Below are 95,980 nucleotides of genomic sequence, written 5' to 3' on the forward strand. Positions count from 1 at the left end.
GGCGGGGGGGGGGGGGAGAGAGAGTGGGCGGAGCGTGGGGGTCAGTAGCCGACGGTGAAACGCTCGCGGTGGTGGTTGCCCTGCTCGATCTCGTCGACCACGGCGACGGCGAAATCGGCCCCGGAGATGTACGACTTGCCTTCGGCATCGCGGACGATCACATCGCCCCCGTCGCGATAGCGGCCGGTACGCTCGCCCTCCGCCCAAGGACCGAACACCTCAGCCGGATGGATGAAGAACCAGTCCAGTCCCGCGTCGGTCGCCTCGAGGAGCGCGAGCGAGTCGATCCCGACCTGCGCCTCGTGCTTGTACTCCTCGGGGAAGTCCTGATCGAACAGACGCGGGCCTCCGGGCGCCACCAGGCTTCCTCCGGCACCGCCGACCACGCCGAGACGGGTCGCCGTACCGGCGATCTGCTCGACGACGTTCGACAGCGCCTCGAGCGCACGGTCTTCCATGTCGCCGCGTGGAGAGAGCGCCGACACCACGGCATCCGCACCGACGAACGCGTCCGCGAGGGGCGCCAGGTCGAGCGCGGAGCCCTGCAGGTAGGCGGCTCCGGCCACCGGATCGGTCGGTTCCGAACGCGAGATCGCGATGACGGCGTGGCCACGACTCACCGCCTCCGTGACGATGTGGCGACCGGCGTACCCGGTCCCTCCGATCACGATGATGCGAGCCATGGTCAGCCTTCCCTCGGACGTCTAGTTCTTCTTCGCGGCGCGGAGCGACGCGACCTGGTACAGGGCGACGGATGTCGCGATACCGGCGTTCAGCGACTCGGTGGCCGCGGAGATCGGAATCGAGACGATCTGGTCACAGGTCTCGGACACCAGGCGCGACAGTCCCTTGCCCTCCGAGCCGACCACGATCACGACGGGACGATCGGCGAGCTGCAGCTCGGGGAGCGACACGTCGCCGTCACCGTCGAGACCGAGCACGAACACGCCCTGCTTCTTGAACTCCTTGAGCTGCGTGGTGAGGTTGGTCGCCAGCGCCACGGGGGTTCGGGCGACGGCTCCGGCGCTGGTCTTCCAAGCCGCCGAGTTGACGCCGGCCGAGCGACGCTGGGGAAGGATGACGCCCTGCCCGCCGAACGCCGCGGTGGAACGGATGATGGCGCCCAGGTTGCGGGGGTCGGTGATGCCGTCGAGGGCGACGAACAGGGGGACCTCTCCGCGGTCGATGACCTGCTCGAGCAGATCCTGCGGGTGCGCGTACTCGTACGGCGGCACCTTGATCGCGACACCCTGGTGCACGCCGTCGAACCCGGCCATACGGTCGAGCTCCGGACGCGTGACCTCCATCACGGGGATGCCCCGATGCGTGGCGATCGAGAGCATCTCCTTCACGCGGTCGTCCATCTCGACGCGCTGCGCGATGTAGAACGCCGTCGCCGGAATCTTCGCCCGCAGTGCCTCGAGGACCGAGTTGCGACCCGTGACATTCTCGGTGTCGTCGCCCGCCTTGGCCTTCGGCGCACGGTTCCCCCCGCCACCGGAGCCCGGCCGACTGCCGCCGGGGCGTCCCTTGCCGCCCGTGGCGGCCGCGTAGCGCTCGGCTGCGGCCTTGCGCTTGCCCGCCGGGTGCCAGGCGCGGTCCTCTGCCTTCGGCGTCGGTCCCCGCCCCTCGAGCGCCTTGCGCCCGAGTCCGCCGGTGCCCTTGGTCGGGCCCTTCTTGTTTCCCTTGCTCGCGCCGGGGCGCCCTGGCTTAGCCATCGATACTCCAATGAGTTCCGGCCGGAGTGTCCTCCAGCGTGATTCCTGCGGCGGCGATCGCATCTCGGATGCGATCCGCCGCCGCCCAGTCCTTGTCAGCGCGTGCCTGAGCGCGCTGGGTGATCATCGTCTGGACGAGGGCGTCCAGAGCGGATTGCGAGGCGTCGGCCTTCGCCCCGGTTGTCCGTGTGAGGCCGAGGACGGAAGTCATCGCCAGCACGGCACGCAGCGCGTCGAGCGCGGCGGTGTCCTCCCCCGCGTCCAGCGCTGCGTTTCCCGCACGCACCGTCTCGTGCAGCACCGCGAGCGCCTGGGGCACGCCGAGGTCATCATCCATCGCCTCTGCGAACGCGGCGGGGAGGCTCTGCGACAGGAGGAACCCGATGCCCCCTCCGGCAACACGTGCGGCACGTTGCTGGAACGTGCCGATCCGGTTGAGAGCCGCCTCGGCCTCGGCCCACGACGAGTCGCCGAGGTCGAGGCTCGACCGGTAGTGGGCGGCGGCGAGTGCGTACCGCACCACCAGTGGATCGTGCGCGGCCAGCACATCGGCCGCCAACGTGAAGTTCCCCAACGACTTCGACATCTTCTGGCCGTCGACGGTCACGAGCCCGTTGTGCACCCAGTAGCGCGCGAAGCCGTCACCTGCTGCCGTCGACTGCGCGAGCTCGTTCTCGTGGTGCGGGAAGCGCAGGTCGAGCCCTCCCCCATGGATGTCGAACTCGGCGCCGAGATAGCGCTTCGACATCGCGGAGCATTCGATGTGCCATCCGGGCCGCCCGGATCCCCACGGCGACGCCCAGGTCGCATCGGCCGGCTCTTCGGGCTTGCTGCCCTTCCAGAGCGCGAAGTCCTGCGGGTTGCGCTTGCCCCGAGGGTCCGCATCCTCTGCGGCCTCCATGGCGTCGAGGGACTGATGGGTGAGCGATCCGTACTCCGCCCAGGAGCGCACGTCGAAGTACACGTCGCCGGAGCTGTCGGGCGCCGGGTAGGCGTGGCCGCGTTCGATCAGCACCGCGATGAGTTCCTGCATCTGCGGCACGGACGCCGTGGCCCGAGGCTCGTAGGTCGGCGGCAGGATGCCGACACCCGCATACGCCGCGGTGAACTCCTGCTCCATCCGGTACGCCAATGCCCACCACGGCTCGGAGTCCGTCGCGTTGGCGAGCACCTTGTCGTCGATGTCGGTGACGTTGCGCACGAACGTGACCCGACCGTGGCGGTACTCCAGCCAGCGGCGCAGCAGATCGAAGCTCAGAGCGGCCCGGACGTGCCCGATGTGGGGCCCCGACTGCACCGTGGGTCCACACACGTACATCGTGATGTTCTCGGGATCGAGAGGCACGAAGTCGCGCAGCTGCTGCGCGCGGGTGTCGTAGAGGCGGACTGTCACCGCTCAAGCCTACTCGGCGACCGCTGAGCGCCAGCCCCCGCAGCGTTATTCGCCGTCCGATATGACGTTCGGCGACCGACCGGGAGGCCTCCTCCCCTGATCGTCAGCCTTCTCTGGGACCGGTGGGGATCACCGACGCGATGGCCGTCACCGCGATGCCCTCGCCCCGCCCGGGGAATCCGAGCCCGTCCGTCGTCGTCGCGGTCACCGTCACCGGGGCGCCGAGGACAGCGGACAGAACGCCCTCGGCCTCTGCCCGTCGAGGGCTGAAACGCGGCCGATTGCCCTGGAACTGCACCGAGACGTTGCCGATGTCGAATCCGGCTCCAGCGAGGAGCTCGCGGGTGCGGGCGAGGAAGACGTCGGCGTGCGCGCCGGCGTACTCGGGGTGCGAGGTGCCGAAGTGCTCCCCGATGTCGCCGAGACCCGCGGCCCCGAGGAGCGCGTCGACCATCGCGTGAGCGACGGCGTCTCCGTCCGAATGACCGGACAGCGGCTGCTCCCCCTCCCATTCGAGCCCGGCGAGCCACAGGTTCCCTTCGCCGCCGAAAGCGTGGACATCCGTCCCGATGCCCACGCGGGGGATGCCGGATGCTGCGGCTCTCGTGCCGAGCAGATGCCGGGCACGCTCGAGGTCGGCCGGCGTGGTGATCTTGAAAGCCCGCTCGGAGCCCCCGATGTAGCGCACGGGATGACCCGCCGCAGCGAACAGCGCCGCATCGTCGGTGTACTCGGTGCCACCGTCGCGTGCCGCGGCGTACGCGGACTCGAGCAGCGTCCTCGGGAACCCCTGCGGCGTCTGCGCCGCGGCGAGTTCGGAACGGTCGACGGCGGCGACGACGACACCGTCCACGACCTTCTTGAGGGTGTCGACGACGGGCAGCGCCGGGATCACGCCGACATCTGCCGTCACCGACGCGGCGACCGCATCGATCTGCGTCGGAGGGGTGAGAGCGCGCGCCGCATCGTGCACCAGCACCGTCTCGACGTCACCCCAGAGCGCGGCGAGACCCGCCGCGACCGACTGCTGTCTGGTCGCACCGCCCACGACCACACGCCCGAGGTCGGCCCGTTCGCCGGCGGCCTCTCGAAGCTCTGTCTCGGCGTCGCCCTCCCACCCTTCCGGGGCGACCACGATGACCTGGGCCGGGGCCGCGGCGAAGACGCCGTCGAGCGCATGGCGAAGGATGGGACGGGCATCGATACCGACGAAGGCCTTCGGGGCGCGTGCGCCCAGACGCGTGCCTGAGCCGGCGGCGACGACGATGATCGCGGTACGCGGGACGGGGAGGATGGTCACAGCATCACGTTACCGGCGAAGACGACGAAAGGCGGATGCCGAAGCACCCGCCTTTCGTCGTGGAACAGCTCAGGACGCGAGGACCTCGTCGAGCAGTGCGCCCGCCTTGTCCTCGTCGGTCTTCTCGGCGAGCGCCAGCTCGGAGATGAGGATCTGACGAGCCTTCGCCAGCATCCGCTTCTCACCCGCGGAGAGTCCGCGGTCCTGGTCACGACGCCACAGGTCGCGAACGACTTCGCTCACCTTGATCACATCGCCGGAGGCGAGCTTCTCGAGGTTCGCCTTGTACCGACGCGACCAGTTCGTGGGCTCTTCTGTGAAGGGTGCTCGCAGCACCTCGAAAACATGATCGAGGCCTTCCTTGCCGATGACGTCACGAACGCCGACCAGGTCGACATTCTCCGCGGGGACCTCAATGATGAGATCGCCCTGGGTGACGTTGAGCTTCAGGTATTTCTTCGCCTCACCCTTGATGATGCGCTCTTTGACCTCGATGATGGTCGCAGCGCCATGGTGGGGATAGACGACGGTCTCGCCAACCTCAAAAAGCATAAAAACGTGTCCTTTCGGCAACCTCAAGGATACCACAGGGGTCATGCGCTAAGGTTCGCGCCTCCGGTGCCGCAGGAGCCCTCACGACTTACGCATAGAATGGATGCGGATATCCCCGCCGGACCTCAGGAGGACCCGTGAAATCGCGCCTTGTTGCGTCTGCAGCCCTCAGCGCCCTCGTTCTGCTCGGTGCGACCGGGTGCACGTTCATCACCCCGCAGTCCACCAAGACCGAGTACGCCGCGTCCGACGGAGTGAACGTGTCCGACGCCGACGGCCCGATCGACGTGCGCAACGCCCTCGTGGTTGCCACCGAAGACGGGTCGACCGGAAACTTCGTCGCCGCCATCGTGAACCCCTCCGAGGAGAAGGCGACCCTGACGATCACCGTCGAGGGCCTGGATCCGCTCGTCGTCACCGTCCCCGCAGGGGGCACGGTGAGCCTGGGCGCGGATGAGGAGCCGCTGCGCATCGTCGGCCTCGACACCAAGCCCGGCGCCACGGTGGAGATGCACTTCCAGTCCGGAGACTCCACCGGCGTCAAGACCGAGGTGCCCGTACTCGACGGCACTCTCCCGTACTACGCAGACCTGGTCCCCTCCGAGAAGGAGTCGACCCCTCGCCCGACACCCCTGCCGACCGACACGGCAGCTCCGGCGCCCGCGAACTGACGCGTCACCGCATCGAGAAGAGGCCGGCACCCCCGCAGGGTGCCGGCCTCTTCTCCGTTCCGCCTGAGGATCAGCCTTCGAAGCGATACCCCAGACCTCGCACGGTGACGAGCATGACCGGCTCGCTCGGGTTCTCCTCGATGCGCGAGCGGATGCGCTTGATGTGCACGTCGAGGGTCTTGGTGTCGCCGAAGTAGTCACTCCCCCAGACCCGGTCGATGAGCTGTCCGCGGGTCAGGACGCGTCCGGAGTTGCGCATCAGGACCTCGAGCAGCTCGAACTCCTTCAGCGGCATGTTGATCTGCGCGCCGGCGACGGAGACGGTGTGCCGGTCGATGTCGAGCGAGACCCGCCCGCCGTCGAGCACGCGCTCGTCGAGCTCACCCTCGGCCTGCACGACCCGACGCAGCACGGCACGCATGCGTGCGAGCAGCTCGCGGGACGAGTAGGGCTTCGTGATGTAGTCGTCGGCGCCGAGCTCGAGGCCCACGACGATGTCCACCTCGGAGTCCTTCGCTGTGAGCATGATGATGGGCACGGCCGAGGTGGACCGGATCTGTCGGCACACCTCGGTGCCCGGCATCCCCGGAAGCATGAGGTCGAGCAGCACGATGTCGGCACCGCGCTCCCGGAAAGCCGCGAGAGCGCCGGGGCCGTCCTCGGCGATCTCCACCTCGTAACCCTCACGCCGGAGCAGGTACGCGAGCGGGTCGGCGAGGTCGGGCTCGTCTTCGACGAGAAGGATTCGGGTCATGCTCTCTCTCCGTTTCGAACGCGCGCGGACGACGCGGCCTTGGCCGCCTTGCGCGCACGCTTCTTCTTGCTCTTCTTGCCCGCGTCGAGGTTGTCGGGGGCCTCGATCCGGGGAAGACGGATCGTGAACGTGGAGCCCCGGCCCGGACGGGACCACAGCCGCACCTCTCCGCCGTGCCGCTGCGTCGCGTGCTTGACGATGGAGAGCCCGAGACCGGTACCCCCGGTGCGCCGGGAGCGGGCTTCATCCGCACGGTAGAACCGTTCGAAGATGCGCTCGCGATCGGCTTCGGCGATACCGATGCCCTGGTCGGACACGGCGATCTCGACCACGCCCGCCTCCGCCCGCACGCCGACTCCGACGCGGGAGCCGCGGGGCGAGTACACGATCGCGTTGGCGATCAGGTTGCCGACCGCCTCGATCAGGATCTGCGCGTCGCCGCGCACGAACACGCCGCGGTCCCCGCCTCTGGCGAGCTCGACGCCGGCGGAATCCGCCTGCACGACATGGGCCTCGATCGAGGAGGCGATCACCTCGTCGATCGCGACGGGACCGACCTTCGTCAGGCCGTCCTCGGCCTGCAGCCGGGACAGGCTCATGATGCGCCCGGTGAGCTGCCCGAGTCTTCCGGCCTCGGCGGAGATGCGTGCGGCGAAGATGCGCACCTGCGCGGGATCGTCGGCCGCCGACTCGATGGCCTCGGCGAGAAGGCTCACGGCGCCCACGGGGGTCTTCAGCTCGTGACTGGTGTTCGCCACGAAGTCGCGGCGCATCTGGTCGAGTCGTTCCTGCTCGGTGACGTCGCGGATGATCAGCAGCACCAGGCGGGTGCCGATCACGCTGGCACGGGCCGAGACCAGACGGGGGTCGAGACTCAGTCCCCCACGTGTGATGCGCATCGACTCGGTGACGGAGCCGCCCGCTTCCCGGACGCCGCGCACCAGTTGGCGGAGCTCCGGGTGGTCGAGCGTCGAGCCGACCTCGATGCCGAAACGCGTCGCGGCCTGCGAGGAAGCCAGCACGAGGCCGGAGGTGTCGACGATCGCCGCGGCATCGTCCATGCTGTGCAGGACGTCGGTGATGCCGGCCGGGATCGCCAGCGACGTCTCCTCCTGCACCCGCGCCCGTGCACGGTATGCCCACACCACGAGGAGGGAGAGGCCGACGCCGATCACCAGCCCGATGGCGAGCGAAGACAGCGCGAGCTGCGGCAAGGTCATGACACAAGCGTAGAGTGCGTTCACCGTCCGTCCGGCGGGTTTCCGCGCCCTGGCGGGAACAGGAGAAGTACTATTCACGTGCTGGGCACCGTTCGTTAACCTTCGAAGCAGACAATCGCTTCGGGCTTGTGCGGGAGCACAGACCTGCTCTCGTGCGGACGACCCGCCGTCTCGCGCTGACACAGCCGAGATCCGAATGAAAGGTTGCGCCCCAACATGCGCGAAGTCTTCCACCAGTCCCTCGAGGACCTTCAGAATCGTCTCGTCGAGATCGCCGACCTCGTCACGGTCTCGATCGACAAGGCCACCAGGGCGTTCGCGACGAGCGACGTGGCCCTGGCCGAGGAGGTCATCGCCGACGACGCGAAGATCGACGAGCTGGCCGTCGCCCTCGACGAGCAGGCCATCGAGATCCTCGCCCGCCAGCAGCCGGTCGCCCGCGACCTGCGCATCGTGGTCACGGCTCTGCGCGTGAGCGCCTCGCTCGAGCGCATGGGCGACATGTCGGAGCACATCGCCCAGCTCGCCCGTCTCCGCTTCCCCGAGCGCGCCATCCCGAAGGGCCTCAAGGGCACCTTCGTGAAGATGGGCGAGCTCGACGTCGAGGTCGCCCGCACGCTCTCCGAGCTGCTGCGCACCCAGGACCTGCGCTTCGCCGACGCCATCCGCAACGCGGACGACGACGTCGACGAGCTGCACGCCACCGTCTTCGAGAAGGTTCTCAGCGACAACTGGAAGGGCGAGGCCACGGCGACCGTCGATGCCACGCTCGCCAGCCGCTACCACGAGCGCTTCGCGGACCACGCGGTGGCCGTCGCGAAGAAGGTCGTCTACCTCGCCACGGGCGATTGGGCCGTCGAGGAGGAGGACATCCCCCTCGCCGTCGAGCAGCAGGAGCTGGGCCAGCAGGAGTTCGGCCACGCCTGACCCGCACATCGAGAAACGCCGAAGCCCCCGATGCGTGCGCATCGGGGGCTTCGGCGTTCCGAGCGGAAGCTCTTACTTCTTGCCCTGCGCCGCGACGGCGGCGGCGCCGGCGGCGGCGGCCTCGGGGTCGAGGTAACGGCCGGGTCCGGTGGGGACGTTGTTCTCGTCCAGCTCGTAGACCAGCGGGATGCCGGTCGGGATGTTCAGCTCGGCGATGTCGTCGTCGCTGATGCCCTCGAGGTGCTTCACGAGACCACGCAGCGAGTTGCCGTGCGCTGTGACGAGCACGGTCTTGCCGGCTTCGAGGTCGGGGACGATCGCGCTCTCCCAGTACGGCAGCAGACGGTCGATGACGAGCTTGAGCGACTCGGTGCGCGGCACTTCGCCATCGATCCCCGCGTAGCGGACGTCGTTCACCTGGCTGAACTCGCTCTCGTCGTCGAGCACGGGCGGCGGCACGTCGAACGAGCGGCGCCACAGCTGGAACTGCTCGGGACCGAACTCCTCGAGCGTCTGCGCCTTGTCCTTGCCCTGGAGCGCACCGTAGTGGCGCTCGTTGAGGCGCCACGAGCGGGTCACCGGGATCCACAGCCGGTCGGCGGCATCGAGCGCGATGTTCGCGGTCTGGATGGCGCGGCTCAGCAGCGAGGTGTGCAGTACGTCGGGGAGGATGCCGGACTCGGCCAGCAGCTCACCACCGCGGCGGGCCTCCTTCTCGCCCTGCGCGTTGAGGCGGACGTCCACCCAACCGGTGAACAGGTTCAGTTCGTTCCACTCGCTCCGGCCGTGGCGGAGCAGGATGAGGGTGCGCGTCGCAGTCATGCCGTCAGTTTATCCGCCCGGGGCACGGCACCCGATTCGGATGCTGGGAGGATGGAGACATGGCGTCATCTCCCCTCGGTCGGCCGACCCGCGGCACCACGGGGACCAACCGACTGCGACGCAACGATCGCTGGATCGCGGCGAGCGCCGCGTTGCGGCGGGCATCCGATCCGCTGGTCGTCGACCTCGGCTACGGCGCCAGCGGCGTCACCGCCTTCGAGCTCGCGACCCGCCTGGTCCGGGCGCGCGACGACGTCGAGGTGCGCGGCCTGGAGATCGACCCCGCGCGCGTCGCGACCGCCGACTCCCAGCTCGCCGAGGTGCGTGCGGGGCGAACGCCGTTCGCTCCCGATCTGCCCGTCTCCTTCGCGCGCGGCGGCTTCGAGGTTCCGCTCCCCGAGGGACGCACGGCCGCGGTGATCCGCGCCATGAACGTGCTGCGGCAGTACGACGAGCAGGACGTCGCGGATGCCTGGTCCCTGATGGCTTCCCGCCTGGCCCCTGGCGGCCTGCTGTTCGAGGGGACCTGTGACGAGATCGGCCGGGTGTCGAGCTGGATCGACGTGGATGCGCACGCTGCGCCGCTGCGCTTCACGATCTCCCTGCGTCTCGCCGATCTGGAGCGCCCGAGCATCGTCGCCGAGCGTCTGCCGAAGGCGCTGATCCACCGCAACGTCCCGGGCGAGCGCATCCATTCCCTGCTCGTCGATCTCGATCGGGAGTGGGACCGCGCGGCTCCGCTTTCGACGTTCGGCGCCACGCAGCGCTTCCTCGCCGCCGTGGGCGCACTCCGGGACCAGGGATGGCCGGTGCTCGGCGGACGCACTCGGTGGCGCCTGGGCGAGCTCACACTGCCCTGGTCCGCGGTCGCCCCGCTCCCCGCCTGAGTTCAGCTTCCGGCGCCGGAGACGGAATCGCGCGGGTCCGGTGCCGTGGGTCGGCGAGACAGACGGGTGAGGCGCGGGATATCTGCGGTGGCCCCCGCGTCAGCCGGCACGATCACCTGCTGCGAGGCGGCGATGTCGATGCCGTCCGCACGCACCACCAGATCCCCGACCGGCGCGCGCCGCGACAGGATCGCGAGAGCGATGGGACCGTCTTCGTGGTGACGCGCGACCGAGGTCAGGTGCCCGACCTCGTCGTCGCCGGCGTACACCGGCGCGCCCGGCTCGGGAAGCACCGCATCGCTGCCATCGAGGTGGAGGGCGGCCAGACGGCGGGGCGGGTGACCGAGATTGTGCACCTTCGCGACCGTCTCCTGTCCGCGGTAGCAGCCCTTGTTCAGGTGCACCGCGCTGCGGATCCAGTCGGACTCGTGCGGCAGCGAACGCTCGTCGACCTCTGTCGTCCAGCGCGGGCGCCAGGCAGCCACGCGCAGTGCCTCGGCGGCGAGGAGACCGGCGAGCGCCTCCCGATCGAGGGACGCGGCGAGGGCCTCAGCCCCGTCCGCGGACAGGATCGCCACCCGCCACGCATAGTCGGCCGCCGGATGCTCGATGACCTCGGAGTACTGGTGTCCGCCGACGCTGATCCGCTGCCACGGGTCGGCCCAGACGAGAGCGATGCCGTGCGGCGAGGCTGCGGCGGCGGTGGCCGCCGCAGCGACGACACCGCCGTCGATGAACCCGACCGGCACGAGGTCGGCGCGGATGTCGACGGTGGCCTGGGTGCGGAACTTCATGCGCGTCAGCCAGCCGGCGAGCGCCTCGGCGTCTCCCGCATCCGCGATGAGCCATGTGGATGCACCGTCGTCGATGACGCCGGCCGCGTGTTCCACCCGGCCCTGCGGGTCGAGAACCAGAAGCTCGGTGCTTTCTCCGGGGGCGAGCCGTCCGACGGCCTGCGAGGTGATCGAATCGAGCCAGCTCAGCCGTTCGGGACCCGCGACCTCGATCACGGTGCGGTCGCCGAGGGGCGCGAGGGCCGCGCCGTCGGCGAGACGCCGCTGCTCACGGAACGCATCGCCGAAGTGCGCGATCAGATCGCCGTCGGCGACGGCACCGTCGATCCCGCCGAAGACGGACATCTCAGACCTTGGCCAGTCGAGCCGACGCATGGGAGCGCAGCGGGGTGCCGAGGGCGGCGATGTCCCAGGCCCACAGCAGGTGACCGTCGACGAGGCCGTACATGCGCGAAGACGCCGTGTGCACCTTCGCACCGGCACTGCGCACGACGGCGTCCGAGCCGATGTCGATGCGCGGACCGTTGATCTCGCCGATGTACAGCTCGAGGGCGCCGTCGGCGTGCGCGAGCGAGACCTCGATGGGGAATCCGCCGCTCGGCGCGCGCAGCTCCTCCACGTCGTCGACCGTGCGTGCGACGGCGGGCGCGGTCGGAGGCAGCAGCGCGGGACCGGGATCCGCGGCCGTGGCCGGGCGCGCCAGACGCCAGAAGCCTGTCTCGGCCAGCAACGCCGCCGCGGGGGTGCCCTCTTCCGTGAGGAAGGTGGCCGTGCCGGAGTAGTTCAGGAACGGACCCCCGTCATGGCTGAAGCTGACCCGGTGCGTGAACTCGCCCTGCAGGCGATCTTCGCCCACCGGGTAGTCGATGACACCTGTTCCCTCCCAGACGCCGATCAGCCACGCGAACGGGACGAGATCGGCCGGAAGGTCGACGGGCAGTTCGAGCATCGTCGCGTCAGCGCTGGCCGCGGAAGAGGTTGCGCAGCACCACTGCCGAGACGAAGACGATAGCGAGGCTCGCGAGGCCCAGCAGGCCGATGAAGAAGATTTCGAGCGCCATGAGGTCCATGTGCTCCACCTTACCGCGCCGCGCCGGTGTCAGGACGGGATCAGTGCCGCGAGACCGAATCCGACCGAGATGATGCCCATCAGCAGCAGACCGCCGATCACGCTCCCCGCCACCCGGAAGATGAAACCCTGCGTACGCCCGTACCAGAGCTGCACGGCGAAGGACAGGAGCACGACGCCGCCGAACCCGACCAGCAGCCAGGACACGCGCCATTCCTCCGGCACGAAGATGCCGATGGCGACGGTGGCGAGGAACGCGGTGGCCCAGACGACGAGCACACCGACGAACGCGTTGCGCGGTGCGAGTGCGGGATCCGTCATGTCTCCATTGTTGCGCATCGCTCCCGGTATCATGGCGGCACGACGTCGATCCGCGTCTGTGAGGAGTGCGCGTGGCCCAGGTGCTGGTTCTGACCAACGCTCCGCTCTCCGAGCAGGTGCTCCCCGCGCTCGAGCTGCTGAGCCACCGCGCGCGCCAGATACCCGCAGAGCCCTCGCAACTGGTCAACGCCCCCGAGTACGACGTCGTGATCGTCGATGGCCGTCACGACCTGGTCGCCGCGAAGTCGCTGTGCCGCCTGCTGCGAACCGCCGGGCAGGATGCGCCGCTGCTCCTCGTCGTCACGGAAGGCGGGATGAGCGCGCTGTCGGGAGACTGGGGCATCGACGATGTCCTGCTCTCCACGGCGGGGCCCGCGGAGATCGACGCCCGACTCCGTCTCGCCCTCGCCCGACGCGACGAGGTCGCCGAGCCCGCGCGCGTGCAGGCATCCGGCGTCACGATCGATGAGCAGTCCTACTCCGCCAAACTGCGCGGCAGGCCTCTGGATCTCACCTACAAGGAGTTCCAGCTTCTGCACTTCCTGGCGACGCACCCCGCTCGCGTGTTCACCCGCGAGCAGTTGCTCAGCGAGGTCTGGGGGTACGACTATTTCGGGGGCACCCGCACGGTCGACGTGCATGTGCGACGGCTCAGGGCGAAGCTCGGCGACCAGGAGCAGATCATCGGCACCGTGCGCAACGTCGGCTACCGCTTCAACGTCAACGAGGATGAGGGCCTCGCCAGCGCGGGCTGACGATCGACTCCGTTCACACGGGCGTCACCTCTCGGTGCTTAGATGTACCCCATGATCGATCCCGCACTCGCCGACGCCGGGCTGGGTGACGCCGAAGACGACGACTTCGACGCCATCGAGTCCTACGACTCCCAGCTCCCGGACCACCGCTACCTGGATCGCGAGCTCAGCTGGCTCGCCTTCAACCAGCGCGTGCTCGAGCTCGCCGAGGATCCCTCGCTTCCCGAACTCGAACGTGCCAACTTCCTGGCGATCTTCGCGAGCAACCTCGACGAGTTCTTCATGGTGCGCGTCGCGGGCCTCAAGCGCCGCATCATGACCGGCCTCGCGGTGCCCACGAACATCGGCCGCTCCCCCGTCGACGCGCTCGCCGACATCTCGCGCGAGGCGCATGCCCTGCAGCTGCGGCACGCGGATGCCTGGACCTCGCTCGTGCGTCCGGCTCTGGCCGAATCCGGCGTGGAGATCACCGAGTGGTCCGAGCTCACGGACGGCGAGCGCTCGGCGCTGTCGGAGTACTTCGGAGCCCAGGTCTTCCCTGTGCTGATGCCGCTCGCCGTGGATCCGGCGCATCCGTTCCCCTACATCTCGGGGCTGTCGCTGAACCTCGCGATCCGCATCCGCAACGCCCGCACCGGACGGCAGGAGTTCGCTCGGCTCAAGGTGCCGCCCATGCTCCCGCGCTTCGTCGAGGTTCCGGGAGGCGGCGAGATCAAGCGCTTCCTGCGCTTGGAGGAGCTCATCGCCAATCATCTGGGCGATCTGTTCCCCGGCATGGAGGTGCTCGACCACCACGCGTTCCGTCTGACGCGCAACGAGGACGTGGAGATCGAGGAGGACGAGAGCGAGAACCTCATCCAGGCACTCGAGGCCGAGCTGCTGCGTCGACGTTTCGGTCCGCCGATCCGTCTCGAGATCACCGACGACATGGATGATGTCACGATGGACCTGCTGGTCCGCGAACTCGACATCACCGACCTCGAGGTCTACCGGCTTCCCGGGCCGCTCGACCTGCGCGGTCTGTTCGACCTGTCCCGCATCGATCGCCCCGACCTGCGGTATCCGCCGCACCTGCCGACCACCGCCGTGGCCTTCCAGCCCGCGGGATCGAGCAACCGGGCGGACATCTTCAAGGCGATCCGCAAGTCGGACGTGCTGGTGCACCACCCGTACGAGTCGTTCACCACGAGCGTGCAGGCGTTCCTCGAGCAGGCGGCCCGTGACCCGCACGTGCTCGCCATCAAGCAGACCCTCTACCGCACCTCCGGCGACAGCCCCATCGTGCAGGCGCTCATCGACGCGGCGGAGGCGGGCAAGCAGGTGCTGGCCCTCGTCGAGGTGAAGGCCCGCTTCGACGAGGCGAACAACATCGTCTGGGCGCGCAAGCTCGAGAAGGCCGGCGTGCACGTGGTCTACGGCCTCGTCGGGCTCAAGACCCACTGCAAACTCGCGCTCGTCATCCGCGAGGAAGACGGCAAGCTGCAGCACTACTCCCATGTCGGCACCGGAAACTACAACCCGAAGACCAGCCGTATCTACGAGGACTTCGGGTTGTTCACCGCCGACGCGCAGGTCGGCAAGGACCTGACACGACTCTTCAACGAGCTCAGCGGCTACGCGATCGAGAAGAAGTTCAAGCGCCTCCTGGTCGCCCCCCTGCACCTGCGCAAGGGCCTGGTCCGCCAGATCGATGCCGAGCTGAAGAACGCCGAGGCGGGAATTCCCGCGCACATCCGCATCAAGGTGAACTCGATGGTGGACGAGGAGATCATCGACGCGCTCTACCGTGCGAGCGCGGCGGGTGTGAAGGTCGACGTCTGGGTGCGCGGTATCTGCAGTCTCCGCACCGACCTCGACGGGATCAGCGACAACATCACGGTGCGCAGCATCCTCGGTCGATACCTGGAGCACTCGCGCATCTTCGCCTTCGAGAACGGCGGCGATCCTCAGGTGTACATCGGCAGTGCCGACATGATGCACCGCAACCTCGACCGCCGGGTGGAGGCCCTGGTGCGCGTCACCGACCCCGCCCACCTCAAAGAGCTCGGAACGTTCTTCGACCTGGCGATGGATGCCGGCACGACCTCGTGGCATCTCGGTGCAGGAGGGGTCTGGGAGCGCCACGCCGTCGACGCGGAGGGCAAGCCCCTGATCGACCTGCAGGACAAGACCATGGGGTTGATCCAGCGGCGTCGTCGCGCGCGGGCGGTCCGATGAACACGCGGCAGCTACAGCTCCCGGTCGGCACCACGACGAACTCGAAGTGGACGGACAAGGCCGTGTACGCGGCGGGAGCCGTGGTGTGGCGCCTCGTCGAGGGCAAGCTGCGCATCCTGCTGATCCACCGCACCAAGTACCGCGACATCACGCTTCCCAAGGGCAAGGTCGATCCTGGGGAGATGCTCGCCGAGACAGCCGTGCGCGAGGTGCAGGAGGAGACCGGCATCCGGGTCTCGCTCGGAGTCTCGGTCGGTGTGAGCCGATATCACCTGGCGTCGCAGAAGCAGAAGGTCGTGCACTACTGGGCCGCAGAGGCGACCGACGCCGCGATCCGGGAGTCGACGTTCGTTCCCAACCGGGAGATCGCTGCGCTCGAGTGGGTGAGCGTGAAGAAGGCGAGAGCGCGCCTGAGCTACCCCGTCGACCTCGAGATCCTCGACTTCTTCTCCAACCTCGTCGACGACGGTGTGCTGCGCACCTTCCCGGTGATCGCCCTGCGGCATGCGAAGGCGACGCCCCGCTCGGAGTGGGACGGGTCGGATGCCTCACGGCCACTCACCGACCGCGGACGGAAGCAGGCGAAGTCGATCGTGGGACCGCTGCGCGCTTTCGGCGTGCGCAGGATCGTGACGAGCGACGCGGTGCGGTGCGTGGAGACGATCACTCCTCTCGCTCGCGCACTCGATCGCAAGCCCGTGAAGACGGAGAAGATCAGCCAGGACGCTTGGGAGGACGGCGAGTCCGATCTGCGCGCGGTCATCGGTCGCCGCATCCGCGCCGGCAAGCCTGCAGTGCTGTGCAGCCACGGGCCGGTGCTTCCGGGCCTGCTCTCCGAGATCGCCCTGGCCACAGGCACCATCCAGGGGTCGTATCTCAGCAGTGCCGCAGACCTCGAGCCGGCCGCGTTCTCGGTCGTGCATCTGTCGGCCACGAACCCCGGATCCGGGATCATCGCGATCGAGACGCACATCCCCAAGGTCTGACGTCCCCTGATTTCTCGCGGGAGCACCCCAGAGAGTCGCCCGTCGTTCACCTGCCGTTCACCTGCTCGGGAGAGTCTCGTTAACCGTCGCCCATAGCGTCACTGTGTGCCCTGCACCGGGCCCCACCCATTCCAGATCGAAGGATCCACAGTGAAGATCTCCCGAATCGCACGAATCGGCGCCATCGGCGCCGTCGCCGCCCTCGCACTCGCCGGCTGTGCCGCGAACGAAGCAGGCACCGGTTCCACCGACGAGCCCACCTCCAGCACCGCCGCCGTCAGCGGTTCCCTGGTCGGCGCGGGCGCCTCCTCGCAGCAGGTCGCCATCCAGGCATGGACCGCCGAGTTCCAGAAGACCAACCCCGACGCCCAGGTCGAGTACGACCCGCAGGGCTCGGGCGGTGGCCGCGAGTCCTTCCAGCAGGGCGCGGTCAACTTCGCCGGCTCGGACCGCGCGTTCAAGACCGACGAGATCTCGGCCGGCGGCTTCGGCGCGTGCGTCGACGGCTCCGACCTCATCGAGATCCCCGCATACATCTCGCCGATCGCCATCGTCTTCTCGCTCGACGGCGTGGACGAGCTGAACCTCGACCCCGAGACCATCGCGTCGATCTTCGCCGGCAAGATCACCAACTGGAACGACCCGGCGATCGCCAAGGACAACCCCGACGCCAAGCTCCCCGATCTCGCCATCACGCCCGTCCACCGCTCCGACAAGTCGGGCACCACGGGCAACTTCACCGACTACCTGGCGCAGACCGCCGGCGACGTGTGGACCGCGGGCAGCGTCGAGGAGTGGCCGGCCGACCTCGCCGGAGAGTCCGCCGAGAAGACCTCGGGCGTCGCCAACGCCGTCAAGGGTGGACAGGGCCTCATCGGCTACATCGACTCCTCGCAGGCCGCCGACTTCGCGTCGGTCAACGTCAAGGTCGGCGACAAGTTCGTGCCGCACTCGGCCGAAGGTGCCGCCGCCACGCTCGACGCCTCGAAGATCGAGGAAGGCCGCACCGACGGCGACCTCGCCTTCGCGATCGACCGCACCACCACCGCCGACGGCGCGTACCCCGTGCTCCTCGTCAGCTACCTCATCGGCTGCGCCGAGTACGAGGACGAGAACGTCGCCGCGCTGACCAAGGCGTTCTTCACCACCGCGATCAGCGCCGAGGGCCAGGACGCCGCCGCGACCAACGCCGGCAGCGCCCCGATCTCGGACGACCTGCGCACGCAGGCTCAGGCTGCGATCGACCTCATCAAGTGAGCCAGTGACGGTCTCCGGGATGCCGCGCGGCATCCCGGAGACCGTCTGCTCGCGTCAGACACCCGATCTCCACTGAGCAGGAAGCAGCTCCCATGACAGCCACGACCTCGCCGGCGTCGACGCGCATCGTCGCGAAGAAGCGCGCCGGTGACCTCTGGTTCTCCGGAACGGCGGTCGCCGCCGGATCCATGATCATGATCACGCTGGCCGCGGTCGCGATCTTCCTCATCGTGCAGTCCATTCCGGCCTTCACCGCGACAGCCGAGGATGCCTCGCTCCTCAAGACGAACTTCTGGGACTACGTCGGCCCACTCCTGTTCGGCACGGTCTGGGCCGCCTTCCTGGCCCTCCTGCTCGCCGTGCCGCTCTCGCTCGGCGTCGCCCTGTTCATCACGCACTACGCACCGCGGCGGCTCGCTCAGGGCCTGGGCTACGTGGTCGACCTGCTGGCCGCCGTCCCCTCGGTCGTGTTCGGCCTCTGGGGAATCCTCGTCCTGGCTCCCGCTGTGCAGCCCATCTACGTCTGGCTGAACACGAACGCCTCCTGGATCCCGTTCTTCGACGGCGTCGTCTCCCCCACCGGACGAACGATCCTGACCGCCGCGATGGTGCTCGCCGTCATGGTCGTCCCGATCATCACGGCCATCTGCCGCGAGATCTTCCTGCAGACCCCTCGCCTTCACGAGGAGGCCGCCCTCGCCCTCGGCGCCACCCGCTGGGAGATGGTGCGGATGGCCGTTCTTCCCTTCGGCCGTTCCGGCATCGTCTCCGCCTCCATGCTCGGCCTCGGCCGTGCGCTCGGCGAGACCATGGCCGTCGCGATGGTGCTCTCGGTGAGCAAGGCCGTCACCTTCGAACTGCTCACCTCCACGAACCCCTCCACGATCGCAGCGAACATCGCGCTGACGTTCCCCGAGGCGTACCAGGTCAACATCAACATCCTCATCGCGACCGGTCTGATCCTGTTCGTCGTGACGTTCGCGGTGAACGCTCTCGCACGCTGGTTCGTGAACCGCCGCAAGGAATTCTCGGGAGCGAACTGACATGACCGTTACCGCCCCTGAATCGTCTCGCACGGCGAGCGCGGCCCCCACCCAGCTGTCGCTCAGCTCGGGACACCTCCCCCGCTGGTCGCCGTGGGCGCTCCTCGCCCTCTCCCTCCTCATCGGCTTCACGCCCTTCGCTCTCGAGGCCCTCGCCAGCGGATCCGACCTCAACATCGCCGGCTCCGTCGTTCTCGGCGCGGTCATCTACCTGGTGCTCATCTACGTGATGTCGCGCATCATCGAAGGCTCCAGGAAGGCGCTGGACCGCCTGATCACCGGAATCGTGACCTCGGCGTTCGCCATCGCGATGGTGCCGCTGGTGTCCGTCGCGATCACCGTGGTCGCCAACGGCGTCGCCCGTTTCGACGGACTGTTCTTCTCGTCATCGATGCGGGGAGTGCTCGGTGAAGGCGGCGGCGCCCTGCACGCCGTCATCGGCACGCTCCTGGTCACCCTCGCCGCCGCGATCATCTCGATCCCGATCGGTCTGATGACGGCCGTCTACCTCGTCGAGTACGGCAAGGGCGGCCGGATGGCCCGCACCATCACCTTCCTCGTCGATGTCATGACGGGAATCCCGTCGATCGTCGCCGGCCTGTTCGCCTACGCCGTGTTCGCGCTGATCTTCGGACCCGGCGTGCGCATGGGCATCGCGGGCTCGGTCGCCCTGGCCGTGCTCATGATCCCTGTGGTCGTGCGCTCCACCGAGGAGATGCTGCGACTGGTGCCGAACGAGCTGCGCGAAGCGTCGTACGCGCTCGGGGTGCCGAAATGGCTCACGATCGTCAAGGTGGTCCTCCCGACCTCGATCGCCGGCATCACCACGGGTGTCATGCTCGCCATCTCGCGCGTGATCGGCGAGACCGCGCCCCTGCTGCTGACGGCCGGCTTCACCGACGCGATGAACTACAACCTGTTCAGCGGACGCATGCAGACGCTCCCGGTTTTCACGTACTCGCAGTACGCGTACCAGGGCATCCCCGCTGAGGCATACGTGGAGCGGGCCTGGGCCGCTGCCCTGACGCTCATCATCATCGTCATGCTGCTCAACCTGATCGCGCGCCTCGTCGCGAAGATCTTCGCACCCAAGACCGGCCGCTGAGCCTCGACCCGACAAGCAAGGAACTGCAGTGTCCAAGAGCATTGAAGTCAACGACCTGAACGTCTACTACGGCGACTTCCTCGCCGTAGAGGGCGTCTCCCTCGACATCCAGCCGCGCAGCGTCACCGCGTTCATCGGCCCCTCCGGCTGCGGCAAGTCCACCTTCCTGCGCACGCTCAACCGCATGCACGAGGTCATCCCCGGTGCCCGCGTCGAGGGCGAGGTGCTGCTCGACGGCAAGGACCTCTACGGCCCCGGCATCGACCCGGTGCTCGTCCGCCGCCAGGTGGGCATGGTCTTCCAGCGTCCAAACCCGTTCCCCACGATGTCGATCAAGGAGAACGTGCTCGCCGGTGTGAAGCTCAACAACAGCCGCATGTCGAAGAGCGATCAGGATGCCCTGGTCGAGAAGTCACTCACCGGTGCGAATCTGTGGAACGAGGTCAAGGACCGCCTCGACAAGCCCGGTTCCGGCCTCTCCGGCGGTCAGCAGCAGCGTCTGTGCATCGCCCGTGCGATCGCCGTCTCGCCGCAGGTGCTGCTGATGGACGAGCCCTGCTCGGCTCTCGACCCCATCTCGACGTACGCGATCGAGGAGCTGATCGGCGAGCTGAAGAACGAGTTCACGATCGTGATCGTGACGCACAACATGCAGCAGGCGAGCCGCGTGTCGGACAAGACCGCGTTCTTCAACATCGCGGGCACCGGCAAGCCCGGAAAGCTGATCGAATACGACGACACGACCTCGATCTTCACCACACCGTCGGTGCAGGCCACCGAGGACTACGTCTCCGGCCGCTTCGGTTGAGCGCTGGATCCCTGCTGCTGCACCCCTGCTGCTTCTTCGCCAAAACCCAGATCACTTGAGTCGCCGACGGCGTGTCACCTGTTGACACGCCGTCCGGTCGTTCGTGCGGTGCGTTCCGGCGAAGCGCTGCGACCTCGCCAGGGCGTCTATGCGCTCCCCGACACCGCGGAGGCCTGGGTGCATGCGGCCTCTCACGGAGGCACGATCCGATGTGCGCGAGCCGCAGCGGAGCATGGGCTCGAGGCGGGCGTGCGTGGGAGGGCGGGTGAGGTGGGATCAGTCGCGCGGCGAGAGCAGGTAGCGGTTCAGCGCGGCCGTGAGCGTGCGGTCGACCGGAAGGGAGACGCCATCGACGGCGGTGATCGCCGCGGCGAGGCGCACGCTCGACACGAGCCACGCGGCGTCCGCCTGCGGAAGGTCGGTTGCCGGGATGCGGTCGTACCCGACGTCGAAACCCTGGGCGGCGAGGTGCTCGTACACGCTGAGCTGCGTCGTACCGTGCAGGATGCCACCCGTCGGAGCCGGCGTCACGAAACGGTCGCCGAAGCGGAGGATCAGGGAAGCCGTCGGAGCCTCCAGCACGAAGCCGTCGCTCGAGAGGAAGATCGCATCGTCCGCACCACGCCGGTGCGCCTCGCGCAGGGCCGCCATGTTCACGGCGTACGACAGCGTCTTCGCTCCCAGCAGCAGCCACGGAGCCCGCTCCGCTGCACCCAGGTCGTACCCGCGGTCGAGCGTCACGACGCGCACACCATGCTCTCGCACGGCGGAGAAATCGGAGGCCGGAGCCGCGGTCACCCATGCCGTCGGAGTGGGCCCGTGCTCGACTCCGCGGCTGAGGATGAGCTTGATGACGGACTCGCCCGCTCCGAGCTGTGCAGCCGCCTGATCGACCGCCTGCCGCCATTGCATGAGATTCGGGACCGGAAGGTCGCACAGCCGTGCCGAGTGGGCGAGGCGTTCCAGGTGCGGGACGACCTCCTGCGCGTGCCCGTCGATCACGCCGATCGACTCGAACACCCCGTCACCGCGCTGTGTGCTCAGCTCCCCCACACTGAGCGCGGGGGCGGCGGCGTCCACCTGCGTGAAGGTCTCGGAGAAGTCGCTGCGCTGTTCGTCGGCGGCGACGGGATCGATCATGAGTGCGAAGCGCCCGGTCATGATCCGAGCCTAGAGGGCGGGAATACCGTCCGCCGCATCGCGTTACAATGGAGTGGCCGGGCCGCATAACCCCGGGCTCCAATTTTTGCCGCTGCGAGCGGCCTTCCGCCGAGAGGCGTTCTTGCGGCCCGGTCTTTTCTTGCCCGGAGCGGTTTCGCTCATCCGGATCGCCTTCCCATCGGGCCACCCGATGCTCGTCAGGCGAGCGCATCCATCCGCCACAGCACGGCGGATGCGGCCAGATCCTGTCCGTAACTGCTCAGTCGCAGCGCTCGCGTGGTCAGTTCGCTGGATCGTGCGGGCTCGGTCGGTTCGTAGTCGTCAGCCGTGTGTGTCGCCCCGGAGGCCTGCACACGGCAGAAGGCCGCGGCGCGGTCGAGCGCCACGGCGAAGTCGCCACGGAATGCCCCCCGCAGGATCGTGTCGATCAGAGCGACCAGCTCGTCCGGACTCGCCGGCACCGGCGCACCGGCGATCGCCGCATCCGCCGACGGCAATTCGACGCGCCCGCGGTCGTACAGGAGGGCCGCGGTCTGCGGGTCGCCGTGGATCGCGAGCTGCAGCACGTAGAGGCGCCACAGGGCGCCGGGGAGAGTCCGTGAGGGTGCTTTCGACCACAGCTCCGCGATCTCGTCGATTCCGTGTTCGGCGGTGAAGGCGACGAGTCTTTCGGCGCTCGCTCCGCTCTCGTCGGCGCGGACGCGGGTCAGCAGAGCGGATGCCGTGGCATGCGCGATACGCGTCTCCTCGGCGGGGTCGTGTGCGCCGACGATGTTGTCGAAGGCGCTCGTCGGGCGGCGCACGGGGCGATGATACTGCTCGGGCATCCCTCCAGGGTACGCGCGATCAGTGCGGCTCACGCCGTGGGGATGACGATCACCGGATCGGTCGTCGGCTGGCCCGACGGAGATCCGCCGGCCTGCTCCACGGTCACCGCGATCGCGTCACCCGCCTGCATATCACCGGCGAGGAGGGCGGTGGCGTCACCACCGTCGACATCGAACACTCCGGCGGAGACCGGAGCGTCACCGCGCACGAACCACAGCTCATACGTCTGGCCTTCACCCGCACTCGGGAGACCATCGGCCACGAGCACGGCCTTGCCGGTGGAAGCCGACCAGTGCGCTGTCGCGCTTCCTCCGTCGTCGAGCGTCACCGTCGCCTGCTGGGCGTCGTCGGCTGCTTCGATCTCCTGCAGCGCGATGACACTCGCGGGCGGGTTCAGCTGCTGATTGAGGGCGACCGCGCCGATGCCGACGCCCACCAGCACGGCGAGGCACGCCGCCAGGGCGAAGACGGTGCGGGTCCAGCGACGCTGCTTCTTCGGCTCGGGCTGAGGCTCGGTGTGGGACACGTCGACGACTGCGGGACGTTCCTCGTGCGATGACGAGACGTCGGTGTCGGTCCGCGATCCACCGTTCTGGGGCATGTCCGCGATCTGCGCGAGCAGCGCGGATCGGATGTGTGCGGGAGCGGCGACGGGCTCGACAGGGTCTGCGAGCGACGCGGCCGTCGCGATATCCGCATCCACCGTGTCCTCCCATTCCGGGTGCTCCGCGAGGGCTGAACGGTATCGACGCTCGTCGTCAGCGGAGAGCGAGTGCAGCGCGGCACCTGCCGCGAGTTGCTCGAAGTCCTTCTCGTTCATGCCGTCACCCCCATCGCCGTACGCAGACGGCTGAGCCCGTCTCGCATCCGTGTCTTGATTGTCCCCAGCGGCGCCCCCACGAGGGCCGCGATCTCGTTCTGACTGTAACCGCCGTAATACGCGAGGACGAGTGCTTCGCGCTGAGCTTCCGGAAGCCCCGAAAGCGCCTCGACGACCTTCCCTCCCTCGATCCCCAATTCGACCTGCTCCGCGACACTGTCGTGCGCGACGCCGATGTCCTTGAATCCTGCTCGTACGTCCCGGTCCGCGCTCGATTGCGATGCCCGCACTCGGTCGACGGCCCGGCGATGAGCGATCGTCATGACCCACGCTCGTCCCTGACCTCTGTTCGGAGCGAAGCGGGAAGCGGATTGCCAGATCTCGAGAAAAACCTCCTGGAGCACCTCTTCGCTCTGCGCGCGATTGATTAGGACGCGGAGGATGAGGCCGAACACGCGGGAGGACAGCGTGTCATAGAGCGTGGCGAAGGCAGCCTGATCACCGGAGGCGACGCGGACGAGGAGGTCGGCGACAGCATCCTGCGTCGCTCCGTCCTCGGGAACGTCGAACCCATCGATGACCATCCCCATAAGCATGCCGCATCTCCTCCCCGATCACGTGCAGACGTCACCCGAATGTGAAGGAATCGACCTCGCGAATCGTGCGCTCCGGCGCCGTCGTCGGAGCTGTTTCCAAGATTTCTGAGATTCTTCCCATCCGATCCCGAACGGGCTCCGAACAGCACTCGACGCCACGGAGAGGCCGTGGCTCAGTTTTCTGAAGGAGCTCGACATGTTCAGCACCAAGAAGAAGGTCACCGCGGCAATCACCCTCGGCCTGGCGAGCGCGTTCCTGCTCTCCGCCTGTTCCATGGGCAGCGGCAGCACCTCGGACTCGTCTTCCGAGCCGAAGGCACCGGAGACGTCGGAGTCGACGCCGATGGAGATGGACCCGGCAGCCAACCTGGTCGGCCCCGGCTGCGCGGCATACGCCGACGCTGTGCCGGACGGCGCGGGTTCCGTCGAGGGAATGTCGCAGGACCCGGTCGCGGTCGCGGCCTCGAACAACCCGCTGCTGACCACGCTGGTCTCGGCGGTGAGCGGACAGCTCAACCCCGACGTCGACCTCGTCGACACCCTGAACGGCAGCGAGTTCACGGTCTTCGCACCGGTCGACGACGCGTTCGCGAAGATCGACCCGGCCACCATCGAGGCCCTCAAGACCGACAGCGCCACGCTGAGCTCGATCCTGACGTACCACGTGGTTCCCGGCCAGATCGACCCGGCCGACATCGACGGCATGCACAAGACCGTGCAGGGCGCCGAGCTCGAGGTCACGGGCAGCGGTGACGACCTGATGGTCAACGACGCCAAGGTGATCTGCGGTGGAGTCAAGACCGCGAACGCGACCGTGTACCTCATCGACACGGTTCTGATGCCCCCGGCTTCCTGAGCCAGGGATCGCCGGGTGGGAGGACGCCCGGCACACGCCCTCTCGGAAGCAGGGGGAGGATCCCGAGAGGGAAAAGGGGCCGTCGGCGGTGCTGTGTCGCCGACGGCCCCTCGTCGTGCACACTAGACTTTGATGAGGGGCCTCTAGCTCAGTTGGCAGAGCATCGGACTTTTAATCCGCGGGTCGTGGGTTCGAGCCCCACGGGGCCCACCGCAGGTCGCCGCTCGGCGACTGTCTCAGGACTCGCCGCCGGGCGCGCCCGACAACAGCTCCGCTCGGATGTCGGCCACACCGTCCGGCAGCGACTCCCCTTCGAGAGCGAAGACCGGCGCTTCCTGGCTTCCCCCGATGCCGCACACCGCGACGCTGTCCGCACCGTTGAGCGACTTGGGGATGACCACGAACCAGAGCGACGACGACGCGAGCCATTCGGTGGTCGCCATGTCTCCGAAATACGTGGCATCCGGTGCGAGAGCTCGGGTCCTCTCGGTGCAGAGATCGACGAGCGCAGTCGTGGTGAACTCCGTTCCCGTCGCCGGCGGTTCCGTGGTCTCGATCGCCGAGGGGGTCGGGGTGGGCGTGGGTGAAGAGGTCCTCGATGCGGAGGGCGAAGGGCTCGACGCCGGCTCGGGGGCACACCCCGCGAGCAGGATGAGTACCGGGAGGAGGACGAGTGCAGGACGGACGCGCATATCTGGATCGTACTGCCGGGACTCGCGCACCTGTGACGAGCGCTCCGTGGAAGACCGTTCCCCCTTATCACCGGCTCATCACCTCGGCCACCCCCTTCCCTCCTCCCCCGATCCGGGAGATCGTCGAGTCGTCCCCGAACGGCGGACGACTCTCCAGGAAAGGACGGACGATGACTCTCAGCGGCAGCCGCGTGGCATTCCTCGCGACAGACGGATTCGAAGACAGTGAGCTCACGAGTCCCTGGGATGCCGTGACGGCAGAAGGCGCGAGCGCGACCTTGATCGCTCCGGACGGCGCTGCCATCACCGGCAAGAACGGCCATGAGCAAGCCGTCGATCTGCGCGCAACCGAGACCAGTGCGGACGATTTCGACGCGCTGGTACTCCCCGGCGGCGTCGTCAACGCCGATCACCTGCGCATGGACAAGGCTTCGATCGACCTGGCACGAGCATTCTTCGAGCAGCACAAGCCGGTAGGCGTGATCTGCCACGGTGCGTGGATCCTGATCGAAGCCGGTGTCGTCGACGGACGCACGCTCACCAGCTATCCGAGCCTGACCACCGATCTGCGCAACGCCGGAGCGACGTGGGTGGATGAGGAGGTGGTGGTCGATGAGGGCCTGGTCTCCAGCCGCACTCCCGACGACCTGCCGGCTTTCAACGCGAAGCTCGTCGAGGAGATCGGCGAAGGGAAGCACGCCGTACAGACCGCCTGACGGTCAGGCTCAGGCTCAGGCTCGCGCACGGTGCCGACGCACGGCCGCACGGTTCGCGCAGCGCACGGAGCAGAAGCGCTGGCGGCCGTTGCGGGTCACGTCCGCGACGACGTTCGTGCACGGCGTGGCCTGGCATCGGCCGAGCCGGCTCATTCCCCGGGTGACCAGGTGCAGCGACGTGCCGAGGCTGATGATCGCCCGGAGCACGTAGGGCAGGGACGGGACGTCGTCGCGGTAGTGCAGGTGCCACCCCTCGCCGTCGTGGTTCGTCAATCTCGGATAGGCGGCTGCGGCGGCGAGTTGTGCGTTGAGTAGCACCGCCCGCGCGTCGGGGTCGGGTTGATCCACGATCGCCAGCCAGTCGTCGATGACGGCTCTGACCTTCTCGTGGTCGTCGGCGGCGGGCGGGAACGTCTGCGTCATCCCGAGCTCCAGGGTGCGCTCCTCGATCCCAGCGCGGGTCTCCGGCCAGTCGTTGGCCAGCGACGCGGCGAGCAGCACCGCGTACTCACCGTAAGGGTTGAGATGCATAAGACCATTACATCACGCTGGAAGCATGACCTCGCTGAACACCCTTCCCGTCCCCCGCATCCGCCCCGCCGCCGAGGCGCACGAGCACGCCTGGCTCGTGGAGTCCCGGCATCCGACGAGCGAGGGCGTCGTGCTCTACGTGCGGTGCACCGCCTGTGACACGCGCCGGGTCGACGTGCAGGCGCATTCGCAGACGCCTCCGGCAGCGCTGAGCGGCGAACTGGGCGGCGTCACGCCGTCAGTTCGATGAGCGTGCGCGTCGTCCGCAGGTTACGCGCCGTTCCAGCCACTCCGAGCGCGCGATCGAGCACCGTCTTGGTGAGCTTCGTGGAGTGCACGCCGCCCGCACCGTAATCGATCCACAGGTCGTCGCCGATCAGCGCGATCCGCTCGGTGTCGCGGAGACGCTGCTGCAACGCCTCGATCCCGTCGCCCGAGGGCGCACCCTCCAGGAACATCGCGTGCACGGACTTCACGTCGCCTTCGGGAAACGGCTGGGCGGATTCCGAAGAGACCAGCTGCGCATGAGTGCGGTGGATGACCGGGGTGTCGACGCCGAACTCATCGTGGATGGCCATGCGGACGGCCGCACACGTGGCAGCCGGATGCTCCGGTGTTTCGCAGATGATGTTGCCGCTCGCGATGTAGGTGGAGACGTCGTTCAGCTCGGTCGCTGCCGTGAGCAGCTCGCGGAGGCGCGCCATCGGCACCCTGTTGCGGCCGCTGACGTTGACCGCCCGCAGGAGCAGGACGCTGCGGCTCACGCGTCGGCGCTCTCGACCAGCTCCGCCCCCGCGTGGACGAGTTCGGCGAGTGCGGCGTCGCTGGTCTCCGCGGCGACACCGGCGACGAGGTCGGTGAGGATGCGGACCCGCACGCCGTGCGCGATGGCGTCGAGGGCGCTCGCCCTGACGCAGTGATCTGTCGCGAGGCCCACCACGTCCGCGCTGAGCACACCTGCTGCGGTCAGGATGGCACCGACCGTCTCCCCGGCCTCTGTCTGCCCCTCGAACATCGAATACGCCGGCCTCCCCTGCCCTTTGAGGACGTGGTGCGTCACGGCATCGGTCGCGAGCAGCGGGTCGTACGCCGCCCCCGTGGTCCCCGCGACGCAATGCACAGGCCAGGAGTCGACGTAGTCGGGGGCGTCGGCGAAGTGTCCGCCGTTGTCGCCGTCGGCATCGTGCCAATCCCTCGAGGCGATGATCACCGCGTAGTCGCCCGTGTGGGCGGCGAGGAATGCCGTGACGGCTGCGGCCACCGCATCGCCGCCCGCGACGGCGAGGGCGCCGTCTTCGGTGAAGTCGTTCTGCACATCGACGATGAGAAGCGCTCTGCTCATGCTTCGAGGGTACGCGGTGCGGAACGGGAAAGGCCCCGTGATGTTCTTCGCATCACGGGGCCTTCGGAGCCGCTTGTCAGAATCGAACTGACGACCTTTTCATTACGAGTGAAATGCTCTGCCGACTGAGCTAAAGCGGCGTGCGACGCGTGAGCGGCGCGATCACCGATATTACCCTGTCTCGCGCTCACTCGCGAATCGAGACCGCGATCACTCGCAGCGGAGACCGTCTTCCGGCACGACGTCGTCGAGCAGGAACGCCTCGACCGCATCATCGACGCAGGCGTTGCCCTTGTTGTAGCCGGTGTGGCCCTCGCCGACGCGCGTGATGAGGATGCCTTCTTCGAGCTGGTTCGCGAGCGACTCCGACCACTCGTAGGGGGTGGCCGGGTCGTTCGTGGTGCCGATCACGAGGATCGGACCGGCGCCTTCGGCCTTGATCTCACCCCGCGTGCCCGTGGGCGGGTAGGGCCAGACCGCGCAGGAGTCGGGGCCCGTCCAGTACGGCGCGATCGTCGGGGCGCCCTCGGCGATCTTCGCGTTCGTCGCCGCTTCCGCGGCCGGGTCGTCTTCCACCGGGTAGTCCATGCAGTTGTAGGCACGGAACCCCTCGGCGGAGTTGTCGGTGTAGGTGCCGTTCTCTCGGCCGTTGTAGAAGTCGGCGAGGAACAGTGCCGAGGTCGGGTCGCCCTGAAGAGCCTCGTCGAGCGCCTGCGTGAGGTAGCCCCAGCTGTCCTGCGAGTAGAGCGCGGCGATGATGGCCGTCATCAGCGAGTCGGCACCCAGCATGCGGCCGTCTCCGCTTTTCAGAGGCGTGCTGTCGACGCTCGCCAGCAGTGCGCCCAGATCGGCCATCGCCTCGTCCACGGTGCCGTTGAACGGGCATTCCCCCGAGTCGAGGCAGTCCTGCATGTAGGCGCGCAACGCGGATTCGAATCCGAGCGCCTGGGTCGCCCCGACCTCGAGCCCGGGGACGGCCGGATCGATGGCGCCGTCGAGCACCAGGCGGCCTGCCTTCTCGGGGTACAGCTTCGCGTAGGTCGCACCGAGGAACGTGCCGTACGAGTAGCCGAGGTAGTTCAGCTGCTTGTCGCCCAGCACCGCCCGGATCAGATCCATGTCTCGGGCCGCGTTGACGGTCGTGATGTAGGGCAGGATGCCGTTGCTGTTCGCATCACACGCCTCGGCGAAGGCCTTGTGGGAGTCGAGCAGCTCGGCCTCCCACTCGGCCGTCCCACGGGCAGCGGAAGGAATGCCGTAGAGGTAGTCGTCCATCTGCGGGGCGTCGTAGCACTTCACCGCGGTCGAGTCACCGACTCCGCGCGGATCGAAGCCGATCACATCGAAGTTCTCGATGAGGTCGGCTCCGACCGCGAAGTCGAGGCTGTTGAGGATCAGGTCGACGCCGCTGGCCCCGGGGCCGCCCGGATTCGTCAGCAGCGAACCGACGGGAGTGCCCTCGGCACGGTGCCGGACCACCGAGAGGGTGATCTCGCCCTTGCCCGGGTCCTCCCAGTCGAGAGGGGCCGTCACGTCGGTGCAGTCGAAGCCGACGCCGCACTCGGTCCAGGTGAGATCCTGCGAGTAGAAGGGCAGCAGATCCTCCGCGACGCCCTCGGTGTCGGGTTCGCTGGACGTCGCCGGCCGCGAGGACTGTTCGGGAATCATCGCGTACAGGCACCCCGAGAGTGCGACGGATGCGGCTGCGAGCCCTGCGATGATCGCGGCGGCTCGACGCCAGCGGGAAGTCGATCGGTTGTTCACGGTTTCCTCCCGCTCGTGATCGTCACGAGCAAGCTTTCCAGGGCGAGCAGAGGAGCGACATTGCGCTCCAACGACTGCCGCGTCTCGGCAAGGTGGTCAAGTACGACAAGAGTACGGGTCTCGGACCAGGCGGAAGCGAGGTCGGACAGCTCGGTGCGCAACTCGCTGTTGATGAGGTCGTCGCCCTGTCCGAACTGCACCATCACGACATCGCGGAACAACGACTGCAGATCGGTGAGAACACGGTCGATCCCGTCGCGGAGACTCCGGGTGGCCCGCTTCTTCTGATCGTCTTCGAGCGCGGAGAGCTGCGTGCGCAGCGCCGGCGGCACCGCCTGCCCCTCGGCGATGCCGATGGTACGCAGCAGCGAAGCGCGCTCCTGAGCGTCGCGTTCGGCCGTGAGCGCCTTCGCATCCTCCGTCGCCGCCTGGATGATGCGCCCGGCGACCTCGACGGCATCGCCGACTCCCCTGACGCCGAGGACGGAGCGGAGGGTCTCGTCTCGCCGACGCCGAGCCGCATCGTCGGTGGCCAGTCGCTGAGCCATGCCGATGTGGCGCTGGGCGTGCCGTGCCGCCTGCTCTGCGACGCCCGCATCGACGCCCGTGCGAAGACCGATGAGCCGGGCGACATCGGCGACATCGGGTTCCCGCAACCGCAACGACCGCACGCGCGATCGGATCGTGGGGAGCAGATCGGCCTCGCTCGGCGCGCACAGGATCCACACCGTCTGTTCCGGCGGCTCTTCGAGCGCCTTCAGGAGCACGTTGGAGGTGCGCTCGACCATGCGGTCGGCGTCTTCGACCACGATGACCCGATAGCGCCCCGCAGAGGGCGCGAAGTACGAGCGTTCGACCAGACCGCGCGCTTCGGCGATCGTGATGATGACCTTGTCGGTACGCAGTGCCGTGACGTCGGGGTGAGTACCGGCGAGCACCTGCCGCATCGCATTCTCATCGTCAGGTCGGTCGGCGATCAACGCCGCGGCGAACGCGTACGCGAGGGTGGAGCGCCCGGACCCCGGCGGGCCCGTGATCAACCAGGCGTGCGAGAGCGCGGACGGATCGGATGCGGCGGCGCGGAGAGTGTCGACGGCGGCGTCCTGCCCCCACACATCCGCCCAGGGAAAAGGGGCGGGAACGGTCTGGGGCATGCACTCAGCCTAATCGCGACCACCGACGCCCACCGCACGAGATCGTGGTCGAGCCGACCGGCCAGGTCGGCTCAGTCGAGAAGGGCGTCGACTCCCGCACGGATCCGTTCCGCGATGATCTCCGGCGCGGAGGAGGCATCGACGACGAGGAACCGCTCCTCTTCTTCCTCTGCGAGTGCGAGGAAGGCGTCGCGCACGCGTTCGTGGAACTCCGCCTTCTCGGCTTCGAGCCGGTCGAAGGGCTTGTCGGCGGAGTCCAGACGGGTGCGCGCCGCCGCAGGGTCGAGGTCGAGCAGGATCGTGAGGTCCGGAAGCGCGCCTTCCGCCGCCCAGAGCGACAGGTCTCGGATCTCGGCCGCGTCGAGCACGCGGCCGGCACCCTGATACGCCACGGACGAATCGAGGTAGCGGTCCTGCAGCACGATGTCGCCCCGCTCGAGCGCTGGTCGCACGACGGTGGCGACATGGTGAGCCCGATCCGCGGCGTACAGCAGTGCCTCCGCTCGGGGCGCGATGTCGCCCCGATGGTGCAGCACGATGTCTCGGATCAGCTGTCCCACCTCGGAACCCCCGGGTTCACGCGTGCGGACCACCGTGCGTCCGGCGCCTTCGAGCCACTCGGCGAGCAGATTCGACTGCGTGGTCTTCCCCGAGCCGTCGCCGCCCTCGAACGTGATCCATACCCCGTGCCCTGAGGTCACGAGTCCGCCTTCTCCGCCGCCTTCGCTGCCGCATTGGCCGCACGCGTCGCCGCGGCCTTCTTGGCCGCGGCCGAACGAGCGGCGGACGCGGCAGCGGTGGTCTTCTTCGCTGCCGGCTTCTTCGCAGGGGCCTTCTTGGCGGCGGTCGTCTTGGCGGCTGGCTTGGCGGCGGTCTTCTTGGCTGCAGGCTTCTTGGCAGCTCCGCGCTTGGGGGCCGGGCCCTTGGCACGCTTGTCGGCGAGCATCTGGACCGCAACCTCGAAGGTGATGTCGTCGACGGTCTGACCGCGCGGGATCGTCACGTTCGTCTCGCCATCGGTCACATACGCGCCGAAACGGCCGTCGCGGATGCGGATCGGCTTCCCGCTGACAGGGTCGGCCTCGAATTCGGCGAGCGCGCTGGAGGCCCTGCGGCCTGCGCCGTACTTCGGCTGCGCGTAGATCTCGAGTGCCTGTTCGAGCGTCACGTCGAAGATCTGCGACTCGGACTCGAGCGAACGCGAGTCGGTGCCCTTCTTCAGGTACGGCCCGAACCTGCCGTTCTGCGCCGTGATCTCGTCGCCGGATTCCGGGTCGACGCCCACGACGCGGGGAAGGCTGAGCAGCTTCAGCGCGGTGTCGAGATCGATCTCGTCGACCGACATCGAGCGGAAGAGCGAGGCGGTGCGGGGCTTCGGGGCAGCCTCTTTCTTCGCACCGCGCTTCGGCTTCGGAGCCTCGACGACCTCGCCCGTGGTCTCGTCGACCGCCGCGTCTTCCGACACGGGGTCGTTCTCCTGCACGTACGGCCCGAACCGGCCGTCCTTCACCACGATGATCTTGCCGTTCTCGGGGTTCTCCCCCAGCACGCGGTCGCCGGCGACGGGAGCGTCGATGAGCTCCTGAGCCTTCTCAGCGGTCAGCTCGTCGGGTGCGAGGTCTTCCGGCACGTTGACGATGCGCGGCTTGGCCTCGGGGTTCGCGGGGTCGGCCACTTCGAGATACGGGCCGTACTTGCCGAAGCGAAGCGTGGCCGTGTCGGTGATGCGCGTGGAGTTCAGTGCACGAGCGTCGATCTCACCGAGGTTGTCGACGACCTGGCGCAGACCCACGTGGTTGTCGGATCCGAAGTAGAAGGACTTGAGCCACTCGACCCGGTTCTGCTCGCCGCGGGCGATCGTGTCGAGGTCGTCTTCGAGCGCAGCCGTGAAGTCGTAGTCGACGAGTTCGGCGAAGTGCTCTTCGAGCAGGCGCACGACACTGAACGCGAGCCAGGTCGGCACGAGGGCCTGCCCACGTTTGACCGCGTACCCACGATCGAGGATCGTCTCGGGGATCGAGGCGAACGTCGAGGGGCGACCGATGCCCTTCTCCTCGAGCACCTTCACGAGCGAAGCCTCGGTGTATCGCGGCTTCGGGGTGGTGCGGTGCCCCTTGGCCTCCGCATCCGACACCGCGAGCTGATCGCCGACCGCGACAGCGGGGAGCGACTGGTTCTCCGCGGCGTCCGCGTCGCCGCGCTTCTCATCGCGACCCTCTTCGTACGCCTCCAGGAAGCCCTTGAAGGTGTACACGGTCCCGGAGGCCGTGAACTCGGCCTTCTTGCCCGCGGCGTCGACGGCGATCGTGACCGTGGTGGTCTCGTACTTGGCATCGGCCATCTGGCTGGCGACGGTGCGCTTCCAGATGAGGTCGTAGAGGCGCTGCTCGTCGCGATCGAGTTCCGACGACAGCGAGGCCGGCGTGCGGAAGTTGTCACCGGACGGACGGATGGCCTCGTGGGCCTCCTGTGCGTTCTTGCTCTTGGACTTGTACACCCGCGGCTTCAGCGGCACCGCGGCGTCGCCGTAGAGGGCCACCGCCTGGCTCCGCGCCGCCTGCACCGCCTGGGTGCTCAGCGACGTGGAGTCGGTACGCATATAGGTGATGTAGCCCTTCTCGTACAGGCGCTGGGCGACACCCATCGCCTGCTTCGCGCCCATCGAGAGCTTGCGCCCGGCTTCCTGCTGCATCGTGGATGTCGTGAAGGGAGCGTAGGGGCTGCGGGTGCCGGGCTTCGCCTCGACCTTGGTGACGGTGCCGGCGCCCACGGCGTCGACGGCCTTCGCCAGGGCAGACGCTGCGGCCTCATCGAGGATGACGACGGCCTTCTTGAGCTTGCCGTCGTCATCGAAGTCGCTACCGCGAGCGAGCTGGCCACCGTCGACGCGCACCAGACGGATCTTGAACGAGGTGCCGGTCGCGGCAGCCGCCGCATCGACGTCCCAGTACTCGGCGGAGGTGAACGCCATGCGCTCGCGCTCCCGGTCGACGATCAGGCGGGTCGCAGCGGACTGCACGCGTCCGGCCGAGATGCCTGTCTTCACCTTGTACCAGAGCACGGGCGAGACGTCCCAGCCGTACAGACGGTCGAGGATGCGTCGGGTCTCCTGTGCATCGACGAGGTCGTGGTCGAGTTCGCGTGTGTTGCCGACTGCGGCCTGGATCGCATCCTTGGTGATCTCGTGGAACACCATCCGCTTCACGGGCACCTTGGGCTTGAGGGTCTCGAGCAGATGCCAGGCGATCGCCTCGCCCTCGCGGTCCTCATCAGTGGCGAGCAGGAGTTCGTCGGCGCTTTTCAGCGCGCGCTTGAGTTCGGCGACCGTCTTGGTCTTCCGATCGGAGACGACGTAGTACGGGTCGAATCCATTGTCGATGTCGATGGAGTACTTCCCGTAGGCCTGCTTGTCCGCAGCCGGGATGTCCTTCTTGTCAGCGAGGTCGCGGATGTGGCCGACGGAGCTGAGCACCTCGTAGCCGTCGCCGAGGTATCCCTGAATAGACCGCATCTTCGTCGGGGACTCGACGATGACGAGCTTCTTGCCTTCAGCCAAGGGTGCGTCCTTTCTTCGAAGCACACCATACACACCACTGTGCGGGGTCGTTCACAGTGAGCGAGGTCGCGCTGCCGTCGCTATCCCTCGGGTGGCCCGGCACGGGCTCGGGAGACGGCTGCGAGTCCAGCGTACGCCGCCTGCACCTCCACGGTCGCCACGAAGCCCCTGAGGACACAGCCGGTGAGCACGGCATCCGACGCCCGCGCGACCCTCGCTCCGAGTTCACAGGGCTGCTCGTCGGTCGGCACGGCACCGCTCGCGGCGTCCGCGACGGCGAGCGCCGCGGCATCAGCGGCACCCGCCGCCCGCTGTGCTGTCACCGCAGCCCCGCCGACAGCGGCGAGGCCGAGGGACAGCGTCGCCGCGACGGCGAGAACTCCCGCCGCGAGCGCCGAACCTGCCATCAGAGTCCCCCGTCGAGCGCGCAACTCCTGGCACGAAGAGGCAGACGGAGCACCGATCCGACGGAAACGTCGAGCGACGCGCTGACGCAGACGAGGTCGCCCGAGAGCGAGGATGTCATCCCCGCTCCCGGGACTGCGGACTGCACCACGCGTTTCGCAGTGCCCTGTTCTTCGCCGCGTCCGAGCAGGCGCGCCGCGTCGGCAGAGGCATCCTGCAGCGCCACCTGGCGGGATGCCGTGCCGAGAGCTCCCGCGCCGAGCAGGAACACCAGCACCACCGCGGGAAGAGCGAGGGCCAACTCCGCCGAGACGGATCCGCGGTCGCCCGCGTGTCGCGGCGCCGGCGACACCTCGCCGACGCCACGGGCGTTCCGGGATCGTCTCGTGATCTTCATCACGACACCGTCAGCGCCCGGCGCACGAGATCGGTGAGAATGCCACGCACTTCGTCCGATCGCATGATGACGACGAGGAGTCCTGCGAAAGCCACAGCAGCCATCGTCGTGATCGCGTACTCGGCCGTGGCGGCTCCGGTGTCGTCGCCGAACAACGCCTCGGCGCGCCGTCGATCCAGCAGGGGAATGTTCTTCATCTGTTCCTTCTTTCTGTGGGATGCAGGGCATCGGGGCGTACGGGTGTTCGGGAACGTCACAGCGGCATCGGCGCGGATACGAGGACGCTGAGCAGGAGCGGCGCCACACCGAGAAGGAGGAAAGCCGGCAGCGTGCAGACCCCGAGCGGGAACAACAGGCGTGTCGAGAGCTTCGCGGCACGGAGCCGCCCCTGCACTCTGGCGGCGTGTCGGTCCTGGGCCGCGGATGCCCTGAGCAGCTCGACTGCCGGCACCCCCGCGGCGCGAGAGAGCTCGAGCACGGAGCGAACGCGTTCATCGCCGGTCTCCGAGGGGGACGCCTGCGAGACCAGCTGATGCGCACGATCGATCGAGGCCCCGCCCGACAGTGCGACCGCGACGAGCTCTGCGTGCATCCCGGGGGTGCCGGGCGCCGGTCGTGCCCGCCGCAGCAGGCGCGTCGTCCACAGATGCGCCGCGGCGACGAGGAGCAGGCCGACGGTGACGCAGGCGGCGCCGAGCACGTTCCCGAAGATCACTCCGATGGTGTCGAACCCGAGTGCGAACCCGAGGAGCACCCCGGCGAACGGCATCCACAGCAGCAGCCGTGCGGTTCCTGCGGGTTCGGCGAGTGCGATGCGCACATCGTCAGCCGCGGCCTCGGAGTCTCGCAGCGTCTCCGCGATCATGCGGAGAACCTCGGCGAGCGGCGCCCCCACCGTCGTCGCGATCTCCCAGGCGGCGGCCAGATCGATCCATGCCCCGCCCTCAGCCTCGATGGCCTCGAGAAGCGGCACGCCACGATCGAGGCGGTCGACGACAGCCCGCGCCTGCGGATCATCGGCCTCGGCCAGGTGGCGCCACGCGATGACCGGCGCAGCCCCCGCCTGCAGCAGCACGGCCAGCGTCTGCACCGAGGTCGCGGCATCCGTCGCGCCGGCCGACCCTCGTCGCCCCACACGGCCCCACCGCATCACCACGGCTGCACTTCCTCGATATCGAGACGATCCCCGACGATCACGAGACGCCCCGCCTGCCGGATGCGACGGGTGCCCCCGGGGGCGCGGTCGAGGTGGAGGACGATCGTGAACGCGCTGACCGCCTGCCGCGCGAGAGCGATCGCGTCCATCCCGGCGAGGGCGCCGAGGGCTTCGAGCCGCGCGGGGACGTCGCGGAGCCCGCTCGCGTGCAGAGTGCCCGCACCCCCGTCGTGACCGGTGTTGAGGGCGGTGAGCAGCTCCCGGACCTCTTCACCGCGGCACTCCCCGACCACCAGCCGATCGGGACGCATCCGCAACGACTCGCGCACCAGTCGCGCCAGAGAGATGCCGCCCGCGCCCTCGAGGTTCGACTGCCGCGCTTCGAGGGCGACGTGATGCGGGTGACGCGGACGCAGCTCGGCGACGTCTTCGATCGTGACGATGCGCTCCGTCGACGACACCTCCGACAGCAGCGCCGACAGCAGCGTCGTCTTGCCCGTTCCGGTTCCCCCGGTGATGAGGATGTTCGCCCGCTCGGCCACCAGCCCGAGCAGCCAGGCATGCTGGCGCGCATCGAAGGCACCGAGAGCGGCGAGCGCGTCGAGATCCGCGACACGTACGCGGGGAATGCGTATCGAGAGGGCGGTTCCGGTGGTCGATACCGGTGCGAGGACCGCATGAACCCGGACGCCGGAATCGAGACGGACGTCGACGCAGGGCGCCTGGTCGTCGATATGGCGTCCCCCGAGACCGACCAGTGCGACGGCGAGGTCGCGGACCTCCCGCTCCGAAGCCCTCCACCCCGGTGCGGGCTCTGCTCCACTCCCGCGGTCGACGAACAGCCCGCTCGCCCCGTTCACGAACACATCGGTGACGGCATCGTCGAGGTGGGTGAGAAGCGGCCCGAACGCCGGATCCAGGCGACGGGTCTCGGGCGGGGCTTCCCCTTCGGGCGCAGCCGAACGAACTCCCCTGGGCTGGATGACGAAGGAATCAGGCATGGACGCGACGCTATGCGCGGCCGTCGTGTGGGAAAGGCGTGAGGCGCGGGTCGGCTCAGCGCCTGTGAATAAGACCACTCATCCGCCCACGGTGCAGGCGACGCCTCCGGCGGAACCCGGCACGGCAGGGAGCGCTCCCAAAGGAATGGGCGGCATCTCACGGGGGGAATGAGATGCCGCCCACGACGAACCACGATTGGGGGAATCGGGCACGCCAAGGCCGGAATGAGAATTCGGCTGTCGTCGAGTGTACGCAAGGCGACCGTCCTGACAAAACCGGCCGCACTACCGACTTTCGGCAGTATGCGACAGGAGGCCGCGGAGATAGATTCGCCATGACCTGGTCGCCACCCCCACGACCATGCTCGTAAGACCCGTATGCCGCAAAGGAGCGCCTGCCGATGAGCAGCCAGATCGATCATCTTCTCGACGAGACCCGGAAGTTCCCGCCGTCGGAGGACTTCGTCGCCCACACCATCTCCTCGCCCGAGCTGTACGAGCGTGCCGCCGCCGATCGCGAATCCTTCTGGGGTGAGCAGTCCCGAGAGCTGGTGCACTGGCACAAGCCGTTCACCCAGGTGCTCGACTGGAGCAACCCGCCCTTCGCGAAGTGGTTCGAGGACGGCGAGCTGAACGTCGCCTACAACTGCCTCGACCGTCATGTCGAAGCAGGCAACGGCGATCGCGTCGCCCTGCACTGGGAAGGCGAGCCGGGCGACTCCCGCCGCATCACGTACGCCGAGCTCACGGACGAGGTCAAGCGCGTCGCCAACGTGCTCGAAGGTCTCGGCATCGGCCAGGGCGACCGCGTCGCGATCTACCTGCCGATGATCCCCGAAGCGATCGCCTCGATGCTCGCGGTCGCTCGCCTGGGAGCGATCCACTCCGTCGTGTTCGGCGGCTTCAGCGCCGACAGCCTGCGTTCGCGCATCGACGACGCCGGCGCCAAGCTCGTCATCACCGCCGACGGCGGCTACCGCAAGGGTCGCGTCTCGGCGCTGAAGCCGGCCGTCGATCAGGCCCTTGCCGACCGCGGCGACGGCGAGCAGCAGACCGTCGAGCACGTCCTCGTCGTCCGCCGCGGCGAGAACGAGGTCGACTGGACCGACGGACGCGACATCTGGTGGCACGACGCCGTCCCTGCCGCCTCCACCGAGCACACGGCACAGGCGTTCCCCGCCGAGAATCCGCTCTTCATCCTCTATACCTCGGGCACGACGGGCAAGCCCAAGGGCATCCTGCACACCTCAGGCGGGTACCTGACCCAGGCGGCGTACTCGCACAAGTACGTCTTCGATCTGCACCCGGAGACCGATGTGTTCTGGTGCACGGCCGACATCGGCTGGATCACCGGACACAGCTACGTCACGTACGGCCCCCTCGCCAACGGCGCGACCCAGGTGCTCTACGAAGGCACACCGGATGCCCCGCACCCCGGCCGCTGGTGGGAGATCATCGAGAAGTACAAGGTGTCGATCTTCTACACCGCGCCGACCGCGATCCGCTCGTTCATGAAGATCGGCCGCAGCGTCCCCGCGAAGTTCGATCTGTCGTCGCTGCGACTGCTCGGCTCGGTGGGAGAGCCCATCAACCCCGAGGCATGGATGTGGTACCGCGAGGTCATCGGGGCGAACAAGACCCCGATCGTCGACACCTGGTGGCAGACCGAGACCGGCGCGATCATGGTGTCCGCTCTTCCGGGAGTCACCGAGACCAAGCCCGGTTCCGCGCAGGTGCCTCTGCCCGGGATCTCTATCGACGTCGTCGACGAGAGCGGCGTCGAGGTCGGCAACGGCAGCGGCGGCCTCCTCGTGATCACCGAGCCCTGGCCCAGCATGCTGCGCGGCATCTGGGGCGACCCCGAGCGCTACCGGGAGACCTATTGGGAGAAGTTCGAAGACCAGGGCTACTACTTCGCCGGGGATGGCGCGCGCCTCGACGACGACGGCGACCTGTGGCTGCTGGGTCGCGTCGACGACGTCATGAACGTCTCCGGACATCGCCTGTCGACCGCGGAGATCGAATCGTCGTTGGTCGCGCACGAAGCGACGGCCGAGGCCGCCGTGGTCGGTGCCTCGGACGAGACGACCGGTCAGGCAGTGGTGGCCTTCGTCATCATCAAGGAGAGCTATCTCGCCGCGCACGAGCCTGCCGGCCTCGCCCAGCAGCTGCGCCTCTGGGTGGGAGAGCAGATCGGCGCGATCGCCCGCCCGCGCGATGTCTACATCGTGGGTGAGCTGCCGAAGACCCGCTCCGGGAAGATCATGCGGCGCCTGCTCCGCGACGTCGCCGAGGGCCGCGAGGTGGGTGACACGACGACCCTCGCCGACACCGCGGTGATGAGCATCATCTCGGCGCAGGTCAAGTAGAGCCACCCGGACGAGACAGAAAACGCGCCTCCCCCGACGGGGAGGCGCGTTTCTGGTTCACCGGCGGCTGGATGCCGCGCCGGGTGTCAGGCCAGCAGGAAGGCGACCTCGACCTCGACCGGGCTGCCGAGCGGAAGCTCGGCGACGCCGACGGCCGCGCGGGCGTGACGCCCGGCATCGCCGAAGATCTCACCGAGTACCTCGCTCGAGCCGTTGATGACGCCGGGCTGACCGGTGAAGCCCTCCGCCGAGGCGACGAAGCCGCCGACGCGGAGCACACCGACGATGCGATCGATCCCGCCGGCCGCATCCGCTGCCGCGGCGAGGGCGTTGAGCGCGCAGGTGCGAGCGTAGGACTTGGCGTCCTCGGCGGAGACCTCGCCGCCGACCTTGCCGACGGCCGGAAGCGCACCGTCGACGAACGGAAGCTGCCCGGAGGTGTAGACGAGACCGCCGTGCACGACCGCCGGGACGTAGGCGGCGACCGGGGCAGCGACGGCCGGGAGCTCGATGCCGAGTTCGGCAAGACGGGCGGAGACGCTCATGCCTGGCCTCCCTCGAACTGACGGGCGGCCTGTTCTGCGGCTGCGAGACCGGCGTTCGTCGACGCGTCCGACGTCACGGGGCGCTTCAAGTAGGCGACGAGCCCGCCCTCGGGGCCCTGCACGACCTGGACGAGCTCCCAGCCCTGCTTGCCCCAGTTGTTGAGGATGGCTGCGGTGTTGTGGATCAGCAGCGGCGTGGTGAGGTACTCCCACGTGGTCATGGCACTCCTGTCGATCGGGGCACGACACCCGAAATCCGGGGCGGGCTCGTCAAAGGCGGTATTCAGGGAACTCCCCTACGATCAAGCGTATGCCCCAAAAGAATCGCACGGTGAGAGGCGTGCTCGGCGGTCTCGTCGGGCTCGTCGGCCTGAGCGCCGTCGCCGGTCTCCTCGTCACGGCCAGCGTCACTCCGGTCCTCGCGATGACCGGTCTCGCAGGCACCCAGGCCCTCACGCTCTTCGATCAGCTCCCCGAGAGCCTCGACCCGAGCACGCCGATGGAGCAGTCGACCATCTACGCGACCGCCCCCGACGGATCCCAGGTCGAACTCGCGTCGTTCTACGAGCAGAACCGCGTCCCCGTGACGTACGAACAGGTCTCCCCGAACCTGTACGACGCGATCCTCTCGAGTGAGGACAAGAACTTCTACAGCCACGGCGGCGTCAACATCGGCGCCACGGTGAAGGCTCTGGTGGACAACGTACGCGGCACGTCCAGCCGTGGTGCGTCGACCATCAGCCAGCAGTACGTGAAGAACGTCCTCATCCAGAAGTGCGAGCAGGAGGTCGACACCACGTCCGACACCTACTCTGAGGACCTCCAGCAGTGCTGGAAGGATGCGACCAACGCGACCGGGGCCAAGGGCATCGAGCGCAAGCTGCAGGAGATGCGCTACGCGATCCAGATCGAGAAGGACTTCTCGAAGAACGACATCCTGCTCGGCTACCTGAACATCGCCAACTTCGGTGGCACTGTGTACGGCATCGAGGCCGCCGCGAACTACTACTTCTCGACGACCGCGGCGAACCTCACGGTCGCGCAGTCGGCGACTCTCGCGGGCATCGTGCAGAACCCCAACACGTATCGCATCGACAAGGCCGAACAGGGCACGACCACCAACGCCGAGGGCGTCGCCCTGAACACTGCGGCAGACGGATACTCGCTCACGAAGGACCGCCGACACTACGTGCTCGGGCGCATGCTCACGGACGGCAAGATCACGCAGGCGCAGTACGACGAAGCCGATGCCTCGGAGATCGCCCCCGCGCTGAACCCACCGACGCAGGGATGCGCCTCCGCAGGCACGAGCGCCTACTTCTGCCAGTACGTGAAGTCGATCGTGCTGAACGACGAGGCCTTCGGCAAGACCCAGCAGGAGCGGACGGATCTGCTCCGCCGCGGTGGCCTCAAGATCTACACGACGCTGGACTACCGCATCCAGAACCCTGCCGCCGAGAAGATGGCCGAGGTTGTTCCCGCCAACGCCGACAACCAGTACTTCGGGGCGGCCGGCGTCTCGGTCGAGGTCGGCACCGGCCGAATCCTCTCCATGACGCAGAACACGACCTTCACCGAGACTCCCACCGATGATCAGGCCTACTCCTCCCTGGTGTTTGCGGGCGATAAGAACCACGGGAACTCGGGTGGCTTCCAGGTCGGCTCGACCTACAAGCTCTTCACGCTGATCGACTGGCTCGAGAAGGGCCACTCCGTCAACGAGGTTCTCAACGGAAGCGTGCAGACGAACCTGAAGATCCCCGTCTGCGGAGCCAAGCAGAACGCCAACACCAAGGAGATCGGCAACTTCGGTGGCGGTGGCGGTGGAACCGGATCCGTGCTGAGCTTCACGAAGAACTCGCTCAACAGTGGTTACTTCGCGATGGCGTCGAAGCTCGATATCTGCGACATCAACAAGGTCGCCGACCGTATGGGTGTCACGCTGGCGAACGGCGACAAGGTCACCGACGAGAACGTGCCCTTCGACGTGCTCGGCCCGAAGAACATCTCCCCCCTCGCGATGGCGAACGCCTACGCGACCGTCGCGAGCGGTGGGAAGTACTGCACACCGCGCGCGATCGATCGCGTCGTCGGCCCCGACGGTCAGGACCGCGAACTGCCGGCATCGTCGTGCACCGACGGAGTGATCTCTCCCGAGGTCGCCGCGACGGCCGCCTTCGCGTTGCAGAGCGTCATGGGTGGCGGGGGCACCGGTTCCCGGGCGAACCCCAACGACGGCACGCCGCTGATCGGCAAGACCGGAACGCACGACACCTGGTCGACGATGATGATCGAGTCCAGCACCAAGGTCGCCACGGCGGTCTGGGCCGGCCGCTGGCAGGGCCAGGAGAACATCTACCGCAAGAGGGCCAACGGCTGGAACCTCAACGACATGCGTTACCCGGTGGCGCAGGCCGCGCAGGCCGCAGCGAACGCTGCGTACGGTGGAGACGCCTTCCCGAAGCCCGATGGCAAGCTCACCCGACAGCAGCTGACGACGGTTCCGAGTGTCGTGGGCAAGTCCGTCGAGGAAGCGACCGCGATCCTGACGGACGCCGGCTTCCAGGTCTCTGTCGGAGGAGCAGTGGACAGCGACCTCGCCGTCGGCCTGGTCGCCGGCCAGGATCCGACCGGGGAGGCGGCCACTGGCGCGACGGTGACCCTCACGACCAGCAACGGACAGGGCACGACCGTCCCGGCGAATCTCGTCGGGATGTCGAGAGCCCAAGCCTCTGCCGCGCTCGGTGCCGCAGGATTCACGAATATCGAATTCGACAACTCCTGCAATCCACCGACCTCCGTCGTCGGCGGATCCGACCCTGCGCCCGGCACCGCGGCCAGCAAGTCCACCGCCGTGCGTGTGACGTGCCAGTAGCGGCCCGTCGCGGCGCGCACCCGGCCCTCATCGCGCTCGGCGCGGTGGGGGCCGTGGGTGCCGGCGCCGCCATCTGGGGGATCGGGATCGAGCGGTACCTGTTCACCGTGCGCGAGGCCTCAACAGTGGCTCTCCCGCCCGGTGCCGCACCGCTGCGTATCCTGCACATCTCCGATGCGCACATGGCGCCGTGGCAGCATCGCAAGCAGGACTGGCTCGCCTCCCTCGCCGAGCTGAAGCCCGACCTCATCGTGAACACCGGGGACAATCTCGGCCACGAGAACGGACTCGACGGCATCCGGCGCGCTTTCGCTCCGTTCACCGGCATCCCCGGCGTGTTCGTGCACGGCTCGAACGACGTCGCCGCTCCGTCACCCCGGAATCCCTTCCGCTACTTCCTCGGACCGTCCAAGAAGCACCACAAGCCGGAGCTTCTCGACACGGACGCGATGGATCGGTACTTCACGGACGAGCTCGGCTGGACCGATCTGAACAACTCGGCCGCACGTCTGAACATCGCCGGCACCGACGTCGACCTCTTCGGGGTCAACGACGCTCACCGCGATTGGGACCGTCTGGATGAGCTTCCCGATGCCATCGCGGCTCTCGGTGCCCGCGACGCAGCGACGCCCGTCCTCGGCGTCACGCACGCGCCGTATCAGCGGGTGCTCAACAGCTTCATCGATCTCGGTGCCGATGCGATCCTCGGTGGCCACACGCACGGCGGTCAGGTGTGCATTCCCGGGTACGGGGCTCTCGTGGCGAACTGCGACATCCCGCTCAAGCAGGCCAAGGGGCTCAGCACCTGGTCGCACGGCGGCCGCACTGTGCCGCTCAACGTCAGCGCGGGGTGTGGACACTCCATCTACGCGCCGGTCCGGTTCGCCTGCCGCCCCGAGGCGACGCTGCTCACTCTGACCGCACAGGTGTGATCCGGCCTCGATTCGGCGCAGGGAACATTTCCCTGTAGACTCGGAGGGTTGCAAACGGGGTGTGGCGCAGCTTGGTAGCGCGCTTCGTTCGGGACGAAGAGGTCGCAGGTTCAAATCCTGTCACCCCGACCAGTAACACCGGAAGGCCGCCCTCAGGGGCGGCCTTCTCTGTACCGGGACCGTGCACGAAAGGGAACGCATGAACTCTCTGCTCCCGCCGCCGCGCCGTTTCACCCGGGCCTGGGCGATCGCCCTCGGTGTCCCCTTCCTGATCGGCCTCGCCGCTCTCACCCTCACGCCGTCGAAGGTCGAGGAGTCGATGCCGAATCTGCTCGACCTCGTGCTCGCCACAGCTCACCGTCTCGGCTGGGAGTGGCTCGACTTCACCCGGCTCGAGATCATCGCGAACGTGCTCGTCTTCGTGCCGGTCGGCATCCTCGCCTTCCTACTCCTCCCCCGTCGTATCTGGTTCCTCGCTGTGCTGGTGGGGCCGCTGCTGTCAGCGATGATCGAGATCGCCCAACGTGTGGCTCTCCCCCACCGCGCGGCGACCGTGAACGATGTCGTCGCCAACTCGACGGGCGCCATCATCGGCGTCGCCGTCGCGGTCGCCTTCACCCTGCTGATCGCCCCGAGATCCTCCCAGCGTCCACCTTCTAGGCTGGAGACATCATGACCGCGCCCACACTCGTCGCCTTCGATCTCGATGACACGCTCGCCCCCTCCAAGGGCCTGATCGACCCGCGGATCGCCGCGCTGCTCCGCACTCTGCTGCGCACCGTCGACGTCGCCATCATCTCCGGAGGGAACGAGGCGCAGTTCCGCTCGCAGGTGATCGCACAGCTCGGAAACGCTGACCCCTCCGATCTCGCCCGGCTGCACCTCCTGCCCACCTGCGGCACCCGCTACCTCCGCCACGACGGCACGGACTTCGCCCCGGTCTACGCCCACGATCTCAGCGAGGCCGACAAGCAGGCGGCCCTCACGGCTCTGCGCGAAGAGGCCGAGCGCCTCGGACTGTGGGAGGCCGAGCCGTGGGGCGACATCCTCGAGGACCGCGGATCGCAGATCACCTTCTCGGCGCTCGGTCAGCGTGCGCCGCGCGAGGCGAAGCACGACTGGGACCCGACGGGCGCCAAGCGGGCTGCGCTGCGGGATGCGGTCGCCGCACGCCTTCCCGGTCTCGAGGTGCGCTCGGGCGGTTCGACCTCGATCGACATCACCCAAGCCGGTATCGACAAGGCCTTCGGAATGCGGCAACTCGCCGCGCACACCGGCATCGCCCTCGCCGAGATGCTGTTCTACGGCGACCGGCTCGATGAGGGGGGCAACGACTACCCCGTGCTCGCGATCGGTGTTCCCGCCATCGCCGTCGACGGCTGGGAAGACACCGCAGACAAGCTCGACGCGCTTCTGCTGACGCTCTGACCTTCGCGGTGTCGCGCTGCGCGACCCTACGCGAGAGTCCTAGCATGGCGTCATGGATGCCCTGCTGATCGTCATCGTCGTCGCCGCGGCCACCAGCGCCGTCTGCTGGGTGCTCTCCCTGATCACCCGCGACACCTCCTGGGTCGACCGCGCGTGGTCGATCGTGCCGGTGGCCTACGTCTGGATCTTCGTCGCCGGCGCTTTCGTGAACGGTGACGGGTCGGCGCGTGTGGTCGTGATGGGTGTGCTCGCCACCGCGTGGGGCGCACGCCTGACCTTCAACTTCGCCCGCAAGGGTGGCTACACCGGGATGGAGGACTACCGCTGGGCCATCCTGCGTGAGCGGATGCGGCCCTGGCAGTTCCAGATCTTCAACGCGCTGTTCATCATCTGCTATCAGATGGCGCTGCTCGTGCTCATCACGCTGCCGACGCTGGTCGCCGCACAGCACCCTTCGGCCCTCACCGGGTGGGATGCGCTGTTCATCGCCGCATTCGTCGCCTTCCTCGTCGGAGAGACGATCGCCGATCAGCAGCAGTGGGTGTTCCATCAGCGGAAGAAGCAGGCGGGTGGCACGCTCGCACCGGGATTCGCCACGACGGGCCTCTTCCGATACAGCCGGCACCCGAACTTCTTCTTCGAGCAGGCGCAGTGGTGGGCCTTCTACGCGATCGGAGCGACGGCTGCGGTCACCGGCGGAGCCGGCGTCATCGGCGGGGTGCTGAATCCGACGATCGTCGGTCCGACTCTGCTGACCGTGCTCTTCATCGGCTCGACGATCTTCACCGAGTCGATCACCGCGTCGAAGTACCCGGCGTACGCCCAGTACCGCAAGACCACGTCGATGCTGGTGCCGTGGCCCCCACGCACCAGGGCGGTGGCCACGCAGTCCTGAGACGACGTGGCCACCTCCCGGTCAGATCCGGACGAGCAGGGCTCAGTGCACGCGGGCTTCCGCGGCGGCGCTGGCCACGGGAACCAAGCGGGTCAACTGGGTCACGTGCGCGGGCTCGAGCTCGGCGAGCGAGGCGACACCCAGCAGGCGCATCGTGCGTTCGATCTCGCTGCGCAGGATCGCGATCGTGCGGTCGACACCCTGACGTCCGCCCGCCATCAGACCGTAGAGGTACGCCCGTCCGATCAGCGTGAAGTCCGCTCCAAGCGCCACCGCGGCGACGATGTCCGCACCGTTCATGATGCCGGTGTCGATCATCACCGTGAAGTCGTCGCCCACGGCCTTGCGCACCTCGGGAAGCAGGTGGAACGGGATCGGTGCACGGTCGAGCTGGCGGCCACCGTGGTTCGAGAGGACGATCCCGTCGACTCCGGCATCGCGCAGACGCACCGAGTCCTCGACGTTCTGCACGCCCTTGATCACGATCTTGCCTGGCCAGATATCGCGGATGACGGCGAGATCGTCATAGCTGATCGTGGGGTCCATCGCGGCGTCCAGCAGCTCGCCCACGGTCCCTCCGGTCGTGCTGAGCGAGGCGAACTCGAGCTTCGGGGTGGTGAGGAAGTCATACCACCACCATGGGCGCGGGATCGCGTTGATGATCGTGCCGAGGGTCAGCTGCGGCGGGATGCTGAACCCGTTGCGCTTATCGCGCAGACGCGCTCCCGCGACCGGGGTGTCCACCGTGAACTGCAGGGTGTCGAACCCCGAGGCGGCGGCGCGACGGGTGAGCTCGTAGGAGATCTCACGGTCGCGCATGACGTAGAGCTGGAACCAGTTGCGTCCGTGCGGGTTGGCGGCCTTCACGCCCTCGATCGAAGTGGTGCCGAGGGTCGAGAGCGTGAACGGGATCCCGGCCGCGGCCGCGGCGCCCGCGCCCGCCGTCTCCCCCTCGGTCTGCATCAGACGGGTGAACCCGGTCGGGGCGATTCCGAACGGCAGAGCGGACGGACCGCCGAGGATCTCGACGCTGGTGTCGACGGTCGGCGCCGGTCGCAGGATCCCGGGGTGGAACTCCACGTCCTGGAACGCCTGACGTGCGCGCGTGAGCGACAGCTCGCCCTCGGCGGCGCCGTCGGTGTAGTCGAACGCGGCCTTCGGCGTGCGGCGCTTGGCGATCAGGCGAAGATCATCGATCGTGAGAGCACCCTCCAACCGTCGCTTGCGACCGTCGAGTTCGGGCTTCTTGAACTTCATCAGCTCGAGGAGCTCGACGGGGTTGGGGAATTGGCGCTGCACCATGATGTGCCTCTCAGATCTGGGGGTGGATCTCACGGGTCAGGCCCGCGGACGTGTAGTAGCCGGTGATGTGCGTGTGGACCAGGGAACGCGCTGTCTCGACGTCGGCGGCATCGATCGCCGCGACGAGTGCGTGGTGCTCGGCGCGAAGCCGCGTCGCCATCGCCTCCCAGTCGGCGATCGCGGAGACGCCCGCCTGCACGTAGGACTCGATCGAGGAACGAAGACCCGCCATCATCGCGGCGATGACCGTGTTTCCGCTGGCCTCGGCGAGCGAGAGGTGCAGCTGCGCGTCGAGGGCGAGGAACTCCGACGGGGCGAGGCCCGGGGCGTCCATCGCGGCGAGCAGTTCATGGGCGCGGTCCGTGTCGCGCTCGGGGGCGCCTGCCATCGCGGCGACGACCGCGTCTTCGAGCACCAGACGCGTGCGCACGACGTCGTCGAGCGGGAAGCCTTGCGCCGCCACCTGGAGCCGCAGCAGCGCTGACATGCCACCGGTGGGCGTGGCGATGACGATGGCGCCCGATTGCGGGCCCGAGCCGGTCGCTGTGCGGATGAGCCCCATCACTTCGAGCACCCGGAACGCCTCGCGCACGCTCGAGCGTCCGACGCCGAGTTCGGATGCCAGATCACGCTCGGACGGGAGACGATCACCCGGGCCGAGACGGCCGTCGAGGAGGTCGCGTTCGATGTGCTCGAGCACGAGTCGCCATGCGCGCGCCGGCTGGTCGGTCATCGAACCTCCTGTGGTCTGACCACAGAGTATCGCGTGTGGTCAGACCACGCAAACAGGCACGCTCGATCCCCGCCCCGCGTGCGCACCTCAGGAAGAAGACGACGACGTGCGTCGCAGACGGCTCACCGCGGCACGGGGCCGACTGTCTTCCTGGATTGTGCACGGCTGCGCGACGGCAGCGGCCGACGGGCGCCTCGACGGATCGGGCCGGCCTCAGCCCAGGCGACCACCGGACTCTTCGAGGTAGCAGGTACCGCAGAGCGACTCATAGGTGGTCAGCTCCGGCGAGGCCGATCCGGTCGCGCCCTCGTCGATAGCGACCTGGTCGCCGTCGAACACGAACCGTCCGCCGACGACGCGACCGTTGAACACGGCCTTCCGCCCACAGCGGCAGATGGTCTTGAGTTCCTCCAGCGAGTGCGCGATCGCGAGCAGTCGCGCGGATCCGGGGAAGGCATGAGTGAGGAAGTCGTTGCGGATGCCGTAGGCGATGACCGGGATTCCGTCGACCACCGCGATGCGGAAGAGATCATCGACCTGGGTCGGCGTGAGGAACTGCGCCTCGTCGATCAGCAGGCAGGCGACGTCGCTCGGCCCTTCCGGCAGCAGCTCGTCGTCCGACGCATGCTGCATGCGCCCGCGATGTGCGGCGAAGATCGCACGCGCGTCGTCATCGGGATCGATCAGGAAGTCGACCCGACGGGTGACGCCGAGTCGACTCTCGATCTCGGATGCCCCCTTGGTGTCGATCGCCGGCTTCGCGAGAAGCACGTGCTGCCCGCGCTCCTCGTAGTTGTAGGCGGCCTGCAGCAGGGCGGTCGACTTTCCGGAGTTCATCGCGCCGTAGCGGAAGTAGAGCTTCGCCACGGTGCGACCTCAGACGTTGATGCCGAGTGCGGCTGCGGTCGCTGCGGTCGATTTCTCGGCGAGCTCCGGATTCTCGTTCAGCTTCTCGCCGAACGTGGGGATCAGCGCGCGCAGCTCGGGCTCCCAACCCGGGTACTCCGCAGGGAAGCACTTCTTGAGCAGATCGAGCATGATCGGCACGGCGGTCGAGGCGCCCGGAGAAGCACCGAGCAGACCCGCGATCGACCCGTCGGCCGCCGCGACGACCTCGGTGCCGAACTGCAGGATGCCACCCTTCTTCGGGTCCTTCTTCATGACCTGGGCGCGCTGGCCGGCGTCGATGAGCGTCCAGTCCTCGTCCTTCGCAGTCGGCATGAACGTACGCAGGCTGTCGACCTTCTTGGCGTGGTTCTTCAGCAGCTCGCTGATGAGATACGTGATGAGATCGGGGTTCTTCACCGCCACCTGCAGCATCGGCAGCAGGTTGTGCGCGCGCACCTGCGAGACGATGTCGAGCATCGACCCGTTCTTCAGGAACTTCGGGCTGAAGGTCGCGAACGGCCCGAACATGAGCGAGGCCTCGCCGTCGACGACACGCGTGTCGAGGTGCGGGACCGACATGGGCGGAGCACCCACCGACGCCTGCGAGTACACCTTCGCCTTGTGCTGGGCGACGATCGTCGGGTTGGTGGTCTTGAGGAACTGGCCGCCGATCGGGAAGACGCCGTAGCCCTTGATCTCCGGGATGCCGGAATTCTGCAGCAGCTTGAGAGCCCAGCCGCCGGCCCCGACGAACACGAAGCGCGCCTTGACCTCGCTCGGGGTGTGACCGATGCTGTTGCGGTACTTGACCAGCCAGGTGCCGTCCTTCTGCTTCTTCAGACTGCGCACCTCGTGGTTGGTGCGCAGCGTGACGCCGGAGTCGGTCAGATGGTCGAACAGCTGGTGCGTGAGGGCGCCGAAATCGACGTCGGTGCCCGCGGGGACGCGGGTCGCGGCGAACGGCTCGCCCTTCACCCGCTGCTGCATGAGGAGCGGCGCCCACTTGTTGATGACGCGGGAATCCTCGCTGTACTCGATGCCCGCGAACAGCGGCTGCTTCTTGAGTACCTCGTACCGGTTCTTGAGGTACGCGACATCCTTCTCACCGCGCACGAACGTCATGTGCGGCGTCGCGTTGATGAAGGTCGACGGCGCATCGAGCACGCCCTTCTCCACCAACGACGACCAGAACTGCCGGCTCTGCTGGAACTGCTCGTTGATCGAGACCGCCTTGGCGGGGTCGAGCGGGGCATCACCCTGCTGCGGCATGTAGTTCAGCTCGCACAGTGCGGCGTGCCCCGTGCCGGCGTTGTTCCACGGGTTCGAGCTCTCCTGAGCCACCTCGGAGAGTCGCTCGAAGGCGACGATCTTCCACTCCGGCTGCAGCTCGTGCAGGAGAGTACCCAGGGTGGCGCTCATGATGCCACCGCCGATCAGGACGACATCGACGTTTTCAGTCACCGAACCAGTCTAGTTCGCGGGCACGCCACCGCCGACCATGCGGCACGGCCCGGTCAGACCGCTTCCACATCGCGGGGATACCGTCAGGCTATGACCGCCAGGCGCTCTGCCAGGATCTCGGCGATCTGCACGGCGTTCAGCGCCGCCCCCTTGCGCAGGTTGTCGTTGCTGAGGAACAGCACGAGCCCCTTGCCCTCGGGGGCGGACTGGTCGGCGCGGATGCGACCGACGAAGCTCGGGTCCTTCCCCGCGGCCTGCAACGGGGTGGGAACCTCGTCGAGCACGACACCGGGAGCGACGCTCAGCACCTCGCGCGCACGCTCGGGCGTGATGTCGCCGGCGAACTCGACGTTGATCGACAGCGAGTGCCCCGTGAAGACCGGCACCCGCACGCAGGTGCCCGCGACACGGAGGTCCGGGAGTTCGAGGATCTTGCGGCTCTCGTTGCGGAGCTTCTTCTCCTCGTCGGTCTCGTTGTCGCCGTCGTCGACGAGGTTGCCGGCGAACGGGATCACGTCGAACGCGATCGGCGCGATGTACTTCTCGGGCTCGGGGAAGTCGACCGCCGACCCGTCGTGCACGAGGCGGAGGGTGTCGCCCTGTGCGAGCACGCCCTCGACCTGGCCGAGGAGCTCCTGGGCACCGGCGAGCCCGGAGCCGGAGACAGCCTGGTAGGTCGACACGATCAGACGCTCGAGACCGGCCTCGGCGTGCAGGGCTTTCAGCACCGGCATCGCGGCCATCGTGGTGCAGTTCGGGTTCGCGATGATGCCCTTGGGGCGCTCGTCGATCGCGTGCGGGTTGACCTCGCTGACCACGAGCGGGACCTCGGGGTCCATGCGCCAGGCGCTGGAGTTGTCGACGACCACGGCACCGGCGGCGGCGAAGCGCGGCGCATAAGCGCGGCTCGCGGTGGCTCCGGCCGAGAACAGGGCGATGTCGATACCCGCGACATCCGCCGTCTCGACGTCTTCGACGATGACCGTCGCTCCACCGAATTCGATGGCCGTGCCGGCCGAGCGCGCCGAGGAGAACAGGCGCAGGTCGCGGATCGGGAACGACCGCTCGGCGAGAATCTCGCGCATCACGGTGCCCACCTGGCCGGTGGCGCCGACGATGGCGACGGAGAGTCCTGAATCGGAGATGCGGGTCATGATGTTCCTTGGCGTCGTGCGGTACTGCGTACGAGGCTTCGGGCGCGGCGTCGGGGTGATGAAGCTGCGCCTGGCGCCGGTGTCAGGGTTTCGGCGAGTCTACCGTGGTCTCACGAACTGCCGGCGCTGCGTGCCGAGGGGGCACGGAGTCGGCAGGAAAACGGCGATGAACGGCGGAGATCAGCGGCCGGTGCCGGCGTGGACCGTGGCTTCGGCGTCACCGTCGAGTCCGTAGGCGGTGTGCACGGTGCGCGCGGCCTCGGTGAGGTCGGTGTCGCGCAGCACGACCGAGATGCGGATCTCCGAGGTCGAGATCATCTCGATGTTGATCCCCCCGGCCGACAGCGCCTCGAAGAGGGTGGCGGAGACACCCGAGTGCGTGCGCATGCCCGCGCCGACGACCGACAGCTTGCCGATCTGGTCGTCGTGGATCAGGTTCTGGAACCCGACCTCGGTCTGCTCCCCGGCGAGGGCCTTGAGGGCGGCCGCCGCATCCGCCTTGGGGACGGTGAAGGAGATATCGGTGCGCCCGGTGGCCGAGACGTTCTGCACGATCATGTCGACGTTCGCACCCGACTTCGCGACGATCTTGAAGATCTCGGCGGCCTTGCCCGGCACATCGGGCACGCCCGCGACCGTGATCTTGGCCTGGCTGAAGTCGGTGGCGACGCCGGCGACGATCGGTTCTTCCATGACTGCTCCCTCGGCTTCGCGGGGGTTCTTCATACCCTCGCCCAGAACGTATGTGCCCTCGGCCGACGAGAACGTCGACCGAGCGTGAATCAGGACGCCGTGACGGCGTGCGTACTCGACGGCGCGGATGTACAGCACCTTGGCCCCGTTGGCGGCGAGCTCCAGCATCTCCTCGCTCGAGACATGATCGAGCTTCTGTGCCTTCGGGATCACGCGCGGATCGGCGGTGAAGATGCCGTCGACGTCGCTGTAGATCTCGCAGACATCGGCGTCGAGCGCGGCGGCGAGGGCGACGGCGGTGGTATCGGACCCGCCGCGACCGAGCGTGGTGATGTCACGGGTGTCGCGGTTGAAGCCCTGGAACCCGGCGACGATCACGATCGCGCCCTCGTCCAGAGCTTCGCGCAGACGCACGGGCGTGACATCGACGATGCGGGCGGCACCGTGCTGCGAGTCGGTGATCATGCCCGCCTGGCTGCCCGTGAACGACCGCGCCTCGAAGCCCATGGAGTGGATCGCCATGGCCAGCAGCGCCATCGAGATGCGCTCTCCGCTGGAGAGGAGCATGTCGAGTTCACGGGGCGCGGGAATCGGTGCGACCTCGTTGGCGAGATCGAGCAGCTCGTCGGTGGTGTCGCCCATGGCGCTCACAGCGACGACCACGTCGTGCCCGGCACGACGCGTATCGACGATGCGCTTGGCGACGCGCTTGATGCTCTCTGCGTCGGCGACGGACGAGCCGCCGTACTTCTGCACGATGAGGGCCACGATCACTCCCTGGGATGACGGGCGGATCCGCCCACGCTCATTCTACGATCGGCGCGTATGCCCCGTTGCGCATGTGTCAGGCCGCGTGCGTCGCGACGCGGTGCGTCGCGGTGCGTCGCGACGCGGTGAGTCGAGTGCGGTGCGTCGAGTGCACGGGATGTCGCCGAGTGCACGGGATGTTCGCATGAGCAAGCCGTGCACTCGGCGGCAAGCCGTGCACTCGACGACTCGGAGTGGGAGGTGCGCGGCGCGGCGCACGGCAGGGGGTGCGGGGCGCGGCTCAGAGGGAGGGCGGGAGAGCCTGGGGAGAGACCGGGCGCAGCCGACCACCTGTGGCGGCGAACCAGCACCCCACGATGATCAGCGGGAAGCCCAGCAGCAGGCCGGGCGTCAACGGCTCGGCGAGGACGAGGGCTCCGAGGACGATCGCGACCACCGGATTCACATAGGTGAACAGTGGCGCGCGCACCGGACCGACTTCGCGGATGAGCGCGAAGAAGGCCAGGAAGGCCACCGCCGTGCAGATCACGGCGAGCGCGAGCAGCGCGACGATCGACGGCAGAGTGGGCACCTCGTGCTGAGTGAGCAGCCCGATCGGGAGGTAGAAGATCCCGATCATGAGAAGAGAGAGGGTGATGGTGCCGAGGGACGGCACATCGTTGAGCTTGCGAGCGACGATGAAGGGCGCGGTCGCATACAGCACCGCGACCAGCAGCACCTCGCCGGCCGCGAGAAGACTGACCTCACCACCGAAGAGCCCGGGGCCCGCGACCACCACCGCGACACCGACGAACCCGACGAGCAGACCGATCCCGCGGGCCGGCCGCAGCACGCCGCGGTCGCCACCGCCGAGGGCGATGAGAGCGGCGAACAGCGGCACGGTCGCCACCAGCAGGCCCGTCATGCCGGAGGGCAGCGTCATCTCGGCGTGCCCGAGCAACAGGAAGGGGCCCGCCATCTCGACGACGCCGAACGCGAGCACCCACGGCCAGTGCTTCAGAGCGGCACGCAGCGCGCCGCTGCGGAGGGCGAACGGCAGCAGCAGCAGAGCCGCGATGAGCGTGCGCCCCGCCACGATCGCCGGTGGCGAGAAGGACTCGACCGCGACGCTGATGAACAGATACGGAACTCCCCACAGCAGCGCCATAGCGCCGAAGAGGAGCCAGCCACGACGTGAGAAGCCCGTGTGGGGGCTCACAGGATGCGCCGGCCTTCGAAGGCGCGACCGAGGGTGACCTCGTCGGCGTACTCGAGGTCGCCGCCGACGGGCAGGCCCGAAGCGAGACGGGAGACCGTGATCTGCATCGTCGTCAGCAGGCGGCTGAGGTAGCTCGCGGTCGCCTCCCCCTCGAGATTGGGGTTGGTGGCGAGGATGACCTCCTGCACGGTGCCGTCGGCGAGGCGGGTCATGAGCTGGGCGATGCGCAGGTCGTCCGGTCCGATGCCGGCGATGGGGCTGATCGCTCCGCCGAGGACGTGGTAGAGGCCCCGGAACTCCCTGGTGCGCTCGATGGCGGCGACGTCTTTGGCGTCTTCGACCACACAGATCAGCGCCTGGCTGCGACGCGGGTCGCGGCAGATGGCGCAACGCTCCTGCTCGGCGACGTTGCCGCAGATCTCGCAGAACCGCACGCGGAGACGGATCTCACTGAGCAGCTCAGCGAGACGGGCGACGTCGAACGTCGGCGTCTGCAGGATATGGAACGCGATCCGCTGCGCGGACTTCGGGCCGATGCCGGGGAGCCGACCGAACTCGTCGATCAACTCCTGAACGATGCCGTCGTACATCAGGAGAACCTCGTCGGGGGCTCGTAGGGCTCTTCGCGCAGGAATGTCGCGCCGAGCACCTGGCGGATCACGGCCTCACCGTAGCGCTGCACTCCTCCGACGGAGGGCGAACGCTCGATGACGACCGGCGGAGTGGCGACGGCCGTGCGCTGCGTCTGCGGCGCCGACCGGTCGGGAGCAGCCCCGCGCGACACGGACGGGTCGGCCGGCGGCTCGTACGAGGGGTCGTACGGAGGCTCATCGTCGTAGGCCGGAGCCTCGTCGTCGCCGGGCAGCGGCGGTTCGTCGCGATCGATGACGCCGTCGGACGGGGGAACCGGTGCCGAGGCCGCTGCCTCGACCTCTTCGGGCTCATCGTCGACGGGGAGCGGAGCGGACGGTATCGGAGCGTCGCGCACCGACTCCTCGTTCGCGGTCGGAATCGACGCGACGGCCCACTCCGTCACCGACGATGCGGACGCGCCACGGACCTGCGAACGAGGGGAACGCGCTGACGCAGGCTCCGATGCGGGAGCGGAATCAGTCGGTGCCGAGGATCCGGACGACGCCGGCTGGCGCGGGGCACCCCCGGTCGGCATCGGGGCGGGGAGGTACTTCACGCGGACGCCGAGCTCGTTCTCGATCGCGGAACGCAGGTGGTCGGAAGGCCCTGAGCCCGGGGTCGTGCCCTTGAACTTGGCGACATCGTGCTGGCTGGTGAATCCGAGCGTGAGCACCTCGGTCTCGGTGACGTACGCCAGGGGCTGCACGGCCGTGGCCAGCAGCCAGGACGTGCGGCTGATGCTCTCGAGCCGCGTCAGCACGGCGGGCCACGCGGCGCGGATGCGCTCGAACGTGACCGGTCCCTGCGATGCCGCAGGAGCCGCGGGTTCCGCAGGAGCCGCGGGTTCCGGTGCGGCACCGTCGGATACCGCACCGACGCTCTCGCTCGCCGCCTGCTCGACGACCCGAGTCTGGGCAGCCGAAGCAGGAGCGGATTCGACGACGACCGGCTCCGGCGTCTGCGTGGTAGCGGCCGGGCTGACGGGAGCCGCAGACGCCGCCGGGGCCGCGGGAGCCGATGAACCGGCCGAAGCCCCGATCGTGGATGACGCGGAAGGCGCCGACGCTGCCGGGGTCGCGACCTGTCGGGCGGGAACCGCGGTACGCTCCCCCGCCGGCGCGGGCGCAGCCACGGCGGCATCCGTCGCTCCCGCGAGCACCCGTGCGACCATGAGCTCGAGATGCAGGCGCGGAGATGTGGCTCCCGACATGTCGTCGAGTGCCGCACTCACCACGTCGGCCGTGCGCGAGAGGCGTGCGGAGCCGAATTCTGCGGCCTGGGCGCGCATGCGCTCCAGGTCGTCTTCGGCGATACCGCGCAGGACGGCGGATGCGCCGGCGCCGACCGCCGCGATCACGATGAGATCGCGCAGACGCTCGAGCAGATCGTCGACGAAGCGACGGGGGTCCTGCCCGGTCTGCACGACCCGGTCGATCGCGGGGAACGCGGTCGCCGCGTCGCCCGCGGCGAGCGCGTCGACGATCTCGTCGAGGAGGGCGGCATGCGTGTACCCGAGCAGGGAGACGGCGCGCGCATAGCCGACGGTGACCGTCTCCGAACCTGCGGGGGCGTCGGAGCCGGCGATCAGCTGGTCGAGCAGCGAGAGCGTGTCACGGGGCGAGCCGCCGCCGGCGCGGACCACGAGCGGGAGGACGCCCTGCTCGACGATCACGCCCTCTTCGGCGCACAGCTTGGCGACGTACTCGAGCATCGCGGCCGGCGGGACGAGTCGGAACGGGTAGTGGTGGGTGCGCGAGCGGATCGTGCCCAGCACCTTCTCGGGCTCGGTGGTCGCGAAGATGAACTTCACGTGCTCCGGCGGCTCTTCGACGAGCTTGAGCAGCGCGTTGAAGCCCTGGGGCGTCACCATGTGCGCCTCGTCGAGGATGAAGATCTTGTACCGGTCGCGGCTGGGGGCGAATGTCGCCCGCTCGCGCAGGTCGCGCGCGTCGTCGACGCCGTTGTGGCTCGCCGCGTCGATCTCGACGACATCGAGTGATCCGCCGCCGGCCCGCGACAGCTCCACACAGCTCGGGCAGACGCCGCAGGGCACGTCGGTCGGCCCCTCGGCGCAGTTCAGGCACCGCGCCAGGATGCGCGCGGACGTGGTCTTGCCGCACCCGCGGGGGCCGGAGAACAGATAGGCATGGCCGACCCGGTCACCGCGCAACGCCGTCATGAGCGGATCGGTCACCTGGGACTGCCCGATCATCTCGCCGAACGTCTCGGGTCGGTAGCGGCGGTAGAGGGCTGTGGTCACCTCAACAGCCTACGGCGTGCCACCGACCTTCGGCGGGCCCGAGCATCAGTCGATCGTCTCGATCACCGGGATCGTCGTCGTGATCACGGGAACGGATGCCGACATGCGCGTGCCGTCCTCGCGTCGAGCGTCGGCGAACTGTCGGAGCGTCGGACGACCGGGGAGCAGGGGACCCTGATCCGCGAGCGGCACGACGACCTCGTCGTCGACGGTCGCGATGTACGCGGTCTCTCGCACGCTGAAGGGAACGGGGGGTCCGTTCCTCACCTGCACGCGCAGCTCGGCCGCGGTCACCGTCACGTGCAGCGTCGATCCCTGCCACTGCAGCGGGAACGACAGCGACGGCCAGCTCGCCGGAAGCCGCGGGTCGAAGCTCAGTTCGCCGGCATAGTCGCGCATCCCGCCGAAACCGCACACCAGAGCCGTCCACACCCCGCCGGCGGAAGCGACGTGCACGCCGTCCGCCGCGTTGTGGTGCAGGTCGTGCAGGTCGACGAACAGCGACTGCTCGAAGTACTTCTGCGCGAGGTCCTGATACCCCACCTCGGCGGCGAGGATCGACTGCACGACGGCCGAGAGAGTCGAGTCGCCGGTGGTCAGCGGGTCGTAGTAGTCGAAGTCCGCCTTCTTCTCCTCTGGCGTGAAGTGATTGCCCTGCAGGAACAGCGCCAGCACGACGTCGGCCTGCTTGAGCACCTGGAACCGGTAGATCACGAGGGGGTGGAAGTGCAGCAGGAGCGGACGCTGATCGGCGGGCGTATTGGCGAGGTCCCACACCTCACGCTCGAGGAACAGGGAGTCCTGCGGGTGGATGCCGAGGCCCTCGCTGTAGGGGATGTACATGGCCTCTGCGGCGCGATCCCAGGCTTCGGCCTCGCCGGGGCCGAGGCCGGTGCGGTCGACCAGCTTCACGTAGTCGTCGGGATAGCTCTCCCTGATCTCGCGCACGATCTTGGCCGCGTAGCGGAGGTTGTAGCGCGCCATGACGTTCGTGTAGAGATTGTCGTTCACGACCGTCGTGTACTCGTCGGGGCCGGTGACGCCGTGGATGTGGAACGTCTCGGTCCCCTCCCCCGGCATGCCTTCGATCAACCGGGAGGCACGCCAGAAGCCGAGGGTCGCCCACAACCGGGCGGTCTCGATCGCGATGTCGGCGCCTTCCCGACGCAGGAACTCCTCGTCCCCCGTCGCACGCACGTACTTGCCCAGGGCGAAGCTGATGTCGGCGTTGATGTGGTACTGCGCCGTGCCGGCCGCGTAGTAGGCCGAGGCCTCCTCGCCGTTGATCGTGCGCCAGGGGAAGAGCGCCCCCGCCTCGTTGAGCTGCGCGGCCCGACGACGTGCGGCCGGGAGCATGCGCACGCGGGCGCGCAGTGCGTTGTATGCCCAGCGTGGCGAGGTGTACGTGAGGAACGGGAGCACGTAGATCTCGGTGTCCCAGAAGTAGTGCCCGCTGTATCCCGAACCGGAGACGCCCTTGGCGGGGACTCCGGCGCCGTCGGCACGCGCCGAGGCCTGGGCGAGCTGGAACAGGCACCAGCGGGTGGCCTGCTGCAGGTCGTCGCGCCCGCCGATCTGCACGTCGCTGCGCTCCCAGAACGCGTCGAGCCATTCCCGCTGCCGACGGAACACAGTCTCGACGCCCTCGTCCGCCGCCCGGTCGAGCGAGCGACGGCAGCGGTCGACGAGCTCGCGCGGGGGTACGCCTCGCGACGTGTGGTAGCTGACGAGCTTGGTCACGGTGATCGGCACGCCGGCCTTCGCCTGCACACGGAACACGTTCTTGGCGATGTCCGGTTCCACCAGCGTGCGGGCGTTGTACTCGTTCTCGGTCTCGACGACGTGGTCGGCGACCACGGCGACGGTCATGCCCGAATCGGCGACACGATAGGAGAGCGCGGATCGCAGCCCGTCCTGCCAGTGCTCGGCGGGCTCCAGCACGCGATCGGCGATCTTCTCGGCCTTGCGGGGGTCGAACGCCGCGGCCTTCGTGCCGATCGGCGTGCCCGCGTAGACGCCGGCGCCGTCCTGCCTGTTGAGCAGCTGGCAGCTGATGGTGACGGGGGCGTCGGCGTTCTCGACCACGACCTCGAGGCGCAGCACGGCGAGATGACGCTCCTCGAAGCTGACGATGCGCTCGTCGCGCATGCGCACGCGCTTGCCGGACGGGGTCTCCCAGACCACGTGGCGCTCCAGCACGCCGGTTCGCAGGTCGAGTGTGCGCCGGTACTCGCGCACATCGGCGTCGTCCAGCGAGACCGGCTCATCGTCGACGTACACGCGCATGACCTTGGCATCCGGCGCGTTGACGATCGTCTGCCCGACCTCTGCGAAGCCGTAGGCCTGCTCGGCGTGACGGATCGGCCAGGTCTCGTGCAGACCGTTGATGAACGTGCCGTGCTCCTGCGCGCCGCGACCCTCGATGTGGTTGCCGCGCAGGCCGAGATAGCCGTTGCCGACGGAGAACAGCGTCTCTCCGACGCCCTCCTCCGAGTAGTGAGTGTCGATCAGACGCCACGGGTCGGCGGGGAAGCGGTCGCGGTCGATCATGCGGTCTCCGGGATGTCGGTGCGGGAAGAGGGAAGGAGGACGGCGAGGTCGTCGACCACGACGGTGGCGCCGGCCGCGCGCAAGGCGTCGGCACCCGTGCCACGGTCGACGCCGACCACGGTTGCGAAGCCGGCCGCCGCAGCGGAGGCGGCGCCGGACGTGGCGTCCTCCACGGCGACCGCACGGGCGGGGTCGATCCCGAGGGCGACGGCACCGGCGGCGAACATGTCGGCGGCGGGTTTGGAGGCGAGTCCGTCGCGTTCGGCCACGACGCCGTCGACGACGATCCGGAAGAAGGAGCGCAGGCCCGCGGCCCCCAGGACCTCTTCGGCGTTCTTGGAGCTCGACACCACGCCGAGCGGGACTCCGGCGGAATGCAGGCTCTCGACGAGTGCGAGCGAGCCGGGATACGGCGCGATCCCCTGGCCGCGCAGCGATGCGGCGAACGCGGCGTTCTTGCGGTTGCCGATACCGCACACGGTCTCGGCCGAGGGGTCGTCGTCGACGTCGCCCCACGGCAGCTCGACGTTGCGACTGTGCATCAGGCTCGCGACGCCGTCGTAGCGCTTCTTGCCGTCGACGTAGTCGTAGTAGTCGGCATCGGTGTACGGCGGAGTGATCCCCCATCGCGCGAACACATCGTCGAACACGGCCTTCCAGGCGCGCATGTGCACCTCGGCCGTCGGGGTGAGCACGCCGTCGAGGTCGAAGAGCACGCCGTCGGCGTGGAACAGGTCGGGCAGTGCTTCGGGCACAGAGCCTCCAGGAGAAGGGCGATCGTCGGGCCGGCACCTCTCCGTGCCACTGTGCAAGCGTAATGCGGTCGCGCACCGCGGGGTAACCCCTGCGGGAGGATCGGCGCAGCGATCAGAGCAGCTCCGCCGTCTGTCGCGCGATCTGCAGCTCCTCGTCGGTCGGCACGACGAGGACGGTCACCGGGGAGGCATCCGTGGAGATCCGGCGGATGCCGCGCTCTCGTGCCGCATTCCTGGCGGGGTCGATCTCCACACCGGCGAAGCCGAGCGTCGCCATCGCGCCGGCGCGTACCGGCGCGGCGTTCTCGCCCACGCCGGCGGTGAAGGAGATGACGTCCACTCCCCCCAGCTGTGCGATGTAGGCGCCGGCGTAGGCGCGCAGCCGGTGCACGTACACGTCGAACGCGAGCATCGCCGCGTCCTCCCCCGCCTCGACGCCCGCGAGGATGTCGCGCATGTCGCTGCGCCCGGCGAGACCGGCGAGTCCGCTGCGGGTGTTCAGCAGAGAATCGAGGTCGTCGATCGACAGCCCGGCGCGGCGCGACAGGTGCACGAGCGCGGCCGGATCGATGTCGCCCGAGCGCGTGCCCATGACGAGCCCCTCGAGAGGGGTGAGCCCCATCGAGGTCTCCACCGAGCGGCCGCCGTCGATCGCGGTCACCGAGGCCCCGTTGCCGAGGTGGAACACCAGCTGCCGGAGATCCCCGAGGTCACGACCGAGGAACGCGGCGGCGGACTCGCTGACGTACTGGTGACTCGTGCCGTGGAAGCCGTAGCGGCGCACCCGGTGCTCCGCGGCGAGCGCCGCATCGATCGCGTAGGTGTAGGCGGCGGGAGGGAGGGTCTGATGGAAGGCCGTGTCGAACACCGCGACGTGCGGAACGTCGTCGAACACGGCGCGCGCGGCGAGGATGCCGGCGAGGTTCGCGGGGTTGTGCAACGGTGCGAGCACCGCGAGCTCGTCGATCTGCCGCTCCACGTCGGCATCGATCAGAGTAGGGGCGTAGAAGCGGGCGCCGCCGTGGACCACGCGGTGCCCGACAGCGACGGGGCGATGCTCGTCGAGTGAGGGACCGTGCGTGACGAACTGCTCGCGCATCACCTCGAAGGCGGCGGCGTGATCGGCGATCGGCCTCTCACTGCGGTAGGTGGCGTCGAGCATGGTCGGCACGGCGTCGCCGTCGACCGCGGGGCGCACCGTGTGCGCGACCGGGCTGATCTCCTGACCGATGCGCTCGATCAGCCCGCTCGCGAGCAGATTCTCCTGCTCGATGTCGATCAGGCTGTACTTCAACGAGGAGGAGCCGCTGTTGATGACCAGGATGGCGCTCATGCCGCCTCTCCCGCCTGCTCGGCTCCCTGCGCCTGGATCGCCGTGATCGCCACCGTGTTGACGATGTCGTCGACGAGCGCACCGCGGGAGAGGTCGTTGATCGGCTTGTTGAGCCCCTGCAGCACCGGGCCGATCGCGACGGCGCCGGCTGAGCGCTGCACGGCCTTGTAGGTGTTGTTGCCGGTGTTCAGGTCGGGGAAGACGAACACGGTCGCCCGTCCGGCCACAGCGGAGCCGGGGAGCTTGGCCTTGGCCACCGCCGCATCCGCGGCGGCGTCGTACTGGATCGGCCCCTCGACCGGGAGCTCGGGCGCCCGTTCGCGCACGAGGGCGGTGGCGGCGCGCACCTTGTCGACGTCCGCACCGGATCCGGACTCCCCCGTCGAGTACGACAGCATCGCCACGCGCGGATCGATGCCGAACTGCCGGGCGGTCGTCGCGGAGGAGATCGCGATGTCGGCGAGCTGCTCGCTGGTCGGGTCGGGGATCACGGCGCAGTCGCCGTAGACGAGCACGCGGTCGGCGAGCGCCATCAGGAACACGCTGGAGACCACGTTCACCCCCGGCTTGGTCTTGATGATCTCGAACGACGGGCGGATCGTGTGGGCGGTGGTATGCGCGGCGCCCGACACCATGCCGTCGGCGAGGCCGAGGTGCACCATCATCGTGCCGAAGTACGACACGTCGGTCACCGTGTCCGCCGCCTGGGCGAGCGTGATGCCCTTGTGGGCCCGTAGCCGGGCGTACTCCGCGGCGAAACGCTCGACCAGCTCGGGATCGGTCGGGCTGAGCACCTGGGCCGCCGTGATGTCGATGCCGAGTTCGACGGCGCGGGCGCGGATGGTTGCCTCGTCGCCGAGGATCGTCAGGTCGGCGACCTCTCTCGCGAGCAGCGTGGCCGCGGCGTGCAGGATGCGATCGTCGTCCCCCTCCGGCAGCACGATGCGGCGGCGGTCCCCGCGTGCGCGTTCGATGAGTCCGTACTGGAACATCAGCGGAGTCACCACGTGAGCCTCGGCGAGACCGAGCTGCTCGGTGAGCTCGGCGATGTCGACATGCGCCTGGAAGAGGCCGAGCGCACGGTCATAGCGGCTGCGCGAATCGGCGGAGATGCGTCCGCGGGTGCTCATCACGCGCACCGCCGTGTCATAGGTGCCGAGATCCGTCGTGATGATCGGCACCGACGAGGCGAAGCCGTCGAGCAGTCGCACGATCGGCTCCGGCAGCGGAAACGGCCCGTTCAGGATGATGCCGGCGATGCGGGGGAAGGTGCCGGACGAATCGGCGAGCAGCGCAGCCAACAGTACCTCGGTGCGGTCGGCGGGGATCACCACGACCGCCTCCTCGGTCAGTCGGGGCAGCACGTTCACCATCGACATGCCCGCGACGACGATCGTCAGCGCCTCCCTCGTGAGACGATCGTCGTCGCCCTTGAGCAGCGTGCCGTCGACGGCCGCGAGGATGCCTCGGATCGACGGCGCGACGAGAGCACGGTCCTCGGGGATCGCCCATACCGGCGTGCTCTCCGCGGGGAGCGCGGCATGCACCGCCTCGATGATGGCGTCGAGCGCCTCCGGGTCGGCGCGGTTGACCGCGACGGCGAACAGCTCCGCCCGCTCCTCCGTCAACTCGGACAGGGCGAGCGCCGCGATCTGCGCGATCGCGGCGGCCGACCGCGCCGTGGTGGTGCCCAACTGCTCGGCCTGGCGCTGCTGGTCGCGACCGCTGAGAACGAGGAGCACCGGGGCTCCGAGGTTGGCGGCGATCCTGGCGTTGAAACCGAGCTCCGCAGGGCTGGCCACATCGGTGTAGTCGCTGCCGATGACGACGACGGCATCGCACTGGGCCTCGACCGCCTTGAACCGCGCGACGATGGTCGACAGGGCGCCCTCCGGGTCGGCCCTCACATCGTCGTAGGTGACGCCGATGCAGTCCTCGTAGTCGAGGTTCACCCCGTCGTGCGCGAGCATCAGTTCGAGGATCTCGTCGCGCGCGGTGACCGAGCGGGCGATCGGACGGAACACGCCCACCCGCGGCGAGACGCGCATCAGAGCGTCGAGCGCCCCGAGGGCGATCGTCGACTTTCCGGTATGGCCTTCGGCCGAGGTGATGTAGATGCTCTGCGCCACGACTTCAGCTTAGGCGCGGCATCCATGAACGCACCGAGCGTCTCACCGGGTCAAATGCCGCGACGTCACTCGCACGGTCCGGACATCGCATCGACGACCGCCGTGGCATCCGCCTGGAACCGCGAGTAGTAGTCGCGGTCGGTGTTGATCTGCACCCGGTGGATCGCGTGGGAGGGCTCCATCGTCTGCCAGTCCGGGAGCCGTCCGAGGCGATCGAAGAACAGCGTCGTCGCGGTCGCCGGATCCATCCGCTGCTCCACGCTTCCCCACCACTCCTGCTGCTGGAAGAGTCCGATGCTGGTCGTCCGGGTTCCATCGGGGTTGGTGAATCCGCGCGTCTCCCAGTCGCCGTAGTCGATGTTGCGCAGGCTGCTCTCCCCCATCGCCGTCATCACCCCGAGGATCTGCCCCTCACGCGCGTAGCCGAGAACCGCGGCGGTGCGGATGATGGTGGCCGCGTTCTCGAGCTGCTCACCACTCCATCCCTCGATGCCCTCCGCAGGAAACGTCTGCGGGCGGTCGATGCAGATCGGCGCGGGATCGCGCGCGAGCCCCAGGGGGATGAGCACGAACAGACCGACGGCGACGACGACGGCGCCCCCGGAGATCAGGATGCGCTGCAGGATCTTCCGCCGGCGCAGACGATTCGCCGCCTGCCGTCGCGCGCCGGGACCGCGGCGTTTCCTGGTCTTCTTGGTGTTCGTCGTGCTCTTCGTGCGCGTGCCTCTGGTTGCCGGCTTCTTCGTCGCCGGCCTGCGTCCGGCCCGCGATGCCGGTGCGGCGTTCATGGCGCGAGGGCTCCGCCGGTTCGCGGCCGGCGGCCGGCGAGGGCGGCGATGCCACCTCCGATGGCCCCGAACAGATGCCCCTGCCAGGAGATGCCGTCGGCCACACCGAAGACGCCGGCCAGCATCGAGCCGCCGTACAGCGCGATCACGACGATCGCGATCACGGCGTACAGGATGCGGTGCGCCACACGGCCGGGGGCGAACACCCGCATCACGACGTACCCGAAGTAGCCGAAGACCAGCCCGGACGCCCCGACCGTCAGAGTGCCGGGAGCGTTGAACACCCAGGTGCCGATGCCCCCGACGACGGCGACGATCGCGGTGACGGCCCAGAACCGTCGCGTGCCCTCGACCGCGACGAGACAGCCGAGCACCAGGAACGGGACGGAGTTCGCGATGAGATGCTGCCAGTTCGCGTGCAGGAGCGGCCCGAGCACGATGCCGCCGAGTCCGGAGACGTCCCAGGACCGCAGCCCGAATCCGGTGAACGAGCCGGGGAGGATCGCGTCGGCGAACTGCACGACCCACATCGCGACGAGCAGCAGCACCGGCGAGGCGAATCGGCCGAGCGGATGCTGCGTCTGCGGCGGCGGGGTGACGGTCACCGGACGATTGTCGCAGGTGCAGCCACGAGAGGGCTGTGCGCCCGGGGCGAGAAGCCCGCACACGAACGAGACGCCCGCACAAAGAAAATGACTCTCCGCGCACCCAGCAGAGCCCGGTTACCCTTGCTGCGTTTCCGCCCTGGGGGAATTGGCCTGGATGCCGCCACGCGGAGAGCCGTCAACCATCCTAACCCGACCGGCGCGATGGTCCGAACCGCGCACGTCTCCACGAGCATCCTCAGGGGAACCTGCCAGAGCGGCGCACCCCGTGCAGGGTTACGATCGAGTCACGCGCACCGCAGCGCCGACGTGAGAGGGAACGCATGCCAGAGAACGCCCCCCTGACCCCGGTATCGATGGATGCCGAGAGGTTCGCCGCACAGACGTCTGCGATCCTCGGCTCGATCGGCCAGGTCATCGACGGCAAGCCGGACGCGGTGCGCAGCGCTCTCGTATGCCTCCTCGCCGAGGGGCACCTGCTGATCGAAGACGTTCCAGGGGTCGGCAAGACCATGCTCGCCAGGGCCCTCGCCGCGAGCGTGGATGCGACGGTGCGCCGCATCCAGTTCACGCCCGATCTGCTGCCCGGCGACGTCACGGGGGTGTCCGTCTACAACCCCGTGGATCGCGAATTCGAATTCAAGCGCGGCGCGGTGTTCGCGCACATCGTGATCGCCGACGAGATCAACCGCTCCTCCCCCAAGACGCAGTCCGCTCTGCTGGAGGCGATGGAGGAGGGGCAGGTCACCGTCGACGGCTCTACGCACCTGCTGCCCCAGCCGTTCCTGGTCGTCGCGACCCAGAACCCGCTGGAGATGGAGGGGACCTACGCCCTGCCCGAAGCGCAGCGCGATCGGTTCATGATGCGGATCTCGATGGGGTATCCGGATGCCGCCGCCGAGGCTCTCATGCTGCGCCAGCGTGATGTCGTCAGCCCCCTCGCGGCCGTGTCGCCCGTCGCCGACGCGGCGTCCATCGCCCACCTCATCGCCTGGGCGCGCTCGGTGCACGTGGCCCCCGCGCTCGAGGAGTACGCTGTCGCGCTCGCCCAAGCCACCCGCTCCGACCCGAACCTGCATCTCGGTGCGAGCCCTCGGGCCACCCTGCAGCTGGTCAGGGCCGCGAAGGTGTGGGCTGCTCTCGACGGACGCGAGTACGTGATCCCCGACGACATCACCGCGCTGCTCATCCCTGTGCTGGCGCACCGCCTGCTCCCGGCCAGGGGCGCACATCGCGCCGGCGCGCAGCCGGTCGAGGCCGCCCTCACCCAGATCGTCGAGCGGGTGCGTGTCCCCGTCGCGACGCGTTCCTGACAGACCTCATCATGCGAAGACGTCGATCCCTCACCGGCCGCGGTGCCGGAGCGCTCGTCGCCGCGCTCGGCTGCATGATCGCCGCGAACCTCCTCGGCACGCGCGTCCTGCTCTACATCGGCGTGCTGCTCGCGGCCGTCACGCTCTTCTCCCTCATCGCGGTGCGATTGCCACGACGATCCGGAACGGTCACCCGCCAGATCTCGACCGATCTGCTGACCGTGTCCGAGACGTCACGAGTGACGGTGCGGTTCTCGCTGCGAGCGATCCGGGTGCCGCGGGGGCTCTGGCACGATGTGCTCCCCGACGCGGTCTCCGGAGACTCCGGCGGTGAGTATCCCCCCGAGACCGGCCAGCTGACGTACCTCATCACCGGTGTTCGACGCGGCGTCTGGCCCCTCGGGCCGCTGATGCTGCGCACAGTCGACCCGTTCGGTCTGGCGCAGCGCGAGCAGGCATTCGGCGAGACGAGGAGCGTGACGGTCGTTCCCGAGGTGTTCGCGCTCGCCCCGCTGGCCGTGCGTGTCGGTGCCGCCGGCGGCACCGCCCACACCTCCTCCACCCGGCTCGGGCAGGGAAGCGACAACCTCTCGCCCCGCGGATACATCCCGGGCGACTCGATGCGCCGTATCCACTGGCGGGCGACCGCGCATCGCGGTCAGTTGATGGTGCGTCAGGAAGAGGAGGAGTCCAGCCCCGACGCAGTGGTCGTGCTCGACCGCAGCGGGCGCCGTTGGGACGCACCGGGCACCGACGAGGATCCCGCCTTCGAAGCAGCGGTCTCCCTGTGCGCCTCCGCGGCCGTGCACCTCGCATCGGAGGGGTACAGCGTCGACGTTCTCGACAGCGCAGGAACGCTGCTCGGCGCGCTTCGCGGGCATGAAGACGATCGCGACGGTCTGCTCGCTGCGCTCGCGACGGTCACCCCGCGCGGAGAGAGCCGTGACCTGATGGCGCTCGTCGGCGGCACCCCGCCCGGTCCGCTCGTCTACATCACGGGCCGCCTCGACGAGGAGGATGCGGCCCTGCTGCGTTCAGCAGGTGCCGCTGCACCGATGCTGTTCAGCACAGAGCTGCTCCCCGGCGCCACCGAGGCCTCCGTCCGCCATGGATGGACGGTGGCCCCACTCGGGGACGACATCCCCGCGGCGTGGGAAGACGCCGTCTCGGCCCGGATCGGGGTCGGCGATGTTCCGCGCTGAGCAGGCCCCGCCGGCGCCGACCGTCGCCACGCGCAGGCCGGCCTTCTGGCACCGCGACCACGAGGAGCCGGCCGGCATCGTCGGCCCCGGCGCACTCGCGGCGATGGCGGCGCTCACGGCGATGTGGCCGTTCACCTCGGTGATCGGCCCCGGGGCGTGGTCCTTCACCGTGATCGCCGTGATCGTCGCCGTGGCGGGCACCGGGATGCTGACGCGACACCTGCTGCGGCGACGAGCGGCGTGGGCGCAGGACATCGTCACCTTCGCCGTGCAGATCGTGGTCGCCATCGCCGTCGTGACGCTGCTCGTGGCCAGCGACACCGCCATCTTCGGGATCGTCCCGACATCGGCGACGCTGACGCTGTTCGGCGTGCTCGGGGCCTCCGCCGTCGAGGCCGTGGTGTTCGGATCCGCGCCGTTGGATCCCTCCCCCGGCCTCGCGGCGGTGATGGGCATCGGCTTCGCGGTCGTCGCGATCCTCCTCGACCATCTCGTCGCGCATCGTTCGGCCGTGCTGGCCGTCCTCTTGACCGGCGTCATCGGCGCCGTGCCGATGATCGTCACGCTCGGCGACACGAACGTGGCCTGGTTCCTGCTCTTCGGCGTGGTCGCCCTGCTCCTCCTCCGCTACACCGCACGCCGGCATCCGGAATCCCCGCGCCGCTCGTCGACGTCGTTGGCCGTCGCGCTCGGAGCCGCCGCGCTGGCGACGACAGTGGCCATCGCCCCGATGATGCCCGTCACCGCGAGCCTCGCCGGCAACGGGGTCGGCGTCACGGTCGACGCCTCGCTGCGTCTCGGAGACGACCTGCGCCAGCCCAATCCGGTCGAAGTCCTCACCGTTGCCGCGAAAGGCGACACGGCACCGTACCTGCGTCTGACCACGCTCTCGCGCTTCGACGGCCGCGTCTGGCAGCCAGACGACGGCGACCTGCAGGCGCAGAACGACGGATTCGGCCCCCCGGAATGGGGCGAGGACATCGCGACGGAAGAACAGAACACCTCCATCCGCGTGCTGCGGATGTCGAGTTCCTGGCTCCCGGTGCCCTATCCCGCCACCGCTGTGCAGGGACTCAGCAATGCCTGGAGGATCGCCCCCGAGAATCGCACGCTGTACTCCCGCGGCGCGGACGCCGTCGGGAACGACTACACGGTCACGTCGTCGAGATTGATCCCCACCCTCGAGCAGATCCGCGCGATCGATGCCGCCGCCCCCGTCGTCGATCCCGATGCCGAACCGGTCGAGCTCCCCGGGATCATCGGTGAGCTCGCGGAAGACGTGACCGCGGCGGCGAGCACCGACTACGACCGGCTCATCGCGCTGCAGAACTGGTTCCGCTCGCAGTTCGCCTACTCGCTGGAGACCCCGGTGGAGGAAGGCTTCGACGGCACCGGGGCGGAAGCCGTCGCGGAGTTCCTCGAGGCGCGGTCGGGATACTGCGTCCATTTCGCGGGGGCGTTCGCGTTGATGGCGGAGAGCCTGGGCATGCAGGTGCGCATCGTCGTCGGATACCTTCCCGGTTCGCTGACCGACGAGAAGCGCGGCAGCGAGTCGGTGTTCTCCGTGACCAGCGACCGGCTGCACTCCTGGCCGGAGGTGCTGTTCCCCGGTATCGGATGGGTTCCGTTCGAGCCCACCGCGTCTCTGGGTGTGCCCACCGCCTTCCGCCCCGGAGCGACTCAGGGTGGAGGTGCCGGAAGCCCGTCCGCCCCGGCCCCGACCACGGCACCGCAGGCCGAGCAGACCTCGGGTCCCGAGATCGACCGCAACGATGCCGGCGGCGACGCGGCCAGCGGCGACGACCTGCGCCGCCTCGACCCGACGCCGGTGGTCTTCACAGCCGTCGGCATCGTCGTGCTGCTCCTGCTTCCCGCACTGATCCGGCTCGTGGAACGCCGAGCGCGGCTGAACAGGGCACGTCGAGGAGATTCCGCTGCGGCATGGGCGGAACTCCGAGACACCCTGATCGACCTGCAGATCCCGGTGTCCGACGCCGACACGCCACGCACGCGCGCGGCAGGACTGGTGCGCGAGCACGATGTCGGCGTCGAGGCGATGGGACGTCTGACGGATGCGGTCGAACGTGCGAACTACGCCCGCTCCGTCGATGCATCCGACGATCTCGCCGAGCCGTTGGGCGACGTTCTCACGAGCCTGCGGCAGAGCGCCGATCGGGCCACCAGGGTGCGGGCCGTGCTGATCCCGCGTTCCCTGTACGCCCCGAGAGCCGCCGAGCCCGGTGTGACGATCTGACCCGTCAGGCAGCGTGAGAGGTGCAGGGCACAGCGCCGCACTCCTCGCACACCACGAACTGCGATCGGCACGAGAGATCGGGGCAGTTCGCGGTGCGCTTGGTCGCTGCCCCGCATCCGACGCATTCTCCGATGACCGCGGCATGGTCGGAGAAGTCCACGGAGCCCCGGCCGTCGAAGACGTAGAGCGATCCGTCCCACAGGCCGTCGTCGCCGTACTTCTCGCCGTATCGGACGATGCCGCCCTCGAGCTGGTAGACCTCACCGAACCCGCGGGCGGTCATCAGACTCGACAGCACCTCGCAGCGGATGCCGCCGGTGCAGTACGTGACCACGGGCTTGCCCTTGAGGTCGTCGTAGACGCCCGAATCGAGAAGCTCGACGAAATCCCTGGTCGTCTCGGTGTCGGGGACGACCGCGCCACGGAAGCGTCCGATCTGCGCTTCGAGCGCGTTCCGACCGTCGAAGAACACCACATCGTCGCCGCGTTCGTCGATCAGACCGTGCAGTTCTTCGGGCGTCAGACGCGTGCCGCCGCCGACGACGCCGTTCTCGTCGACGCGGAGCTCACCCGGCGCGCCGAACGACACGATCTCGTCGCGCACCTTGACGCTGAGTTTGGGGAAGTCGAGGCTGCGTCCCTCGGCGTCCACACCGGTCCCCTCGCTCCATTTGATGTCGGCGTCGGCGAACGGACGGTACGAGCGGAACGAGCGCAGCCATTTCTTCAGCGCGCCGATGTCGCCGCCGAGGGTGCCGTTGATGCCGTCCTTCGAGATGAGCAGACGTCCGCGCAGTCCGAGCGCCTCACCGAGGTCTCGCTGCCAGACGCGGATGGCATCGGGGTCGGCGAGAGGAGTGAAGGCGTAGAAGAGGACGATCTTGGGTGTTGCCACCTAGGGATCCTACGTCGTCTCCGCGCCGACATCACGCTTCATGAAAGCCGCTCCCCCGGCGAGGAGCGCGGCGAGCACCCAGCCTGCGGTCGCCCAGAGCGCCAGGGAGCTCTCGAGAAGATCGTTCGGCGGGATGCCCATGGCTGACACGTCGAATCCGAGGGCTCGGAGCATCACGAGGGGCGGGAGATAGCCGGCGCCGGAGCTCCAGAACATCGTGAGGAGCAGCGCCCCGCTCATCGACATCGACACCACGAAGAGAGCGACGAGATGAACCTGTACGACGACTCCCAGCCCCATCCCCCAGAGCCCGGCGACCGCCCCGAGGGCGAGAGTCGATGCCACAGTCGCTCCATCGAGGGTCGCTCCATCGAGGGTCGCACCGCCCCGGGACACGTTCAGCGCGATCTGCCCGACGACGACGACGGTGAGCGCCACGATCGCCCCTCCCAGAGCGGCCGTCGGCATCCTGGCGACGAAGATCGTCCACCGGGGCAGCATCATCAGACGTTGCGCGATGACACCGTCCCGGCGGTCGATCGTGTATCGGAAGGAGCCGTAGACCGCCGCGAGGACCGCTCCGTACGTCGCGAGCACGACGGTGAAGGACTCGGCGAACGCGGATCGGACGCCCGCCGGGGCCTCCGCGAGGTCGGGCGGAATACTCGTCGCCACGGCGAGCGACATCAGCAGCGCCGCTGCCACCATCCCGAGGAGGACCACGTCACCGGCGAAGCTGCGCGCCTGCGCGCGAAGCGCCCGGCCGATCACGCGGCTCCCCGACGTCCCCTGAACCAGGCGATCACGACGAGAGCTGCGGCCCAGACGAGCCCGACACCGAGTGCGGGCGCGAACTCGAGCAGTCGCCCCTGGTAGCCGGGAACACCCAGCGCGGCGAGTGCCAATCCGGGCGAGAACTTCGCCACCTCGGGCGCCGTGCGCACGAGTGCGAGCTCCACGACCATCGGAAAGATGAGGACGATACCTGCCGTCAGGTAGTAGTTGCGGGTGATCCAGCCGACGGACACTCCGATCAGTGCACCGAGGACCGTGCCGGCCAGCGCGCCGGCATACAGCTGCCACGACTCCGGTGTGAGAGCGAGCGCCAGTCCGTTCCGGATCAGGATCACGGAGATGCCCCCTGTCCAGAGGACGAAGATGCACACCGACAGCGCGACGGCGGCCAACACCGCCGCGACGAGCTTTCCCCCGAAGGCGCGACGGAAGCCGACCCCGGTGAGCGTTCTGTCCATCGAGCCGTAGTAGTACTCCCGCGTGACGGAGTACGCACCGACGAACGCCGCGGAGACGACCGACCACGCGAGCGGCTCCAGCAGGCGCGCGGTGGCCGTGCCGGGATCGACACCGGCGAACTCGAAGCGGGAACCGTCGGAGACGAGCACGAATACCGGCATGAGCAGGGCCACGAGATAGACCGGCAGGACGGAGAGTCCGCTCAGTGCACGCAGCGCTTCGCTGCGGATCGCGTTCCTCATGCTGCCGCTTCTCCCACGAGATCGAAGTACTTGCTCTCGAGGGAGTCGCCGTCGTCCGTGACGAGGTCGTGCAACCGCCCCGCGAAGAGTGCACGGCGCTTGATCACGACGACCTCGTCCACGAATTGCTCGAGTTCCGCCAGCTGATGGCTGGCGACCAGCACGGTGCCGCCGCGTTCGGCGAAGCTCCGCAGGAACCGGCGAAGCCACCGGATGCCGTCGGGGTCGAGCCCGTTCGCCGGCTCGTCCAGGATGAGCGTCCGGGGTGAACCCACAAGAGCGGTCGCCAACCCGAGCCTCTGTGCCATCCCCGTCGAGAACGTCTTCACGCGACGGTCGGCATCCGCTGCGAGCCCCACCTCCTGGAGCACCTCGTCGACACGGCCCCGGGGTGCGCCGGCCGCGAGGCGGGAGATCTCCAGGTGCCTTCTCGCTGTGATGCCCAGCTCGAAGCCGAACCCGTCCATATGAACGCCCACGTGCGATGCAGGGTTGTCGAGCGCGGAGAACGGCGCACCGTCGATGACGCTGTCGCCACTGGTCGGAGTGATCAACCCCACCAGTGCCCGCAGCGTCGTCGACTTTCCCGCCCCGTTCGGGCCGAGGAGTCCGACGACCGTCCCCCGCGGCACGTCGAACGACAGTTCCTCGACGGCCGTTCGGCGCCCGTACCTCTTCGTGAGTCCTCGGACTTCAATCGCGTGGTCGCTCATTCTCTTCCTCTTCTTCTCTCTCACCCTGAAGCGCTGTCAGCGGCAGCATCACGCCTCTCGCCCAGAGCGCCTGCCACAGGTCCGTCTCACCGAGCTCGACCCGCGCCTGCCCCGTCGGGGGCAGGCCGTCGCTCTTCCCGGCGACGAGCACCTCGGCGACGACCACCGCAGGTATCGCCACCCCATCCGCGGTCACGGGAAACAGCGCGTCGAGTGGCACCGTCGTCGGCGTCGGAGGCAGCGGCCTGGCTGTGCCCTCTCCCACCGGCACGTTCGCGACGATGCCACTGCTCATCAACACGACCGGGGCGCCCGCCGGCACCTCCGCCTCGGTGTCGGCGCCTGCGCCTGCGCCTGCTCCTGCTCCTGCGCGAAGGAGCATCACCCGGCCCCCGTCTACGGAGAAGCCGAGCGTGTCGGTGACGGGTACGCGGATGAGGGCTCCGGCGGTCACGATGCTCGCGACCACCACCGCCCCGACGCACACGAACCGGAGCCGGGAGACACCCGAGCGGAGAACTCGCCGCAGGGCTTTCGCCAGCAGAGCCACACCGACGAGGACGACGACGGCTTCCAACGCGACCACCAGCAGGCCGAGGACCGGTCCTCCTCCGGCGAGCGCTTGAGCGGTGCGTGCGACGGCGAACACGACCATCACGACCGGGGCGGCAAGACTGGCGAGGCCGAACGGAACGCTCCACGCGGTGTCCAGGGCTCTGCCGATCCGCCGACCGCCGAACAGGAATCGGGTGAGGAAGTTCGAGGCGTCGCGGATGGCGCGTCCCCGGAGGTTCGGCTCGTCGAGCGCGCTCATGAGTGCGATGTACCCGTCGAACCGCACGAACGGGATCAGGTTGACAATGACGACGGCGATGCAGGAGAGAGCGAGCAGCAGCATCGCCCTGTCGGTCTCCGGCTGCGGAAGCGCGAGAGCGGCGAGGAGCGCGACGGCGGCGATGACCGCATGCACTGCGGGGCCGGCCAACGCGATCGCCACGCGTTGCGATCTCTTCGGGAGGCGCCAGCCGTCGGTCACGTCCACGAAGAACGCGGGGGTGAGGTAGAAGAGCATGAAGCCGGCACGACGGGGGCTCCCGCCGAAGCGGGCGAGGGTGAGTCCATGGGCGGCCTCATGGAGCAGCGTCGCGAGCGAGAGCACCGCGATCAGGATCAGCAGGCCGGTCAAGGGCATCGGCGTGGTCAGGACGCTCAGCAGGTCCCGCGCCTGAACGATGGCGGCCACGAGCCCTCCGCCGAGCAGCACCACCACCGATGCCAGGACCACCCGAGCCGGCAGTCGGACGATCACATGGTCCACGCGCCGGAAGAGGGCGGGAGCACGGAGCGTCGCGATCTGCAGGGTGAATGGCGGGCGGTAGGTCAGCCGCCCGGGCGGGAGGATCGCGTCGCCTCTCAGGAGTCCACTGGCGCGGAAGCGCTCGGCGAGGTCGAGGAAGTCCTCCAGCGATTCGGATGCGGCGAAGCGCAGGTGCAGGTCGCGGAGCGCGGTCTCGCCGTTCATCGCCGAGAGCAGGTCGGCGACCGACCGGGACACCCTCGACGACGGCACTCCGTGGATCGTCGCTATCCATGCCCTGTCGTCGGCCCCTTCCTCGAAAGCGACACCGGAGGCAAGGCTCGGGCATGCATCGGCAGAGAGCCGAACCCTCGCGCGGGAGCCGCGTCGACGCGGGGAGTCAGCCGGTGGCATCGTCGTCCACCGTTCCCAAGGATCCCGCCCACGACGTCGTGAGCAGGAGGATCTCCACCCCGCGGTCGGTGCGGACGGGCGACACGGCAGGTGCCGCGAAGCCCGCGTCGACGAGCTCCCCGGCGAGGACGTCATGGCCGAGCACCTGTAGGCGGCTCGTGAGCACCGTCGCTTCGAGGCCGGCCGCGATGTCGGCGACGCGCACCCAGTTGACCACTCGCGCCGCTCCGCCGTCTTCCATCTGCTGCGCGAAGAGGTAGGTCTCTTCGCCCTGCGGACCGGGGACGCCGATCTCCTGCGTTCTCGACACCGCCAGGCTCTGCGCCGCCGCGCCTCCCGCGACGGTGAAGGCGAACACGCCTCCGGTGGCGAGGTGACGACGCACACTTCCGTACAGGAGCGAGCGGCCCACACGATCGAGCAACGTGATGGATGTGGCACCGATGATCACGAGACCGTATCGCCGCCCCAGGGAGAAGTCGCGCATGTCCGCCACGACGCACTCCACCGTCGATCGCGCAGGAAGCGCTCGACGCAGGTGGGAGAGCATGTCGTCGGAGAGATCGATCGCGGTGACCTCTCTTCCCGTTCTCACCAGCGGAACCGTCAACCTCCCGCCGCCCGCGGCGATGTCGAGGATGGGGTCGTCGGTCTTCCTCGCGAGCGCCAGCACCTCTCGAATCTCTGCACGGTCGGTACCGACCAATCGCTCATAGAAGTCGGTGCCCTCCCCGGAGTACAGATCCAGCTCCCGGGGAACCGCGCCCGCGGTCTCGAGCCGCGCCGATACTGCTTCGGTGATCAAACCGGACATTCACACATCGCCTCTCAACGGGAGCGGTGGGGTGCGGACGGGCATGCTCCACCCGCACCCCGGGGATTAGGTTGCGATCGCTGCCGCGCCGCCGATGATGGCAATGATGTAGCTGGCGTGCTCCCACCATTCCAACGGTGCGTCGATCTGTTCGAGTTCCGTGAACTCCAGAGACGTCATCTGCAATCTGCACCTCCTTCTCGAGCTGTCGGTCGCCGCCCTATGTCAGGGCGAGAATTCCGATGATGACTCCCACGGCGAATCCTCGGATGTAGTCGTCGGTGTCGTTCAGGGCTTCCATGGCCTCGAGTTCCGTGAACTCGAGCGTCGGCGTTGTGGTGTGCATCTTCACCTCCCTTCCGTGTCGCTGCGCATGCCAGGGATCAGGTCGCCGCGGCTGCGCCGATCCCGATGAGGACCAACGCCCCTATCGCGCCCTGATAGAAGCTCTCCCAACTGGGGGCCTCCATGGTTTCCAGCTCCTGGAACCGGATACTGCTCTCGACTTTCTCGCCCATCTAATTCACCTCCTTCGCAACAGACATCGGAGGTCGGCGATCAGGGCCGACCAGCTCAGAACTCCACCGGGAGTCGTGGAGCACGTCACGGAAGTCGTCTGCGAGGAGGCCCGGCAGCATCGGGTGGCGTCTTCCCCACGCCCTCTCTGTGGCGACGGAGATGCGATCGATGTCATCCGGGCTCGGTCTCGGAGCACGCTCGATTCCCCACCGTTCGATCAGGGCCTCGATGCCCGTCGGCGGGTCCAGCGGTAACGCCATCCCGCCCACGACGTTCACCCAGAAGTCCTGGAGACTCTCCCGGTCTCCCCAGCGCACGTCCCCTGCACAGACCCGCCGCCAGACCGCCGCGATGACCGCCGCCGTGGCGACGATCTTGCGGATCCTCAGCACGAAAGCGATCTCGTTCGCCGCATACCAGTGGCGCGCACTGTAGGGGTCCGGCCCCCGCAGCGCCGCGCTGCGCTGGGTCGCCGCGCTCAGTCGAGCGAGACGCATCCTTCCCCCGCGCGAGTCCGGGTCACGGGTGGCGGAATCGAGGACGGCTCTCCCGAGCGCGACGGCGTCTCGGTTCTGCCGCGCGCTCCTCCGCGAGCTCGTCGAGGCGCCCGCTACCCGGAGGAAGGCTTCCAATGCTCCCTCCCGGACGGCGGCGTGCGTCAGCGAAGCCAGATTGCCCGGATCGATGATCGCGTGGCGAGGCCTCAGGGCAAGACCGACGATGAGCCGGTATCCGCTGTCGTTCCTGAGCACTCCGACGCTGTTGGTCTCCGACGAGGTGCCGAGCGTCGTCGGCACGGCGATGATGTCGACGGGTGGCAATGCGTGGGGAAGGAGAGTCAGCGCCGACCTCGACGCATGCCCGATGGCGAAGTCGAACACCCGCCCCCGAGCGAGAGCGAGCGCGGCGATCTTGCTGGCGTCGAGAACGGTTCCGCCGCCGACCGCGACGATGACGCTCGGCGATCGACGCACGATCTGTCGGGCCAGTTCGACGACTGCAGCGACGTCGACCGACGACGCATCGATCTGGATCGTCGTGGTCCGGCGCCCGGACGGGAGGGCAACCGGTACCGCCGAATCCACGATCATGAGGCTCTCTCGGTCGGCCGTGAGGTGCTTCGTCAACCGGCCGGTGGCCCCTTCCCCCTGCCACAGGGTGGGAAGTCGACCGAACTCCGCGGTCATCCCTGCACTCCCCGAGCCAGGCCTGCACGTATGGCCACGTCCACGGCGAGAAGCTCCTCCGCAGTGAATCCGTAGGCCGGGATCAACTCGATGGAGCTGGGGCCCGGTTGCACCAGGACGCCGTTGTCCGCGATCGCGGAGACGACGCGAAGGATGTCGGGCCCAGAGAGCGGGCTCTCGTCCGCGTGGCGGAGCCCGAGTCCCATGAAGCACCCGCGTCCGGTGATCTCCGCGACCACACCGTCCGCCTCCCACTCGGCCGCGAGGCGAAGCAGGTCGATGCCCAGTGCCTGAGCGGTCGACTCCACATCGATGCGGCGCAGTTCCTCGATCACGGCGAGGATCGCCGCCGCACAAGCCGGCGTCCCCGCCTGGGTCTCGCCATGCACGAACGTCCACCCGCCCCGCACGAACTCCGAGGCGACCCGTTCCCCCACCAGGAGCGCCGCCGCACCCATCGCCCCGTTGGTCAGCGCCTTCGAGAGGATGAGGATGTCCGGTGCCGCAGCCCACCTGTCGGTGGCGAACATCGTCCCGGTGCGGCCGAAGCCCGTCGCGACCTCATCGGCGACGATCAGGAAGCCGTACTCCTCGCGCAGTGCGAGCAGACGCTGGACGAACGCCTCAGACAGCGCGTAGGCACCGCTGCCCAGCACGGGTTCGACGACGACCGATGCCACGCGCGCCCCCTCCCGCTGCAGCAGCCGTTCGAGCTCCTCGCCGTCGTCGCGGTGGGATACATGCCGCACCGACCGGCGGTCGACGGCGTAGACGGATTGGAGGAGGTCGTCCCCACTCAGGGCGTGACTGCCGTATGCCGTGCCGTGATAGCTGCCTTTCAGGCCCACGATCAACGAGCGGGACGCGAGTCCCTTCTGCGCCCAGTACTGCCTGCCCAGCTTCATCGCCGCGTCGTTCGCCGCCCCTCCCGAGGTCGAGAAGATGACGCGGCGGTAGCGGACGGGGTCCGCGAGCTCGATCAGCGCTTCGGCCGCGCGCTGCGCGTACTCATGGGGCGCGCGGAACAGCGAGAGATAGGAGGCATCGTGATTCGCCCTGTTGACGGCCTCGACGACCGTCGGGTTGCCGAACCCGAGAGGGACGTTCCAGAGACCGCTCGTCGCGCAGAGACGTGTGGATCCGTCAGCGAACTCGATCCGGTTCCCGGCAGCGCCGACGGCGACGCGCTCCGGTGCGAAGGTCGAGTCCGCGGGGAGCATCGAGGTCCACAGCGCGTGCGGCGATGTCATCCTTCGGCCCCTTTCGTCCCGTCAGCGGATCCGGTACGCCGGCCCGTGTGGACGTTGAGAGCGGTGCGGGCTTGCAGGCACAGGTCACGCGCGTCCGGTGACGATGTGCCCCGCAGCCGGGCCACGCGCTCGGTGGCGATCTCGATCGTGCTCGACGTCTGTATCACCGCGATGACCCGGGCCGTCGATGGCGTGAGCAGCTGGCGGCGCAGGGTCCCGGTGTCTGCGAGCATGAAACCGGCGGCGGTCTCGAGCAGAAACGGATCCGCAGTCAACGGTTCGGCATCCGAGAGGTCGTCGTCGATCGGGAACCAGCCGAATCCCGAGACCCGGGCGGCGCCGTTCTCTGCGCGGAGCATCTTCATGAGGTCCGTCGCCTTGAGGTAGCGTCCGATCCACTCCCGCCTCGCGAGGTCGGCGGCGAACCCATCCCCCGTCGCGACCTCTCCCAGCGCCGCGGCCCGGGGCAGCGGGATGGCGAGAACGGACGGCAGGTCGTCGACGGTGCCGATGATCCGCCCCTGCACGCCGATGCCGACACTGCCGTCCGCACCCACTCGCAGCGCCTTCGGAGTCTTCATCTCCCTCGGGCAGTCCAGGGCGTCGCGGTCCGCGAGCAGCACCCGTGGGTCGATCAACGCCGAGGGAAAGACCCCGGTTCGGCGAGCGAGCTCCGCATCCTCGAGGAAGGCCTGCCCGCTGGATGCGTCGAAGAAGCGCACCACGGTGGGGCCGACGATCTGGACGAACGCAGCAGCGACATAGTCCTGGAGTTCGACGCCGTGTTCGCCGAGGAACAGCTCGTCACCCGCTTCTCGCAGTGCGCCTCGGTAGCGCACCACGCTGCCGAGACCGTCGTACATCCCACTCTCCACCGGCAGGAGGACCACGTCGTCGCCGCGCGCCACCTTCGCGACATCGGCTGCCGGAGCCCCGCTCTCGAGGAGGAACACTCGCGAGTGCCCCTCCCCGTGCCCGGTGATCCATGCGCGGAGTGCCCGCGCTCCGCTGACTTCCCCTGTTTCCATCCGCTCACCGTCGTGCATCACAGTCCCGCCTGCCCGCCCGCGGCGGGATCGAGGCCGACCACCGCCAATCGGCATCGGACCTCCTGCACCAGGGAGGCGACGCTGCTCGTCCCCCTGCCGAGCTCGGCCGCCAGCAATCCGACCGCCGCGGACTCGTCCGCCGTCGCGATCAGGCATTCCGCCGCGCGTGCGCTGTCGATGCCGAGCCGGATCCCGCGCCGGCTCACGGGATCGATCAGCATCCACTCCTCGCCGTCGCCCGTCAGCAGGTACGGGACGCGTGGTGAGACGACTCCCGGAAGCGCGGCGAGTTCGTCGAGAGCCCGCACGAGGTGTCCGCCGAAGCCGGAGATGGCGGGGCGACTCGGAACTCCCTCCCATCGACGCAGCAGGTCGATCGCGCCGATGTACCGTGCGAACCACGGCCGGTCGTCGAGATCGGCCTCCAGCATCCCGCGGTCGACGACGCGCGCGAACGCCCGCCCTCGGCCGGCGCCTTCTCCTGCGCGGGCCTCGATGTCTGCCCGCCCATCGCCCACCTCGCCGAGCAGGAGCCCGTCGGGCCCGTCCCTGTACTCGCCTTCCGCGGTGACGTGCACGCGGGGCAGGGCCTCTCCCTCGCGGCCGGAGCCGAGGAATGACGGCAGGGAGTCGAGCAGAACCGTGCCGCTCAGCAGCGGATCGATGAAGATCCCGGAGTCCTTCGCCGTATCGGCATCGCTCAGGAACGCGGCCACGCCCGCGGCGTTGCACTGCCGGAAGAGAGTGGGCCCGACGATCGGAAGGAAGGGAGCCGCCACGTACTCCCGGAGTTCGAACGTCTGCCCGCCGTCGAACATGATCCGATCGCCGGGCTCGCGCAGAGCACCGTCGTAGGGGATCACCCGGGAGTCGCTGCTCATGACGACACTGCCCGCGGGAGCGAACACGATGTCGTCGAGGCGGGTCTGGCTCAGCACCGCACCGACGTGGTCACCCGCCTCGACGAAGAACACGGCGCCCGTGACGAGGTTCCGTCTTCCGCTGACGCACTGTTCGAAGGCCGTCGTGGTGCGGTGGCGGTCTCGCGCCGTCGTGATCGAGCTCGCGTCCATGCTCCCCCTCTGGACACCGCACCCCCAGCGAATGCGATCCGTCCTCACATGAGGCTATACAGGTGACGTGTGACGTGCAATATTTCACATCGGTGGACGTTCAGGTCGCTGACCCCAGAGGCCTGTCACGTCGTCGTCCTCGCATCGGATAGGATGGACAGGTTGTTCCCTGGTGACGTGTCCGAGCGGCCGAAGGAGCACGCTTGGAAAGCGTGTGTTGTGCAAGCAACCGCGGGTTCGAATCCCGCCGTCACCGCCAAAAGTGAAAGAGCCTCCGCATCAGCGGGGGCTCTTTCACTTTTTATCGAGCACCGGGGATTCGGGGAGGAGCGAGCGCAGCGAGCACCGGAGTCCCGCCGTCACCGCCAAAAGTGAAAGAGCCTCCGCATCAGCGGGGGCTCTTTCGCTTCGCCCACGCGATCGTTCGGCGTTCAGTCGTCGAAGCGCACGCCGTAGATCTGTCCGCCGGGCTCGGCGGGGAGACGCGTCATCCCGAGCCGTTCGTAGAAGGCGGCGGCTCCGGTGTTGTTCGGATCGATGCCCAGGTGCAGCCCGCGCACTCCGCGTCGGGTCAGCTCGGCGAACAGCGTTTCGATGAGCTGGCGACCGAGCCCCTGACCCTGGGTCTCGGGAAGCAGGTCGATGTGCAGATGGGCCGGGTGATCCGCGACGTTCGGCTCGATGCCTTCGGCGCGGCTGTAGCCGTAGTCGATCATCCGATCCTCCCGCGTGACCACCTCCGCCGGCCGGGGGTGGCGACCCTCGAGCGTGGGCCACCACTCCTCGCGGAACCAGGTGTAGAAGGCGTCGGTGTCGTCGGTCGCGACGATGTAGCCGATCGTGCGCTCGTCATCGCTCTCGACCACCCAGGCGAGATCGGGATGACGCTCGGCATAGGGGACGGCGAAGAGGTCGCCCCACAGCGAGTCGTCGGAGAGGACGCCGGTCGCATCCGCCCCGGCGTCGGCCGTCTTCACGCAGATCTCATACAGTGCGGCACGATCGGTGGGGCGGTACGGACGGATGTGAGACACGACGACTCCTCTGGGGACGGGTCTTCTCAGCCTATCGGCGCCTCGACCGCCGACTTCTTCTGCTGCACCCACGGGAGCAACCAGGCGGCGAGCACCAGCACCACGCCGGCGCCGACCAGGGCGCCGCCGAGGGTGTCGCTGGCCCAGTGCACCGAGAGGAAGGTGCGCGAGAGCGCCATCGCGAGCACCCACGCCGCGCCGACGATCGCGACCCAGACGCGCGGGAACAGCACCCAGAGCACGAGGGCGATCGTCGCGGCGTTCGCCGTGTGCCCGGAGGGGAACGAGCCGTAGTCGCTCACCACGAGCATGTCGTCGGGCCGCGCCCGCCCGAAGAGCTGCTTGAGCAGTTGCACGCCGGCGGCACTGGCGGCGAAGCAGAGTGCCGCGAACAGCGCGCCACGCCAGCGCCGTGCGAGCACGAGCGCCAGGATCGCCAGCAGCGGCACCCCGAGGATCGCGACCCAGCCGCCGCCGATCCAGTTCAGAACGAGGGCGAAGTCGACCATCCAGTCCGCGCGGACCCCGGCGATCGTCTCGTTCCACCAGTGGTCGAAGCCCGGAGTCTGCGGGTAGGCGAACACGACCACGGCGCCCAGGACCGTTGCGAGCGCGAGGAGGCCCACTCCCCACCACAGCAGCATGCGCCTGTTCATCGTCCTATTCTGTCGGACGGCACCTGAAGACTCAGGGAGCGAGCATCCCGACGGTGCGCGGGCGCACGACGAACCACAGCGACAGGATGCCGATCGCGGCACAGCCGACCATGACGGACGCCATGGTGGTCGCGGTGATCCCGGCGTCGTGCGAGAGCCAGCCGACGACGGGCGAGATGAGCCCGGCGACGCCGAAGTTCGTCGCGCCGATGATGGATGCCGCGGTTCCCGCGGCCTTCCCGTGGCGGTCGAGCGCCAGCACCTGCACGTTCGGGAATGTGAAGCCACAAGCAGTCATGAAGACGAACAGCGGGATCACCGTGCCCCACAGGCCGAGGCCGAGCTGGTCGGTGACGATGATCGCGACGCCGGCGAGCAGCAACACTGCGGTCGAGTAGGCCATGACCCACTGCGGTCCGAAGCGTGCGGCCAAGCGGGAGGCGGTCTGCACGCCGACGACCACGCCGAGCGAGTTCACGGCGAAGAGCAGACCGTACTGCTGCGCGTCGAGCCCGTGGGTCACCTGGAACAGGAACGGCGATGCCGACAGGTACGAGAACAGACCGGAGAAGGTCATCCCGCCGATGACGAGCACGCCGAGGAACACCCGGTCCGAGAGCACGGAGCGATATCGCTGCAGCATGGTGGCGCCACCGTGACCCTGGCGCCGGGCGACGGGCAGCGTCTCCGGGATGAACAGGATCGTCGACAGCAGCATGACCACGCCGTAGGCCGCGAGCACGCCGAAGATCCCGCGCCACGGCATGAGCGTGAGCAGCCACGAGCCGATCAGGGGCGCGATGACCGGTGCCACGCCCGAGACCAGAGCGAGGCGGGAGAGCATGACGACCAGTCGACGCCCGCCGAACAGGTCGCGCACGATCGCCATGGCCACCACGCCGCCGGCCGCGGCCCCCACTCCCATCAGCACGCGGGCGACGCTGAGCAGCCCGAGGTCCGGTGCGAAGGCCGCCCCGACGCTCGCGAGCACGTGCAGCGCGGTGACGGCGATCAGCGGCACACGACGACCGACCTTGTCGCTGAGCGGTCCGACCACGAGCTGGCCGAGCGCGAACCCGATCATGGTTCCGGTCAGGGTCAGCTGGATCGCGGCGGCCGTGGTCTGGAAGTCCTGCTCCAGCACCGGGAACGCCGGGAGGTAGAGGTCGATCGTGAAGGGGCCGAGGGCGGTGAGCGCGCCGAGCAGGATGATGTACAGCGTGCGGCGGCCCAGGGAGATGGCATCGCCCGGGTGCAGCATGATCGGCGCGGTGGCAGGGTTCGCGCCGAGGGTGCGGATCGCGCCGGTCGCGGTGGGGATGCGGATGCTCCCCGTCGCGGTGCGCTCGGGCTGCGGGATCTGCGATTCGTCGGCGGCGGAATCCCCCGCCTTCACGACGGGGAGGGAATCAGTGCGGGGAGCGTCGGACACGACGTCCTTCCAGAGTTCAGGGGGTGCAAGGGTCGAATCGATTCGACCGGGGAAGCCCCCATGTTACCGCCGCCACGGCCTCGTCCGCCCGCCCACGCGCAGAGCAGAGACGCACCCCCGCGGATGCGAAGGTGCGTCTCTCACGGCCCGGTGCGACGTCAGCGCGAGATGCGGTCGAGCCCCTGCTCGAGGTCGGCGATCAGGTCGCCCACGTCTTCGATCCCGACGGAGAGGCGCACGATGTTCTCCGGGACCGCGAGCTCGGTGCCGCGCACGGAGGCGTGCGTCATGTCCGGCGGGTATCCGATGAGCGACTCGACTCCACCGAGCGACTCGGCGAGCTGGAACACCGAGGTGCTCTCGACGAAGGCCCGTGCCGCGTCGGCGCCGGCGGCGAGGCCGAACGACAGCATCCCGCCGAAACCGCTCATCTGCTTCGCGGCGATCTCGTGGCCGGGATGCGAGGAAAGTCCCGGGAAGTAGACCTGCGCGAACTCCGGCCGATCCTGCGCCCACTCGGCGATGGCCTGCGCGTTCTCGGAGTGCTGCCGCATCCGCAGCGCCAGGGTCTTGATGCCGCGGGTCGTCAGCCAGGCGTCCAGCGGGGCGGAGACCGCTCCGACCGCGAACTGCTGGAACTTGACCTGATCGAAGAACCGATCATCGCCGAACACGACCGCGCCGCCGAGCACATCCGAGTGCCCGCCCAGGTACTTGGTCGTGGAGTGCACCACCAGGTCGGCGCCGAGCGCGAGCGGCTGCTGCAGCGCCGGCGAGGCGAAGGTGTTGTCCACGACCACGATCAGGCCGGCCGCGTGCGCGATCTCGGCGATCAGAGCGATGTCGACGATCTTCAGGAGCGGATTGCTGGGCGTCTCCAGCCACACGATCTTCGTCTCGGGACGGATCGCCGCGCGGAGCGCATCCACGTCGGAGAGCTCGACCGTCGTGGTCTCGATCCCCCACGGTGCGAGGACCCGGGTGAGCAGCCGGTAGGTGCCGCCGTACACGTCGTTGCCGAGCAGGATGTGGTCGCCGGGCTTGAGGATGCCACGCAGCAGCGCATCCTCCGCGGCGAGTCCCGACGCGAACGAGAGCGCGCTCGCGCCCCCTTCGAGGGCCGCGAGCTGGGTCTCGAGCGAGGACCGCGTGGGGTTGCCCGCACGGTTGTACTCGTAGCCCGCACGCAGGCCGCCGACGCTGTCCTGCACATGCGTCGAGGACTGGTAGATCGGCGGGATGATCGCTCCCGTGACGGGGTCGGGCGCTTGTCCTGCGTGGATGGCTCGGGTGGCGAAAGCGTGATCGGACATGTGTCTCAGCCTACGTCCGCGCCTGCGGGGAGGGCCTCCCGGTTACGCCCCGGGTCGGCCGAGCTCTCGGTGTCTCTCAGCGCGACAGATACGCCAGCAGGTCCTGACGGGTGAGCACCGTGTGCGGTTTGCCGTCCTCGGTCACCAGCAGGGCGTCTGCGTCGGCGAGCGCGGCCTTGGCCTGCGCGACCGAGGTGTGGATGCCGACGAGCGGGAGCCTCTCCCCCACGTGCGCGCCCACGGCATCGGTCGCGTTCGCCTCACCGCGGAACAGCAGGTCGAGCAACCCCTTCTCATCGACCGTGCCGACCACCTCGCCCATCATGACCGGCGGTTCGGCGCTGAGCACGACCAGCTGCGAGACGTCGTACTCGGTCATCATGCCGATGGCCTCGAGCACGGTGTCGGTCGGGTGGGCGTGCACCAGGTCGGGGATGCCGGCGCCCTGCCGCGACGGACGAGCCGCGAGCACGTCGGCGACGGTCTCCCCGTCCTCCACGTCACTGAACCCGTAGGAGCGCATCCATCCGTCGTTGAAGATCTTGCCCAGGTATCCGCGCCCGCCATCGGGAAGCAGCACGACCATCACCGCGTCCGCCGGCAGGTCACGTGCGATGCGCAGCGCCCCCACGACGGCCATCCCGCTCGATCCGCCGACGAGGATGCCCTCCTCGCGGGCGAGGCGCCGGGTCATCGCGAAGGCCTCGGCATCGCCGACCGCCACGATCTCGTGCGGCACCGTGGGATCGTATGCACCGGGCCAGATGTCCTCGCCCACGCCCTCGACGAGGTACGGACGGCCGGTGCCGCCGCTGTATACGCTGCCCTCGGGGTCGACGCCGACGATCCGTACTCGACCATCCGAGACCTCCCGCAGGTACCGCCCCGTCCCCGTGATCGTGCCACCCGTGCCCACGCCCGCCACGAAATGCGTGACCTCGCCGTCGGTGTCGCGCCAGATCTCGGGACCCGTGGTCTCGTAGTGACTGCGCGGACCGTTCGGGTTCTCGTACTGGTTCGGCTTGAACGCTCCAGGGATCTCGCGGGTCAACCGGTCGCTCACGCTGTAGTACGACTCCGGGCTGTCGGGGGCGACCGATGTGGGGGTCACCACGACCTCGGCACCGTAGGCACGGAGTACGTCGATCTTGTCTTCGCCGACCTTGTCCGGCAGCACGAACACGCACTTGTAGCCCCGTTGCTGGGCGACGAGCGCGAGGCCGACCCCGGTGTTGCCGCTGGTGGGCTCGACGATCGTGCCGCCGGGTTTCAGCGCACCCGCCGCCTCGGCCGCGTCGATGATCCGCGCGGCGATGCGATCCTTCGAGGAACCGCCGGGGTTCAGGTACTCGAGCTTCACGAGCACCGTGCACGCGACGCCCTCGGTGACGTGCTGCAGCTTCACGAGGGGCGTGTCGCCGACGAGGTCGACGATCGAGTCTGCGTACTTCATGCCTTCAGGGTAGACGCGCGGATGCCGCGGACGGGGATGTGTTTCGACGCCGATCGAACCGAGGGCCGAAAGTCTAAAATGTTACATTTGCCTGATGGTGGGAAAGATCCCAGCGGCGGGCTCACGAAGGAGCAGATCACCATGTTCTCGAAACAGCATCCATTCTGGGCGCGCGCGGCGGGTATCACGACCCTCGGTCTCGTGCTCGGCATCGCGCCGATGATCGCGGCAGATCGGCCCCCGAAAGTCGGAGCCGGGACAGGCACCGAAACCGGCACCGATGCCGGCTCCGGCCCCGAAACCGGCTACGGGCAAGAGGCACCGCTGATCGTGGCTCATCGGGCGGGGACCGCCGACTATCCGGAGAACACCAGGGAGGGCATCCGAGGTTCGCTGGAGGATGGCGCTGACGCGCTCTGGATCACCGTCCAGCTCTCTCGCGACGGCGTGCCCGTGCTGTACCGGCCCATCGGCCTCGACGAGAAGACGAACGGGACGGGGACCGTGGCGGAGAAGACCGTCGCAGAACTGACCGCGCTCAACGCCGGATGGAACTTCCGCCCTCGTGGATCGGAAGAGACGCCGTATCGCGACGACCCGGCCCTTCTCCCGACACTCCGACAGGCTCTGGCGGACATCCCCGCCGACCGCCTGGTGTTCCTCGATCTCAAGCAGGCGGATCCGGTTCCTCTGGCGGACGCGGTCGTCGCCGTTCTCCGCGATGCGGAGCGCACGGAGAACACCGTCATCTACTCCACGGATGCGGCCGCGACCGGTCGAGCCCGTGACGCCGGCGACGTCCAGGTCGCAGAAGACCGCGATGTCACCCGCAAGCGACTCCTTGACATCGCTCTCGCACACGAGTGCGAGCCGCCGCCCGCGGCCGGAACCTGGATGGCCTTCGAGGATCGCCGCAAGATCACCGTCAGTGAGACCTTCACCTCGGGTACCGCGAAGAGCGAGGTGGAAGTCACCCCCTGGGATCGCGAGGCCGTGCGGTGCATCGATCCCACCGACCGTGTGAATCTCATGGCGATCGGAGTCGCGGACGCCGAACGGTATCGAGACCTCGCCCGCGTCGGCGTCGATGCGGTCCTCGTGGACTCGCCCCGCGATGCCGTGAGCTGGAAGTACGGCCACTCCCGCTGACATCGACGACGCCGCGTCGACCTCCTCAGGTCGGCGCGGCGTCGTCGATGAAGCGGATCCGTACCGCTAGCCCTTCGTCGATCCCGCCAGCAGGCCGCGGACGAAGTAGCGCTGCAGTGCGAAGAAGACGATCAGCGGCACGATGATCGACACGAAGGCGCCCGCCGTGAGCAGGTACCAGTCGTTTCCTCTCGTGCCCGTGATCTCGGCCAACAGCTTCGTGATGGGCGCCGCGGCGCCGTCGGCGAACACCAGCGCCACGAGCAGATCGTTCCACACCCACAAGAACTGGAAGATCGCGACAGAAGCGATCGCCGGCATCGTGAGAGGCAGCACCACGCGGAAGAAGATCTGCCCACGGGACGCACCGTCGACGCGCGCGGCCTCGATGATCTCTCCGGGGATCTCCGACATGAAGTTGTGCAGCAGGTAGATCGCCAGGGGGAGAGCGAACATCGAGTGAGCGATCCACACCTGGGCGTAGCCCGAGGAGGCACCGAGCGGGGTCGTGACCTGCAGCCCGAAGAGGTTGATCCCTCGGGAGAACGAGCTCAGCAGTGGCACCAGCGCCATCTGGATCGGCACGATCTGCAGCGCGAACACGAAGATGAACAGCGCGTTGCGCCCCTTGAAGTCGATCCACGCGAACGCATAGGCCGCCATGGACGCGATCATCAGCGGCACGATGGTGGCGGGGATCGTGATCGCGATCGAGTTGACGAACGACTCCAGGATCGTGAGCTGCGTCGTGCCGGACTGGAGCACGTCGACGTAGTTCTCGAGCGTCACCTGCGGGTCGGCGAAGAAGGTCCACCAGCCGGTCGTCTGGATCTGGTCCCTCGGCCGGAACGACGAGATGAACAGCCCGAGCGTCGGAATCGTCCACAAAAACGCGATGACGATGGACGCCACCGACGCCCACGGACGGGACAGGCGCTTGCGGGTGCGACCGGCGGCGCCGTCGAACCCGCCGCCGGTGGTGATCGCGCGCGTGCTGACGGCGGCGTCTGACTTCACGGTGTCGGTCATCGGATCTCCCGCTGCTTCTTGATCTGGCGCGCGTTGTAGATGACGATCGGCAACACCAGGATGAACAGGATGACGGAGAGCGCGGCACTGCGTCCCGCCTCGAACTTCGAGAACTGCGTGTACATCTCGTTCGCGAGGGTCGACGTGCCGTAGTTGCCGGCGGTCATCGTGCGCACGATGTCGAACACCTTCAGCGAGGCGATCGAGATGGTCGTGAGCACCACGATGAGCGCCGGGCGGATCGCAGGGACCGTCACCGAGATGAACCGCTGCCACGCGTTCGCGCCGTCCAGCTCGGCCGCTTCCAGCAGCTCCGCCGGTACGCCCTTGATCGATGCGGACAGCACCACCATCGCGAAACCGGTCTGCACCCAGATCAGCACGACGATCAGGAACAGGTTGTTCCATGGCTCATTGAGCAGCCACTGCTGCGGCGTGCCACCGAACCACACGAGGAGCTGGTTGAGCAGACCGATCTGCTCGTACTGCGGGCCACGGTACTCGTAGATGAATCGCCAGATGATGCTCGCCCCGACGAAGGAGATGGCCATCGGCATGAAGACCAGCACCTTGTAGATCTTCTCGCCCCGGGTGCGATCGATGAACACGGCGTACGCGAGGCCGACGATCGTGGAGACCGTCGGAACCAGGAGCACCCAGATGATCGTGTTGATGACGGCGGTGATGCCGTCGGATTGCGTGAAGATCCAGAGGTAGTTCGACAGGCCGACGAACTCCTTCCCCGAGGAGTTCATGAACGACGAGAACATCGTCTGGATCGACGGCAGGACGAGACCGACGATCAGCAACAGCAGCGCCGGAGCCATGAAGGCCACGAGCTGGATCAGATATCCCGCGCCATCGCGGGAACGGTAGTCGAGCCAGAAGAACAAGGCGCCGACGGCGACGGCGACTCCCATCGCCCAGTAATAGGAGTTGAAGAAGAACATCACCGCGAGCGGGATGAGCAGGCACATCGCCAATCGGACGAACGTGTAGACCTTCCCCCTACGGGGAGCGATGTCCACCAGGAGCAGGATGATCGCCACGACCACCGCGAAGGCGATGACCACGGTGACGGCCTGCAGGACCGGCGGGAGCGAGCCGATCCATTTGAAGAAATTAGTCGCGTTCACGGATTCCCCTTCATCACGCGGACCGGATCATCGACGCACACGTCGGAGTGCGCGCCGTGGGGTCAGAGGGGCCGCCCCGGTGCGGGGCGGCCCCTCTGCTGGATCAGCTGCTCGGCCAGCCGGTCTCGATCTGCGTGAGCACCTCATCGGTCGAGGTGCCGTTGACCCATGCGACCATGCCCTTCCAGAACGTTCCGGCACCGACGGCACCGGGCATCAGGTCGGACGCGTCGAATCGGAAGGTGGTGTCCGGGTCCTGCAGGATCTTGATGGTCTCCTGGAGGATCGGGTCCTTCGCGTTCGCGGGGTCGAGGCCGTTGTTCGCGGAGGTCACGCCGCCGAGGCTGACGCGGCTGTTCGCCCACTCGGGGCTGGACAGGTACGCGAGCACCTTCTGCGTCGCCTCGGAGTCGCTGAACCCGCCGACGATCTCACCGGCACCCGTCACAGCCGTGTCGCCCTCGGTCTCGCCCGGCAGCATGAATGCCCAGACGTCGCCGTCCTCTGCGACCTTCGTGCCGTCGGGGAAGAAGCCCGACAGGAACGAGGCCTGGTGGGTCAGCGCGCACTCGCCGCCCGCGAGCTTCGGAGCGACATCTCCGAACGCGGTGGAGTTGATGGAGCGCACGTCACCGAAGCCGGCGTTGACGTTGGCCGGGTTGAGCAGGATGCCGCCGACCGAGTCGAACGCCTGCTTGATCTGCGGGTCGGTGAACTTGACCTCGTTCGTGACCCACTGGTCGTAGACGTCCGGTCCGGACTGACGCAGCACGTAGTCCTCGATCCAGTCCGTTCCCGGCCAGCCGGTCGCGGTGCCCGATTCGAAGCCGGCGCACCATGCGGGGGTTCCGGTGGTCGCCTGGATCTTCTCGGTGAGGGCGGTCATCTCGTCGAGCGTCTTGGGAACCTCGACGCCCCACTCCTTGAACTTCGCCGGCGAGTACCAGATCCAGCCCTTGACGTTCGCCATCAGCGGGGCGCCGTAGAAGGTGCCGTCGACGGTGCCGTAGTTCACCCAGTCTTCGGTCCAGTACTCGTTGGCGTTCTTCTCGACCTCTTCGGGTGCGGGCTTCAGGTAGTCGCGGTCCGCGAAGTCCTTGAACAGTCCCGGCTGCGGGAAGATCGCGATGTCCGGCGGGTTGCCGCCCTGGGCGCGCGTGCCGAGCTGGGTCTCGAAGTCCTGGCTGCCCTCGTACTTGATCGTGATGCCGTTCTCGTCGGCCCAGTCCTTCCAGGACTCCTGGAGGAGCTTCGCCTCGTCATCGACGATCGTTCCGTAGATGGTGACGGTGGCATCGCCCCCATCGCCGCCGTCGGTGCCCGGTGCCCCTCCGGGAGCCCCGCATCCGGCGAGCGCGATGCCCGCGACCCCCAGCAGGGCGAGCGGCGCGTAACGCCGGGAACGCTGTGACAGAGCCATGTGAATTCTCCTCTTCGAGTACAGGTTCCCGACTGGTGCGACGCCACCCCGGGGCATCGTTAGGGAACCGATTCCAGGCCAACCTACTGGCCATGCGCACCCCCGCACAACACGCTAGGGTCACAAGCTCGCAACCATTCGACGTGCTCGCGCCCCCGACGTGGGAGCGCTCCCTCGCTTCCGCTCTGGAACCGGTTCCTTTTTCGTATGCCGGCGACTACGATTTGACGCGGCGCGCACCCCCGCGTCGGGGCCACGCAGCTGCGTGATCAGGTCGAGGAGGACCGATGAGCACGATCGCGGACGTCGCGTCGCGTGCCGGCGTATCGAAGGCCACCGCCAGTCGCGCCCTGAGCGGCCGCGGGTACGTGTCGGAGACCACCCGGCAGCGCGTCGAGGACGCCGCTCGCGATCTCTCCTATGTCGCCCACTCCTCCGCGACGAGCCTGGCCACCGGGCGCACGCAGACCGTGGGCGTCGTGATGCCGCCCGTGGACCGATGGTTCTTCGCCGAGCTGCTCGCCGGCGTGCAGGAATCGCTCTTCGCCCTCGACTACGACCTGTCGCTCTACGGCGTGCCGGAAGGGTCGCAGACCAGGGAGCGGTTGTTCGAGAGCGTGCTTCCCGGCCGGCGGTTCGACGGGATCATCGCGGTCGGCATCCAGCCGAGCGCCCGGGAGCTCGAGCGCCTGCAGCAGACCGGGCGGCCGCTCGTGAGCGTCGGCCCGTACAGCGAGGGTTCCAGCGCGGTGTCGATCGACGACACGGCCGCCGCGCGCATCGCGACCGAGCACCTCATCGAGCTCGGGCACACCGACATCGCCTTCGTCGGCGGATCGACGGACGCGGCCACGCTGAGCTACGGTGATGCGCAGCGGCTGGAGGGTTATCGCGGCGCATTGCAGGCGGCCGGAATCGCGGCTCATGCGCGCGTCGCCGGCGGGGCTCCGACGATGCCCGGCGGGTACACCGCGGCAGCGGGACTGCTGGGAGACCGACGGCGGAGGCCGACGGCGATCGTGGGAGTGTGCGATGAAGCCGCGATCGGGGCGATCATCGCCGCGCGGCGACTCGGCATCGCCGTGCCGACCGAGCTCAGCGTCGTCGGCATCGATGATCACGAACACGCCGACATGTTCGCGCTGACCACGATCGGACAATCACCGCGCGACCAGGGCCATGAGGCGGTGCGCCTCCTGACGCAGCGGATGGAGCACCCCGACGCACCGCTGGAGCGCATCTACGCGGCGTCGGCCCTCGTCGTGCGCAGCTCGACGGCTCCTCCGCGCTGACCTCGCAGCATGCCGGGATGCAGGCCGGGCTCGTGGTGCCACGCGACCCCGGCCCGGGCTCCTGGTGCACCGGGAGGACAGCCCCGGGAAGCGTCGGCAACGGCGGAAACCACCCGGAACGCACGAAGGCCCCGGGGCGAACCCGGGGCCTTCGACGAGAAACGCGTGAGCGTCGCGATTACTTGAGGGTAACCGTGGCGCCTGCCTCTTCGAGAGCAGCCTTGGCCTTCTCGGCGGTCTCCTTGTTGGCGCCCTCAAGGACGGCCTTCGGGGCACCGTCGACGACAGCCTTGGCCTCGCCGAGACCCAGCGAGGTGAGCTCGCGGACGGTCTTGATGACCTGGATCTTCTTGTCGCCAGCAGCCTCGAGGATGACGTCGAAGGAGTCCTTCTCTTCCTCAGCCTCAGCAGCGCCTGCGCCACCCGCGGCACCGGCGACGGCGACGGGAGCAGCAGCGGTGACCTCGAACTTCTCCTCGAACGCCTTCACGAACTCGTTGAGCTCGATGAGGGTCAGGCCGGCGAACTGCTCGAGCAGTTCCTCGGTGGAAAGCTTCGCCATGATGTATCTCCTAGATAGATGGGGTTTGTAGACGAGATCGCAGGTCGCTTACGCGGCCTCTGCGGTCTCCAGCTTTTCGCGAAGAGCATCGATGGTGGCGGCAGCCTTGCCCATCGTCGCCTTCATCATGCCCGCAGCCTTCGCCAGCAGAACCTCACGGCTCTCGAGCGCGGCGTACTTGTTGACCTCGTCCGCGGTGAGGGCGTTGCCCTCGAAGATGCCGGACTTGATCACGAGAAGCGGGTTGGCCTTGGCGAAGTCACGCAGAGCCTTGGCGGTGGCGACGAAGTCACCGTGCACGAACGCGACAGCCGACGGACCCTTGAGGTCGTCGTCCAGCGCGGAGATGCCAGCCTTGTTGGCGGCGATCTTGGTCAGCGTGTTCTTCACCACGGCGTACTCAGCGTCCTGACGGATGCTGTTGCGCAGCTCCTTGAGCTGGGCAACCGTCAGACCGCGGTACTCGGTCAGCAGAACGGCAGTCGAGTTCTCGAATGACTTCGTGAGCTCGGCGACCGATGCATCCTTCTGCGCCATGGTCACTCCTTGGTGTGTACGAGGCGCCGCACGGTGGTGAGGCGCCGACCTGGACCACCTGCAAGAGAAAAAGCTCCGGCGCAAGCGCACGGAGCTTTGAGAGTTCGTGGCCTGCGCGGGCCCCTGCTATGCAGAGCTTCGATCGCTGCATGCTTGCGCACACGACGATGACCAGCGGTCTTCGGTTCGAGATAACTGTACCCCACCCGCCCCGCTCCCCCAAATCCCGCCTCTCCTCCGCCCCTCCGCCCTCCGTCCACCCACCCCCTCGCCGAGACCCACGCTCCGCACCCAGGCCCATGGCGGGACTCGTCTCCTGGCATGGGTCTGGACGAGGGGCATGGGTGTCGGCGGCAATCGCTGGCAGAAAGCGAAGCACGATGTCAGGGGCGGAGGCCGAAGGCACCCAGGCGTGCGCCGAGAGCCTCAGGCGTCACGATGTGCTCGTATCCCCATCGGACGACGCGCCATCCCGTGACGCCACGGACAGCGTCCTCACGGCACTTCTCAGCGATCACGATGTCCTCCGCCGACCTCTCACCGCGCAGATCCGGATCGAGATACTTGCCTCTGCCGTCGAACTCGCCGAAGGCCTGCAAACCGCGGAAGGCGAAATCGAGCCAATAGTCCTCACCGCCTGGCCCGGTGACGTGCGACTGCAGCTCGATGCCCGTGAAGCCGAGCCTGTGGAGGTGCAGACGACTGACGCTCTCCCCGGGAAGCTGGGCACGACCGTCCGACAGCGCGATCATCGCGCGGGCCTGACGGATCCCACGGCCCGACACAGCCCGGGCACGCCGAGCAAGTTCTCCTCGCCACGTGGCGGCCACCTCGGAATCCTGCTCATTCCCGCGCATGGCAACTCGCCGGAGAGCAGCATCGGCCACGGAGATAGCCGCTTCCGGCCCGAGCCGGCTGGTCAGGTCGAGCACGGTTCTCTCGAGCGACGTGCATCTTATGCCCTCGATCTCTTCGAGGTCCCCCTCACCGACCTGTATGTCGTGCCGTGCCACACAGCCCTTCACCCTGCTGTGACTCGTCCGGCCGAGCAACACGTGCACGTGCGCCGGGAACGTCCGATAGAGCGGCAGACCGTGGAGCACAGCTGCCGAGTCGAAGCAGAATGCGGCGCCTCCGCCCGAGGACTCCCGGTGCACGGCGAGCACCTTCAGGAGATGCCGGCCTTCCGCCCAGAGCTGTGCCCACGCCTCCCCCTCCGCGTACCAGCCCCGACGCACCCGGATGAGCACGCCACCGTCGACCATGCCCTTGAGTTCCCGCTCGGTGATTCCTCGGGCGAGAACATCCCGTCTGGAGAGGAGGAGCTGACGCGCTTCCTCGATCGTGACAGCCCTCCGCATGCGCTCGATCTTCATGCTTGCAGCCGGCCCGCGACCCAGGATCCGCGCATTTCACCGGGAACCGATAGCAACTCGCTCAGAACCATCGCCGTGCAGTTCGCTTCCCTGCCTCTCCCTCCCGCATCCCGGCGAGACCTCGCGCCTTCCTCCCAGCGAAACCCACGCTTGTCGTCGAAACCCACGCGCCGAAGCAACTGCACACGTGGGTGTCGGCGACGCCAATGGGTCTCGGCGACGGGGAGGGGCGGGAGGGGGCGGGGGG

At 68.4% G+C, this 95,980-nt stretch carries 93 protein-coding genes, 4 tRNA genes and 1 other RNA gene; 27 read left to right on the plus strand and 71 right to left on the minus strand.

Translation table 11 applies throughout. The annotated features are described in order from the left end of the window. Window positions 1-41: 41 nt before the first annotated feature. From L687_RS27830 to L687_RS27850, 5 genes are all read right to left on the minus strand, one after another. Window positions 42-683 carry an NAD(P)-dependent oxidoreductase gene (locus L687_RS27830; protein ID WP_021199086.1) on the minus strand — a complete coding sequence of 214 codons (642 nt, stop codon included), beginning with the start codon at window positions 681-683 and terminating at the stop codon, window positions 42-44. A gap of 21 nt (window positions 684-704) precedes the next feature. Further along, window positions 705-1,718 carry a 23S rRNA (guanosine(2251)-2'-O)-methyltransferase RlmB gene (gene rlmB, locus L687_RS27835; RefSeq protein WP_021199087.1) on the minus strand — a complete coding sequence of 338 codons (1,014 nt, stop codon included), beginning with the start codon at window positions 1,716-1,718 and terminating at the stop codon, window positions 705-707. Beyond that, complete coding sequence (gene cysS, locus L687_RS27840) at window positions 1,711-3,111, minus strand: cysteine--tRNA ligase (protein ID WP_021199088.1); 1,401 nt, start codon at window positions 3,109-3,111, stop codon at window positions 1,711-1,713. The genes rlmB and cysS overlap by 8 nt, the downstream gene beginning before the upstream one ends. A 103-nt stretch (window positions 3,112-3,214) precedes the next feature. Beyond that, entirely contained in the window at window positions 3,215-4,411 is a 1,197-nt protein-coding gene (locus tag L687_RS27845; protein ID WP_021199089.1) for a bifunctional 2-C-methyl-D-erythritol 4-phosphate cytidylyltransferase/2-C-methyl-D-erythritol 2,4-cyclodiphosphate synthase, read from the minus strand. 69 nt (window positions 4,412-4,480) lie between these two features. Beyond that, complete coding sequence (locus L687_RS27850) at window positions 4,481-4,963, minus strand: CarD family transcriptional regulator (RefSeq protein ID WP_017201416.1); 483 nt, start codon at window positions 4,961-4,963, stop codon at window positions 4,481-4,483. 137 nt (window positions 4,964-5,100) lie between these two features. Here L687_RS27850 and L687_RS27855 point away from each other — a divergent pair, with 137 nt between their 5' ends. After that, the gene (locus L687_RS27855) at window positions 5,101-5,634 is read left to right on the plus strand and encodes a hypothetical protein (protein WP_021199090.1); all 534 of its coding nucleotides are present in this window, start codon (window positions 5,101-5,103) and stop codon (window positions 5,632-5,634) included. A 70-nt stretch (window positions 5,635-5,704) separates the two neighbouring features. On the opposite strand, the gene L687_RS27860 is transcribed toward L687_RS27855, so the two are convergent. Continuing rightward, entirely contained in the window at window positions 5,705-6,388 is a 684-nt protein-coding gene (locus L687_RS27860) for a response regulator transcription factor (RefSeq protein WP_021199091.1), read from the minus strand. Next, window positions 6,385-7,608, minus strand: coding sequence for a sensor histidine kinase (locus tag L687_RS27865; protein ID WP_021199092.1), 1,224 nt, complete (start codon window positions 7,606-7,608; stop codon window positions 6,385-6,387). The genes L687_RS27860 and L687_RS27865 overlap by 4 nt, the downstream gene beginning before the upstream one ends. Before the next feature lie 216 nt (window positions 7,609-7,824). On the opposite strand from L687_RS27865, the gene phoU reads away from it, so the two are divergent. Continuing rightward, a complete protein-coding gene (gene phoU, locus L687_RS27870) occupies window positions 7,825-8,535 on the plus strand; it encodes a phosphate signaling complex protein PhoU (protein WP_021199093.1) in 711 nt (236 codons plus the stop codon). A 72-nt stretch (window positions 8,536-8,607) separates the two neighbouring features. Here phoU and L687_RS27875 read toward each other — a convergent pair whose 3' ends face one another. Next, entirely contained in the window at window positions 8,608-9,357 is a 750-nt protein-coding gene (locus tag L687_RS27875) for a phosphoglyceromutase (RefSeq protein WP_021199094.1), read from the minus strand. Window positions 9,358-9,416: 59 nt separating this feature from the next. Between L687_RS27875 and L687_RS27880 the strand changes: the two genes are divergently transcribed. After that, the gene (locus L687_RS27880; protein ID WP_021199095.1) at window positions 9,417-10,244 is read left to right on the plus strand and encodes a class I SAM-dependent methyltransferase; all 828 of its coding nucleotides are present in this window, start codon (window positions 9,417-9,419) and stop codon (window positions 10,242-10,244) included. Window positions 10,245-10,246: 2 nt separating this feature from the next. Here the strand turns inward: L687_RS27880 and ygfZ are convergent, their stop codons facing one another. The 3 genes from ygfZ to L687_RS27900 all read right to left on the minus strand — a co-directional run bounded on the left by ygfZ (window position 10,247) and on the right by L687_RS27900 (window position 12,428). Next, window positions 10,247-11,383, minus strand: a complete 1,137-nt coding sequence (gene ygfZ, locus L687_RS27885) for a CAF17-like 4Fe-4S cluster assembly/insertion protein YgfZ (RefSeq protein WP_021199096.1) — start codon at window positions 11,381-11,383, stop codon at window positions 10,247-10,249. Between the two features lies 1 nt (window position 11,384). Continuing rightward, a complete protein-coding gene (locus L687_RS27890; protein WP_021199097.1) occupies window positions 11,385-11,987 on the minus strand; it encodes an FABP family protein in 603 nt (200 codons plus the stop codon). A 150-nt stretch (window positions 11,988-12,137) separates the two neighbouring features. Next, on the minus strand, window positions 12,138-12,428 hold the full coding sequence (locus L687_RS27900) for a hypothetical protein (protein ID WP_021199098.1): 291 nt from the start codon (window positions 12,426-12,428) through the stop codon (window positions 12,138-12,140). 71 nt (window positions 12,429-12,499) lie between these two features. Between L687_RS27900 and L687_RS27905 the strand changes: the two genes are divergently transcribed. The 7 genes from L687_RS27905 (at window position 12,500) to pstB (ending at window position 20,599) form a co-directional block, all read left to right on the plus strand. Then, the gene (locus L687_RS27905; protein ID WP_021199099.1) at window positions 12,500-13,183 is read left to right on the plus strand and encodes a winged helix-turn-helix transcriptional regulator; all 684 of its coding nucleotides are present in this window, start codon (window positions 12,500-12,502) and stop codon (window positions 13,181-13,183) included. 51 nt (window positions 13,184-13,234) lie between these two features. Then, entirely contained in the window at window positions 13,235-15,400 is a 2,166-nt protein-coding gene (locus L687_RS27910) for an RNA degradosome polyphosphate kinase (protein ID WP_021199100.1), read from the plus strand. Beyond that, a complete protein-coding gene (locus tag L687_RS27915; protein ID WP_021199101.1) occupies window positions 15,397-16,386 on the plus strand; it encodes an NUDIX hydrolase in 990 nt (329 codons plus the stop codon). The genes L687_RS27910 and L687_RS27915 overlap by 4 nt, the downstream gene beginning before the upstream one ends. A gap of 150 nt (window positions 16,387-16,536) precedes the next feature. Further along, the gene (gene pstS / locus L687_RS27920) at window positions 16,537-17,643 is read left to right on the plus strand and encodes a phosphate ABC transporter substrate-binding protein PstS (protein ID WP_021199102.1); all 1,107 of its coding nucleotides are present in this window, start codon (window positions 16,537-16,539) and stop codon (window positions 17,641-17,643) included. Window positions 17,644-17,735: 92 nt separating this feature from the next. Further along, the gene (gene pstC, locus L687_RS27925; protein WP_021199103.1) at window positions 17,736-18,686 is read left to right on the plus strand and encodes a phosphate ABC transporter permease subunit PstC; all 951 of its coding nucleotides are present in this window, start codon (window positions 17,736-17,738) and stop codon (window positions 18,684-18,686) included. 1 nt (window position 18,687) lies between these two features. After that, window positions 18,688-19,791, plus strand: a complete 1,104-nt coding sequence (gene pstA / locus L687_RS27930) for a phosphate ABC transporter permease PstA (RefSeq protein WP_021199104.1) — start codon at window positions 18,688-18,690, stop codon at window positions 19,789-19,791. A 28-nt stretch (window positions 19,792-19,819) separates the two neighbouring features. Continuing rightward, window positions 19,820-20,599, plus strand: a complete 780-nt coding sequence (gene pstB / locus L687_RS27935; protein WP_017828973.1) for a phosphate ABC transporter ATP-binding protein PstB — start codon at window positions 19,820-19,822, stop codon at window positions 20,597-20,599. Between the two features lie 276 nt (window positions 20,600-20,875). Here pstB and L687_RS27940 read toward each other — a convergent pair whose 3' ends face one another. The 4 genes from L687_RS27940 to sigK all read right to left on the minus strand — a co-directional run bounded on the left by L687_RS27940 (window position 20,876) and on the right by sigK (window position 24,004). Further along, window positions 20,876-21,760 carry an aminodeoxychorismate lyase gene (locus tag L687_RS27940; RefSeq protein ID WP_021199105.1) on the minus strand — a complete coding sequence of 295 codons (885 nt, stop codon included), beginning with the start codon at window positions 21,758-21,760 and terminating at the stop codon, window positions 20,876-20,878. A gap of 197 nt (window positions 21,761-21,957) precedes the next feature. Continuing rightward, complete coding sequence (locus tag L687_RS27945) at window positions 21,958-22,587, minus strand: hypothetical protein (protein WP_021199106.1); 630 nt, start codon at window positions 22,585-22,587, stop codon at window positions 21,958-21,960. Between the two features lie 29 nt (window positions 22,588-22,616). Then, window positions 22,617-23,408: an anti-sigma factor gene (locus tag L687_RS27950; RefSeq protein ID WP_021199107.1), complete on the minus strand. Its 792-nt coding sequence runs from the start codon at window positions 23,406-23,408 to the stop codon at window positions 22,617-22,619. Further along, on the minus strand, window positions 23,405-24,004 hold the full coding sequence (gene sigK / locus L687_RS27955) for an ECF RNA polymerase sigma factor SigK (RefSeq protein ID WP_029258697.1): 600 nt from the start codon (window positions 24,002-24,004) through the stop codon (window positions 23,405-23,407). The genes L687_RS27950 and sigK overlap by 4 nt, the downstream gene beginning before the upstream one ends. 196 nt (window positions 24,005-24,200) lie before the next feature. Between sigK and L687_RS27960 the strand changes: the two genes are divergently transcribed. Then, window positions 24,201-24,860: a fasciclin domain-containing protein gene (locus tag L687_RS27960; RefSeq protein ID WP_021199109.1), complete on the plus strand. Its 660-nt coding sequence runs from the start codon at window positions 24,201-24,203 to the stop codon at window positions 24,858-24,860. Between the two features lie 137 nt (window positions 24,861-24,997). After that, a tRNA-Lys gene (locus L687_RS27965) sits at window positions 24,998-25,070 on the plus strand. Between the two features lie 26 nt (window positions 25,071-25,096). Here the strand turns inward: L687_RS27965 and L687_RS27970 are convergent. After that, window positions 25,097-25,552, minus strand: a complete 456-nt coding sequence (locus L687_RS27970; RefSeq protein ID WP_021199110.1) for a hypothetical protein — start codon at window positions 25,550-25,552, stop codon at window positions 25,097-25,099. 170 nt (window positions 25,553-25,722) lie between these two features. On the opposite strand from L687_RS27970, the gene L687_RS27975 reads away from it, so the two are divergent. Further along, entirely contained in the window at window positions 25,723-26,268 is a 546-nt protein-coding gene (locus L687_RS27975) for a type 1 glutamine amidotransferase domain-containing protein (protein ID WP_021199111.1), read from the plus strand. A 15-nt stretch (window positions 26,269-26,283) separates the two neighbouring features. Here L687_RS27975 and L687_RS27980 read toward each other — a convergent pair whose 3' ends face one another. Continuing rightward, window positions 26,284-26,799, minus strand: coding sequence for a CGNR zinc finger domain-containing protein (locus tag L687_RS27980; RefSeq protein WP_021199112.1), 516 nt, complete (start codon window positions 26,797-26,799; stop codon window positions 26,284-26,286). A gap of 25 nt (window positions 26,800-26,824) precedes the next feature. On the opposite strand from L687_RS27980, the gene L687_RS27985 reads away from it, so the two are divergent. Then, entirely contained in the window at window positions 26,825-27,049 is a 225-nt protein-coding gene (locus tag L687_RS27985; RefSeq protein ID WP_021199113.1) for a hypothetical protein, read from the plus strand. Here the strand turns inward: L687_RS27985 and L687_RS27990 are convergent. From L687_RS27990 to L687_RS28045, 12 genes are all read right to left on the minus strand, one after another. After that, window positions 27,030-27,563 carry a DUF1697 domain-containing protein gene (locus tag L687_RS27990; RefSeq protein WP_021199114.1) on the minus strand — a complete coding sequence of 178 codons (534 nt, stop codon included), beginning with the start codon at window positions 27,561-27,563 and terminating at the stop codon, window positions 27,030-27,032. The two genes, L687_RS27985 and L687_RS27990, sit on opposite strands and share 20 nt — an antisense overlap. After that, window positions 27,560-28,141: an isochorismatase family protein gene (locus tag L687_RS27995; RefSeq protein ID WP_021199115.1), complete on the minus strand. Its 582-nt coding sequence runs from the start codon at window positions 28,139-28,141 to the stop codon at window positions 27,560-27,562. The genes L687_RS27990 and L687_RS27995 overlap by 4 nt, the downstream gene beginning before the upstream one ends. Before the next feature lie 67 nt (window positions 28,142-28,208). Further along, window positions 28,209-28,281: transfer RNA gene (locus L687_RS28000), tRNA-Thr, on the minus strand. 70 nt (window positions 28,282-28,351) lie between these two features. Continuing rightward, complete coding sequence (locus L687_RS28005; protein WP_021199116.1) at window positions 28,352-29,905, minus strand: alpha/beta hydrolase; 1,554 nt, start codon at window positions 29,903-29,905, stop codon at window positions 28,352-28,354. Further along, complete coding sequence (locus L687_RS28010) at window positions 29,902-31,059, minus strand: DNA polymerase III subunit delta' (protein WP_029258704.1); 1,158 nt, start codon at window positions 31,057-31,059, stop codon at window positions 29,902-29,904. The genes L687_RS28005 and L687_RS28010 overlap by 4 nt, the downstream gene beginning before the upstream one ends. Window positions 31,060-31,130: 71 nt before the next feature. Further along, window positions 31,131-31,760, minus strand: a complete 630-nt coding sequence (tmk, locus tag L687_RS28015; RefSeq protein ID WP_021199118.1) for a dTMP kinase — start codon at window positions 31,758-31,760, stop codon at window positions 31,131-31,133. Beyond that, a complete protein-coding gene (gene topA / locus L687_RS28020; RefSeq protein ID WP_021199119.1) occupies window positions 31,757-34,615 on the minus strand; it encodes a type I DNA topoisomerase in 2,859 nt (952 codons plus the stop codon). Before topA ends, tmk begins: the two co-directional genes overlap by 4 nt. An 80-nt stretch (window positions 34,616-34,695) precedes the next feature. Next, a complete protein-coding gene (locus L687_RS28025; RefSeq protein ID WP_021199120.1) occupies window positions 34,696-35,022 on the minus strand; it encodes a hypothetical protein in 327 nt (108 codons plus the stop codon). Next, window positions 35,022-35,417 carry a TadE family type IV pilus minor pilin gene (locus L687_RS28030; protein WP_021199121.1) on the minus strand — a complete coding sequence of 132 codons (396 nt, stop codon included), beginning with the start codon at window positions 35,415-35,417 and terminating at the stop codon, window positions 35,022-35,024. Before L687_RS28030 ends, L687_RS28025 begins: the two co-directional genes overlap by 1 nt. After that, window positions 35,417-35,614, minus strand: coding sequence for a DUF4244 domain-containing protein (locus L687_RS28035; RefSeq protein WP_021199122.1), 198 nt, complete (start codon window positions 35,612-35,614; stop codon window positions 35,417-35,419). Before L687_RS28035 ends, L687_RS28030 begins: the two co-directional genes overlap by 1 nt. Before the next feature lie 56 nt (window positions 35,615-35,670). Continuing rightward, window positions 35,671-36,567, minus strand: coding sequence for a type II secretion system F family protein (locus tag L687_RS28040; protein WP_031206959.1), 897 nt, complete (start codon window positions 36,565-36,567; stop codon window positions 35,671-35,673). Beyond that, complete coding sequence (locus L687_RS28045) at window positions 36,567-37,574, minus strand: TadA family conjugal transfer-associated ATPase (RefSeq protein ID WP_021199124.1); 1,008 nt, start codon at window positions 37,572-37,574, stop codon at window positions 36,567-36,569. Before L687_RS28045 ends, L687_RS28040 begins: the two co-directional genes overlap by 1 nt. 401 nt (window positions 37,575-37,975) lie before the next feature. Here L687_RS28045 and acs point away from each other — a divergent pair, with 401 nt between their 5' ends. After that, window positions 37,976-39,943 carry an acetate--CoA ligase gene (gene acs, locus L687_RS28050; protein ID WP_021199125.1) on the plus strand — a complete coding sequence of 656 codons (1,968 nt, stop codon included), beginning with the start codon at window positions 37,976-37,978 and terminating at the stop codon, window positions 39,941-39,943. A gap of 86 nt (window positions 39,944-40,029) precedes the next feature. Here acs and L687_RS28055 read toward each other — a convergent pair whose 3' ends face one another. Both L687_RS28055 and L687_RS28060 read right to left on the minus strand, forming a co-directional pair. Further along, complete coding sequence (locus L687_RS28055; RefSeq protein WP_021199126.1) at window positions 40,030-40,488, minus strand: RidA family protein; 459 nt, start codon at window positions 40,486-40,488, stop codon at window positions 40,030-40,032. Next, window positions 40,485-40,709, minus strand: a complete 225-nt coding sequence (locus L687_RS28060; RefSeq protein ID WP_021199127.1) for a hypothetical protein — start codon at window positions 40,707-40,709, stop codon at window positions 40,485-40,487. The genes L687_RS28055 and L687_RS28060 overlap by 4 nt, the downstream gene beginning before the upstream one ends. Before the next feature lie 89 nt (window positions 40,710-40,798). Here L687_RS28060 and L687_RS28065 point away from each other — a divergent pair, with 89 nt between their 5' ends. From L687_RS28065 to L687_RS28085, 6 genes are all read left to right on the plus strand, one after another. Beyond that, a complete protein-coding gene (locus tag L687_RS28065) occupies window positions 40,799-43,363 on the plus strand; it encodes a transglycosylase domain-containing protein (RefSeq protein WP_029258710.1) in 2,565 nt (854 codons plus the stop codon). After that, window positions 43,354-44,295 (plus strand): metallophosphoesterase, encoded by a 942-nt coding sequence (locus tag L687_RS28070; RefSeq protein WP_031206961.1) that lies wholly within the window; start codon window positions 43,354-43,356, stop codon window positions 44,293-44,295. The genes L687_RS28065 and L687_RS28070 overlap by 10 nt, the downstream gene beginning before the upstream one ends. A 55-nt stretch (window positions 44,296-44,350) precedes the next feature. Continuing rightward, a tRNA-Pro gene (locus L687_RS28075) sits at window positions 44,351-44,427 on the plus strand. Between the two features lie 67 nt (window positions 44,428-44,494). Continuing rightward, a complete protein-coding gene (locus L687_RS0121300; RefSeq protein WP_021199130.1) occupies window positions 44,495-44,971 on the plus strand; it encodes a VanZ family protein in 477 nt (158 codons plus the stop codon). Beyond that, window positions 44,968-45,723, plus strand: a complete 756-nt coding sequence (locus L687_RS28080) for an HAD-IIB family hydrolase (RefSeq protein WP_021199131.1) — start codon at window positions 44,968-44,970, stop codon at window positions 45,721-45,723. The genes L687_RS0121300 and L687_RS28080 overlap by 4 nt, the downstream gene beginning before the upstream one ends. 52 nt (window positions 45,724-45,775) lie before the next feature. Further along, a complete protein-coding gene (locus tag L687_RS28085; RefSeq protein WP_021199132.1) occupies window positions 45,776-46,618 on the plus strand; it encodes a DUF1295 domain-containing protein in 843 nt (280 codons plus the stop codon). Between the two features lie 42 nt (window positions 46,619-46,660). On the opposite strand, the gene L687_RS28090 is transcribed toward L687_RS28085, so the two are convergent. The 16 genes from L687_RS28090 to ffs all read right to left on the minus strand — a co-directional run bounded on the left by L687_RS28090 (window position 46,661) and on the right by ffs (window position 66,048). Continuing rightward, window positions 46,661-47,920: an alpha-hydroxy acid oxidase gene (locus L687_RS28090; protein WP_021199133.1), complete on the minus strand. Its 1,260-nt coding sequence runs from the start codon at window positions 47,918-47,920 to the stop codon at window positions 46,661-46,663. Window positions 47,921-47,930: 10 nt separating this feature from the next. Further along, on the minus strand, window positions 47,931-48,653 hold the full coding sequence (locus tag L687_RS28095; protein WP_021199134.1) for a FadR/GntR family transcriptional regulator: 723 nt from the start codon (window positions 48,651-48,653) through the stop codon (window positions 47,931-47,933). Window positions 48,654-48,866: 213 nt separating this feature from the next. Continuing rightward, complete coding sequence (locus L687_RS28100) at window positions 48,867-49,520, minus strand: thymidine kinase (protein WP_021199135.1); 654 nt, start codon at window positions 49,518-49,520, stop codon at window positions 48,867-48,869. Between the two features lie 9 nt (window positions 49,521-49,529). Then, window positions 49,530-51,002 carry a malate:quinone oxidoreductase gene (locus tag L687_RS28105; protein WP_021199136.1) on the minus strand — a complete coding sequence of 491 codons (1,473 nt, stop codon included), beginning with the start codon at window positions 51,000-51,002 and terminating at the stop codon, window positions 49,530-49,532. An 83-nt stretch (window positions 51,003-51,085) separates the two neighbouring features. Continuing rightward, a complete protein-coding gene (locus L687_RS28110) occupies window positions 51,086-52,156 on the minus strand; it encodes an aspartate-semialdehyde dehydrogenase (protein ID WP_021199137.1) in 1,071 nt (356 codons plus the stop codon). 180 nt (window positions 52,157-52,336) lie between these two features. Continuing rightward, window positions 52,337-53,617, minus strand: coding sequence for an aspartate kinase (locus L687_RS28115; protein WP_029258718.1), 1,281 nt, complete (start codon window positions 53,615-53,617; stop codon window positions 52,337-52,339). A 280-nt stretch (window positions 53,618-53,897) separates the two neighbouring features. Then, the gene (locus L687_RS28120) at window positions 53,898-54,815 is read right to left on the minus strand and encodes a DMT family transporter (protein WP_031206964.1); all 918 of its coding nucleotides are present in this window, start codon (window positions 54,813-54,815) and stop codon (window positions 53,898-53,900) included. Beyond that, on the minus strand, window positions 54,812-55,405 hold the full coding sequence (gene recR, locus L687_RS28125) for a recombination mediator RecR (protein ID WP_021199140.1): 594 nt from the start codon (window positions 55,403-55,405) through the stop codon (window positions 54,812-54,814). Before recR ends, L687_RS28120 begins: the two co-directional genes overlap by 4 nt. Beyond that, a complete protein-coding gene (locus L687_RS28130) occupies window positions 55,405-57,708 on the minus strand; it encodes a DNA polymerase III subunit gamma and tau (protein ID WP_021199141.1) in 2,304 nt (767 codons plus the stop codon). Before L687_RS28130 ends, recR begins: the two co-directional genes overlap by 1 nt. Window positions 57,709-57,753: 45 nt before the next feature. Then, window positions 57,754-60,258, minus strand: coding sequence for a glycoside hydrolase family 65 protein (locus L687_RS28135; protein ID WP_021199142.1), 2,505 nt, complete (start codon window positions 60,256-60,258; stop codon window positions 57,754-57,756). Then, window positions 60,255-61,013 carry an HAD family hydrolase gene (locus L687_RS28140; RefSeq protein WP_021199143.1) on the minus strand — a complete coding sequence of 253 codons (759 nt, stop codon included), beginning with the start codon at window positions 61,011-61,013 and terminating at the stop codon, window positions 60,255-60,257. Before L687_RS28140 ends, L687_RS28135 begins: the two co-directional genes overlap by 4 nt. A gap of 112 nt (window positions 61,014-61,125) precedes the next feature. After that, window positions 61,126-62,346 (minus strand): acetate/propionate family kinase, encoded by a 1,221-nt coding sequence (locus L687_RS28145; RefSeq protein WP_021199144.1) that lies wholly within the window; start codon window positions 62,344-62,346, stop codon window positions 61,126-61,128. Further along, on the minus strand, window positions 62,343-64,475 hold the full coding sequence (gene pta / locus L687_RS28150; RefSeq protein ID WP_021199145.1) for a phosphate acetyltransferase: 2,133 nt from the start codon (window positions 64,473-64,475) through the stop codon (window positions 62,343-62,345). Before pta ends, L687_RS28145 begins: the two co-directional genes overlap by 4 nt. 65 nt (window positions 64,476-64,540) lie before the next feature. Continuing rightward, complete coding sequence (locus L687_RS41530) at window positions 64,541-65,263, minus strand: hypothetical protein (protein WP_021199146.1); 723 nt, start codon at window positions 65,261-65,263, stop codon at window positions 64,541-64,543. Next, window positions 65,260-65,868 carry a rhomboid family intramembrane serine protease gene (locus tag L687_RS28160; protein WP_021199147.1) on the minus strand — a complete coding sequence of 203 codons (609 nt, stop codon included), beginning with the start codon at window positions 65,866-65,868 and terminating at the stop codon, window positions 65,260-65,262. The genes L687_RS41530 and L687_RS28160 overlap by 4 nt, the downstream gene beginning before the upstream one ends. A gap of 83 nt (window positions 65,869-65,951) precedes the next feature. Next, an RNA gene (ffs, locus tag L687_RS42130) (signal recognition particle sRNA small type) lies at window positions 65,952-66,048 on the minus strand. Between the two features lie 143 nt (window positions 66,049-66,191). On the opposite strand from ffs, the gene L687_RS28165 reads away from it, so the two are divergent. The 3 genes from L687_RS28165 to L687_RS28175 are packed head-to-tail and all read left to right on the plus strand — an operon-like array spanning window position 66,192 to window position 70,637. Next, complete coding sequence (locus tag L687_RS28165) at window positions 66,192-67,181, plus strand: AAA family ATPase (protein WP_021199148.1); 990 nt, start codon at window positions 66,192-66,194, stop codon at window positions 67,179-67,181. Between the two features lie 11 nt (window positions 67,182-67,192). Further along, window positions 67,193-68,383, plus strand: coding sequence for a DUF58 domain-containing protein (locus L687_RS28170; protein WP_021199149.1), 1,191 nt, complete (start codon window positions 67,193-67,195; stop codon window positions 68,381-68,383). Further along, entirely contained in the window at window positions 68,370-70,637 is a 2,268-nt protein-coding gene (locus L687_RS28175) for a transglutaminase family protein (RefSeq protein WP_021199150.1), read from the plus strand. The genes L687_RS28170 and L687_RS28175 overlap by 14 nt, the downstream gene beginning before the upstream one ends. A gap of 4 nt (window positions 70,638-70,641) precedes the next feature. Here the strand turns inward: L687_RS28175 and trhO are convergent, their stop codons facing one another. The 13 genes from trhO to mpaB (L687_RS28225) all read right to left on the minus strand — a co-directional run bounded on the left by trhO (window position 70,642) and on the right by mpaB (L687_RS28225) (window position 81,344). Continuing rightward, window positions 70,642-71,532, minus strand: a complete 891-nt coding sequence (trhO, locus tag L687_RS28180; protein ID WP_021199151.1) for an oxygen-dependent tRNA uridine(34) hydroxylase TrhO — start codon at window positions 71,530-71,532, stop codon at window positions 70,642-70,644. A 9-nt stretch (window positions 71,533-71,541) separates the two neighbouring features. Then, on the minus strand, window positions 71,542-72,303 hold the full coding sequence (locus tag L687_RS28185) for a hypothetical protein (protein ID WP_021199152.1): 762 nt from the start codon (window positions 72,301-72,303) through the stop codon (window positions 71,542-71,544). Then, entirely contained in the window at window positions 72,300-73,028 is a 729-nt protein-coding gene (locus tag L687_RS28190) for a hypothetical protein (protein WP_021199153.1), read from the minus strand. Before L687_RS28190 ends, L687_RS28185 begins: the two co-directional genes overlap by 4 nt. After that, window positions 73,025-73,741 carry an ATP-binding cassette domain-containing protein gene (locus tag L687_RS28195; protein WP_021199154.1) on the minus strand — a complete coding sequence of 239 codons (717 nt, stop codon included), beginning with the start codon at window positions 73,739-73,741 and terminating at the stop codon, window positions 73,025-73,027. Before L687_RS28195 ends, L687_RS28190 begins: the two co-directional genes overlap by 4 nt. Continuing rightward, window positions 73,722-75,452 (minus strand): daptide biosynthesis intramembrane metalloprotease, encoded by a 1,731-nt coding sequence (mpaP, locus tag L687_RS28200; protein WP_323131857.1) that lies wholly within the window; start codon window positions 75,450-75,452, stop codon window positions 73,722-73,724. The genes L687_RS28195 and mpaP overlap by 20 nt, the downstream gene beginning before the upstream one ends. Further along, on the minus strand, window positions 75,439-76,266 hold the full coding sequence (gene mpaM / locus L687_RS28205) for a daptide-type RiPP biosynthesis methyltransferase (protein WP_021199156.1): 828 nt from the start codon (window positions 76,264-76,266) through the stop codon (window positions 75,439-75,441). The genes mpaP and mpaM overlap by 14 nt, the downstream gene beginning before the upstream one ends. Before the next feature lie 66 nt (window positions 76,267-76,332). Continuing rightward, complete coding sequence (gene mpaA3 / locus L687_RS43275; RefSeq protein ID WP_021199157.1) at window positions 76,333-76,446, minus strand: MpaA3 family daptide-type RiPP; 114 nt, start codon at window positions 76,444-76,446, stop codon at window positions 76,333-76,335. A gap of 40 nt (window positions 76,447-76,486) precedes the next feature. Continuing rightward, window positions 76,487-76,612, minus strand: coding sequence for an MpaA2 family daptide-type RiPP (gene mpaA2 / locus L687_RS43245; protein WP_268741823.1), 126 nt, complete (start codon window positions 76,610-76,612; stop codon window positions 76,487-76,489). A gap of 37 nt (window positions 76,613-76,649) precedes the next feature. Next, complete coding sequence (gene mpaA1, locus L687_RS43250; protein ID WP_021199159.1) at window positions 76,650-76,784, minus strand: MpaA1 family daptide-type RiPP; 135 nt, start codon at window positions 76,782-76,784, stop codon at window positions 76,650-76,652. Continuing rightward, window positions 76,785-77,972: a daptide-type RiPP biosynthesis dehydogenase gene (gene mpaC / locus L687_RS28210; RefSeq protein ID WP_021199160.1), complete on the minus strand. Its 1,188-nt coding sequence runs from the start codon at window positions 77,970-77,972 to the stop codon at window positions 76,785-76,787. Further along, window positions 77,969-79,222 carry a daptide-type RiPP biosynthesis aminotransferase gene (gene mpaD, locus L687_RS28215; protein ID WP_021199161.1) on the minus strand — a complete coding sequence of 418 codons (1,254 nt, stop codon included), beginning with the start codon at window positions 79,220-79,222 and terminating at the stop codon, window positions 77,969-77,971. The genes mpaC and mpaD overlap by 4 nt, the downstream gene beginning before the upstream one ends. Further along, entirely contained in the window at window positions 79,219-80,268 is a 1,050-nt protein-coding gene (gene mpaB, locus L687_RS28220) for a daptide biosynthesis RiPP recognition protein (RefSeq protein ID WP_031206969.1), read from the minus strand. Before mpaB (L687_RS28220) ends, mpaD begins: the two co-directional genes overlap by 4 nt. Continuing rightward, window positions 80,268-81,344, minus strand: a complete 1,077-nt coding sequence (gene mpaB / locus L687_RS28225; RefSeq protein ID WP_021199163.1) for a daptide biosynthesis RiPP recognition protein — start codon at window positions 81,342-81,344, stop codon at window positions 80,268-80,270. The genes mpaB (L687_RS28220) and mpaB (L687_RS28225) overlap by 1 nt, the downstream gene beginning before the upstream one ends. A 171-nt stretch (window positions 81,345-81,515) precedes the next feature. Here mpaB (L687_RS28225) and L687_RS28230 point away from each other — a divergent pair. Beyond that, window positions 81,516-81,603 (plus strand) — tRNA-Ser (locus tag L687_RS28230). A gap of 172 nt (window positions 81,604-81,775) precedes the next feature. On the opposite strand, the gene L687_RS28235 is transcribed toward L687_RS28230, so the two are convergent. The 5 genes from L687_RS28235 to L687_RS28255 all read right to left on the minus strand — a co-directional run bounded on the left by L687_RS28235 (window position 81,776) and on the right by L687_RS28255 (window position 87,232). Beyond that, complete coding sequence (locus L687_RS28235) at window positions 81,776-82,378, minus strand: GNAT family N-acetyltransferase (RefSeq protein WP_021199164.1); 603 nt, start codon at window positions 82,376-82,378, stop codon at window positions 81,776-81,778. Window positions 82,379-82,404: 26 nt separating this feature from the next. Next, complete coding sequence (locus tag L687_RS28240; protein WP_029258737.1) at window positions 82,405-83,034, minus strand: phosphatase PAP2 family protein; 630 nt, start codon at window positions 83,032-83,034, stop codon at window positions 82,405-82,407. A gap of 31 nt (window positions 83,035-83,065) precedes the next feature. Then, a complete protein-coding gene (locus L687_RS28245; protein ID WP_021199166.1) occupies window positions 83,066-84,466 on the minus strand; it encodes a multidrug effflux MFS transporter in 1,401 nt (466 codons plus the stop codon). 158 nt (window positions 84,467-84,624) lie between these two features. Then, a complete protein-coding gene (locus L687_RS28250; RefSeq protein WP_021199167.1) occupies window positions 84,625-85,779 on the minus strand; it encodes a cystathionine gamma-synthase in 1,155 nt (384 codons plus the stop codon). A 76-nt stretch (window positions 85,780-85,855) separates the two neighbouring features. Beyond that, on the minus strand, window positions 85,856-87,232 hold the full coding sequence (locus L687_RS28255; RefSeq protein ID WP_021199168.1) for a cystathionine beta-synthase: 1,377 nt from the start codon (window positions 87,230-87,232) through the stop codon (window positions 85,856-85,858). Between the two features lie 141 nt (window positions 87,233-87,373). On the opposite strand from L687_RS28255, the gene L687_RS28260 reads away from it, so the two are divergent. Further along, a complete protein-coding gene (locus L687_RS28260; protein ID WP_021199169.1) occupies window positions 87,374-88,381 on the plus strand; it encodes a glycerophosphodiester phosphodiesterase family protein in 1,008 nt (335 codons plus the stop codon). A gap of 66 nt (window positions 88,382-88,447) precedes the next feature. Here the strand turns inward: L687_RS28260 and L687_RS28265 are convergent, their stop codons facing one another. From L687_RS28265 to L687_RS28275, 3 genes are all read right to left on the minus strand, one after another. Next, window positions 88,448-89,410, minus strand: coding sequence for a carbohydrate ABC transporter permease (locus L687_RS28265; protein WP_021199170.1), 963 nt, complete (start codon window positions 89,408-89,410; stop codon window positions 88,448-88,450). Beyond that, window positions 89,407-90,546, minus strand: a complete 1,140-nt coding sequence (locus L687_RS28270) for a carbohydrate ABC transporter permease (RefSeq protein WP_021199171.1) — start codon at window positions 90,544-90,546, stop codon at window positions 89,407-89,409. Before L687_RS28270 ends, L687_RS28265 begins: the two co-directional genes overlap by 4 nt. Window positions 90,547-90,649: 103 nt before the next feature. Further along, window positions 90,650-91,966 (minus strand): ABC transporter substrate-binding protein, encoded by a 1,317-nt coding sequence (locus tag L687_RS28275; protein WP_021199172.1) that lies wholly within the window; start codon window positions 91,964-91,966, stop codon window positions 90,650-90,652. Between the two features lie 287 nt (window positions 91,967-92,253). Here L687_RS28275 and L687_RS28280 point away from each other — a divergent pair, with 287 nt between their 5' ends. Beyond that, window positions 92,254-93,258, plus strand: a complete 1,005-nt coding sequence (locus L687_RS28280) for a LacI family DNA-binding transcriptional regulator (RefSeq protein WP_021199173.1) — start codon at window positions 92,254-92,256, stop codon at window positions 93,256-93,258. 178 nt (window positions 93,259-93,436) lie between these two features. On the opposite strand, the gene rplL is transcribed toward L687_RS28280, so the two are convergent. The 3 genes from rplL to L687_RS28295 all read right to left on the minus strand — a co-directional run bounded on the left by rplL (window position 93,437) and on the right by L687_RS28295 (window position 95,733). After that, the gene (rplL, locus tag L687_RS28285) at window positions 93,437-93,820 is read right to left on the minus strand and encodes a 50S ribosomal protein L7/L12 (RefSeq protein ID WP_017829128.1); all 384 of its coding nucleotides are present in this window, start codon (window positions 93,818-93,820) and stop codon (window positions 93,437-93,439) included. Between the two features lie 48 nt (window positions 93,821-93,868). Beyond that, entirely contained in the window at window positions 93,869-94,357 is a 489-nt protein-coding gene (rplJ, locus tag L687_RS28290) for a 50S ribosomal protein L10 (RefSeq protein ID WP_017829129.1), read from the minus strand. A 383-nt stretch (window positions 94,358-94,740) separates the two neighbouring features. Then, window positions 94,741-95,733, minus strand: coding sequence for a type IV toxin-antitoxin system AbiEi family antitoxin domain-containing protein (locus L687_RS28295; protein WP_021199174.1), 993 nt, complete (start codon window positions 95,731-95,733; stop codon window positions 94,741-94,743). Between the last annotated feature and the right edge of the window lie 247 nt (window positions 95,734-95,980).

It is taken from the genome of Microbacterium maritypicum MF109 (assembly GCF_000455825.1).
GTDB classification, from domain to species: domain Bacteria; phylum Actinomycetota; class Actinomycetes; order Actinomycetales; family Microbacteriaceae; genus Microbacterium; species Microbacterium maritypicum_A.

Excerpts from the sequence above, each read along its gene's own strand:
- L687_RS28110 (WP_021199137.1), bottom strand. The coding sequence starts at position 52,156 with ATGACCCGCATCTCCGATTCAGGACTCTCCGTCGCCATCGTCGGCGCC.
- L687_RS27900 (WP_021199098.1), bottom strand. The coding sequence starts at position 12,428 with ATGACGGATCCCGCACTCGCACCGCGCAACGCGTTCGTCGGTGTGCTC.
- L687_RS28055 (WP_021199126.1), bottom strand. The coding sequence starts at position 40,488 with ATGAGCGTCTCCGCCCGTCTTGCCGAACTCGGCATCGAGCTCCCGGCC.
- rplL (WP_017829128.1), bottom strand. The coding sequence starts at position 93,820 with ATGGCGAAGCTTTCCACCGAGGAACTGCTCGAGCAGTTCGCCGGCCTG.
- ygfZ (WP_021199096.1), bottom strand. The coding sequence starts at position 11,383 with ATGTCCGTCTTCGGCGGGATCGACGGTGCCGTCGCCGACGGCGATCTG.
- L687_RS27860 (WP_021199091.1), bottom strand. The coding sequence starts at position 6,388 with ATGACCCGAATCCTTCTCGTCGAAGACGAGCCCGACCTCGCCGACCCG.
- L687_RS28295 (WP_021199174.1), bottom strand. The coding sequence starts at position 95,733 with ATGAAGATCGAGCGCATGCGGAGGGCTGTCACGATCGAGGAAGCGCGT.
- L687_RS28060 (WP_021199127.1), bottom strand. The coding sequence starts at position 40,709 with ATGACCACGTGGGAGTACCTCACCACGCCGCTGCTGATCCACAACACC.
- L687_RS28085 (WP_021199132.1), top strand. The coding sequence starts at position 45,776 with ATGGATGCCCTGCTGATCGTCATCGTCGTCGCCGCGGCCACCAGCGCC.
- L687_RS28175 (WP_021199150.1), top strand. The coding sequence starts at position 68,370 with ATGTTCCGCGCTGAGCAGGCCCCGCCGGCGCCGACCGTCGCCACGCGC.
- L687_RS27865 (WP_021199092.1), bottom strand. The coding sequence starts at position 7,608 with ATGACCTTGCCGCAGCTCGCGCTGTCTTCGCTCGCCATCGGGCTGGTG.
- L687_RS41530 (WP_021199146.1), bottom strand. The coding sequence starts at position 65,263 with ATGAACGCCGCACCGGCATCGCGGGCCGGACGCAGGCCGGCGACGAAG.
- L687_RS27890 (WP_021199097.1), bottom strand. The coding sequence starts at position 11,987 with ATGCTCGAACTGCCCGTCGACCTTCCGGCCGATCTCGTCCCGTTCGCG.
- mpaP (WP_323131857.1), bottom strand. The coding sequence starts at position 75,452 with ATGCCACCGGCTGACTCCCCGCGTCGACGCGGCTCCCGCGCGAGGGTT.
- L687_RS28145 (WP_021199144.1), bottom strand. The coding sequence starts at position 62,346 with ATGAGCGCCATCCTGGTCATCAACAGCGGCTCCTCCTCGTTGAAGTAC.
- rlmB (WP_021199087.1), bottom strand. The coding sequence starts at position 1,718 with ATGGCTAAGCCAGGGCGCCCCGGCGCGAGCAAGGGAAACAAGAAGGGC.
- mpaA3 (WP_021199157.1), bottom strand. The coding sequence starts at position 76,446 with ATGACGTCTCTGGAGTTCACGGAACTCGAACAGATCGACGCACCGTTG.
- mpaC (WP_021199160.1), bottom strand. The coding sequence starts at position 77,972 with ATGACCGCGGAGTTCGGTCGACTTCCCACCCTGTGGCAGGGGGAAGGG.
- L687_RS28275 (WP_021199172.1), bottom strand. The coding sequence starts at position 91,966 with ATGGCTCTGTCACAGCGTTCCCGGCGTTACGCGCCGCTCGCCCTGCTG.
- phoU (WP_021199093.1), top strand. The coding sequence starts at position 7,825 with ATGCGCGAAGTCTTCCACCAGTCCCTCGAGGACCTTCAGAATCGTCTC.
- L687_RS27970 (WP_021199110.1), bottom strand. The coding sequence starts at position 25,552 with ATGCGCGTCCGTCCTGCACTCGTCCTCCTCCCGGTACTCATCCTGCTC.
- L687_RS28240 (WP_029258737.1), bottom strand. The coding sequence starts at position 83,034 with ATGAACAGGCGCATGCTGCTGTGGTGGGGAGTGGGCCTCCTCGCGCTC.
- sigK (WP_029258697.1), bottom strand. The coding sequence starts at position 24,004 with ATGCTTATGGGGATGGTCATCGATGGGTTCGACGTTCCCGAGGACGGA.
- L687_RS28025 (WP_021199120.1), bottom strand. The coding sequence starts at position 35,022 with ATGGCAGGTTCGGCGCTCGCGGCGGGAGTTCTCGCCGTCGCGGCGACG.
- mpaD (WP_021199161.1), bottom strand. The coding sequence starts at position 79,222 with ATGACATCGCCGCACGCGCTGTGGACCTCGATGCTCCCCGCGGACTCG.
- L687_RS27945 (WP_021199106.1), bottom strand. The coding sequence starts at position 22,587 with ATGCCCGAGCAGTATCATCGCCCCGTGCGCCGCCCGACGAGCGCCTTC.
- L687_RS28090 (WP_021199133.1), bottom strand. The coding sequence starts at position 47,920 with ATGGTGCAGCGCCAATTCCCCAACCCCGTCGAGCTCCTCGAGCTGATG.
- L687_RS27960 (WP_021199109.1), top strand. The coding sequence starts at position 24,201 with ATGTTCAGCACCAAGAAGAAGGTCACCGCGGCAATCACCCTCGGCCTG.
- L687_RS28010 (WP_029258704.1), bottom strand. The coding sequence starts at position 31,059 with ATGCCCCAGACCGTTCCCGCCCCTTTTCCCTGGGCGGATGTGTGGGGG.
- L687_RS27940 (WP_021199105.1), bottom strand. The coding sequence starts at position 21,760 with ATGACCGGGCGCTTCGCACTCATGATCGATCCCGTCGCCGCCGACGAA.
- L687_RS27975 (WP_021199111.1), top strand. The coding sequence starts at position 25,723 with ATGACTCTCAGCGGCAGCCGCGTGGCATTCCTCGCGACAGACGGATTC.
- L687_RS27850 (WP_017201416.1), bottom strand. The coding sequence starts at position 4,963 with ATGCTTTTTGAGGTTGGCGAGACCGTCGTCTATCCCCACCATGGCGCT.
- L687_RS27950 (WP_021199107.1), bottom strand. The coding sequence starts at position 23,408 with ATGAACGAGAAGGACTTCGAGCAACTCGCGGCAGGTGCCGCGCTGCAC.
- L687_RS28065 (WP_029258710.1), top strand. The coding sequence starts at position 40,799 with ATGCCCCAAAAGAATCGCACGGTGAGAGGCGTGCTCGGCGGTCTCGTC.
- acs (WP_021199125.1), top strand. The coding sequence starts at position 37,976 with ATGAGCAGCCAGATCGATCATCTTCTCGACGAGACCCGGAAGTTCCCG.
- L687_RS28170 (WP_021199149.1), top strand. The coding sequence starts at position 67,193 with ATGCGAAGACGTCGATCCCTCACCGGCCGCGGTGCCGGAGCGCTCGTC.
- L687_RS28255 (WP_021199168.1), bottom strand. The coding sequence starts at position 87,232 with ATGAAGTACGCAGACTCGATCGTCGACCTCGTCGGCGACACGCCCCTC.
- L687_RS27985 (WP_021199113.1), top strand. The coding sequence starts at position 26,825 with ATGACCTCGCTGAACACCCTTCCCGTCCCCCGCATCCGCCCCGCCGCC.
- mpaA1 (WP_021199159.1), bottom strand. The coding sequence starts at position 76,784 with ATGGGCGAGAAAGTCGAGAGCAGTATCCGGTTCCAGGAGCTGGAAACC.
- L687_RS27995 (WP_021199115.1), bottom strand. The coding sequence starts at position 28,141 with ATGAGCAGAGCGCTTCTCATCGTCGATGTGCAGAACGACTTCACCGAA.
- L687_RS27915 (WP_021199101.1), top strand. The coding sequence starts at position 15,397 with ATGAACACGCGGCAGCTACAGCTCCCGGTCGGCACCACGACGAACTCG.
- L687_RS28035 (WP_021199122.1), bottom strand. The coding sequence starts at position 35,614 with ATGAAGAACATTCCCCTGCTGGATCGACGGCGCGCCGAGGCGTTGTTC.
- L687_RS28080 (WP_021199131.1), top strand. The coding sequence starts at position 44,968 with ATGACCGCGCCCACACTCGTCGCCTTCGATCTCGATGACACGCTCGCC.
- L687_RS28165 (WP_021199148.1), top strand. The coding sequence starts at position 66,192 with ATGCCAGAGAACGCCCCCCTGACCCCGGTATCGATGGATGCCGAGAGG.
- L687_RS0121300 (WP_021199130.1), top strand. The coding sequence starts at position 44,495 with ATGAACTCTCTGCTCCCGCCGCCGCGCCGTTTCACCCGGGCCTGGGCG.
- mpaA2 (WP_268741823.1), bottom strand. The coding sequence starts at position 76,612 with ATGCACACCACAACGCCGACGCTCGAGTTCACGGAACTCGAGGCCATG.
- mpaB (WP_021199163.1), bottom strand. The coding sequence starts at position 81,344 with ATGGACGCGAGCTCGATCACGACGGCGCGAGACCGCCACCGCACCACG.
- L687_RS28135 (WP_021199142.1), bottom strand. The coding sequence starts at position 60,258 with ATGATCGACCGCGACCGCTTCCCCGCCGACCCGTGGCGTCTGATCGAC.
- L687_RS28195 (WP_021199154.1), bottom strand. The coding sequence starts at position 73,741 with ATGAGCGACCACGCGATTGAAGTCCGAGGACTCACGAAGAGGTACGGG.
- L687_RS28190 (WP_021199153.1), bottom strand. The coding sequence starts at position 73,028 with ATGAGGAACGCGATCCGCAGCGAAGCGCTGCGTGCACTGAGCGGACTC.
- L687_RS27830 (WP_021199086.1), bottom strand. The coding sequence starts at position 683 with ATGGCTCGCATCATCGTGATCGGAGGGACCGGGTACGCCGGTCGCCAC.
- pstA (WP_021199104.1), top strand. The coding sequence starts at position 18,688 with ATGACCGTTACCGCCCCTGAATCGTCTCGCACGGCGAGCGCGGCCCCC.
- mpaM (WP_021199156.1), bottom strand. The coding sequence starts at position 76,266 with ATGTCCGGTTTGATCACCGAAGCAGTATCGGCGCGGCTCGAGACCGCG.
- L687_RS27875 (WP_021199094.1), bottom strand. The coding sequence starts at position 9,357 with ATGACTGCGACGCGCACCCTCATCCTGCTCCGCCACGGCCGGAGCGAG.
- L687_RS28030 (WP_021199121.1), bottom strand. The coding sequence starts at position 35,417 with ATGAAGATCACGAGACGATCCCGGAACGCCCGTGGCGTCGGCGAGGTG.
- mpaB (WP_031206969.1), bottom strand. The coding sequence starts at position 80,268 with ATGCACGACGGTGAGCGGATGGAAACAGGGGAAGTCAGCGGAGCGCGG.
- pstC (WP_021199103.1), top strand. The coding sequence starts at position 17,736 with ATGACAGCCACGACCTCGCCGGCGTCGACGCGCATCGTCGCGAAGAAG.
- L687_RS27910 (WP_021199100.1), top strand. The coding sequence starts at position 13,235 with ATGATCGATCCCGCACTCGCCGACGCCGGGCTGGGTGACGCCGAAGAC.
- L687_RS27980 (WP_021199112.1), bottom strand. The coding sequence starts at position 26,799 with ATGCATCTCAACCCTTACGGTGAGTACGCGGTGCTGCTCGCCGCGTCG.
- L687_RS27880 (WP_021199095.1), top strand. The coding sequence starts at position 9,417 with ATGGCGTCATCTCCCCTCGGTCGGCCGACCCGCGGCACCACGGGGACC.
- L687_RS28265 (WP_021199170.1), bottom strand. The coding sequence starts at position 89,410 with ATGACCGACACCGTGAAGTCAGACGCCGCCGTCAGCACGCGCGCGATC.
- L687_RS28040 (WP_031206959.1), bottom strand. The coding sequence starts at position 36,567 with ATGCGGTGGGGCCGTGTGGGGCGACGAGGGTCGGCCGGCGCGACGGAT.
- L687_RS28045 (WP_021199124.1), bottom strand. The coding sequence starts at position 37,574 with ATGCCTGATTCCTTCGTCATCCAGCCCAGGGGAGTTCGTTCGGCTGCG.
- rplJ (WP_017829129.1), bottom strand. The coding sequence starts at position 94,357 with ATGGCGCAGAAGGATGCATCGGTCGCCGAGCTCACGAAGTCATTCGAG.
- L687_RS28095 (WP_021199134.1), bottom strand. The coding sequence starts at position 48,653 with ATGACCGACCAGCCGGCGCGCGCATGGCGACTCGTGCTCGAGCACATC.
- recR (WP_021199140.1), bottom strand. The coding sequence starts at position 55,405 with ATGTACGACGGCATCGTTCAGGAGTTGATCGACGAGTTCGGTCGGCTC.
- L687_RS28260 (WP_021199169.1), top strand. The coding sequence starts at position 87,374 with ATGTTCTCGAAACAGCATCCATTCTGGGCGCGCGCGGCGGGTATCACG.
- L687_RS28250 (WP_021199167.1), bottom strand. The coding sequence starts at position 85,779 with ATGTCCGATCACGCTTTCGCCACCCGAGCCATCCACGCAGGACAAGCG.
- L687_RS28280 (WP_021199173.1), top strand. The coding sequence starts at position 92,254 with ATGAGCACGATCGCGGACGTCGCGTCGCGTGCCGGCGTATCGAAGGCC.